Below are 115,343 nucleotides of genomic sequence, written 5' to 3' on the forward strand. Positions count from 1 at the left end.
TTACAAGAAAACAGCTTAAGTAAGCTATTTTCCCTTTTTCAATCTGCCCCCCTAAAAAACGGGTAGTTGAAAAAGGAAAAATGCGATAACTTTTAACAATATTAATAGGAATTAATCATAGAATTCAGGGAGAGAAAGAATTATTATGATAATGTCTTTCTTATAGATATAAAAAACTGATACAAATAAATGCACTAAAAGAAATATCTATTAACTTTAGCCATAATACCTAATATTTTGAACGACTATGAAATATAATTTCTGCGGAAACAGCGGCTTACAGCTTCCCGATATATCATTGGGCTTGTGGCATAATTTTGGTGATGTGGACGATTTCGATGTGGCAACAGCTATGATCTGCACTGCATTTGATAACGGAATTACTCACTTTGATCTGGCAAATAACTATGGCCCTTCTCCCGGAAGTGCCGAAACTAATTTTGGCAAAATACTTGCTAAAGACCTGAAAGGGCATCGTGATGAATTAATTATATCCTCGAAAGCCGGACATCTTATGTGGGATGGACCTTATGGCGACGGCAGCTCGCGAAAATATATAATGGCGAGCCTGAACCAAAGTTTAAAACGAACAGGTTTAGAGTATTTCGATATATTCTATTCGCATCGCTATGATGAGCAAACACCCATAGAAGAAACAATGCAAACCCTCATAGACATTGTACGTCAAGGAAAAGCATTGTATGTGGGCATATCTAAATACCCACCTGCTAAAGCCGTGCAGGCTTACGAAATATTAAAATCGCAACATGTGCCATGTCTTATCTACCAAGATAAGTATAGTATGCTGGTTCGTGAACCGGAGAAAGAGCATATGACTATTAACGAGAAACATGGTGTAGGCTTTATCGCATTCTCTCCATTGGCTCAAGGTGTATTGACTAATAAATACCTGCATGGTATCCCTGAAACATCCCGTGCCCACAAAAGTCATGGCTTTTTACAGGAGAGCGAGATAACACCTGCTGTTATAGCTAAAGTAACGGCTCTGAATGATCTGGCTCAACAGCGCGGGCAGACTCTGGCCGAAATGTCATTAGCATGGCTGCTTAACAATAAACAGGTAACATCCGTTATCGTAGGAACAAGTTCTGTTGCCCAATTGCACGATAATTTAAAAGCGATGGATAACACCCGATTCGGAGCTGATGAATTAGCCTTGATTGAAAATATACTCGCACAATAAGCTATAACAAGAAAAAAGGTAGCTCTTCACAGGGCCACCTTTTTTAATTCTCAGTGTTGTTTAATATTAAAATGCTTACATCGTCAATATGATACTGTTTTCTTCAGCCATACGACGTATATTGATAATGGCGTAACGCATACGACCCAATGCCGTATTAATGCTTACACCTGTTTGATCGGCTATTTCTTTAAAACTTAAGTCCTGATAATAACGCATTTCCAAAACCTCGCGTTGCGTGTCGGGGAGATGAGAAATAAGTTTTCGAACATCCGATGTTATTTGCGTTTGTATCATCTCATCTTCTATAGTACCATCACAAAGCGAAGTGTTATTAAGAAGATCAATAGGTGCATCATCATTCGAAATTGTATTCTCATTTTTCTCTTGGCGGAAATGATCTATTATAAGGTTATGTGCTATACGAGATATCCAACCACGAAACTTACCGGTTTCGGTATATCGTCCTTGTTTGATAGTAACAATAGCTTTGATAAATGTTTCTTGAAAAATATCTTCTGCCAGTTCTCTTTTACGAACAGTAAAATAAATGTAGTTAAATACACTTTGTTTATGTCGCGACAGTAAAATATCGAAGGCAAGATTATTACCATTAGAATAAGTAGCAACCAACTGTTCGTCGGTCATCGCTCTTAATGTTTCCATTATCTCCAGTTTATATTTATTTATAAAGAGTAATGTTTATTCTATAGGCAAAAAATTTGGATTTGTAGTTAATAATAATCTGAGTTACAGTTACAAATAAAAAGCAAATTTATCAGACTCCCAAAGAACAAAACTTAATTTAACACTATGGGGTTATTACCGTTTGCCAATGTGAAAAAATATTACAATATTTACCCAAGTATTTAAGAAACCTAAACTATGAAAAGAATATTATCACTTTTATTATTCAGTTTTACTTGCACTGTTCTATTTAGTCAAAATTACAATGTACCAAAAGACTATAAGTTTGTTATTGCCGAAGACTATAAAACTTATGAACCCCAGATAAAAGAAACAATGGAGTGGCTATTACAAACTTCGCTAGGGCAAGATTCAAAAAAGAGACAGGAAGCAAACGCTTTCTTTATTGCATGGCTAACGGGTGAGCCCGATATAAAAGTAAACATTCACCCAAAAGTTGTAAATTTCATGGATGGAAATCCCGAATTGTTGATTCCATTTATGATTGGTTGGTCAAAGTATGCATTAGATAACAATTATTCTAAAGATAATATAGCAGGCAATATGGCTGGAATAGAAGCTACAGTTACTTTTTATCGTAAAAACAGAGGTTATCTGAAACAGGATAAGAATATAGAAAAATATGAAAAACTAATAGAGAAAGGTAATCTTGAAAAAGAGATAAAGAAAAATCTAAAATAGATATACGAAAGACTTATTTCATTAAAATAATAATAACCGATCCGGCAACCATTATAATGGCACCTATAAGCTTCTTACGGATATTCGTTTCTTTAAATATCTTATACCCGAAGAAAATACTAACGATTACCGACAGTTGGAATAGAGATAGTGCATATCCGACAGGCATGTGATCAAAAACATAATTTGTAGTAAACTGCATAATACCAACACAAATCACCAAATATAAGAACTTGTGTAAACTAAATTTATCGACTTTATGAATCTCTGTTCTTACCTCTATCTTAAATAGGAAAAGGATAACGAATGAAAATAAAGCGCCTATCCAACACCAACTCACAAACGAAATCTCGATAGAAGACAACAATATTGTTTTTTTTATAAAAATGGCCTCGATAGCCGAAAATACCATTGCACCTATTCTATACTGAATCTCTTTCTGCTTTAATAATCTCCACGAAAATCTTTCTTCGGTAGTATCCAAAACAAAGTAGCTACCTCCTATTATTAAGATAATACCCAAGATTCCCCAAACACTTGGAATTTCACCTAACAGAATAATACCGAATATAATGCTGATAACAGACTTATAAGAATTAATAGGTCCCAATACTGAAAGATCACCTTTCTCAAAAGCCTTTATGAGCAATGCATTACCCAATGCCCCCATAATTCCACCGAGAAAAGCATAAAGCCAGAACTCAGCCGATAAAAGACTTATATTTATAAAAGGAATATAAAGTAGGCAGGCTATGCCTAGTAACAGATAAGTTCCGAAATTGATAAAAAGAGGACTGATCGTTTTCTTAGTCAATTGTTTCTGAAACACATTACCCATTGGGTTAGATAGTACACGAAGAAGTATTGCAACAATTACTAAGACACTCATACTGAAATTAATGATTTTGATAGTGACGGTTAAGCGAATTTACGAATATTTAAAATTGATAGCCCTACATCTGCTGAAAATAAATATATTTGCAATCGTATAACACTAAAACTATAATTATGAAAAAAATTGCTTTTATTTCACTATTCAGCCTTATCTGTATGGTAAGCTGCAACCCTAAAACAGAAAAAATGACTGAAACCTCGACCGTAGAAGAAACTAAATATCAACCGACAGGTAACGAGCTGCGAATAGTAGCGACTATGACCGTGGCGCCTGAATACAGAACAGAGCTGATGCCTATCTTTGATAAAATGATAAAAGCCAGCAGAGCCGAAGAAGGATGTATTTTCTATGATCTGCATGAAGATATTAACGATAGTACCAAACTGATCTTTTTAGAAGAATGGAAATCGCAGGATGCTATAAATATTCATAACAATTCTGCTCACATGAAAGAATATAAGGAAGCTACAGCGGGCAAAACCGTAGGTACCGGTGTAACATTATATAAGCAGATTCTGAAATAAGTATGGAGGAATCGGAACTACTCTTAGCAATAATCTTGATAATAGCCTTTCCTGTTGTTTTAATCGTCGGGACAGTCTTTGGGATTTATTACAGTAAAAAGCGTAAAAGAAAAAAATTGCTGGCAAATCTACCATCCAATGTTAGTTTTGCGGCATCAATTAGAATAAACTCAAAACAGGCGCAACATACAACTTTTAAGCTTATGGCTTACGAGAGTAGTGGGATACTCTACATACTTAATGATAAAGCATACATTAAAGGTTATAAAAGAGGAGATTTGGAATTCAACCTTCGAACAACATATCTAAGATGGCTAGGGATGGAATTCAGTAATGGCATTTTACAATGGTTCAGTATAACCGATACAAATAACAATGAATATTTCATCAATATAGATACCGGTTTACTTGCTTTCGAAATTGGAAATAAAATGACGACCAACGAGTTATACACACGTCTGATGAACGAACAGGTACATGTAAATCTGAGCCCACCTCCTTCCCCGTTATAAATATGAGAATAAGGGAATTACAATTACATGAAACAGCATTTCTTGAAGAAATGCTGTTTCATGCTTTATTTGTACCTGAGGGAGCCAAGCCATTTCCCCCTTCAATAATATACGAACCTGATATACACAAATATATAAAAGACTGGGGTAAAACTGAAAACGATATCGCATTTGTAGCTGAACAAAACAACAAGCTAATCGGTGTAATCTGGGGGCGATTGTTTAAAGAATCGGATATGAACTATGGATTTATAGACGAAGCTATTCCCGAAATAGGTATGGCAGTATTAGCTCCGTATAGAAATAAAGGAATAGGAACCCGATTGATAGAAACAATAATACGATGCTATCAAAATAGAGGGATCAAAGCTCTATCGCTAAGTGTGTCTAAACAGAATGAAGCGAGAAAATTATATGAGCGAGCCGGTTTTAGAGTCGCAAGCGAAAACAAGAGCGATTTTGTAATGATAAAAGATATAGGATAATCACATTCTATATCTTTCTTTTTCTGCTTAAAGCGGTCTTAAACACAAATAAAATCTATACTTTTGTAATCTCAAAACATTTAAATTATAAGGTTATGGCTGAATTGAAAATCGTGGCAACTATTGTAGTTAAAGAAGCACATAAAGTCGAACTAACAAAGGTATTTCATGCGGTAGTAGACGGAACCCGAAAAGAATCGGGCAATATATCATACGACCTGCATGTAGATGTTAACAACCCTCTTAAGTTTACGATACTGGAAATATGGAAAGACCAACAAGCCATAGATTTACATAACGCCAGTGATCACTTCGCTGCATTTAAAAGAGGTATTGCAGGCAAGATCGAAAGCCTGACAGTAGATATAATCAAACAAGTTTATTAAGAAATCAGAATAAGATAAATCAGAATATGTACAGAAATCATACTTGCGGAGAGTTGACTATTGCAGATGTTAATAAAGAAGTAACATTGGCAGGATGGGTGCAGAAAGCACGGAAATTAGGTGGTGGAATGACTTTTGTCGATTTACGCGACCGTTATGGCATCACACAGTTAGCTTTCAGTAAAGACGTAAACGCCGATTTGTACGAGCAATCGAACAAACTGGGACGTGAATATGTATTGCAGATAACTGGAACGGTACAAGAGCGTTCGAGCAAGAATCTGAATATCCCAACCGGAGAAATAGAGATAATTGTCAATGAACTTGTCATCCTAAATACATCGGATACCCCTCCTTTCACTATCGAAGATGAAACGGATGGTGGTGACGATACCCGCATGAAATATCGTTATCTGGATCTTCGCCGTAATCCGGTACGCAAGAATCTGGAACTTCGTCATAGAATTGCATTCGAAACACGTCGTTTCCTCGATGAACGCCAGTTCTTAGAAGTAGAAACTCCTGTTCTTATCGGTTCTACTCCCGAAGGTGCGCGTGACTTCGTTGTGCCGTCACGTATGAATCAGGGAGAATTTTACGCTCTGCCACAATCACCTCAACTATTTAAACAGTTGTTGATGGTTTCGGGATTTGACCGCTATTTCCAAATAGTAAAATGTTTTCGTGACGAAGACCTTCGTGCCGATCGTCAACCCGAATTTACTCAAATAGACTGTGAAATGTCGTTTGTAAATCAAGAAGATGTATTGAATATATTTGAAGGTTTAACAAAACATCTTTTCAAAGTTGTTAAAGATATAGATCTGGCTGATTTTCCTCGTATGGACTATGCCCATGCTATGAAATACTATGGTTCGGATAAACCCGATACCCGTTTTGGTATGGAGTTTGTCGAAATAAAAGACCTTACCACAGGTAAGGATTTTGTTGTATTCGATTCGGTAGAATATGTAGGTGCGATCTGTGCTAAAGGCGCTGCATCATATACCCGCAAACAATTGGATGCTTTGACAGATTACGTAAAACGTCCTCAGATCGGAGCAAAAGGCCTTGTATATGTTCGCTACGAAGCAGATGGTTCATTAAAATCTTCGGTAGACAAATTTTATGATCAAGAAGATTTGAAAAAATGGGCAGAACGTTGTCAGGCAGAACCGGGCGACCTTATCTTAATCATCTGTGGCGAAACAGAAAAAGCTCAAAAACAACTTTGCGAACTACGCTTAGAAGTTGGAGAACAACTAGGCTTGCGCGATAAAAATAAATTCAGCTGTCTATGGGTAGTAGACTTCCCTCTACTTGAAAAAGACGAAGAACTTGGACGTTATTTTGCTAAACATCATCCTTTCACCAGCCCGAAAGAAGAAGATTTCAGTCTACTGGATTCTAATCCGGGTGCTGTTCGTGCAAACGCTTACGATATGGTAATCAACGGTGTCGAAGTTGGTGGTGGTTCGGTACGTATTCATAGCAGTCAACTGCAAAAGAAGATATTCGAAGTTTTAGGCTTTACCGAAGAAAAGGCACAGGCTCAATTTGGATTCTTAATGAATGCATTTAAATATGGAGCTCCTCCTCACGCAGGGTTAGCTTTCGGTCTAGACCGCTTGGTATCTTTATTTGCGGGTTTGGATTCGATCCGTGACTGTATTGCCTTCCCTAAAAATAATTCGGGACGTGATATGATGATCGATGCTCCATCAACTATCGAGCAGGAACAATTAGATGAATTGGGATTGAAAATAGATATAAAGGCAAAAGAGTAAAAGATAGCAAGTGAATATGAGTAAAGAAGTTCTTTATAGGGAACAACTTATCAAATAATAGTAAAAACGACCAACTAAGTTGGTCGTTTTTGTTTTACGCATTATTCCATTATTAATAACTCCGGTCTGTATTCAAAGTGCATTGTATCATAATGATACCATTTTCCACCCCATATAAAACCATATTTTTCAAATATATCGACAATCAATTGGGGTATTTTATTGTTATAGTTCAAATCTACATCTTCAGAAGTACAACGGCAATCCCACTGCCAATAGTTAGAATATTTGACGCTTATATCGATAGCCGTACCAAAGCTATGAGAACTCAACCGCTCGGTACCTCTTATTTTTCTCCAGTTAAATGTGCCCGAACTAGTCAGATAATCCTTCAATTCGGGATGTTGGTCTAACTCGTCCGATATTTTTTGTAATTGTTTATCAACCCCATTCACTTTTGTAACCCGTAACTTTTGATTAACAAGCATAGGACACCAGATAATCGTCGTCAGATTCTTTTGAACCTCTTCGGATGTCGATCCGTACATTATCTTCAATAATTTATCATTGCGAATTCGTCCGGGATCATAGTTCTTTGGAATATCTTTTACTAAGCCTCTTTTATATTCATAAGCGAATATATCACCAAGATTAGTACTATTTAGCAAATCTGTATGATTGGCACTTGTGCCTTTTGTGTATGCTATCTTGTCGCCATTATATAAAACAATAGCTGTGCCATCATAACCCACAATTGTTTTGGGGTAAGCCATCAATAGCCTTTTTACTTCTACTGGATATTGAGATATATCCTGAGCTATGGCAATCGATGCTATAAGATAGACGGCAAAGAAGTAAGATATTCTAAATTTCATCTTACAAAAGAAAGATATTAAGCGGGTATATACAAACATGTAAGATTTATTTTGATAAATATCTATTATCAGTATTTAATATCTTTTTAGATAATATATGTCGTAAATATCTGTTAATATAGCGTACTTTTGTTGCACAAGATAAATAGAACAATGAAAAAATATTTAGCTATACTCATTTTTACTTTTTGCATAACATCGCTTAGCGCACAGACTTACGAGGAATATGTAAACCGTGCTATGGATTATACAGAACAAGGTGAATATGCAGCTGCCGAGCAGGCTTTTTTAGCCGCTTTGCGCAAAGAGCCGGGCAATGCAGGCAATACAATGTTGATGGTTAATCTGGGAACAGTACAACGACATTTAGGAAAATTTGACGAAGCACTCTTTTCGTATAATGTGGCAATAGATAAATATACCGATATAGCATTCTTGCGTCACAACAGAGCCGCCCTTTATTGTGAAATGGATCGCTTCGATGATGCAATGAAAGATTATAATGCCATCCTACTTTCAAATCCCGATGATATAGAGGCACTTTATCGCAGAGCGTTACTACAGATGAATAAAAAAAATATTTTTGCTGCTGAAGAAGATTTTGAAAAAATAATAGCTATTTCGCCCGAAAACATTCTGGCAAAATCGGGGCTGGCAATGCTCACAAAACGAAAAGGGGAATGGAAAGAAGCGGAAGAAATGTATACCGACTTGATCTATAAAAACAAAACTAATGCCGACTTTTATTTCAACCGTGCCGAATGTTATCTGCACCTTAATAAATTAGCACGTACACAAGAAGACTTAGCTAAAGCTGCCGAATTAGGATATGAAAACTCATCTCTATATATCTTGCGAGGACAACTAAAATTAGCTCAATACGACAAGTTTCAAGCGAAAGAAGATTTTCTAAAAGCTAAAGAGATGGGCGCCGATGAAAAAGTAATTGAAGACTTCCTTCGTCTATGTAAATAATAATAAAACTCAGCCATTTTTATCAAGTACTTCTTTTTCCAAATCAAGGAGCCTCTTTTTACGCCATAAACCTCCTGCATAACCTGTTAATGATCCATCAGACCCAATAACACGATGGCAAGGTATGATGATTGCAATCTTATTCATTCCATTGGCATTTGCGACAGCCCTTACAGCTAAAGGTTTGTTTAAAACTTCTGCTTGTTCTTTGTAAGATCGCGTTTTACCATAAGGAATACTGATGAGTTGATCCCATACAGTTTTCTGAAAATCAGTACCAACTATATCAAGTGGAATATCAAATTCGGTTAGTTTCCCTTCAAAATAAGCATCTATCTGATTTTTAAGCAAATCAAAATAAACATTATAACCTTGTATGATAGTTGCATTACGCACTTTAGCCAATTGCTTAAGTTCGGTTTCGAGCATTCGTCTATCCGAAAATTCCAGTAAACAAATACCTTTGTCTGTAGCGCAGGCAACCATTGTACCCAAGATTGTTTCGAAACGCGTAAAATCGATTATCTGCTGATTATGACTTTGTTTTGGCGACACTCCGAAAACTTTCTTAAATGAATCGTTAAATCCACTCAGAGATTCATATCCCGAATCGAAGGCTGTATCTGTAACCGAAATCCCCGATTGTATTTGCTTAAAAGCAGTATTGATCCTATACATCCGCTGATAGCTATGAAATGTGATTCCATGATTTTTTTGAAACCAGCGCCGTATCTTACTCGGCTCTATATCCATCTGCCTCAAATCGTAATCTTTCAATTTTAGAGACGGATCAGATTCTATTTTCTTTATAACTTGTTTTATGTAGTCGGGTGTATCGTTCGGTTTTTCGATAGGCCTGCATATTTTACACGCTCTGTATCCTTTCAATATCGCCTCTTTCGTATTATTGAAGAACTCTACATTCTCCTGCTTAGGCTTACGGGCTGTACAAGTCGGACGGCAGAATATTCCTGTAGTTTTTACGCCTACAATAAATGTTCCCTCAAAAGATTTATCTTTATCGAGTAATGCCTTATAAAATATATCTTCTTTTTTCATTTGCTTTTTTTACAAAGATATTAGTTAGATAAGCCTTATTGCAACCGAAAAATTGACACGTATTTTTTTCTAATTAAAATAACGTGAGTTCGATATAAATATCATATAGTTAGTAGTTATGAGCTGGTATTTGTCTCTCGTCTATTCTGTCATCCCTCACTGCGTATCGGGATGACAAATTCGAATGAATATTTTACATCGAACTCACGTTAAAACAGTAAGTTTCAGAATAATACTATTTCAACGTATTGATAATATTATTCTTGGTAGGAAACATTAGCAAAAGTTTCTTTTTTATCTCTTGTTTCTCTTCGGTTGTAGCTTGTGAACAGATTCTCACCAGTTCCTCCATTTTTGTTTCAGCAAAAAGAGTCAACAGAAGAGACGATGGTCGGGCTTCGTACACCTTTTGCAGATCAGCTATAGATTCAATTACACGTATTCTTGCACGTGCCGGATTGCTCGACATTTCATCCAAACCAAGACGATGATAATTATACCACATTTTATGAAATGACTTCGAACTTTCATCCGTAAGTGCTACCGCCAGATCATACCGATTGCCTTTCCCCGAAAAAGGCTCCCAGCCTTTAGTATTAAGCGTTTGAGCTTTATTTGCTATATCCAAAGCTTTATCAAAATAAGGTCGTCCCCCATTCAGAGAAAATGAATCGAAATCCAACCCAATAATGATATACGAATAGAAAGCAATGGTTGCAACCAGATTACTCGTTACATTATAATTATTAAAGTCGACCGATTGTCCCATCAAGTAGCTAAATTCAAACTGAGTATCCCTATAATTTAGAATAGGAGTCACATAAGTAGAATTATAAACCGGACGACGAGTAGTAATCTGGATGTCGGCTATAAAACTATTTTCAGTAGGCATTTCATTAACAGTAATACCAACAATGGCATCTATCCGCTCGGTTCTTGAGAATGTGGCATCTGTCCATTTTTGTTCGTTCAATAGCTGATTAACAGCATTCTCGAGCGAGGTGATTAACTCCCTGTTCGGCGACTGTACTTTTTGTGAATTTAAAGTCAGTTTTGCATTAAGCTCCTGCGCTTGCATTACAGCAACAGAACTTATGAGAAATAGTATAATAGATATATATCGCTTCATTTTATTCCAAATTATAAGTTACACTCAATACCTTAAATTCAGTACGGCGATTTATTTGATCTGCCATCTCCTGCTGCTCGGGTGTTAACTGCAATACAAATTCTTCGTTCAGGACTTCACCCTCATTTAAGAAATCATATTTTTTAATAACGTTCTTTGTTACAATCTTAGGTTCTCTCTTTCCTTTACCAACGGCAGTCAAACGATCTTTTGCTATTCCCGCATTTATAAGGTAATTCACTACCGATTCGGCACGTCGCTGCGATAAGCGGTTATTATATTCATCACTCCCCTTGCGGTCGGTATGGGCCGATAGCTCAATAGTAACATGAGGATTGAGATTAAGTAATTCAATCAAGCCGTCTAATTCTTCTTTCGACTCGGGACGTAAGGTCGCCTTGTCGAAGTCATAAAATATATTTTCTAGTACTACAGGTTTATTGATGGGTGTCAATACAAAATCAACGAGATAAGTGGTATCTTTCTCCATATCCAATGTTCTGAGTGATTGTCTGGTATTCAGATAGCCCTCGCCACTTCCCAGAAAAACATAATCGACACCACGATTTACTTCAAGTTTATATGTGCCATTGGTTTTTCCCTGAAATCGCTTATTTGTGCCATCACGCCCCACCACACGAATGGTAACATTAGATATAAATTCATCATCTGTATCTACAATATATCCCTCTGCAATAGTAGTTACTATCGGATATATGAATGAATATAAGTGATCGAAGCCTTTGGCATCTCCTCTGTTAGAACTAAAGAAACCACTTTCGACATCTCCCTCGAAGGTAATTCCAAAATCGTCCGCTTGCGAGTTTATGGGAAACTTCATATTTTCGATAGACCACTGCTTTATTTTCCCATTATATACAGCCTTATAAATATCTAGCCCTCCCATGCCAACATGTCCATCGGATGAAAAATAAAGTGTAGAGTCGTTTCGCATATATGGAAACATCTCATCGCCTGCCGTATTAATATCAGCACCGAGATTTTCTATGTATTCTACTAAATCACCAACCATTCGGGCTCTCCATATATCTTTTCCTCCGTATCCACCAGACATATCAGACACAAAGTAGAGAAAGTCACCGGACGGCGATATGGAAGGATGAGCGTAAACGCTTGTTGTATCTCTTCGGTTAATTTCGATTTTTGTACCGACTCCCCATGCTCCTCCTGAGCGATAAGTGGCATATATAGAAACAACAGCAGCTCCTGTCGAATCGGGTGGACAACTGGTATAATACATGACTGTCCCCGATGGAAGAAAAGATACCCCACCCTCGTCACCTGCTGTATTGATAGGAGAATCCACATGTTCGGGCTTCATCCACTTACCACTTTCGTCTTTACGGGCCATGAAGATATCATTTAGCTTCGCCCCTGTTATACCACTGATTGTATCGCCTGTTGTCCCTTCACGGTTAGAGGCAAAAAAAACCTGATCATAATCGGGAGGAAGTAACATCGGAGCAAACTCCCCCTTTCGGGAGTTCAATATCTCTTCGTTTTTCACGACATAATATGTCGGATTAGCTTTCCAATTAGGGGCTATTTTAGTTCCCTCCAACCCATTTTGTCCGAATTGATTATCCGGAAAAAGCTTTAAAAATTCTTCGTATTGCTTGCCCGATTGCAAATAACTACCCACTTTTTGAAGTGAGCGACCATATTGCAGCGAGAGCGTACTATCTACATGTCTATAACGTACAGCATTGGCATAAGCCGGGTTAGCCCGTAAAGGATTATTATAAAGACGATAACATTCTGCCATTTTAAAAGCAACCTCTCCGCGCAATTCACGCTTTTTGGCTGGTGTCTGCCTATAAATCTTACGATACATTTCAGCAGCAGTAAAATATTCACCTTGAGCAAACTTCTCGTCTGCATCACTCACTTTGAGCTGCTTACATGACATTACTAATATAGTTAGCAATACGATTCCCGATATATAATAAATGTATCTTTTCAAGATAGAGTCTCTTTTCTTATTTAATGGATGCACAAATATAACTTTTTTCTGTTTAGAATATTGCCTGTCAATAATATAAATATCAGCAGATATCAGTATATTTGGGGCATGATCAAACAAATCCTACTTGTTGGAGCAGGCGGTGCTGTAGGGAGTATTATGCGCTTTCTGACATCGGAGGTTACAACTAGATATTGTAGCTTAACTTTTCCGTTGGCTACATTTATAATCAATATACTCGGATGTCTTGGCATAGGTCTGCTTGTCAATCTCATCCCCTCCGGCAACAACCTTCGTTTCTTACTGATAATAGGTTTTTGCGGTGGATTTACGACATTCTCAACCTTTGCACGCGAAACTTTTGACCTGATAGAACTCAACCAAATGCCTCTTGCTTTTGTTTATACTATGTCTAGTTGTATTCTTGGCGTATGTGCAGTATGGCTGGGTATGTATATTACAAAATAATAAGGAATTCACACATTCTTTGATTTAAGAAAATTAAACATTTCCTTTTATGGAATGCGGATACCAACGGTATCTATCAATATAAAAAATACAAAATTTTATGAAAAAGCAATTACTTATTGGTATACTTTTAATATTAAGTATTACTATGATAGCTCAAAATTCAAACAAAACATACGATGCTGAGTGGAAACAAGCCGAAAAATATGAAAAAGAAAAACTACCTCAATCGGCTTTAGGTGTTGTAGATAAGATTCTAAAGAAAGCAATTGCTGATAAAAACAATCAGCAGGTTGTGAAAAGCCTTATTTATAAAGATAGATTTAAAGAGGCTATTAATACTGATGATAAAAGCAATCTGATTTATGATCTGGAGAATCTAATCTCACAAACAAATAATATTCAGGAGAAAGCTCTTTTACATTCCATGCTTGGAACATTATATTACGAATACTACTCAAGTAACAGATGGGAAATAGATCAGCGTACACAATTAGAGGATCTCATACCTACTGACATACAAGAATGGAGCACTAATATATTTATTGACAAAATCAGAGAGAATCTAAATCTGTCAATACAAGATAAAGAAACATTAAAAGCGCACAAAACCAGTGAGTTTAATATTTTGATAATACCCGGGGAGGACTCGCCTCAATACTATCCTACCCTATACGACTTTTTGATGCTTCGTGCTATCCAATTGTCCGAAACAGTGGCAAATATGCGTAGCCAAACAAAAGATCTCACTACTGCAACAGGACTTACACTCGATCAGCTAGCTCTCCCTGCAGATCAGTACATAAATCTAGAGATAAAAGATAGTGAACATGAGATGAGCTTACCTTTCACATACTATCAGCAGTATTTGAAAGACCTGCTTAATAGAAATATGACTTCGACTATAATAATCACAGAGTTAGGGAAGATACAGTTTATCGGAAATATTGCGCGAAATTATTCAACTAGCGGGAAAGAACTTGAAGCATATATAGACCTGCAAAAAAGATATGACAACAATGAAACATCAGTCGAAGTTATAGATGCAATTATTGGTGAGATTTTAAACACTACTTCCGATTCGAATGAACGTAACGAAAAAGTGTATTATTGGTGCACTAAAGGAATAAATCAATATCCAAACTACAGCAAAATAAATATACTCAAGAGCAGACTTCTTACATTGGAAGAGCCAAGTATTAGCATCAGTAATGAAAACAATCCGGCTTACCCCAATACGCCAATTAGTATAAATATTTATCACAAAAATATACAAGCCTTAAAGAGGAATGTCACTTTCAATCTTTACAAAATAGAAAAGAATCAATATTATAAGGTAAACCAGTATTCACCCGAACTTATTTCTGAAAAAACATATATAGTAGACACTGTAAAACTAAACATAGGAGAATTACAACCCGGCTCTTATGAACTCGTATATATATCGAATGAATCTGACGATGAGCATGAAGAAGCAAGTACATCATTAACCCGCGGAAGTCGCGTATCGTTCATTGTATCGAGTCTCACAACTTATAATAGAAATAGTGCAGAAAACGAATACGAAATATATGTTCTCGACCGTATTACCGGAAAACCGATTTCGGGAGCTTCTGTAATCGTCTATCAGGAATACAGGAATGCAGATAACGAATGGAAGAAAGTAAATACACAGATTGAAACAAACGATCTTGGCCTCGCAGTTTTCAAAGACACACTAGAAAGGAAAAATAATAATTATAGTTGGAATGTTGGAGAGTATAAAGTAAAGCTTGATTCTGATACATGCCTGCAAAAAGCCAATTTATCCCGAGGTGCATATAGTTATAGACAAAGTAACGGAACTCCAAATTCCACAATCAGTATATTTACAGACAGAAGTATATATAGACCGGGGCAAACCGTTTATTTTAAAGCGATAACACTTAATCGTAATGGTAAACCGATCGATCGAAATCGCTCTGCGGTGAAACTTTACAATACAAATGGAGATATAGTAGCCGAAAAAGATCTTATTAGCAATGAATTCGGTTCTATATCGGGAGAGTTTATCCTTCCACCATCGGGACTGCTTGGCATATATTATATTGAGGTAGATGGAGAAGCCCAATCTTATTTCAACGTAGAAGAATATAAACGTCCTACTTTCGAAATTACATTTGATAAGGTGAAAGATACCTATTCATTCGGTGAGGAAATAAAACTGAAAGGCTATGCCAAAACCTTTTCAGGTATAAGTCTGCAAGATACCGATGTGGAATACACCATTAAGAGGCGAGAATCTAATTTCTGGTTTCGCCCAAGAATGAGTGTAGGCAGCCATTTCGGGGATGGTAAAGTAGTAACGAATAAGGATGGGTCTTTCGATATATCTTTCGTTCCAAAAGCCGCTGATTCTAACAATGGCATTTTACGAAACAATATTTACATTTTCGACATTACAGCATCTGTAACAGATATCAATGGCGAAACTCAATCCAGCACATACTCTTTCACCGTAGGCGATGTATCGATGGCCATCAAAATAGATATCCCTACCCAGATAGAAAAATCTGACAGTACCAAAATTACTATTAACGCCTTAAACCTTGAAGGTGAAGAAATACAAACAAAGGGCACATACACCCTATATACCGTAAATGATAATGGTTCAGTAGAAAAGACAGTATTTGATGGCTCTTTTGAAACAGGTATCCAAGAAGGTTTTAAAACGAAACTGAAAGACCTTGCTTCAGGTAAATATCAACTGCAAGTGAAGGCTATCGATAATAAAGGTAAAGAGGTTAACGAAAAGGCCGATTTTGTACTTTACTCATACGAAGACAAGAAACCTCCTATAAAAACAAATGCATGGGTTGTTGAAAAAAACATTATTTTCGACAAAGAAACTCCTGCCGAAGTTATTTTCGGAGTTAGCGGCAATGAGGTATATATACTTTATCAATTATATAATAACTCAAAATTATTCGAACGTAGGTTCATTAATCTTAGTGATTCCAATCAATCTTTCGAGGTTCCGTATAAAGATGAATACGGCGATAATGTTTATATGTCGTTCACCTCAATAAAAGACGGTAAGTTCGAGAATAACGACATATTGCTTTCCAAGAAAGAAGAGAAGATGGATAATAATCTTACAATAAAGCTAGATGTATTCAGAGATAAACTTCTTCCGGGCAGCAAAGAAACATGGACTATTAGTGTCGCAAATAGTAATTCTGAACCCGCAATAGCAGAACTATTGGCTTCGATGTATGATATTTCACTCGATAAAATTACACAGCCGAATGTATGGTCTTTAAATCGTCCATCAATCCAGAAAGAGGTTATATATCCGATTGGTTTCAATATTCTTGACACTAATTCCTGGCATTTTAGTCCAACAAAAATAAAATTACGTGATTATAATCAGCCCCAAATAGATTGGGTGTACAGTCTGATATCCGGCAATACATTTGACAAGCTAAATTGGTTTATACCACCGAGCGACGATAAACATAGTGTCGATATAGCAGAGTTGAAGAGTCATAAAGTAGCAATCGAAAGTACCATGTATCGCAGTAAAGCTGTCGGCGGAGAGGTTCAAGACGCCTTAATGCCTAAAAAGATGCCAAGCGAAACACCTCAGATCAGAAAAAATTTTAACGAAACAGCTTTTTTCTACCCCCAACTACTAACTAATAAAAAAGGTGAAACTCTTATTTCATTCACCGTCCCTGATAGTAATACTTCATGGCGATTCAGAATTCTTGCTCATGACAAGGACGGCAGATCCGGAGATGTGGAAAAAACCGTAGTGACACAGAAGAAGCTGATGATAACACCTAATATGCCACGCTTTATACGTCAGGGAGATAAGACTACGATATCTACTAAAATATCTAATTTGTCGGAAACAGGAATTAAAGGAAAGGTAAGTATTGAGTTTTTCAACCCAATTACAGATAAGGTCATTTATCTGAAGATTGCGAATCAGAACCAAACATTTTCCATCGAAAAGGATGCATCGACCTCAGCTAGCTGGACATTCGATGTACCAACCAATCTTGAATTTATCGGTTGCCGCATTGTAGCACAAAGTAAAACATTCAGTGATGGAGAACAACACGCATTAGTCGTATTACCAAATAGTATGCTAGTTACCGAGAGTATGCCTTTCGATGTAACGGAAAAGGGTGTTAACACCTTTGTTTTCGATAAATTGAGGGATAATAAATCTGAATCGTTAAGTAACTACAGGTTGACATTGGAGTATGCCAGTAATCCTGCATGGTATGCCATACAATCATTGCCGACTATGACCAATCCATCGACTGAGAACGCGGTAAGCTGGTTTGCCAGTTACTATTCAAACTCGTTAGGAGCGTCTATTGCCAGACAATACCCTAAGGTTTCGGCTATTATAGAAGCCTGGAAAATGCAAAATGAGAGTACAGAAACCCTTGTTTCGAAATTACTGAAGAATGAAGAACTCAAAAATGTTCTGTTAGAAGAAACTCCATGGGTGATGGATGCTAAAAATGAAACAGAGCAAATGCAACGCTTATCGCTATTATTCGACTGGAATAATACAGAACAGTTAACCAACACTTCAACCAATAAATTAGTTGAACTACAAACCAGCGAAGGTGGCTGGAGTTGGTACAAAGGTATGGGAACCAGCAGAAATGTTACACAATATATTTTATATGGTTATTCTCAATTGCAGTTAGTAGGCCAGGTAGAATATCCATCACAAATAAAAGAAATGCAGATGAGCGCCCTTAAGTATCTGGACACTCAAATAAGCAACGATTTCAAAAATTTGAAAACAAATAATAAAGATTGGGAGAAAATAACAAAAATATCGACCAGCCAGCTCGAATACTTATTTGTACGCTCATATTACCGCGATATTCCTATCGACAAAGATGCCCGTGATGCTGAAAGATTTTATACATCTATTGCCAGTAAAAATTGGACAAACCTGGATCTATATGAATCGTCGATATTAGCTGTAGTACTCAAACAAAATGGAGATAAAGATTTAGCAACAAAAATTGCGAAATCGATTAGAGAATATTCAAAAATCGATAGTAAATTAGGCATGTATTGGCCAAATAATAAAAATCAAGTATTTTTGTCTATGTCTGCTGTTAGCACACATACATTCCTAATGAATGCTCTGAAAGAAAACGGAGCCAGTGATAAAGACATGGACCTGATGAAAAAATGGCTGATTAAGCAGAAACAAACCCAAGCTTGGGAATCGACTCATGCCACTATCGACGCCATCAATGCACTCTTAAGCACAGGTAGCAATTGGTTTACAGCAGAAGAAACGCCTATCAATATCACTGTAGGTGGAACTAAAATTGATGTTGATAATAAAGAATTAGGCACAGGTTATATAAAAACGACATGGAATAAATCCGAAATAACAAGTGACTTGAGCAAAGTAGAAGTAATAAACGAAAATAGCCATCCATCGTATGGAGCTCTATACTGGCAATATTTCGAAGATATGAATAAAATTACATCGCAAGGGGGAGATCTGAATATTGAGAAACAGTTATTTAAAGAAGTAGTAAGCACTACCGGAAAATCGTTACAACAAATAACCGATGGTAATCCATTGGATGTTGGCGACAAAGTAATAATTCGTCTGACTGTTAGAGCTAATAATGATATGGAGTTTGTACAATTGAAAGATATGCGCACATCCTGTTTCGAACCATTGCAAGCACTATCGGGCACAAGATGGCAAAATAGTTTACTATATTACCAGACAACGAAAGATGCATCGACAATCTTCTATTTCGACAATCTGCCTAAAGGAACTTATGTACTTGAATATCCTGTATATGTGAATAGAACGGGTGAATATACAAATGGAATCACTACGATTCAATGCCTTTATGCTCCCGAGTTTACTTCGCATACAGCAGGGAATAAAATAATTGTAAAAGATAAATAATGAGAAAACTAACACTACTTACACTACTAACTATTACGTGCTTATCATTTGTTCGATGTAATTCGGAAGTAAAATCTGTATTTTCATCAGAGGATGCAAAAAAAGAAGAGATGGAAAAAGAGCGAAAAGTAGCTTTTGACAAATTAAAGATAAAGGCAGATTCGGCAAAGGTTTTCAGCAAAGAAAAGGGATTTAGCGCAGATTACTGTGTTTTGATCGATTTCAGTATTCATTCGGGCAAAAACCGCTTCTTTGTCTGGGACTATAAAAATGATACCATTAAGTACAGTAGTTTATGCTGTCACGGTTATGGTAAAAAAAGCACTCAATCAAAGCCTGTTTTCAGTAACACTGAAGGCAGTTATTGTTCGTCGTTAGGTCGCTACAAATTAGGTACTCGTGCTTATAGCCAATGGGGGATCAACGTGCATTACAAGATGCACGGACTTGATAAGACAAACGATAATGCCTTTCAACGAATAGTTGTACTTCATTCTTTTGACAGGGTACCTAATGAAGAAATTTATCCATCACATTTACCATTAGGGTATAGCCAAGGATGTCCTGTTATATCGGATGAGGTTATGCGAAAAATGGATGCACTACTTAAAGAGACCAAGAAACCAGTCTTGATGTGGATATATACTTGATCATTTTAAAAAACAATCAGAATATATAAATCATACCTATAATGTCAAATTTTGTAAATTCCTTAACGAGTTTCATATTTATTAGTACATTTGTGTGTTAATTTATTCACAAATAAGGGATATACATTAATTAATTGAGTAACACATTCGAAATTTAGATATATGAAAAAAATTAGTTTTATTTTATTGGCTTTAATTCTTTCTACTGGCTTTATTGCTGCACAAAATGGAAAGAAAGCTCCTAAAGCTACATTTACAAACGAGGTGCATGATTTCGGCAAGGTCGAAGAAAGTGTAGGAACTGTAAGTTGCGAATTTGTATTTAAAAATAACGGTGATGCCCCTCTTGTGATTCAACGAGTGCAAACAACTTGCGGATGTACAACACCTGATTATACTAAGGAGCCTATTTTACCGGGTAAAGAAGGTAAAATAAAAGTTACATTCTCTACTACAGGACGTCCCGGCGTTTTTGATAAGAAAGTAACGATATTTTCGAACGTTCCTGACGAAGTTTACGTATTGACTATCAAAGGAGAAGTTATTCGTAAAAGATAAGAGAATAAGTATTGCATAATATAATAAAAAAGGTTGCCATTTTTCATGGCAACCTTTTTTATTATATTTCAATTTCTTCGTAGGAGTGAATCACATGTAGTAGTTGAGAATATCACGGATATATGCCATGTTTCTATAGTAGTTTGAAGTATATATACTCAATTCAAATCTGTAAAAAGATTGTGAGTAACCAATTTATTAAAACCGATTCTTAGTTCATTATATATCAGAATGGATAACCGACAGCAATATGCCAAGACACATTTTTATTCAGTTTATAAGGCTGAGTTATAGGCCATCTTCTCGTATTTGGGTTATCAGAAGGGTCGTAAGCTTTCCAACCAGCATCAAGACGAATCAGTACAAAATCAAAATTTAGACGAAGCCCTAGCCCCCAAGCAGCAGCAATTTCTTTATAGAAGGAGTTCAATTGAAATTGACCATTTTCCTGACCCTCATACGATTTCACTGTCCAGATATTTCCGGCATCAATAAAAGCCCCTAATTCGATAATCCAAAACAACTTACTTCGATATTCTATATTGGCATCCATCCGCATCTCTCCTGAGTGATAATAGAAATTATCTTTCTTTTCGTCCTTAGCATAAAAAGATCCCGGGCCGAGTTCTCGCACAGCCCATCCTCTCACATTATTTGCTCCACCCGAGAAGAATCGCTTTTCGATAGGGATTTGGCTGAAATTCCCGTAAGGATACGCTAACCCACCACCTACGTGCCATGCTATTGAATTTTTCTCATCGAGAGTATAAGTTTTGCTATAATCGAATGTTCCCTTAAGATATTGGGCAAAGTTAGTACCAAATATTTGGCGCGAGCCCGATTCTTTTTTCGTATCGGCTATTATCGCAGCCAATGCAAGAACATTACCCGCCGACTCTATGGAAGCTCGAAGAGAATAAACAGACGGCATCAGTCTATTAGTATTGTTGGCGTTCGTTTTAGAGAATGTATAACCGGCACTCATTATAAATTGATTTGTAAAACTGTACCGGAATGCTGCTTCCGACAAATTATTTCTAAAGGTAGTGTCTAATTTACTTTCGGGTACACGTATATAACTTACATCTATGAGGTCAATAATATGCCGGATAGAAGAACGTCGCCTATCCTGCCATGTGTATTTAACACCTGTAGATAATACTGTTCTACTGAAAAATCCGGGTCTTCTTTGGTAAGTATAATTACCTGTAAGTTGTGTTGTAGCATGTATGCGTTGTCTGAAATCCCGATCCAATAATGGAAACATAAAACGAGGAAACGTTAGAGAAGTCTCCCCACCTATTTCGAAATAATTATCCTTGAAACTTGAGAAATTAGGGGTAATAGCTTCATAAGAGCCACGCAATCTTACATTAAACTGCTCCGATCCCCTGAATATATTACGATGCAGGTATCCCATTCCTGCCCCGACTCCAAAGAAACCTCCTGAATTGGTACCTTCCAACTCAGTAGATATACCTTGCTTTTTATCCGGTATACAAGTGATTATACAGCGTAACTTTGTGGAATCGTTTTCCCAATACTCAACATAACTTATGTTTACGTTTTTCAATATACGCAACTGCGATAAAGCGCTATAAGTCAGAGAGGTCATATTTTCGTTATACAATTCTCCCGGACGAATAAAACAATTGTTGAGTATTACATAAGGTTTGATGTACTCACCTCTTTCTCCATAAAGAATGCGATAACCATCTTTCTCGTAAATACTTGTTGGCTCATAGCTACTTATATCACCTATTTCTATCGGATTAAAATCAACATACAAGTCAACTCCTGTTACCTCATACTGACGATGGGGGGTTTCTGTCGTCTGACCATTCTGCGCACGTTGGGTAAATGGGTATATGCTTAATTCTAATTCTACTTTGTTGTTGCCCAAAGTTGTATCTGCTACAAAACCTATATATTCTTTGTTGAACGCATAATAACCGTTACGTCTAAATAGAGAAGTTATCCGATCACGCTCCTGGTCCAGCATATCCAAATCGAATCTTGAGTTTCTATGAACCAGCGAGTTACGATACAGAATACTATCGAGGCTGAAAACCACAGTATCAGACCCAAACTCATTTCTTTTAAAACTTTTTGAAGGGAAAGTTGGCAATAACTCCTTGTTAATCGTAGTTTCCTTTACATCAATAATATAATCATCTATCTTATATGGCTTGCCTGCTTTTATATCGTATATGATTCGCGCACGCTTACCCCTAAGGGTTATAATAGGCGACACCTCTGCATTCAAATATCCTCTATTAGTCATAATACGCTTAAGATCGACAACAGTATGGTCGACTTGGGTACTATCATAAATTACGGGAGGTTCGCCTGCATGGCGCAATTTTTTATTAACCCACTTTGTAGAATCGTGCCCCGAAAGATTATATATAGATAGAGGCAGCTTGAATACTTCGAATGTTTTAAAATTGGGTTTTTGTTTTATATAAGTATTAAGCTCCCATGCAGAAATGGATTTTGTATCACTTTTCACCTCAGCACTAGCCAGTAAGTATTTCCCGTCGGGCACAAACTTAGTGGACCTACATGCTTGGAATAACAAACATGAAAGAATGATTATAACTGAAAAAATGATTACCTTAACCCTCATTACTATCAACTAGTACAAACAGATTTCTGAAATGAACGACAAATTTATCATTTTAATTGTTTCTTTTCGTAGATTTGTTGTAAAAAAGAAATTAAAACAGATATTTCACTATGAAACTAGATCATGCTGCCATTTGGACTAATAATTTGGAAAAATTGAAAGAGTATTACGTACAGTTTTTCGATGCTGCACCTAACAACATATATGTCAATGAAACAACTCATTTCAGTAGTTATTTTTTATCCTTCGAATCGGGTGCCAGATTGGAAATAATGCATAGATCAGACATACCGGACAACAAGAATGACATTATAAACCTTCAATATAAAGGACTGATACACTTAGCCTTTTCGGTAGATTCGAAAGACAAAGTAGATGCTAAAGCCAAACAATTAGCTGAAGCTGGTTACCAGATATTACGAGGCCCACGAACAAGCGGCGATGGCTATTACGAATTTGAGACTATTGATCCCGAAAACAACCGTTTAGAAGTTATCTACAAATAAGAGCTGAGAATGAGCCTGAGCAAGAACAAGCTAAAATATATCCGCTCTCTGAAAGAGAAAAAATACAGATCCGAATATGGAACTTTTGTTGCCGAAGGTAATAAGATGGTAGGTGAATTACTCACTTGCATGAAATGTCAGCTACTTGTAGCCACAAAAGACTTCTTACAGGAGGTTGATACAAGAAATGTGGAAGAAATAATTGAGGCTAGTGATAGTGAATTATCACAAGCTAGCTTCCTCAAAACTCCGCAGCAGGTATTAGCCGTTTTCTATCAACCGCAATCAGATAATGATATAAAACCAGACAGCGAATTATATCTTGCCCTCGACGGCATACAAGATCCCGGAAATCTAGGTACAATTATCCGTCTTGCCGATTGGTATGGTATCAAGCATATTTTTTGTTCGATAGATACCGCTGACATATATAACCCTAAAACCGTGCAAGCTACGATGGGGGCTTTAGCCAGAGTAACTATTAATTATGTAGACTTAGCCGCTTTTCTGCAAGAGAATAAACATCTTCCGATCTATGGCACTCTACTCGATGGCAAAAACATGTATGACCAGGATATTACCCCGAATGGTATTATTGTGATGGGAAATGAAGGTAACGGCATTCGCCCCGAGATAGAAAAACTGATTAATAAGAAGTTATACATCCCCAATTACCCTGTCGGTCAGGCAACATCCGAATCGCTTAATGTAGCGATTGCAACAGCTATTATTTGCGCCGAGTTCAGAAGGAGATGCATGTGATTACTCAAGCAAGACGTAAGCCCAATAGTGACTATTCTCATTAACTGGGCAGAGTGGCAGGTAGCCGGATAATAACTTTTTATCCTTAAATCGTGTAGGGTGATCGAATTGCATTTGTGTATGTTTTTCGTATATCTCGCCATCCTTTGAACTAAAATCGATGTGAAAGAAGCCTTTCCTCCCCAACGAAATATATTTTTCGATTAACTGAATAACCATAAAGCCCATATTGTAGCGCATATTTATTTCGAGGCAAGGCTGCAACGCATAGCTATTCTCATCTGTATAGATAAGCATATCTACACCTATACACCCCTTATATTCGTAAGCATATTTCTCTGATAGAATACTTATCAACTTCGATTTCACATCATCCAACAAAGCTAACGATATCTTATCGGCTAACTGCTTCTCGATATTTTCTTGTGAATCGATATAGTTACCTAAGTAAGCACCTTTTACGTTAGTAGCAAACAAAGAATACCCTGCAAATTCCACTTTACCCTTCCCGTCAGACATAAATTCCATGGCGAAATCGACCTCTTTATCCAATAATCGCTCGATTGATAGCGTACCTTGCTTTTTAAGAATACCATGCAATATTTGCCTTTCGGTACGAGTCAAACCACCGATAGGTAATCGAAGCAGCCCCCTACCCGATGAAGAAAATGGAGCTTTTGCCAATAGCTGAAAAGGTGAAGCTTCTACCACTTGCTCAATATCTTCGAGATTGGTATAAAAATGAGGAATGATAGATGATGATATTTGAGGTAATTGTCTAAGCAGCTCTTCCAAACAGTCTCGTGCCGCCTGCCGACTATTGAGATAGGCGTATGATTCTTTCCAGACAGGAAGTTTCAACTCCTGATGATATTCCTTATTAATTTCTTCAAAGACATTGATGGACTGAGGAGAAATACCCCATAGAAGAATATCTTGTGTGTTGTATCTTTTCAAACACTCACGGGTAATAGCCTCTATCTTAAAACCAAGATTTTCGGATAGATAAGAAACAAACTCCTCATTCAATTCGTCTTCAACCAGCACCACATCGCCCGGTGTAGCATACCAAGCCGGAAGAAACCCCAATTCCCGTTGCAAAATTGCGATATTAGCAGGATGAGTATAATATGGCGAACTATTTAAAACTGCCGTTTCGTGTCCCGGATTGAAATAATGAATCATAGTTTATAGTATAATAGCTGCAAAAATAGAGAATAAATTGTCGATCAATCGACTTATCTGAAAAAGGTAACAAAAGTAACACTTTTTCCATTGCTTTCTAATGTAACTTTTTCGTTTAACCAAAGAGTAAATGCAGTGAAGTAGTTTCTAGCTTTCAAAAGGTTGTCTTTTTATTTGTCTTTTACTCTCTCTGTCATGCTGAACGATAGGAAGCATCTCTCAACCGAGATCCTTCGTTCCTCAGGATGACAAAATAATACGAAAAACAAAAAGTCAAGATGAATTCAGTATTTATATACAGCCCTTCTTATTAATATCGAATTTAATTCTCATACCTATTATAGATAAAATTGAGAGTCACTACATGATTACCCCAAAACATACATTCGACACATCATCCAATATGTCTATATTTTCATCAAAGAAATTAGTATCTTATATGTTTAAATCTGAAATATATTATCTTTGCTCGCTCAAACAAGACTCATACGTAAATTTCTCTTAATGAAGAAAAAGATTTTCTTATCGCTTGCGATTCTTTTCTGTACAACTACTGCTTATGCACAATTTGCTATACGAAATTCGGTTAGAGACCCCAAACCTGCCGATTCATTAGATATAGCATTCTATTCAAAGAAGAAAGGATGGGCAGCTGCAGGGCAAATATTTACACTCAATATGGGTATATGGGCATTCGACAGATATATCCAAAAAGCCGAATTCGCTTATATAAGCAGTCAAACTATAAAAGACAATCTAAAACACGGATTCGTTTGGGATAACGATCAGATGGGAACAAATATGTTTCTACACCCCTATCACGGTAGTCTATATTATAATTCGGCACGTTCCAGAGGATATAATTTCTGGGAATCGGGTGCTTTTGCGCTCGGTGGTAGCGCTATGTGGGAACTCTTTCTGGAAAATGAATACCCATCGCTCAACGACATTATAGCAACCCCTATCGGCGGATTAGCTCTAGGAGAAACATTATACCGAACATCCGACTTGGTACTCGACGACCGACTCACTGGCACCGAACGCTTCGGACGGGAAGCAGCAGGCTTTGTTATAGCTCCTACACGCGGACTGACGCGCATACTTAATGGTGATGCGTGGCGTAAAAGAAGCACATCAGGAAAACAGTTTGGAGTTCCCGATGTAAGTGTAGAAATATCGGCAGGGGTACGTGTATTGGAGTTGAGAGATGAAATATTCGACAAAGGAGTCGGTATGGCAACAGATATCAATATAGAATATGGTGACAGATTTGAAACAGAAAATCAAAAACCATACGACTACTTTTCATTCAAAGCGAATCTAAACATGCATAGTTCGCAACCTCTCCTCAGTCAATTAAATATTATCGGCAGACTTCATGTCCTCGACCTTATAGATACCGAAAAAGATTTCCTAAGTATCGGTGCTTATCAACATTTCGATTATTATGATTCGGATACGATATCGGATGTTTCAGGCAAAATCCCTTACAAGTTAGGTACACCTGCTTCTTTCGGTGCAGGCTTAATCTATCAGAGCAAACGATTTGGAAACTATAAATTCGACGCACATGCGCACTTCAACGCTATCATTCTTGGGGCCGTACTTAGCGACCACTACAAGGTAGATATGCGCAACTACAATCTGGCAAGTGGTTTCGGTTGGAAAATGGGAGCAAATTTTGCTTACAAAGATAAATTTAGCCTATCGACAACTTACGATGCCTATCGCATGTTTACATGGAAAGGGTATCCCGAAAACATAGATTGGGACAATATAGATCCTCATAAATTCGATTATCAGGGAGACAGGTCGCAGGCTACTTTACATGTTGTCAGCCTCAGAGCAGATCTGCGTGTATACAAAAAAATTTATATGACAGGAATCTTATACAATTATACGCGCGATACCGACTATAAATATTTTGAGAATGTATTTTCTCAGACATACGAAGGTCGTTTTATGCTAACCTATAAATTCTAATAAATATGACAATAACAGAAGCTCCATATAACAATGTATTGCAACTGCGCCGGCAAGTAATGTATCCCAACAAGGATATCGACTTCGTAAAACTAGCAGATGATGACAAAGGTCTTCATATAGGGGTTTTCGTTGCAAACGAACTTGTATCTGTGATGTCTATTTTCATGAATGGTCGTGATGTGCAGTTTCGAAAATTAGCCACTCGTAATGATATGCAAAATAAAGGTTACGCCTCTGCTCTTATGAAATGGCTTATCGATTATGCAAAGGATGTTAAACTGGATCGGCTGTGGTGTAACTCAAGAGCCAATGCAGTAGACTTCTATAAAAGGTTCGGTTTTGAAGAAACCGAGGAGCGATTCACAAAAGACGGTTATGATTTTGTGATTATAGAAAAGTCCTTTCTTAAATAAGAAAAACGTCTTAAACTATTTCCATTTCTGATTGTTTTTAACTATATATGCACATCAAAGTATTGTATTTGGATGTGTAATCTCTTTATATACACCTACTAAAAAAACAGTAAGGTATGTGACCTCAAAGCAATTATAATTATGGCAACAAAAAGAAAAATAGGCAAATCGGATTTAGAAGTATCTCCCTTTGTATTAGGAGGTAATGTGTTTGGTTGGACAGCTGATGAAAAAGCATCATTCGAAATATTGGATGCTTACCTTGAAGCCGGTCTTAATTTCATAGATACAGCTAATGTTTATTCAGCTTGGGCCCCGGGCAATAAAGGTGGCGAGTCTGAAACAATCATTGGCAAATGGCTTAAACAAAGTGGGAACAGAAACAAGATTGTATTGGCAACAAAAGTGGGCGCAGAAGTTTCACCCGACAATAAAGGCTTGAAAAAAGACTATATTATCAAGCAGGCCGAGGAATCGCTTCGCCGTTTGCAAACCGATCATATAGATTTGTATTTCAATCATTTCGATGATTTATCAACTCCCGTAGAAGAAACTTTAGAAGCATTTACCCAATTGGTAAAAGAAGGTAAGGTATGCTATATCGGTGCTTCGAATGTAAGTAAAGAACGTATTATCGAATCACTTGATAAAAGTGCAAAAAATGGTTATGCTGAATATGTTTGTTTACAACCTGAATACAATCTATACAACCGTAGCCGTTATGAACTCGAATACGAACCGATAGCAGAAAAATATAATCTTGGAGTTGTAAGCTATTACTCTTTAGCCAGCGGCTTCCTGACAGGAAAATACGATTTTGGTAAACAGGCCGAAGGACAACGTTCGAGTGCTGTGAATCTTTTCATGAACGATAGAGGCAAGATGATTATAGAATCGCTGTTGCAAGTAGCTAAAGAAACTAATGCCACACCTGCACAAGTAGCATTAGCATGGCTTATAGCACGTCCGTCTATCACGGCTCCTATTGCCAGCGTGTCGAAGGCATCTCAGTTGGATATATTGAAAGCCGTAGATTTAAAACTAGACAATGCATCAATAGAAAAACTGAATAACGCAAGCAAATATACAAAGCCATTCAGTCTTTGCTAATAACAAATATTTCTAAGATAAATAAGGCCGATTCGTTCTCGAATCGGCCTTATTTTATAAAAGTCATCTTAATTTTTTAGTCTCATATAAAATAGAATAACGAAGCGTTAAGTTTATAATTGCAAAACAACAGAAAGCAATATTCCTTTAGTGAGTGGCATTCTCTACAAATTGAAAACAGATATTGAATGGTATATGCTATCAGTAAATTATTAATTACAATTCTCAAAATGAAGAATTGAATAATGATAACCTATTTGATGAGGTCTCTATAATCAAAGTATAGTCTGGATACAATTACTTAGAGTTCGAAAAACTCCAGCTACATCACCTTCATAGTAATTTTACTCAAAAAATATCAAATTAAATAAAAATACAAGATTAGTTTAAAGGTTTATTGTGTCAATTTTTACTATTATTGTATTTGTTTGATGTTTAATTTAAAAATCTAAAGCATGAAAAAATTATTCTATTCTTTTTCACTAATTCTAGTTGTATTATTTTTAATTCCGTCCAGTCCAGTTTTAGCAAGCGACGCGTTGGTTTCCGAAGGTCAATCGCAAGGTATCGATGCAATTGAACAAACTGCAAGCTCTATTCCTGTCTATTTTTTTATTGGAAGCATGAGACAATACAGCGGTCCTGAGCGTACCGAGTTTACTGTTGGAGGGTATCAACCAGCCTTGACAGGCTCACCTTATTGGACAGCTTTGCCGTCAACCAGAGCTTGTATTGGAACATTTTCTTACACAAGACTCGATTATCCTTATACCCGTTTTAATGATTCGGATGATGTGACTATAAGAATGGATTTTTCGCGCAAAGTGGTTAGTATAAGCCCATATAATGGAGTGACTGTTGTATCTGGTGGAGTCGGCGCAATGTATGTGGTTTTGAAATGTAAAGTTTCTACTTTCAGTAGTTTGTCTACCAGCTTAGGCATTTTAAATCTTGAGCCTTAATAAAATAGTATAGATAGCTTAATAAGCCTGTCTTGGTTTTTAATGGCAATAACAGAATAACAAATCAGCAGAAGGCAAAAGCCTACGAGTAGTCGGAAGAAATTCCGACTACTCGTGCATGTATGAAGTTCCTTTTGCTCTACGCTAAATTCAAAAGTCGAAATGACTTCATATTTAACGATTAACTATTATTTATCAAACTCAATATAAAAGTATGTATATCTTCTTTTTGCAAACCAAATTCGTCATTAAAAGCCCTATCGAAATTATCGTCAGTATAGCGTTCAAGTAATCTTGAAACCTTTTCTTCCCCTCCTGTTTTTATGGCAGAATCTATAATTAAAGCACCTACAATATAAAATGGATTTGTCTGTTCGTCTATAAGAGTATTATAAGATTCGAAGTCTGACAAATTCATATCGGGATGGCTCTCAATATAATCTTTTACAATGTTTAAATGTGCTTGATAAGGTAGATTTGCACTACCACCATAGTATGTTGCTATACCCTCTTGGAACAAGAATGAAGCTGTAGGAAAATTCGGTCTAAAAACGCCATGTATAAGCTCATGAGAATGATCTATCTGAGTTGCCAGCAGAATATTCGGATAAATAGAATAAGCTGCAAATTTAGTTGGAGCATTCGCAATTGTATAATCGAACCCGATGATTGAATTACATTCCGTAAGAGTATTTCCTAGAATATAAATAATATTGCTCTTATCAAGCTTATATTCTTTGAAAATACGATCTACAAAGTGCTCGCTTTTCGATGCTTTCTCTTTATCGAAATGATATGAGTCAGGATAATAGTAAGTAATTGAACCTGTGTTATAGACTTTCAATTTATCACGATTGATATCAAAATAGTTAAAGAGCTTAAATATGCCGGGAGAGACCTCTTTAGCACAAATTTTATATGTGGCAAAAACAGTTGATTCCTCAAAATCATCCTTATAATATTGAGCGGAATATATCTGATAATGGCTAGTATCAACTTTTTGTATTCCATAAGTAAATATGTCTCCATAACAATATAGTGGATCACCTGCTCCAAAAGAGTATTTTATAATATCTGTTTTTATGCTCGAATCTGCTTCAGATTCGCTCCAACATTCGGTCTGTAAAGAATCTATATCCAAACGACATGCCTCTATATAGTCTTCCCATAAAGTCATAATAGCCTTAATATCAGAATCATTAGATTCCATTAAGGAAGAACTGAAATTAATATTTTGCGCAGAAAGCGGAGAGACTAAAAACAATAGTATATATAATATTCTTAAGTGTCGCATTTTGATCTTTCTGTTATGTGAATACCTGCATAAATATCTAAAAAACTCTCATATTTACGAATAGAGAGTTTTTATAATTCATTATAAGTGACTGTATCCTAGCGGCTACGACCAGCTATTTTAATCAATAGTCTTAGTATCTCAATGTATAACCAAACTAATGTAATCATCAAACCGAATGCGCCATACCATTCCATATATTTAGGTGCTTGTGCTTCTGCTCCTTTTTCGATGAAATCAAAATCAATAATCAGATTTAACGCAGCAATGATAACTACGAATACACTGATACCAATACCTAGCGGCGTTGCAGCGTAGGCCGGTGATGAAATGCCAAAGAAGGAAAGAACAAAGCTAATTAAGTAAAAAACAGCAATAGAAGCTGTCGCTATAAATATTACACTTTTGAACTTCTGCGTTGCACGGATCACTCTGAATCTATACAGGATAAGCATTACAGTAGCAACTACAAATGTTAAGCTTAGTGCCTGGAAAACAATCCCCGGATAATATGCATTAGCAATAACAGATATACCTCCCAAAGCCAAACCTTCGAGTATGGCGTATACAGGAGACAGATAAGGTGCCATTTCTTTCTTAAATATAATGATAAGCGACACAATTAATCCACCGATAAGACCCAACCAGAACAAAGGCATAACTAATCCCTGATAGGCCAGACTTGTAAACATATTCCATGTTATAGCGGCACCCGCTATAACTAATGCCAGTAATAATCCTGTTTTACCAACTGCTCCATTGACAGTCATTACATTTGCAGAGTCTACTGCCTTACCCACTTTATCGTAAGTATCCTTACCGAAAGAAGGGTTGCTTGAGTCAAATAATCCCATTTTGTTTATGTTATTTTTTAAATTATCAGCTGCAAATATACTGAAAATAGTTGATTTCATATACTTGAATCTAAAAGATGGAAACTAGCCTTTTGAGATTAGCTATACACTCAAAAAAAGAAAGGTCTGGAATTAATATCCCAGACCTTTTATGAGTCTCTGTCTTTTTAAATTAAAAAACGATGCTTTCCGATGAAAGCTATGCCTTACTTGTAGTTTGTAAAATCAATATCTCGGAGAAGCCTCTAAATGGCTGTACATATAACCAAATCCGGCTTTCACAAGCAAGAAATGAAAAGTGAAGACAAAAAAGTTAAGGAATTTGCACAACCGTTAGAAGCTAAAATGCTCAGAACGCTCCATAGTGGCTTCCCCTCGATATTGTTAGTTTTATTATAAAAGCTTTAAATCCGGTGTATTTTTTACACATTCAACGCGCAAATATATGTAGATATTTTATTAACAATAGAATTTATTGTGTTAAAAATATAACATATTTAACCTATTCTTTTAGACTATCTAACGTATGGACATTAAACACGTATCTATAAACGCATTGTCTTCCAAACTTTGTTTTACAAAAAAAATGGAATCTAATGATTCCATTTTTTATCTTGGGCTTAATTTATAATTATTTGCTTGAAGCAGACCCTTATCTTAAATAATTAGCTATACATTTTTTCTCGCAAAGTTTTTATTTCATCTGAAGTTATATAATCGTCATAATCAATAATCTTATCGATTGCACCTTTAGGTGTTAATTCAATTACTCTATTACATACCGTTTGTATAAACTCATGGTCATGCGACGACATTAACACATTGCCTTTAAACTGAATAAGTGTATTGTTAAATGCCTGTATAGACTCCAAATCCAAATGGTTAGTTGGCGAATCCAACACTAGGCAGTTTGCTGTCTTCAACATCATACGGGCAATCATACAACGCATTTTCTCTCCCCCTGACAGCACCTTTGTATTTTTCAATACCTCTTCACCGGAGAATAACATACGTCCCAAGAAGCCTTTGATATAGATTTCGCTAGTGTCGTCAGAAAATTGGGACAACCAGTCTATCAGATTAAGATCGTCTTTGAAAAAGTCGCTGTTATCTAGCGGAAGATAAGCAGATGTGATTGTTTGTCCCCATGCAAATGTTCCCTTGTCGGCATGCGCTGCTTCATTGACTATTTCAAAGAATGCAGTCATAGCACGAGGATCTTTCGATAAGAATATAATCTTATCGTCCTTCTCTACATTGAAACTGATATTATCGAACAGAACTTTTCCTTCTATCGATTTACTCAATCCGTTAACTTCTAATATTTTATTTCCCGGCTCACGCTCAGGAGAAAATATAATTCCCGGATACCTGCGCGAAGAAGGCTTAATCTCTTCGATATTAAGCTTCTCGATCATTTTCTTACGGCTGGTAGTTTGTTTCGATTTAGCTACATTGGCACTAAATCGACGGATAAATTCTTCCAGCTCCTTCTTTTTCTCTTCAGCCTTTTTATTTTGGTTCTGTTGTTGACGCAATGCCAATTGACTAGATTCGTACCAGAAACTATAGTTTCCGGCAAACATATTCACCTTACTGAAATCAATATCTACTGTGTGAGTACAAACCGAATCTAAAAAGTGACGGTCATGCGATACAACAAGTACTGTATTTTCAAAGTTAGCTAAATAATTCTCCAGCCACATCACTGTTTCAATATCCAAATCATTGGTAGGCTCATCCAGCAATAGATTGTCAGGGTTTCCAAACAATGCACGAGCAAGGAGTATACGCACTTTCTGTTTACCACTCAAATCACCCATTGTCTGATAATGGAGATCTTCGCTTATGCCTAACCCACTAAGAAGCATCGCCGCATCGCTCTCGGCATTCCACCCTTCGAGTTCTGCAAACCTTTCTTCTAGTTCTGATGCTCTGATACCATCTGCATCCGTAAAATCTTCTTTAGCATATAATGCATCTTTTTCATTCATTATATCCCAAAGGATAGTGTGCCCCTGCAATACTGTGTTCATCACAGTATATTTATCGAAAGCAAAGTGATCTTGCGATAGTACTGACAGGCGCTCACCCGATCCTAGAGCGAAAGAACCATGAGTAGCGTCTTTCTCTCCGCTTAATATTTTAAGAAAAGTAGATTTTCCTGCACCATTTGCACCTATTATACCGTAGCAATTACCGCTTGTAAATTTCAGATTCACATCTTGAAATAATACTCGTTTGCCAAATTGAATACCTAAATTTGAAACTGTTATCATGTCTAATTTTAAAAGAGGGATTCGTCTCCCTTTCTATTTGTTTTATTTATTATTATATCACAAAGATTTTACAACAACCGACCTGCGTATTGTAGGAGTTACCTGAAATATACGCGTTTGCATACCATCCCATGCTTCGATTGTTATCCTATCCGACGGATTAGGATTTACGTATTTCTCGAAATCGTATAAGTAAGAGAAATTTGTCAGATTAGACGATTTGTTGAATTCTTTCGCAATATCGCCATAAAAAGCCGGATTCCAGAACATACAATCTGCATATCCGTCTGCATTAGTAAATCGGGTCGTTTGATCTCTATATATTGTCGTTACATCTATAAAGCGCTTGTAACCTTCCGACAGTTTTTCTTTAGTATGCTGAAACTTTTTATTGTTTATCTTTTTTATTACATAACCGGCACGTATACCCGCTGCAAAAGCAGGTGAACCTTCGTCTACATCGGATACCGTAGTCAGATCATCCGCATTAAAGTACATTCCTGTATAGTTATATCCATTGAAATCGACTACATATTTCACTTCTGTCTTAGCTGTTACGTATGGATATTCCATAAACATAAGAGGAATGTGAAGTTTAAGATATTCTTCGAATGAATATTTAGTTGACAAATAGTCTTTAATGCTGCAATCCCATATTTGAGTCAAGCGTGTCTCATCAATGTATTTCCGATCATAAAAACTGAATCCGAATTCAGCCAGATATTGTCCTTTTGCCTGAATATTATATTCGTTCGGATCTAAGATAGGTAGCTGTACCATTTCTTTCTTGTCAGAATCGAAGCGCCAAACTTTAGATGTAATACTAGGATTATTCTCCAAACCTGTATATTGAGGATTAGAGTCATAATTATAATATGCCTGAATTATTATTTCAGGGTCTTTAGTATCTCGCACCAAACCTCTGGCTTGCAATGTTTTTTCGAGCAAAGCTGTTATTTGCAAGTCTACTGCAGTCGGATTGTCATCACGCTGAAAATCGTATGTGTGATAATCTGCATAATCCACTTCGGCATTAGGTTCTACACGTAATGGTAAAGTAAAAGCACGCTGATTCGTATTTTCGAGGCTGTAAAAAGAAAAAATATCAGACAATTCTTTCTCATTCACACTATTCAGAGCGATGCATCTACGATTTAGCGTATATTCTTTGAAATAAGTATTGAGGTTCCTTATTGTAAAGGTTACAACAGGATCATATACATTAAACAACCAATTAGCAATAGTCTGGTTATCTCTCAGATAAGTAGCCTTACCATTTATTTCCATTATGATGTCGTCTACCTTTATTCCCGATTTTTCGGCTGGCGAATTAGGCTCTACTCCGGTAATAACCAACTCCCCGTAGCCCCAGCTGGGGTTTTCACTAACTACGAACGTTATGCCATAATAGCAACTTTTATCATATCCTTGGGCACCAAGCGAAAGCAAAGAAGCCACGAAGAATAAACACAGGATATATAAATATTTCATTTTTACTAATTGCGGTTGAAATTTTCAGCCACAAAGATAAAAATTTTTTATGATATAACGGTGTGTAAAATACTAAGCCTCTCAACAATCACTATTTCATCTGACTGATAAGTTTTTGTATTGTAGCGCACATCGCACTATAGTTTTCCTCTATCGATAATAATAATTTATACTGAGCACGGGTTCGCACTAAATTATGAGTCTCATTTTTAACTTTGTAATAGTTATCTCCATCAATGTAATCCATTAAGAATCTTAGCATCTGTTCGAAAGTAATATATTTTGCAGAAAAAGCCATGTTATTAATTTCAGCAGGTGTTAAGAACTTAATTGCTTCTGACAGATACCCTTTGGTGTATCCTTCGAAAATATCCATTTTGAGATAAACATTATCTAAGTTCTCATCATCTTCCATTCCGGCATTTGTATACGATCTTATAGCATCACCATAGTCATTAAGACAAATACTACTCAACACTGTATCTAAATCGATTATACATAAAACATTACCCTGCTTATCAAATAGAATATTACTTATTTTGGTATCATTATGAGTAATACGTGTCGGTATTTCGCCCGATTCTGCCTTTGCCCAGAAATTGAGCATCTCCTCACGACGGCTTTCTATCCAAGCGATTTCCTTTTCTACCTGCGATTTTCTATTTACAGCATCCCTCTTCAGCACCTCGTCCCATTGGTTGAAACGGTAACGCATATTATGAAAGCCGGGTAGTATATCTGCCAATGGCTCTTTCATATCAGCAAGCATTGCCTGAAACTTACCTATTCCTTTCCCCCCTTGCTCTGCTAATTCGGGAGAATCGGCCACATGATAAGTAACTGTATCTTCAATAAACAAGCAAGCAGCCCAGTACTCGCCATTCTCGTCTTTATAATAAAGCTTACCATCTTTAGTAGGAGTTACAGTCAGCGCTTCACGCAAAACATCTCCGCCCTGTTCTGCTATTTTCTCCTTCAGATGGGTTGTTACTTTATAGATATTCTCCATCATGGCAGGTATATCCGTAAATATATTCTTGTTCTTCTGTTGCAGTATATAATTGGGAGCCTCCCCTTTTGTAGTTACAAAGAATGTTTCATTGATTAATCCTTCGCCCAGCGGCTTTATTTCTTCGACAATACCATCGAATGCAAATTGTTCTCCAATGTTTAAAAGTGTTTTCATGTATATATTTTTGATAATTAGATTTGTATCTATAAGTTAGGAATATGATTTAAGGCTCTATTTTATACTCCAAATAGTAATAAAAGATTTCCAACCCTAAATATAAGAAAAAACCACTAATTAAATCCTTTAATCTAACTTGTCATCCCGAAACGAAGTGAGGGATCCCAAGTGCAGCCTATTACGAAGAGAGCCAGATCCCTCCTTTCAGTTCGGGATGACAGGAACAAATATTATAGCAACCCTTACTTTCATTCTTCGGCATCACAAGCAAATCAACAAGCAACCAATGAAGCCGCACTGATCGAATTTATAATAACTTTAAGCAGCCTCTAACCTTGAACATTAAATTAAAAATATTAAATTTACAGTTCAACTTAAATCTAACAATAATATTATCATGAAAAAGTATTATTTTCTTTCATTCTTTTTAGCATCGATTTTACTCATTCCATTATTTGTCTCAGCGCAAATAATACGCACCCCTATACCCAATCGCCCTGCTGGACAAAAAGACGTATTGCAACTTAAAACCACCCCACTACCTGTTGTTCGTGTTGCCTTTATTGGTTTGGGTATGCGTGGTCCGGGAGCTGTAAACAGAATGTCACATATACCCGGAGTAGAAATTGTGGCATTATGCGATGTGTTAGAGAAAAACACGAAATCAGTCAATGAAATGCTTGAGAAACGAGGGCTACCTAAAGCAAAAGAATTCTATGGTGATACGACTATCTGGCGCCAAGTAACAGCTTTGCCCGATGTCGACTTAATATATATAGCTACAGATTGGAAAAACCATGCTAAGATAGGTATACAAGCTATGAAAGATGGCAAACATGTTGCCATCGAAGTGCCTGCTGCAATGACAATGCAGGAAATATGGGATCTGATTGATACCTCCGAAAAAACCCGTAAACATTGTATGCAGCTGGAGAATTGCGTTTACGATTTCTTCGAACTTACCACATTAAACATGGCTCAACAGGGGCTCTTCGGTGAAATATTGCATGGTGAGGGTGCATACATTCACGGATTACAACCGTTCTGGAGTGAGTATTGGGACAACTGGCGTATGGATTATAACCAAAACCATCGTGGCGATGTATATCCTACTCATGGTTTAGGGCCTGTTTGTCAGGCTATGAATATTCATCGCGGCGACAAATTGAACTATTTGGTCTCTATGGATACAAAAGCTGTAGGGAATCCCGCTTACATAAAAGAAAAAACAGGAAAAGATGTGAAAAACTTTCGCAATGGCGATCACACTATGACTATGATACGCACCGAAAACGGAAAAACTATTCAAATACAGCACGATGTAACATCGCCTCGCCCTTATAATAGAATGTACCAAATATCAGGAACTAAAGGATTTGCAAATAAATATCCTGTACAAGGTTTCGCCCTAGATTCTAAAGAAATAGGCACAGATATTACTCCAAATTACGAAAACCTGAATGCTCATAGCTTCGTTCCCGATGAAGTAAGAGTCGCTTTGATGGAGAAATACAAACATCCTATTGCGAAAGACATTGAAGAACAAGCTAAACAAGTCGGAGGACATGGTGGTATGGACTTTATTATGGACTATCGCCTAATTTATTGTTTACAAAAAGGCCTTCCTCTGGATATGGACGTGTACGATTTAGCAGAGTGGTGCTGTCTGATTCCGTTAACAGAGATATCTCTCGATAATAATTCATCTCCGGTAGAGATCCCCGATTTCACCAGAGGTGGGTGGAATAAAATTAAAGGATTGACGTTTGCTGAATAAATATACTGCATAGTAAATTAAGAATAAAATAAGGAGATTTTGAGAATTCAGAATCTCCTTATTCTATAAATAAATCAGTACCTTTGTACTCTAAATAATTTTATAAACTAAAAAATATAAAGACATGTTTTCAGGTATTATAGAAGATGCGGCAACAGTAGTTTCATTGCGTAAAGAAGCAGAAAATTTACATCTGACAATGAAATGTTCGTTTGTAAACGAGTTGAAAATCGACCAAAGTGTAGCTCATAATGGTGTTTGTCTGACAGTTGTTAGCCTGGATGATGATACATATACTGTAACAGCTATAAAAGAGACACTGGATCGTTCTAATCTCGGCGTCCTAAAAGTTGGCGACAAGGTTAATCTTGAACGCAGCATGCTTATGAATGGTCGTCTCGACGGACACATCGTTCAAGGACATGTCGATCAGACAGCTAAATGCCTCAAAGTAGAAGAAACTGACGGTAGCTGGTCTTTTGTATTTCAATATGAGTTCGATCGTGAAATGGCTAAGAAAGGTTATCTGACTGTTGATAAAGGTTCGGTTACAGTGAATGGCGTTAGCTTGACTGTATGCAATCCGACGAACGACACTTTCGAAGTAGCTATAATTCCTTATACATACGAACATACCAACTTCCACCAAATAAAAGAAGGTACACTCGTAAATATCGAATTTGATATTATAGGTAAATACATCAGTCGTATTACACAACTATAACAGCTTAGAATATGGATTTTTACGAACTGGTAAAGCAACGCCAAAGTACTCGTGCCTTCGATACGGAAAGAATGGTAGACCGGGAAATCATCGCGCGTATTCTCGAAGCCGGTCGCTTATCTCCATCTGCATGCAATGCTCAACCATGGCATTTTATTGTAGTAGATGAACCCGATTTAAAGAATAAGGTTGCGGATGCTACTTCGGCACGTTTGCTGGGTATGAACCATTTTACCAAGCAAGCACCTGTACATATCATTGTGGTGGAAGAAAAAGTAAATTTCAGTTCGGGAATCGGAGGACTAGTAAAAGATAAGCACTTTGCTTTTCTTGATATAGGTATAGCAACAGCCCATATCTGCCTTGCAGCAGAATCCGAAGGTTTAGGTAGCTGTATTCTGGGTTGGTTTAAAGAATCGAAGGTAAAAGAGTTACTAAACATTCCAAAGAATAAACGGGTAGTGCTTGACATTATTATCGGTTACGCGGCACAACCCCTACGTGAGAAACGACGTAAATCGTCAGAAGAGGTTATTTCATTCAATACATATCAATAAGACTACATTTTAATTTATGGAAAAGAAATACGGAGTATTCTTACTGATATTTCTAGCTGTTACTATTTGGTCAGGTTACCAATCTTTCGATCCCGTTCTTTGGTGGCTCGAAGCCGGTATGTGTGTAGCTGGCTTAATTGTTCTTATTGCAACATTTAAGCGATTCAGATTTACCGATATGACCTATGCCTTTATTCTTCTGCATATGATCATATTACTGATAGGTGCGCATTATTCTTATGCAAAGGTTCCTGCTTTCGACTGGCTGAAAGAAATGTTCGATTCGAGCCGAAATAACTATGACAAAGTAGGTCATTTTGCGCAAGGTTTTATTCCGGCTATGATTGCCCGTGAACTATTGATACGCATAAACGTTATTCGTAAGAAATCGTGGCTACCTTTTCTTGTTGTATGTATTTGTCTTAGCATAAGTGCATTTTACGAATTGATAGAATGGTGGGTTGCTGTTTTGTCTAACGACGGAGCAGATGATTTTCTGGGGACACAAGGATATGAGTGGGACACACAGTCCGATATGCTATGCGCCCTGATTGGAGCAATTTGTATGTTAATAACACTCTCTAAAGTACAGGATAAACAAATAGAAAAAATAACAACTAAAAGCGAAGAGTAATCTTTAACACAATGCAATTATCATCTAAACAACAAGGGCATCTTATTATGCTCATTGTGATGTGTGTATTCGGCTTAAATATACCTGTCAATAAATACTTTTATTCAACAGGGCTTTTGTCGCCAATGGCGGTTACCGCATTGCGGATGTCGTTCGGTTCAGTAGCCTTCTGGTTAACCTCTCTTTTTATGCCTAAAGAAAAGGTAGACAAAAAAGATTTGTTGATTTTACTTTTAGGAGGTCTTTGCGGAATGGCTATAAACCAAGGACTTTTTGCTTATGGGCTTGGTCGGACTTCGCCCGTGGATGCGTCTATAATAACCACTAGCGGACCATTATTTGCTATGCTGATAGCAGCTTTAGTATTGAAAGAACCTATAACCCCTAAAAAAGTCAGTGGAGTCTTTCTTGGAGGGATAGGTGCTATATTTCTTGTTTACACAAGCCATAACGCCGGTGCAGGACAAGAAGGAGATGCTTTAGGTAATATATCGATAGCGAGCGCCTCTTTTTTCTATGCCTTTTATTTGGTTATTACCCGACCGTTATCCGGGAAATATTCACCTATAACGATGATGAAATGGATGTTTCTGTTTTCGGCGATTGTACTGATGCCATTCGGATATAAAGATATGTTAGAAGCGCCGTTGTTTCATCAAACTGATCTTACACCCTATGTTCTGATTGCGTTTACACTGTTTGGAGCTACTTTTTTTACATACATGATGATCCCCTTGGCTCAACGGCGGATAAGGGCGACAACTATTTCGATGTACAATAATGTTCAGCCATTGATAGCGTCGGGAGTTGCTATATTTATGGGTATGGATAGTTTTACAATCGAAAAGTTGATAGCTAGTATCCTTATTTTTAGTGGTGTCTATATGGTTACTCAAAGTAAATCGAAAGCAGATATCGAAACTGAAGCTGCTCGCTAGAATAATTTGTTTGTGTCTGCAAACAAAGCATATAAGAAAAAATAATGCGTACTTTTGTCCTCTCTCTTAATTATATACAGATGAAAAAAATAGGAATTGCACTACTACTGATCTTATTACCTTTAGCTTGCTCTGCTCAGTTTATTGGAGTGGGGGCACAATATGCTGATGCTAAAAGCAGAGGAAATGATTTTCAGTTTGCAGCCAGTTTGTCTTTTCCGACCTGGCACAAAAAAAATCCCATGAATACATTTATATCCAGCGGGATAGATTATACCGGAGGTAGCTCTCCTGTAGCCGGATTAAATATTAAGCCGATACAAATAAATTCGTTTTTGAGCGAATCTTTATTTAATAATAATCCATATACAATATTGGTTGGTTGTGATGCAGGCTATTTGTTTAATTTCAAAAATGGCAAAGATGGTGTAGTTATTACACCCAATATATATTTAGATTATAAATTCTTTTTCGTTAAAGCCGGATACGATTTTAATGTAACAGGTAATGAGCAACAATTTTTTGTTCGCGCAGGCCTAAGCTTTGGTATGGGCAGTTTCAAATCGTATGCTAAAACGGAAATTTGGTAATAGGCATTTTAGAGGATAATAAAAAATGAAAATAGCAGCGTTAGTATCGGGAGGGGTAGATAGTTCGGTAGTTGTACATCAACTTAAAGAACAAGGCTACGATCCTACGATATTTTATATACGAATAGGAATGGAGGACGAACAAGGTTATATTGATTGTCCTGCCGAAGAAGATATTGAAATAACAACCTATATAGCAAAGAAATATGGTTGTAAGATGGAAGTTGTGTCTTTACACGAAGAATATTGGGAGAATGTAGTGAACTACACGATCGATGCTGTGAAGCGTGGATTGACCCCAAATCCTGATATGATGTGTAACAAAATGATTAAATTCGGTTGTTTCGAACAAAAATGGGGACACGAATTTGACAAAATAGCAACAGGTCATTATGCCACGACAACCGAACTGAATGGAAAAACATGGTTATCCACAGCCAAAGACCATGTAAAAGACCAAACTTACTTTCTCGGACAAATAGATTATCTGCAAGCATCTAAATTGATGTTCCCGATAGGTAATTTATTGAAGAGTGAGGTACGGGCTATAGCCGCACAGCAATCCCTCCCATCAGCTCAGCGAAAGGACAGTCAAGGTATCTGCTTCTTGGGAAAGATTAATTATAACGATTTTATCCGTCGCTATTTAGGTGAGCGTCCCGGAAAAATAGTAGACTTAGAAACAGGGGAGGTTATAGGAAAGCACAACGGATATTGGTTTCACACCATTGGGCAACGTAAAGGACTCGGCTTAAGTGGCGGACCTTGGTTTGTTATAAAGAAAGATACTAAACGTAATATCATATATGTGTCTAATGGCTATGATCCCGAAACGCAGTATGGCAAAGTTGTCAATCTTGCCGGATTTTCATTTATTACAGAAGATATATGGGGCAATTTCGAAGGCTCTCGCGATATTACATTTAAAGTACGTCATACACCCGAATTTACAAAAGGAAGGATTGAAAAGATAGGAGATATTTATCGTATTTATTCCGATGAAAAGATACAAGGGATTGCTTCCGGCCAGTTTGGTGTAGTATATGATGCCGAATCAAAATTATGCCTAGGTAGTGGCATGATCGCCAATGATGAGTAAATAATTTATACGATCTCATATTTTTTTTGCTAAATATGCATCTTTTTGAAAACTTTCAGCAGATAGAACTTGTTGATATAATTGAGTTCTTAGGAACTATAGCATTTGCCATAAGTGGCGTCCGTCTAGCTTCGGCTAAGCGATTCGATTGGTTCGGTGCTATAGTAGTGGGATTTGTTACGGCTGTAGGAGGAGGAACACTCCGTGATTTACTCTTGGATGTGCCCATCTTTTGGATGAAATCGAGTATATACATATGGTGTACTCTTCTAGCATTTGTAATAGTTCTTTGTTTTCGTCGTTATCTTATACACATGAATAATGCCATTTTCTGGTTCGACTGTATCGGTTTAGGTTTATTTGTAGTGGTAGGATACGAAAAGGCTCTGATGCTCGATTATCCATATTGGGTATGTATTTTTATGGGAGTGATTACAGGAATTGTGGGAGGTATTACACGGGACATATTGATTAACGAGATACCTATTATTTTCACACAAGAACTTTATGCAGTGGCTTGTATTATAGGTGGAGTTATATTCAGCGCCCTTCATTTCTTCAATGTAGACCTCGCTATCTGTGAAATAGTAACAGCTGTATCAATTGTTGCTATTCGCATATTAGCCACTAAATTCCGCTGGACACTTCCGATAGTGAAAGGAGAAGAATAGATCGAAATTATTTTAATTGATTATATTATGAAGAGATTATTTTGTTTACTTGTTATATCTAGCCTTACAGCTTCAATCTATTTGAATGCACAAGAAGGTCAGAATGCTATTACGACTACTATTATGTCGTACAATATAAGAAATGGTCTGGGTATGGATCAGACTACAGATCTGCACCGCATAGCAGATGTAATCAACCATGTATTACCCAATGTAGTAGTACTGCAAGAGGTAGACAGTGTAACAGGACGAAATAATAAATTCGTATTAGAAGAACTCGGAGCACTTACAGACATGTACTATGTATATGCACCTGCTATCAAGTTTGATGGAGGTAAATATGGCATCGGACTATTATCCGGAGACTTACCCCAAGAATTTACTTCTGTTTCACTTCCGGGACGTGAAGAAGAACGAGTTTTATTAATTGCAGAATTCGAAAAGTATGTAGTATTCTGCACGCATTTATCTCTTACTCCCGAAGATCAATTAGCTTCTATTCCAATCATAAAAGAAGAAATGGCAAAAATAGAAAGTGGGAAACCGATATTTTTCGCTGGCGATCTCAATGCTCTGCCAGAATCAGAAACTATTAGTGCTTTAAAAAGTGACTTCAGCATACTGGGAGATACCAAAACCTGCACTTTCCCTGCAGATAAACCAGTTCAGTGTCTCGATTATATAATGGTCGCACCTAACGATAATGTAGTGAAACAAAAATTCAGTTTCGTTTACGACGAGCCTATTGCGTCTGATCACCGTCCGGTAGTTGTGGGTGTAGGATTTCTTGAAAAAGAATAATTCATTGCATAAACAAAATTGATATTAACATAATAAATATCTATTCGGTTTATTAGGTTTCTTGATTTCTAGCGTTTATCTTTGTAGTAGAAATTTAAGTAACATATAACTAAAACAACAATTTATTATGTCAGTATTAGTAGGAAAAAAAGCTCCTGTATTTAAGACAAATGCAGTAATCAACGGAAACGAAATAGTAGAAGGATTTTCTTTGGAACAATTCAAAGGAAAGAAATATGTAGTATTTTTCTTCTACCCTGCGGATTTTACATTCGTTTGCCCAACTGAAATTATTGCATTCCAAGAAAAAATAGCAGAATTCGAATCTCGTGGAGTAGCTGTTGTAGGCGCTTCTACAGACTCGGCATTCTCCCATTGGAAATGGCTCCAAACTGAACAAAACGACGGTGGTATCAAAGGAGTTAAATTCCCTCTTGTTGCAGACCAAACATTAATGATCTCTTCGGCTTACGATGTATTAGCAGGTCGTTTCGATTATAATGACGAAGGTGAAGATATCTTCGAAGGTGCACCTCAGGCATATCGTGGTCTTTTCCTAATCGACAAAGAAGGAATAGTTCGTCATCAAGTAGTGAATGACATGCCTCTAGGTCGTAGTGTAGAAGAAGCTCTTCGTGTAATCGATGCTCTTCAATTTGTAGAAGAACATGGTGAAGTTTGCCCTGCAAACTGGAAAAAAGGAGACAAAGCTCTTAAAGCAACACAAGAAGGTATATCTGATTACCTCGCTCAAAAATAATAAGAATACCCTTGTTTATAAAAGTATCTTAGAATAATTTAGTATAAGAAAGCTATAGTCAATAAGACTATGGCTTTTTTATATTTAAACCTTCGTTGGGGAACAATCCCATATATTATTTTTCATACCTTTGTAGTCAAGATTTAAAATTCAACATAATAGATATGCCAAAACATAATTTTGATGAGATTATTGACCGCAGAGGAACAGGTGCTATAAAAACAGATGTACTAAAAGAACGCTATGGACGCGAAGACCTGATATCGTTGTGGGTTGCCGATATGGATTTCCTTTCTCCCCCTGCTGTGCAAGAAGCTATTATTGAGAGAGCTCAACATGCTATCTTTGGCTACACGCATCCTAAGCAATCATACTATGATGCTATAATCAATTGGGTCGAAAGAAATCATGATTGGAAAATTGAGCAGGAATGGTTGAGCTATATACCCGGAATTGTAAAGGGCATTGCTTTTGTTATTGATTGCTTTATTGCCCGCGATCAGAAGGTTATTATTCAACCGCCGGTATATCATCCGTTTCGTATCATCCCGACCATGCATCATCGCACAGTTGTCGACAATCAACTTATTCTGGAAGCAGGGCAATATAAAATGGACTTGAAAGGATTGCAAAAAGCAATTGATCTTCAATGCAAATTACTTATCCTTTGTAATCCTCACAATCCCGGAGGTCGTGTATGGACTCGCCAAGAATTAGCTGATATAGCAGAAATCTGTTACGACAATAATATACTTGTTATCTCTGACGAAATACATTGCGATCTGACTCACGAGAACAATAAGCATATTCCATTTGCCACCGTATCTGAAAAAGCTGCACAAAACAGCATTACATTTATGGCTCCAAGCAAAACGTTTAACATAGCAGGAATCGTCAGTTCGTATTCAATTATCCCAAATAAAGCATTAAGAGATAAATTTCATGCCTACCTTGTAAGCAGTGAGCTAAACGAAGGCCATGTGTTTGTTTATCCGGCAACTGAAGCAGCTTACAATCGTGGCGAGGAATGGCTGAGTGAAGCCAAAGACTATATCTGGAAAAATATATTTTTTGTCGATGAATATATGAAACAGCATATACCACAGATAAAAGTAATGAAACCGGAAGCATCGTTCTTAATCTGGCTCGACTGTAAGGCTCTGAAACTGTCTCAGGCAGATCTTGTATCATTATTCGTAAACGATGCCAAATTGGCATTAAATGATGGAATGATGTTTGGTGCTGGTGGAGAAGGATATATGCGAATGAATGTAGGAACGCCACGCTCTATAATTGAGAAGGCATTGAATAATCTTAAAAAAGCAGTTGAAGCGAAACAAATCTAAACCCCGAATTGTTTAATAAGCAGTTGGATTTTAGATTTGAGGCACGATTATTGCTTTACGATATAAAATAAAAAAAGACCTTTATAGGGTCAATTAATTCATTAAAAACAAACAAATAAAGATGAAAATTTCTACAAATAAATTTGTCTCTTTATCTTACGATTTAAACGTAGGTGAAGGTGAAGAGCGTGAATTGATGGAAAGAGCAACAGTTGAAGCACCACTAGAATTTATCTTTGGTACAGGATCTATGCTTGAAGCATTCGAGAAAAATGTGGACGGGTTAGCAGAAGGTGATTCTTTCAATTTTGTGCTTACTCCTGAACAAGCATATGGTGAATATGACGACGAGCACGTTGTAGACCTTCCTCGCAATATTTTCGAAGTAGACGGTGCATTGAATGAAGAAGTTATTTTCGAAGGTAACACTGTTCCTATGATGGATACAAACGGAAACCGCCTGAACGGTTCAGTTGTGGAAGTTAAAGAAGATATAGTTGTTATGGACTTCAATCACCCGTTAGCTGGCGAAACATTAAACTTCTCCGGCAATGTTCTTTCAGTAAGAGAATCTACTCCTGAAGAAATTGCTGCATTATTTACACCTCAAGGTGGAGGATGTGGATGCGGTTCTGGATGTGGATGTGGCGACGGTGAAGAAGAGGCTGCCGGTTGTGGCTGTGGCTCATCAGAGGGTGGCGGTTGCGGTTCTGGCTGCAGTTGCTAATCCAAAACGTATATATCTGGAATGATTGACATAAATTATTGAAATCATTAAGGGTGTTTAAATAAAAAGTGTGGTGAAATTAATTTCACCACACTTTTTATTTATATTAAATTGAGAATATATTCCAGTTTATTCTTCCCCTACCAGCATAGAATCTCTATAACCAAGGAAATAAAGAATACCATCAAGCCCTACAGTAGACAATGATTGCTTTGCATTCTCTTTCACTTTTGGTTTCGCATGGAAAGCAATGCCCAATCCGGCAATACCCAGCATAGGTAAATCATTAGCTCCATCACCCACAGCAACGGTTTGGCGTATATCTACTTTTTCTACCTGCGCTAACAAACGTAATAATTCAGCTTTTCTTTTCCCATCAACGATATCGCCCACATAATTACCTGTAAGTTTACCATTTTGTATATCCAATTCATTTGCATATACGTAGTCGAAACCATATTTCTCCTTAAGGTAATTTCCGAAATAGGTGAACCCCCCTGAAAGAATTGCAATCTTATAACCACTCTTTTTCAGAATGCGGATCAAGCGCGTCATACCTTCTGTAATAGGAAGATTCTCGGCTATTTCTTTCATCACCGACTCGTCGAGCCCTTTCAATAAACCTACACGTTGCTTAAAGCTCTCTGAGAAGTCTATTTCTCCACGCATAGCTGCTTCGGTAATAGCTTTTACCTGCTCTCCTACCCCTGCACGTTCTGCCAGCTCGTCGATAACCTCAGTTTGGATAAGGGTTGAATCCATATCAAAACAAATCAGACGACGCATACGGCGATACATAGATTCTTCTTGAAAAGCGATATCTATTCCTTGCTGACTTGCCAAGCTCATAAAGTCTTCCTTCACGATCTTTTCATCGATTAATGTACCTCTGATTGATAATTCTATGCAAGACCTGCTGGAACGTTCCAATTCTTCGAGAGGTATACGCCCTGTCAGCCGGGATATTTTTTCAATATTCAATTTATATTTTTGTGCAACTTGCGCAGCTGCCGATATGTGCTCTGCCGAAAGAGAGCGACCAAGAAGAGTTATTATATATCGGTTCTTAACCCCTTGCAATTGAACCCATCTACAGTAAGCATCTTTTGTAATAGGTGAGAAACGGATCACAACACCAATTTCAGTAGCCTTGAATAGCAAGTCCTTAATGACCTCACCGGCATTAGAAGCTTCGAACATCATTGCTAACGACAAAGAATGATGTATATTGGCTTGACCTATATCAAGAATGTTTGCTTTATGCTTAGCCAGTACAGCTGTTAAAGCCGCCGTAACACCCGGTTTATCCTCTCCGGATAAGCTAGCCAATATGATTTCTGAAGTATCCATAGGAAAGAGGATTTGAATATTATCGTTATTATTATATAGAGTTAAGTAGCCGATTTTCCGCTGAAGCAATCTTATCAAACTCGAATTGATCGATAACACGTTGTTTCATCAAGTTGATTTCATCGTTGCATAGGTTTCCGATACTACCTTCATGTGTATGATGCACTTTTTTATTATGTTGAAAGTTTCCTTCTTCTATTTCCAAACCTACTTTTTTATAAGCATCACGAAAAGGAACACCTTCGAGTACAAGACGATTTACTTCTTCTACACTAAAAATGTATAAGTATTTATCATCATCAAGTATATTTTCATTTATCTTCACCTCGCTCATCATACGCTTTACCATTTGCAAACAATCATTCATTTCCTCAAATGATGGGATGAATAACTCTTTGATTATCTGCAAATCGCGAAAATATCCGGAAGGAAGATTATTTGTAATCAGTGTAATTTGATTTGGTAATCCTTGTATTTTATTACACTTAGCTCTTGTCAATTCAAATACATCGGGGTTCTTTTTATGAGGCATGATACTCGACCCTGTAGTATATTCGTCAGGCAATTTGATAAAACTGAAATTCTGACTATTAAACATACATGCATCGAATGCCAATTTGGATAGTGTAGCAGCAATGCTCGCAATAGCAAAAGAAACTATACGTTCCATTTTGCCTCGTCCCATTTGAGCGTACACAACATTATAATTCATTGAATCGAAACCAAGCAGATCGGTCGTCATCTGGCGGTTAAGAGGAAAAGACGAACCATAACCGGCCGCTGATCCTAATGGATTTCGATTACATATTTTGTATGCAGCTTGCAACAGTTGCAAATCATCGACCAGACTTTCGGCATACGCACCAAACCACAAACCAAATGAAGAAGGCATAGCTATCTGCAAATGGGTGTAACCCGGCATTAAAACATCTTTATATTTTTGACTTTGATGTAAAAGTAGATCAACCAAGCTAGATACGGAATTAACTAGCAAATGTATCTGATCGCGTGTGAAAAGCTTCAGATCGACTAGAACCTGATCGTTACGGGAACGTCCGCTGTGAATTTTTTTTCCTACATCACCCAATTTACGGGTGAGCATCAATTCTACCTGAGAGTGTACATCTTCAATACCTTCTTCTATACTAAATTTGCCATCGACAGCAATTTGATAGATATCTTTTAATCCTTTCAACAAAACCGACAGTTCTTCTTTTGTAAGTAGACCTATCGATTCTAGCATCGTAATATGAGCCATAGATCCTAGAACATCGTACGGTGCCAGATAGATATCCATTTCTCGATCACGCCCTACTGTGTAAGTTTCAACATCTTTGTTGACTTGTACGCTTTTCTCCCAAAGTTTCATTTATTCGATTGTTCCTTGATTTAAAATAGTATCATATGGCAGCGTTGCCAATAAATCAGCGACTTTATCCAATCCTTGTTGTAATGGTTTTGAAACCATCGGCTTCAAAAACGGGCTAAGCTCTGCTTTAATTGTCAGCTTCAACTTAGTTTCATTCTCAGACGAAGCCTTTAATTGGATCCACATAGTCACACCAAAAGGGACTTGTTCTGCTTCGAACTTAATAGTTGAATTAGGTTCTCTGCTGACAACAACAAATCTAACTTTTCCTACCGGATCTACAGATACCGTGCATGAATCTTTATCGAATGTAAATTCTTTGATTTTATCTTGAGGAATTCTATCTTTCGCAAGTTCCAGATTATTTAAATCTGAAAGCACTGTGTAAACATCCACATCTGAATGTGGAATGGTTTTTATCTCACTTGTAAATTCTGCCATCAATAAATTTTATTTCCAATCAGCAGGCGCTTTTCGCCATTCTTGCAATGTTTCTAAATCAGATTCGGCTATATAATCGATGCGCAATGCTTCATCTAGAATTGCGTCATAATCGGTTAATGTGATTAATTTTACTTTGGCTTGTTCAAACCTCTCGGTTGCAATAGGAAAACCATAAGTGAAGTTAGCAACCATACCTATTACTTCTGAACCATCTTTACGAATTACATCTACTGCTTTTAAACTACTAGTTCCCGTAGATACTAAGTCTTCTACAACTACTACTTTGCTACCTAACTTCAGATCACCTTCTATCAGATTCTCCAAACCATGATCTTTAGGTGTTGCGCGTATATAAACAAATGGCAAACCTAAAGCATCGGCAACCAATGCCCCCGGCGCAATTGCACCTGTAGCAACTCCTGCAATGGCATCAACATCAGGAAAATTCTCTATAATAAGACGGCTCAATTCTATTTTAAGAAATGTGCGTACTTTAGGATAAGAAATTAGCTTTCTATTATCACAATAAATAGGTGACTTCCAGCCTGATGCCCAAGTAAAAGGATTAGCCGGTTGTAGCTTAACAGCTTTGATACTAAGAAGCTTTTCTGCAGTTATTTTTTCTAACGTTTCCATGGTTCCAAAGAATAATAATATTTTTGATACAAAGATACATATTCTATAGGTAGTATAAAATAAAATTAAGATTTAAAAAGATAAGAATTATACTGTTTGGTATTTTCCAGTTAAGAGCAGATTCTTTGTGAAAAAATATGAACTTCAGAACGTATGTTGATGTCTTATATACTAAGTAGGTGCAAAACAAAAGCAGGCCGTCTTTTCAGACAACCTGCTCGTATAGAAAAGCCGCATTGATGGATATAGCCGAAACTCCTAAAAACAGGATTTGAGTGCCTTGATACCTTTGTAATCCACTGCGCAAAGCAACCCGAAGGTGTGGCCCGCCATTAGAACCAAGTGCTTGTCTCGGTAGTTGTATTCATTGATGAGTTTCCCAATCGATCAATACGACTTAAGCTTTTCTTTTCCTTAATTCAAATGTATGTAGAATATTTTGAAAGAACAAATGAATTTAGACTATTTTGCTTTTTTTATTAGTACTACATCCACAATTAGAACATCCACAATTACCCTTTTGTTCATTCTTCGAAAAGAAGAATCCATATACTTTATATATAACTAACAGAGCAACAATGACTCCTATTATAATAACAATTATTTCCTGCATTGTATTGTAATTTTATATAACAAAGATATGTATGATAAAGAGAATAATGGGTTAAATTGGTTTAAAAGAAATCAAAAAGAGGCAAAAAAGATAGGCTATCACTTATGTGACAACCTATCTTATCAATACTTTATGTATTATCAACATTCAATTACCAACCTGCATTTTGCTGACCAGCCAATGTTGGATTACGAACTATATCATTTACTGGAATAGGCCAGATAAAACGTTTATCTGTATATGGTATAAATAAAGCACTACCAAACCAAGCATCTTGTATTGGAGCTCCAACTACAAATACACCTAATCCTTTCATATTATTATATTCCAATTTAGCAGGTATACCGCCGGATGGAGACATATCATCCACAGCTAAGCGATGGATATCCTCCCAACGACGTCCTTCGCCCTGAAACTCGATACGTCTTTCCCATAAGATGGCATCCACAAATGCTTTTGTTGTTGAAAACTCAGCTGCTTTATATTGTTGACTAGCTGGATCTGCCAATGAGCGATTTCTTACTGCATTCAACAGATTAAGAGCAATATCTTTGTGTCCCGCACGCAAAGCCGCTTCTGAATAATTTAGTAAAACTTCAGCATAACGAATAATAGGAGCATACTCTTCATTAGTTGTAGGGTTTTGATATTTATCATTGAAATAATATTTATCAGACTCCCTGTAAAACAATAATTTACGACGTTTATCATCAGCTTTCCAATATTTTGAGTTATAAACAGTTGGAGATGCTGTACAAATGGCACGGCCACCTGTACGCGCAGACATCATGGAAGCCATAGCACCATTCACGCTTGCATTATCTGCTGAATTATTTTCTATAGAGAAAATAGATTCGCTGTTATTTTGATATGACCAGAAAGGAGTTGCTGGATCAACTTCCAAAGCATATCCTCCTATTTCACTTTTGAAAGGCGCTTGCGTTGCTCCACTTGTTAATTTTTTAGCTTCTGCTTCCACACTAGCCCAATCACGCTTATGCAAGAAAACTCTAGTCTTCAAAGCAATAGAAGCACCTTTTCCTGCACGAGTTATAGGGAAACTTGCACCCCCCAAACTTGAAATTGTCTCTGGAAGTAAAGTTTCTGCCTGATTTAAGTCAGTCAGTATCTGCGTGTATGTTTCTTCTACAGTAGAACGTCCTATAGTTAAAGCAGCTGCTACTTCTTCTGGGGTATTTATAGCTGTAAGATAAAGAGGTAACCCATAATTATTATTTCCCGTTACATTATATGGTAAAGCAAAATGGATAAGTAAGTTATGGTATGTCAGTGCACGAAGAAAATATAGTTCGCCTTTATACTGATTAGCACGAGACTCTTCTAATACCCCGATACTTAATGCATAGTCAATGCCCTTTAATACCGTATTCACCCTATTTATACACTCAAAAGACGTTTCCCACATATATCTATTGTTCGCAGTAGCTGTACTATAGGTAGCTCTATAAGTTAGCGCAAAAAATTCGGCAGTCAAGTTCATATCCTCGCCCCTCATTTCGCCCTGTATAATACTCGCCGCCCCAAATGGATAACCACGAGAGTATGAATCGCCATAGCGTCCTTGTTGTGCCGCATCATAAGCACCAACAACAGCCAGATCACAGCGCTCAGGTGTCTCATAAGCAGTCATGTCTGACAAATTAGCCACGGGCATTAAATCCACTACACTATCTTCACATGAAGTGAAAAAAGGTAAAATAACAATAGCTAGCCCCAATGTTATCTTAGCTATATATTTATGTTTTTTATTTTTTAACATCATCTTTTATTTTACTAAATTAGACTCTTAATATTAAAATACAATCTGAGCACCTAACGTAAATATACGTTGTTGTGGTAATCCATCCCAATCAACACCACTACGAGTTGATGTTTCCGGGTCTAGTCCGCTGTATCCAGTAATCGTTAGTAAATTTTGAGCTTGCACATAAAATCTCAATTTAGACATATCCCAACCTGATAAAATATTTTTAGGCATAGAATAACCTAATGTAATATTAGACAATCTCAAGAATGATCCGTCTTCAACGAAATGCGAATCAGTAAAACCAGCATTGAATAATGCATCCGAATCTCCATATCCAATTCGTGGCGTTTTACCATCTCCTGGATTCTCTACACTTTGCCAACGCCCTAGTATTTCATTACCATTATTAGCAAATTGCATATTCAACAAACTACTTTGACGAGTTCCATTCATTATTTTATTTCCGCCAGAAAAACGGAAAAAGACATTCAAATCAAAATCATTATACGTGAATGTATTATTAAAACCTCCGAACCATGTAGGAATAGAACTCCCTAATACTTTCCGATCCTCAACAGCCGATAATGACGATGATTGAGAAACATCTGATGGATTCTGAGGATCATATACTTTATAATCGTAATCACTACCAAATGTGTCGAACTGCACTAAAGTTCCATTCCCTTTTCGCCAAATAGGATTACCATTCGTTTTATTTACACCATAATAATCGTATCCATAAAGAGATTTAAAGGATTGACCTTCTCTTATTATAGTATAGTCATCAATAATATCGGCTCCACCATACAAAGATTGCACAGTATTACTTAACGTTGAAAAATTCACATCAGCAATCCATTTAAATTGGCTATTATCAATTATGGTTCCACCTATCGTTAGTTCAATACCTGAATTCTTTATTTTCCCAATATTATCATAATATCGATTTAGAGGTATACCAAGGGATGGCCCTGTTGGCACTTCCAACACTAGGTCTTTAGATGTTTTTTGCCAGTAAGCAAATTCAAAAGATAATCGGCTATTGAATAAAGAACCATCTATCCCTAAATCGAATGTTTCTGTAGACTCCCATTTCAAAGTATTGTTTCCCATATTATTCCAAGCAATACCATTTTGTCCTCCATAAAGTTTAGCGGCATAAGTTCCCAAATAAGGAAAATCACTGCCTAACTCAGAATTACCTAGTGTTGCATAACTCGCTCTCAGACGTAAATCACTAACGGTTTGAGCAATAGGAGATGCTAACCAAAATGACTCACGTGATAGACGCCAAGCCGTAGATGCTCCAAAGAAAGTACCCCAACGATTGTCCTCAGGTAAACGAGACAAACCATCTGTTCTTAAAGATGCTCCAAGGTAATATTTACTATCATAATTATAATTCGCTCTCACTAAATACGAAGCTAATCCGTTTGATGATTTATACCCACCAACATCTTTTTCCTTAAACGTATTAGATATTATATGCTCTGAAAAGAATCCATCCGACAATCCGTTTACAGAAGCATCTGTCCACTCATAAGTAGTTTTAGTGTACTCTTGCACTGCAGTAGCAGAAAAGTTATGAAGTCTATTAAATGTATGCATATAATTCAACACATTTTGCCAGTTCCAAGTAGAATAAGTCGTATTTATCTCTTCCAGTACGCCACCATAGCCATAACCGTCTCCAGACTCTTTACTCCAACTCATAAAATCATTCAGCTTGAATAAGTCCATATTTGCTTGGGTTCTCAAAGTCAATCCTTCCATAAATTTTATTTCGGCAAATCCGCCACCTAAAACCCTCGTACTTTTCGACTTATTTGCATTATTATCTAATGCCCATATAATATTTTGAATACCATTGTCGATAGGTGATAGATTAGAACCTCGTCCTAGTGCTTTTCTTTCTATTGCATCAATATTGTAACCAGTTGGATCCTCTGGGTTAAACACAGCAACGTTGGGTAACATACGTACACCTGCAAAGCCAACACTACCTAATGAATTTTCTTCATTCATAACCCCGTTCACTTCTGTCTGATTGGCTTGAACATTGATTCCAATCTTTAACCATTTTGTAGCATCCTGTGTGAGATCTGCCTTCACAGAATAGCGCTCAAGATCATTTCTGCGAACAATACCTTCTTGATTAGTATAACCTACTGAAAAATAGTACTGACTTTTATCTGTACCTCCACTTGCTCCAATAGTATGGCTATGTTGGAAACCTGTCTGATAAATATAATCATTCCAATTTGTATTAGGCCCACTAGGGTCATAAACAGCTTGCCCTTTTTCGCCCCAATTTTCCATTTTTTCATTCGCAATTGTAACAAAATCCCTAGCACCTAACAATTTATGAGTTCTAGTTGCATTTGCAAAGCCACCGTAACCATCATAAGTTACCTTGGTCGAACTGCGACTACCCTTTTTAGTCGTAATCAACACAACACCATTTGCTGCACGTGATCCGTAGATCGCAGTAGCAGCTCCATCTTTCAAGATTTCGATTGATTCAATATCATTAGGATTTATATCTGCCAGCGGATTAAATCGTCCGTACAATTGTTGTTTTTCTCCAGAGGTCACAGGAGCTCCATCAATAATGATTAAAGGCTGAGATTCTGAAGATATCGTACTTACTCCACGAATTTTAAATATTGGAGCTGCACCAATAGCACCACCAGGAGTTACAACTTGTACACCAGCTGCACGTCCAGCCAATTGAGTATCAAAAGAAGGTGCAGCTAATCCGCTAATATCACTACCACCTACCTTAGAGATAGCACTAGTTACATCTTTCTTCTTTTGTGTACCATATCCAACAACGACAACATCATCTAACGTTTGATCGTCATTTTCCATTACAACCCTCATATTAGAAGTTGCTAAAACTTCTGTCTTTTGCATTCCGATCAAAGAAAAAACCAATATATTCCTACCTTCAGGAACATTGATAGTAAACTTACCATCTACATCGGTAATAGTTCCGACAGTTGTACCTTTCACCACAACTGATGCACCGATTACAGCCTCCCCCATGTCATCAACAACAATTCCGGAGGTCCGTGTCTGTGCCGCAATAAATCCTATACTTAAAAATAAGCAGGATAAAATCAACATCACTCTTTTTTTCATACAAACACTACTTTATATTAAAAATTAAAAACAACTTTCCCTAACACTTTGATATTATATTGAGTTTTTTTGCATTAGTTTGCTTAAGAAGTCACAAATTTATGCATTTTTCACCTAACAAACAAACTGAATTTAAAATATGCTAATATTATCAATTTGACACACAAATAGGCTATTTTAACACAACAAACAAGAAACAATAAGGCAAAAACGGCAAATCATATGACACAATGCTTCAATACTCTACACAAATTAGGATTACATTATAACAATACGATAAGATGAGAGACCATTAAAATACCTTTTAACACTTATTTCGTTCAAATTTGTTATAAAAAAATAGGGTGCAGCTTTTTACTACACCCTAATTATTATACTATGAGTTGATTAGTCAGAAGAGACTACCAATCTGAAAAACGGCAAATGATATGATCCAGGCTAAGCCCGTTGTATAGATAATACTGAATGCCCCCCATTTCCACGACCCGGATTCTTCTTTAATAGCTACGATCGTTGCCACACAAGGGAAGTATATCAAAACAAAGAGTAATAAACTCAGAACAACTAAAGGGGTAAACGTTAATGCTCCATCCGGTTGAACATCATTACTTATACGAGCCTTCAATGATTCCTGATTATCTGGATCACCGGTATAGAGAACACCTAGAGTACTAACAACAACCTCCTTGGCTGCCATACCCGAAAGCAGGCTTACACTTATCTTCCAATCAAACCCTAAAGGACGCATAACCGGTTCTACCGTTTTACCAATACGCCCGATATATGAATTCTCTTGATGTTCTATATTACGCAGATCTTCAATTTGCTCTATTTGATCATCTTTATCTGTCTCACTTATCGTATTTTGATTGAATTGAGTTTCTACCAAAGCAATCTGGTTATCAAACTGAGTCTCCCTTTCTTCATTCTGAGGAAAATAACCTAAGAACCAGATAATAATGGAAGCAACCAAAATTACCCCTCCCATCTTTCTTAAATACTGTCTCGACTTATCCCACATATGTATTGATACAGAACGAACCGTAGGTATTCTGTAAGGCGGAAGTTCCATCACGAAAGGAGTATCCTCTTCAGGGAAGAGATACCTTTTAAATAGGCGAGCTGAGATGACAGCCAGTAAGATACCCACCACATAAAGACCAAAGAGAACAAGACTAGCGTATGATTTAAAAAAAACACCCACAAACAGCAGATACACCGGCAAACGGGCACTACACGACATAAACGGATTTATGAGCATTGTTATCATACGGCTATTGCGACTTTCTATAGTACGCGAAGCCAGTATAGCCGGGACATTACATCCGAATCCCATAACAAGTGGGATAAACGACTTGCCATGCAAGCCCATCTTATGCATCACCTTATCCATAATGAAAGCTGCCCGAGCCATATAGCCCGAGTCTTCCATGAAGGATATAAAGGCGTATAATATTAATATGTTAGGAAGAAATACGATAACACCGCCAACTCCACCTATTATACCATCAACAATCAAATCTTTGAGCATACCATCAGACATCACCCCTCGAACAAAGTTACCTAATAACTCGACACCGCTTTCGATCCACTCCATCGGATAGCCACCCAAACGAAATGTACATTCGAACATAACCCACATAAAGAAGAAGAATAACGGGAAACCTAAGTATTTATGAGTAACTACGGCATCAATGAGACTTGTAGCATCCGATTCGTTCGTTTTTCCTTTTAAAGTTTCTTTCAGTCCTCCTGCCACAAAACCATACCGGGCATCGGTCAAGACTGATTCTGTATCTTCTTTTAATGTATCTTCTATATTTTTCACTTCAGCATCCCGAAGCGCAAACAATTCTTTATTACTCGGAAATGAGTTTACATATTTTTCTACATCCTTGTCCTTCTCCAGTAATTTAACTGAAATATAGCGACGAGGAAAGAGCAACTTTATGTCTTTTAATTTCTCTAATTGAATATTCAGTTTACTTATAGCATTCTCTACCGTATTACCATAATATATATGCACACGACGAACAATAGGTTCTTTATCTTCATAGATGCGAATAGCTGCATCGAACAATTCCCCTATGCCGACACCTGTTTTAGCAACAGTGGGAATCATCGGGATACCTATCATTTTAGACAGCTTCTGATAATTAAATTCGCTACCACCCTGTTCCAATTCGTCGTACATATTAAGAGCAATCACCATAGGCACCTCCATGTCTATCAGCTCTGTAGTCAAATAGAGATTACGTTCCAGATTAGATGAAGCTACAATATTTATAACAACATCAGGTTTTTCTTCTACAATATGATTACGCACATAAAGCTCCTCCGGAGTATATGCTGACAATGAGTATGTACCGGGAAGGTCGACTATACGGAAAGTATATCCACCATGTTTAAACTTACCTTCTTTCGAATCGACTGTCACACCACCATAGTTACCTACATGTTCGTGAGCACCCGAAGCTATATTAAACAATGAAGTTTTACCTGCATTGGGATTACCAACGAGGGCTACAGTTATCACTTTTTTACTATTCGTCGTTTTTTTTGCGATCGGAGATATAGGTTCTTGCTCATCCGAAGTAGAGATATTAAAAGAATTATGAACTGACTTCACTTCTTCTTTCTTATTTATATCGGGATAAACAATTTCGATTAATCGAGCCTCACTTCTACGAAGTGATACCTCATAATCCATTATTTTATATTTGATGGGATCTTTAAGTGGCGCATTTAATATAACCTTGATAGTTTTACCCTTAATAAAACCCATCTCAAGGATACGTTTACGGAAGGCTCCGCTGCCATTCACTTTGACGATAATTCCCTTTTCGCCTGTTTTTAAATCGGACAATAGCATGTCTACAAATTCCTTTTAATATTAGGTATGCAAAGATGAGTATTTTTTGTTACATATAAAGAATAAAAAGAAGTTTATTTAGAATGATTATAAAGAGTTGACGATAAAAGATATACCTGAAAGTGAAATATCTGTTCTGCCATCATTTATTTTAATGGGAATTGAGCTAACAACATGTATTGCTAGCCTAATTGAGTCAGCGAAAAAAAGAGTGGAATAAGCGAGTATTCAACAAAAACCCTGCAAGAATACAGGGCTTCTGTATATGATATTAAATCTCAAATAAAGAGTTAGTCTTCATTTTTCATTACCTTAGTTCGTGACAAATCACCATCCTGATCAATTGTTTCTACAATATAAATACCATTTTGAAGACTTGTGCTGTTGATATTAAAATTTCTAGTATCCTTTGTTGTATAAACGATATTACCTTGTAAACTATATACTCTCAAATTTATAATTTGTTTGTCAGAATTGGAATTAATGATTTTATCTTCAAATCCATTCTTTTGGGGTGAATTTACAACAACCTCAGAATTTGATATGAGATAATTCTTATTGTTATAATAAACTGTTGCAAAAACCGTTGGATTACCTTTCCCGAGAGCTGTATAGGATGCATATTGATTGTGAAACAATCCGACTCCTGCTCCATCAATATAGGTAGGTTCAATGATAGAATTAAATATTTCTATCCAATTGATGATAGCATCACTAGGGAAGTCATCAATATAGTAAACAATGCGATCTCCGGGAACGACTGAAGATTGACATGACTTTATTTTAGGATAACATGTAATCCCAGGGTCTTTCGGAAGACTTTTGTAACATATATCAAATGGAGGACGGTTCCCTATTGCCTCACTAAATTTGATAATAAATTCATGTCCGTAATAATTAAGTATCGCACTAGCTTCTCCATAGGAGTTGCCATATTTAAGGAATCCGGCTTCTGTTGTACCTTGCCCAAACTTTAATTCCATATTTTCGCCATTAACCCATTTTATAGTAGTTCTTTCCGGCAATTTGGGCAAATATAATCTGTGTATCTCGCCAGGGTAGAAAGGATAGTCATACTCGTCAAAGGCGGTAATTTGGGGTAGCATACTTACTAGAGTAAGGGTAGATGATCTGGAATCATATTCCCTATCAGTTCCTTCTTGTTTTAGAAAATGAGCTTTAACAGTCGTATATTTATTAAGGAAAAACGGAGATTTTGCTCTAACTGTTAGTTGCGTTGCACCTCTACTTATTATTTCTAAGTCTTCATCTGTAACTTCCCATCTAATCACGGAGGTATACCCTATATCTTGGTCAAAAGTGAAAACTCCTATTTCATTATGAGATAATGCAGAAGGGCCATGAAGGTAAGGTTCATCCATTTGGGCCTCGCAAGGAATAGCAATTAACACAAAGAATACCATCAGACTAATAACGATCTTAAACATTCGGCTCTTTTTTAAGCAAATCAGATAATTTTTCATAGTAGCTAAAATTAGATGTTAAATACTCACGGATCTAACTATTTAACATTGTTAAACAAAAACATGTTCACTCCTCAGGAAACATTTATACATGTTTTAAAACATCACATATCAATAGTTTAGCGTTAGATCTGACATTCTTTGCTGTGTAACATGAATGACAGCTCTAAAATGAGCCATCCTTCTTTCATTAATTTTTGTAACGATGTCTCAGTTACTATCTATTATATGCTACTATGAAATTCAAATAGGAACTACTGGTATATATACCTCTGTCAATAAATCATCTTTTTCAACTTGATTGGGGCTGTTCAAATATTTTTCAAAAGACATATTGTCTCTTAACTGAAAAGCACTTTGAGGAATCCAATACCTATAAATATTACAATATACTATTTCGAGTTTGTCATATGCACCCTTATATTTAAAGACAGCATATAATCCACCCTCAATAGTTTGCACACCGAAATGGCCACTCGTCTTTATCTTTTTCGCTGTACTTATACATGCATACATACGAATATGCTCAGGATTGGTAATAGTAGAAATATCACGGCTTAAACATAAATATTGATAATCTTCGTTTGGTATGCCACTTATATTTAAATAATTAATAAGTTTATCCCATGCCTTAGTATAAGCATCTGAAAAATTAAATGGATCAATAATACGTGTATAGACAACTTCCTGAGACTTAATTTCTCTAATTTCAGGATGTAACAACAAGTTTTCTAACGGCTCTCTTATAGCAACTGATAATTCTGCCGGCCGTTTCCGAAACACTGAAGGACTTATTCCAAATCTCTTCTTAAATGCTTTAGACAGAGCATGAGGACTCTGATAACCGATCTGTTCTGCAATTTCAGACAAGGGCTGTTTAGTAGTTTGCAATATAAATGATGTTTTTTCTAGCCTCAACCGCTGGATATAATCACCCGGGCTTTCATTCATTATAGCTTTAAAAATCCGATGAAAATGAAAATCTGAGAGGTGAGCCACGCCTGCCAAATCGGATAAATTAATAGATGAAGCCAGTTGATCATTTATATAATCGACTACTCTATTTACCGATTTATAATATTCCTGATGAGTATTCTCGTGCGAAGCCCAACGCTTTAATGCCGAAATCTTCATCCTTTCTTTTAATGCAACCTCATCCTTTGTAATAAAACGCCCATCTATTTTCTGATAATCGTCAAAATAGCTTATAGAATCTTCAATTGTTTCATCTAAACTCTTATCATCGGTAAACTTTCCTTTCTGGAAACAAAAGCAACAATAGTCATCGCTTCGACTATTGTTACTATTGGTTCCAAAATGTTCGATGGCAGCCATCGACATACCACAACTTTGACAAATTGGCTCTTTCATTAAGTGTGTTTTCTTTAATTACTCTTCCAACGCTTTAAAGTTGGAAAATAAGCTTTCATACTAGCAATAAATTCTTCTTTTGTAATACGATTACCCTTTTCATCTTGTAACGACTCGGGATACTCCGCAGATGCTTCGATCATTTCATCCATTGTTTCTTCACTCGTAAAGTTACCATCTTTGTAACAATAAACACAATAATCAGCATTGCTAGTTCCATCACCATTTGTTCCCAATTGTTCTTTAGCGGTCATTGGCATACCACAGCTCTGACATACATTCTCATTCATAATAATAATTTATAGTGTTAATACGAATGCAAATCTATCTTATTTTTGAGTATCGGCTTTTGTCCAATCTTGCGAATCTCTACGTATCTATGAGATAAGACTAGCAATATATAATATATCCTCATCGCAAATTAGCCTATCTATATTTTTAATATTTTGATACATAATTCACTATCTTTGTATCCCAAAACAAAAAATAAATATAAAGGTGATTTATCCCGATAATTTCGAATCAAAAATAGGCTTCGACAAAATCCGCCAATTATTAACAGGAAAATGTCTTAGCTCTTTAGGAGAAGAAAAAGTTCAAGAAATGAACTTCTCTTCCGACTATATATCTATTATAGAATCTTTATTCCAAACCGAAGAATTTGTTCGCATCATACAAGAAGAGGATGATTTTCCGACAAATTATTTTATTGATGTCCGCCCCGTATTAAGAAATATTGGTGTGGAGGGAACATGGATAGACGAAAGTGCATTATTCGACTTGCGCCGTTCACTGCAAACTATTCGTGATATTGTAAGCTTTTTAAAGAAAGGAGAAGACGAAGATTCACCCTATCCGCACCTACAAGAATTGGCAGGAGAAGTAATGATTTTCCCTCAATTGATTAATCAGATAGATGCCATTCTCGATAAATATGGACATATTAAAGATAATGCGTCTCCCGAACTCGGGAAAATCCGCCGTGAAATATCCCATATAGCAAGTGGAATCTCGAAAAGCCTCAATGCAATTCTTCGTTCGGCACAGAAAGAAGGCTTAGTTGAAAAAGATGTTACCCCTACCATGCGTGATGGCCGTCTGGTTATCCCTGTCGCCCCTGCATTTAAACGAAAGATTAAAGGTATTGTGCATGATGAATCTGCTTCGGGTAAAACAGTATTTATAGAACCCGCAGAAGTTGTGGAGTCAAACAACCGCATACGCGAACTCGAAAGTGAAGAACGCCGTGAGATCATAAAGATTCTGACCGCCTTCACCAATGTCGTACGCCCGTTTGTCCCCGAAATCATGCAATCGTACGATTTTCTGGCGATGATCGATTTTATCAGATCAAAAGCTACTTTTTCGATCGATATAGATGCCATTAAGCCAACTATAGAAAATAATCAACTGATAAGATGGTATAGAGCCAAACATCCTTTGTTATTCCTTTCGCACCGAAAACAAAATAAAGAAATAGTACCTCTCGATATAGAGTTGGAAGAAGAAAACAGATTATTAATTATATCGGGTCCCAATGCCGGAGGAAAATCGGTTTGCCTAAAAACAGTAGGATTGCTCCAATATATGGTGCAATGCGGTATCCCGATACCCGTAGCAGAAAACTCTATCGTTGGCATATTCGAACAAATATTTATCGACATAGGTGACGAACAATCGATAGAAAACGATTTAAGCACATACAGCTCTCACCTTACCAACATGAAATTTTTTGTAAAGAATTGCAATGAAAAAACAATCCTTTTAATCGATGAATTCGGGGGAGGAACAGAACCACAGATAGGCGGTGCAATTGCAGAATCGTTACTAAAGCGATTCAATGAAAAAAAATCGTATGGAGTTATAACGACCCATTATCAGAATCTTAAACATTTCGCGAACGAGAATAAAGGTGTTATAAATGGAGCTATGCTTTACGATCGCCATTTGATGCAGCCGTTATTCATATTGTCTATCGGAAATCCGGGAAGCTCTTTCGCTATCGAAATAGCCAGAAAAATCGGATTACCCGAAGATGTAATCGCTGATGCTTCCGAATTGGTGGGTAGTGACTATATCAATATGGACAAATATCTGCAAGATATTGTGCGTGATAAACGCTATTGGGAATCTAAACGGCAAAATATTCGGCAAAAGGAAAAGCGTCTGGAAGAAATTACCTCGACTTACGAAACAGATTTATTATCGGTAGAAAAACAACGGAAAGAAATAATCCGTCAATCGAAGGCAGAAGCTGAACGCATTCTGTCGGATGCCAATGCTAAAATAGAAAATACAATACGTACCATACGTGAATCGCAAGCCGATAAAGAAAAGACTAAGCAAGCGCGTCAAAGTCTAACTGAATTCAAATCTTCACTGGAAAATGAAGATGATCGCTTAGATGACAAAATTGCTCAGAAGATACAAAAGCTAAAGGATCGCGAGAAAAACAAAAAACAAAAAGAGACCACTGTAAAAGAGAAAAAGGATGCTATAATATCTATCGGTGATAATGTCCGCATCAAAGGACAAACATCAGTCGGTCAGGTTCTAGAAATACAGAAAACAAACGCTGTTGTAGCTTTCGGCATGATAAAATCTACCGTAAAGCTCGATACGCTTGAATATATAAGTAAAAACCAGATAAAACGAGATAGCAAAAGTACGCTTGTTAATGCTGCAGTAAGCGACGATATTCGAGACAAGAAGCTGAATTTCAAACAAGATATCGACGTACGTGGCATGCGTGGGGATGAAGCCTTGCAAGCTGTCATGTATTTCATTGATGATGCTATACTTGTAGGAATGCCCCGCATACGTATTCTGCACGGAACAGGCACGGGTGCATTACGCCAAATGATTCGCGATTATCTTAGAACAGTACATGGCGTACGCAACTATCAGGATGAACATGTACAGTTTGGAGGCTCGGGCATTACAGTAATAGACTTGGAATAAGTATCATATAGAATTCTCAAACTAAGAATATCTCTTACTATTAGGGGATTATATAAAGATATCATTCGTCTTAAACCCGGTTAAAAACGATTTTAAATAGTTAGTTTATAATAAATTAGATTATAGATATAGCTTATTAAACATAAGAATCATTATATTAGCAATATCTAAGAAGAACTGTCACTAAAATATATAAAAAGTATATTCTCACAGGTAGAGATATGATACTCATGACAGTAAAAAACCTTACCAAAAAGATAAACGATATGAATAAAACTGCAATTATATTAGGTAGTACAGGTTTGACAGGGTCTCACTTATTACAAATACTGCTCAACAGCAATATTTATGATAAGGTAGTCAGCTTCGTGCGGAAAGAGACAGGACTATCTCACTCAAAACTGACAGAATATGCTATCGATTTCGAAAACATCGATTTATATCAAGATTTGATTGATGGCGATGATATGTTTTGCTGTTTGGGTACGACAATAAAAAAAGCCGGTTCGCAAGAGGTTTTTGAGAAAGTAGATTTACACTACCCTTCCAATTTTGCTAAAGTTGCAGCAAGCAAGGGGGTTAAACAGTATCTTATCATATCTGCTATTGGCGCTAACGCCCAATCAGGGAATTTCTATTTGCGGACAAAAGGTAAATGCGAGGATGTATTAAGAAAACTTGCTTTCCAATCTATTTCTATATTTCGTCCCTCTCTCTTATTGGGGAATAGAAAAGAATTCAGATTAGGAGAGAAATTAGGCGAATACTTCATGAAAGTGGCTTCACTTGTCCTTATTGGCAAACTAAAAAAATACAGAGCGATTAAAGCTAAGAGGGTTGCTCGTGCAATGTTTAATATAGCCCAACAGAATACTATAGGCTATCATATATATGAATCTGATAAAATAGCTCAAATAGCTACTGCAAGATAAAAACAATCTGATAAAAAATAAAGGGGTGAGTTTATTTGAATAAACTCACCCCTTTTATATTAAAGACTCGATCTATTAAATCCAGCGTACATAAGCAAAATCTTGACGATGAGCCATGTCCGGATGTTTAGGGAATACACGATAAGCAAATTTACAAGTACCCGGAATCTTAGCTACCATATCAATTTCGAAATGAAGCTTACTTCCTTCTTTCTTAACCAGCGTAAATTCTTCGGTCTTGATAAATTTATCAATTTGTTTTTCCGGATCATATTGAACCAAAACACAATCGATACCTAAATCGCCAACCATATCTTTTTTATCAATAACTATTTCCGTAGTCATTTTGTCACCTTCAGATAGATTTACAAGCGAAGTCACTCCCGGAGCATCTTTCCCCGATACAGTTATAGACTCTACCGTAAAATCGCCCCACTTAGCAGCTGTATCTTCTTTCCATGCAGCTAATTCCTTAGCTTTAGCATATCCGTTAGCTGTAACCAATTTGGTACGCTCTGCTAATGGCAGATAGAATCCTTTTATGTAATCATCTATCATACGTTTAGTCGTATATTCAGGAGCAATGTGAGCTATCGAATTTTTGATATATTGAATCCACTCTGGAGAATAACCCGCAGTATTACGAGCATAATACAATGGCAATATTTGATTTTCGAATGTAGAATATATAGTCGAAGCATCCAATTCATCCTGATAAGCCTGATTAGTATAAGTACGTTTATCGGTCAGACACCATCCGCCATCTTCGCGATAACCTTCATACCACCATCCATCAAGAACAGAGAAGTTCAATACACCATTCATTTCAGCTTTTTCGCCGGATGTACCCGAAGCTTCAAGCGGACGAGTAGGTGTATTCAGCCAGATATCTACTCCTGAAATTAAACGTTTTGCTAAACGCATATCGTAATTTTCCAAGAAAATAATCTTTCCTATAAATTCGGGACGACGAGAAACCTCTATGATTTGTTTAATTAATCCTTGTCCGGCACCATCGGCAGGATGGGCTTTTCCTGTAAATAAGAATTGGATAGGATGTTTTTCATTGTTTACTAATTTCGACAAACGATCGAGATCTGTAAATAATAAATGTGCGCGTTTATATGTTGCAAAACGACGACCGAAACCAACTAGTAACGCATCCGGATTAATTTTATCCACAATAGAGAAAATAGTAGACGGAGCTTTTTGGTTTTTGATCCATCCTTCTTTCATTTGCTCCTGAACGTATTGAATCAAACGACGTTTCAAGGTAGAACGTACTTTCCAGATTTCTTTGTCCGAAACTTTATATATCTCCTTCCAGATATCATGATTAGATTGATCATCATAGAAAGTTTTATCAAAAGTCTTCTCGTATAACTCTTTCATTTCTTTAGCAGTCCATGTAGGTAAATGTACACCATTGGTTACATGTCCTACATGAAGTTCTTCTGCAAAATAACTAGGCCATATTGGTTGGAACATTTCGCGTGAAACTCTACCGTGTAACAAACTTACACCGTTGGCTTCCAAGCAAGTATTCAATGCAAATGCACTCATGCTGAATTTTTCGGAAGAACCCGGATGTTCACGTCCCATATCAACAAATTCTTGCCACGAGATACCCAAACGTGCCGGATAGCCACCTAGATATTTACCAAGCAAACCTTCATCGAAATAATCGTGACCTGCAGGAACCGGAGTATGCACAGTGTACAAGCCTGATGCACGAACAACTTCTAATGCTTGGTTGAATGATAAACCTTCACCTTCGATAAGGTCTAAGAGACGTTGAACGTTGATAAAGGCTGCGTGACCCTCGTTGCAATGATATATTTCTTTTTTGATACCTAGCTTGTTCAATAGTAAAATACCACCGATACCTAACAGATATTCTTGTTTCATACGATTCTCCCAGTCACCGCCATACAATTGATGCGTAATAGAACGGTCGTATTCGCTATTTAAGTCTGTATCAGTATCCAGAAGATACAATGTGATACGTCCCACGTTTACTTTCCATACGTTTGCATAAACAGATCTATCGTGATACGGAACGGCTAAAATCATAGGATTTCCATCCTCGTTAAACACTTGTTCTATAGGCAGTTCACCAAAATTTTGCGGTTCGTATTCAGCGACCTGTTGTCCGTCGGGAGAGATCGCCTGAGTGAAATATCCGTAACGATACAAGAAACCTACCCCTGTAAGATCTACATGACTATCACTTGCTTCTTTCAAATAATCACCTGCAAGGACTCCAAGTCCACCAGAGTAAATTTTAAGCACATGTGTAAAGCCGTACTCCATACTGAAATAGGCAATAGATGTTTTGTTCGTATCATATTTTTGTGTCATATAATCATCAAACTTCTTGATGATTTTTTTAACACGTGCCATCAAATCTGCATCTGCCAGTATTTTTTCCGATCGTTCGTAAGAAAGCTTCTGAAGCATCAGAACAGGATTATGGTTCACCTCTCTCCAGAGTTCAGGATCCATATCTCCAAACAATTCAGTTGCGTCGTTATTCCACACCCACCATAGATTGTGAGCTATTTTTTCGAGAGGGAGCAATTCTTTTTGTAATCTTACTTGCGTATGCGCACTCCTCCAAGATGGTGAGTTCGAATAGCTTGATTTAATTTTCATAATGCTTGTTTTTATTATTGGTTCTTTAATTTTAGTGATTTGACCCATCAATCATGAATAAAGCAAATATAATTAAATAAGATTTATTATTTGCTATATTCATCTGATATAAAGATCAATTAGAAGTGCAATCGTTTGCTAAAGTTAAATTTTATTTCGTTCCTGCGCTTCTTCCAATGCTAAGGCGTAAGCATCTTCATAGTATTTATAAAAATGTGCCCAATCGGCCAGTCCCGCTCTATCTAAAGCCGACTCACGAAGCAGAACTTCCTGTTCTTCACTTTTAGTAGTCATTTCAAATACACGATTACATATATCTTCCGAAACTTCTATGAAATTATAATCATCACGCTTTATTACTTCTGCACCATCACTCATACCGCGTTCATCGCCCATCTTACGCATCCACAGACCAAATCCGGCTAGTGTGGTTGTTATAGTCGGTACCGAGAAAGCAATACTTTCGTGAGGAGTATATCCCCATGGTTCATAATAAGACGGAAATACAGTTAAATCCATACCTATCAATAAATCATAATACGTCATGTTGAAGATACCATCCGATCCATTCAGATAAGAAGGTACAAACACGATTTTCACTTTATCTTCTTTCTTATTTTCTATTTTCAGATAGTCCAGTTGATTCAATACCGAATCGTGATTCATATTACGCAACCAGTGAGTAACATACGGATGATTTAGCTGGTCTTTAGGGATTTTCTTTTTTGCCAGACGTTCTTGCAAATCGGCTCGAGGGCCGTCAATCCATGCAGGAACCATTATGAATGCAATAACATCTTTCTGTAATTGCTTTATTTTTTCCAATCGCGCCATAGAATCTATAAATACATCTATGCCTTTGTTACGATACTCGTATCGGCCACTGGTGGCCACCAATAAAGCATCGTTCTCTATCTCGTAGCCTAGTAACTTCTCGGTCACATTGATCAGGGCTTTACGAGCAGCAATACGTTTTTTCTCATGAGCTTCGCCCGTAGGTATAAAATCTTTCTCAAAACCATTTGGAGTAACTATCGGTTCACGATGAAGCAATTGCTTACATTCACGAGCCGTTATATCACTTACAGTAGTAAAACAATCTACTTGTTGTGCTGCCGCCTTTTCGACAGAATGTTTTGCGGTCATGTTCAACTCACGAGCCATCTGATCACTATCGTAAGCCGCTAAGTAATTGTACAACGGTTTTCCATTTCCGGCTATTGAACGACCAATAGAAGTAGCATGTGTAGTAAATAAAGTACCAATGCGAGGCAGGTGTTTTTTCACATACAGTGCACCCATACCCAACATCCATTCATTGAAGTGGGCTACCACATTTTTCTTTTCCAGTTTATGAAACTTGTAAAAGCTTTCAATAACGACTCCTGTGGCGTAGGCAAACATACACGATTCGTCATAATCGCCATATGCATGCAAAGAATCTACTCCAAATTCGTTCCACATTTCAGCATATATTGTATCCTTTCGAGAATAGAACTGATTGAAATTCACTAAAATGACAATCGGTTTTCCCGGTACATCCCAACGTCCTATACGGATTTTTAAATTATCCTGCGCAGAAGCAACTTTTTTCCAATCGGCCAGAAGATTTTCATCTTCTTCGAACCAAGGACTCTTTTCTTTTGTCCAAACATCCGGACCTATAAAAATAACTTTGTCTTTATGCAAATCCTGCATGGATTTTGCTCTCGTCGACAAAACGGTATAAATACCCCCTACCTTATTACATACTTCCCAACTAGTCTCAAAAATATAGTCTGTTTTAGAGTTCTTTTTTGCCATAATGTTTTTTTTCTGTTGTCTTTTTCTAAACCCAATTAATCTTAATGTGAAGGAAGAAGTAAAGTCTTTTTAGTATCTTTGCCCTTCGTTATTAGTTTACCTAAAGATGGTTATAATTTTTAAAAATACAAATTTATTTTAATATGAGTAGTAGAAAAGATTTGAAAAAACAGATAAATGCATCAATGGACTTACTTTATGGTGATTGCATATTCTATAAGGTATTTGTGATGGATGCAGACAAAGAAGCAGCCGACAAAGTCATCGCTCACATTGCAGAAATTCATGATAACTTACTAAAGCGTGTAAGTGTGAGTGAAGGCAAAGAAGTAAAAGGTAGAACTAAAGCTTATTACAAAAAATTACGCAGCGATATTCAAGAGCAAATAAACATAATAGGAAAAGAAATTACCGCGCTCGGTTAATGAAAGCAATTTGTAAGTTCATACTCAAATCGATTGGGTGGAAAATAGTCGGATTGACTGACATTCCCGACAAGTGTGTTATTTGTGTTGCTCCTCACACCAGCAATTGGGATTTACCTCTTGGGCTTGTAATATATACATCGATGGGAAAACATGCTTCTTTTCTGATAAAGAAAGATTGGTTCTTCTTCCCTATGAATCTTATATTTAAAGCAATTGGAGGAGTACCTGTGGATCGTTCTAAAAACACATCGTTAATAGAACAAATGACGGACCTTTATAACTCTAATGAAAAATTTCAATTAGCAGTTACCCCTGAAGGAACACGCAAGCACAATAAAGAATGGAAAAAGGGTTTCTATTACATAGCCCTTGCAGCAAAAGTTCCGATTGTCGTTGCTGCTTTCGACTATAAGAAGAAAGAAGCCGATTTCAAGAAAATCATTATACCTACAGGAGATGTAGAGGCTGATATACTTGAAATAAAAGCTTTTTACAAAGGTGTAACCCCCCGCCATCCTGAAAAATTTGCACTCTAAATAAATACAGTCATGCAAGATACTGTACTCAGAGTAAGCCTTGCCCAATATGATATCGTTTGGGAAAACAAGCAAGCCAATTTATCGAAAATCAAAGATATAGTAGCCTCTTTGGCAGGACAAACAGATATAGTTGTCCTGCCCGAGATGTGTACAACAGGGTTCTCGATGCGTAGTCACGAATTAGGCGAAACCGTATCCGAAGAAACCATTACTTACATAAAGCAATATGCCTCCCAATATGATATCGCAATATGCGGCAGCTTTATTGCTAAAGAAAACGGTGATTATTTCAACCGTGCATTTTTCATTTCCGCATCGTCCGAATATTACTACGACAAACGCCATTTATTCAGAATGGGACAAGAAGCCGACTTCTTTTCCTCAGGCGAAAAACGTTTAATATTTGAACATAAAGGATTCAACATTTGTTTATTAGTCTGTTATGATCTTCGGTTCCCCGTATGGGCACGCAATATAAATAATGAATATGACGTACTCATATATGTTGCCAATTGGCCCGCATCACGCATAAAAGTATGGAATACATTACTCGACGCACGAGCAATCGAAAACATGTGTTATGTATGCGGTGTGAACAGAATCGGAACAGATGGCAATGGTCTCAAACATGATGGCAGTTCGAAGTTAATTAATGCTAAAGGTGAGATACTGACATCTATCCCATTAAACCAAGAGCAGATCGAAACAGTTTCTATATCTAAAGAAGATATTGATAAATTTAGAGCAAAATTTCCTGTATGGAAAGATGCAGATAAATTTAAAATAGAATAAACAATTATTAAATATTAATTATGAAACATTTACTTAAGTCAGTAACATTAGTTGTTACAGCAGTAGCGTTAAGTTTTGGAATCCAAAGCTGTAGTTCTACTAAACCAATTGAGAAAAATAATTTAGCTGGATATTGGGTATTAAAAACCCTAAATGGAACAGAAGCAACAACTGCTTTTGAGGGACCGATACCAAGTATTGAATTTAATTTTACAGATAGTCTGATAGCCGGTTCGGCCGGTTGTAACAGATATTTCGGTGGATTTACCCTGAATGAAAAAAATGAATTTGCTGCTCCTCAACTTGGATCTACAATGATGATGTGTTTTCAAAAAAATGCAGAACCTGAATTTCTTAAAGCATTAGGAACTCCAAATCTTGTTCTGGTACTGAATAAAGACGGAGTACTTCAATTCACTGAAGGTGAAAAAGTATTACTTCAATTCGAAAAAGGAGAAATGGCAAAAGAAAATTCAGGTGTACAACCTGTTAGCCTCGACAATCTAGCTGGATCGTGGACTCTTTCATCATTCACAGGTGAAGACTTGGCTACACTATTTTCAGATAGAAAACCAACTATGGAAATTTCGGCAGATGGCAAAATATTTGGTTTTGCAGGATGTAATACATATCGTACCAGTTTTACTTTAACAGAGAACACAGTGACTTTCGGTCCGGTAATGTCTACTAAAATGGCTTGCCCTAGCTTGCAAGGTGAAGATAAATTCACAAGCGCTTTGGCAACACCATTACAAGCAACAATCAACGGCAACACACTGACATTCTTAAAAGATGGCAATGTTGTATTTGAATTCTCGAAAACTGAAGATGCTGTTGTTAATTCTTCAGAAACTACACCAATAGAATAAGCGTTTACTCAGCACCTTACCAAATAGAAGAGTTGTACAATCCTAGAAAGAGTACAACTCTTTTTTTATACCTCTAAGTGGTATTTCAAAAATAGTTTACATTTCTTGTAACAAATATATTATGTGGTTCGTCCTTGTAATTGAAAGATGATTGATTCGTGCACATCAACCAAAAAAATATTAATTTTAACCAATACTATTTGTTATGAAAAAGTATCTATTTTGTTTAATTCTTACTTTCGTCATTGGTCAAGCGGCTTACGCACAAGGTGTAGAGCAATTAATGGCTAAATTCTCGAAAGTCGATAATGTGGAAAATGTAAAAATTGGCGGTTTCCTTATGAGCTGTGCCAAAATAATGGGCGGAGGCAATGATGCACCCATAGCCAAAGGAATACAATCGATGGCAGTATATGATCTCGGTAGCTGTTCGGCAAGCATAAAGAACGATTATGCACAACAGATCAGCAAACTGAAAGATGGAGGTGGCTACGAAACTCTGATACAAGTAAAAGACGGAAACGAAGGTGTCCGCATAATGATAAAAAAAGAGAAGGATTTAATTCGCGAAATAGTTATCCTTTGTCAAGATAACGATCCTGCAATAGTACACCTTAAAGGGAAAATAAAAGAAAGCGATATTGCAGAGCTCGTAAATAAATACAATAAGTAAACAGATTTTTTATAAATACAATCCCGATTATGAAGAAGACTCTTATATGCCTAATCATCGTATTAGCCGGAAGCCAAATTACATTTGCTCAGGATATCAACAGTGTAATTGCTTATTTCGAAAAGACATGCAACAGCGACCATCAAGTTGTAAATAAGGCAATGCTCAATTCTTCATTCGAAGCGGCAGCGGCAGCTGATCCGACAGGTCAGTTGAAATCTAACACGCCACCCTTTATGCATAAAATAGATTCAATAGAAGTTTTTAGTCTTGAAGGGTTTTCGTTAGAAACAAAAAACCAGCTACTGGACAAAATGAATAGCTTTGAAGACGGCAACGGTTATGAATCATTGATAAGAGTAAAAGAAGATGGAGAGAATGTACGTATCGTCGCAAATAAAAACGGAGATATTATATCTGAAATATTAGTTTTTAGCATAGAACAAGACGAGATTGTATTTGTAAGAATGTCTGTTAACATGGACGAATCTGACTTAAATGATTTTATAAGCGAGCAAAATAACAACTATAAAAAAGAGTGATAATATGGACGTAGAAATCTTTAAAAAAGTATTTCTCCCGTATCATCAGAAATTATACCGGATTGCATATCGCATTATACAAAATGAGTCCAGCGCCGAAGATATTGTACAGGAAACCTATACGAAACTCTGGGATAAGCGTAACGACTTAGACAATATAGAAAATACCGAAATATTTGCGGTTGTGATTCTTCGGAATCAATGTCTGGATCATTTACGGAAGACTAAGAAAAATAGGCAGACAAGTTATGATTATGATATACCCGAAACAGAATCTCTGTCGAAACAGATAGAGCTGCAAGATGAAGTACATCATATAAGGCAATTGGTCGACAATCTCCCCGAACAACAGTGGCAAGTTATGATACTCAAGCACTGGGATAGTTGTACTGACGAAGAAATAGAACAAATCACAGGACTTAGTGCCGGGAACATAAGGGTAACACTATCTAGAGCCAGAAAAACAATACGGGAACAATTTAAACAATTGAACAGATATGAAAACTGACGAAATAAAAATACTTTTAGACGCTTTTTATAATGGTGAAACAAGCCATGAAGAAGAGCTTATACTGCTTCGCTATTTCGAAAGTGACAATGTAGCTGAAGAATTACTTGGTGAAAAAGAAATATTTCTCCAACTATTCCAAAGCGAAGAAAACATAGAAGTACCCCCTACTCTTGAATCAAAACTGGAAGATCTGATCGATAGTTTAGCAGAGAAAGATGAGAAAAAGAAAAGTCGAAACAAGAAACATTTATGGATATGGGCTGTTAGTGCAGCGGCATGTATAGCAATTTTATTTTCAGTTGGACTTTATTTCAACAATAGACCTCACGAATCATCGATTCTAGCGGGTAACGAATTTCAAGAGAAGCAAGAATTAAAAGATACATTTACCGATCCGGATCAGGCTAAAAAAGAAGCAGAAAAAGCGCTACTGCTTGTAGCCGCAAACCTCAATAAGGGAATGAATCAGTTAGAGCTTGTATCGAATAATATTGATAAAACAAACGAAATATTGGATAAAACATTCAATCGAAAAAATAAATAAATTATGAAGACAAAGATATTATTTACCATTATAGCCCTTATGCTTAGCACAATGGGCATACAGGCGCAAAGTAATTTGTTCGACAAATTTTCGAACAATAATGAAATCTCTGTTGTATATATATCTAAAACACTTTTAAGTATGGCTCCTAATATGAATATGGGTGGAGCAGACCTGAAAGGGCTAGCTAACAAGCTGGATCAGGTAGAAATATATACAAGTGAAAAGCCAAATATAGCAGCCATGATGAGAAAAGAAGCAGAAGTTCTTACCAAGGATAAATTGTATGAATCGCTAATGACTGTAAAAGACAAAGAAGATCATATCACATTCTACGTGAAAAAGAAAAATGATACTGAATTCAAAGAACTGGTCATGGTGGTAAGTGAGCCTAACGAGTGCACTATAATCCGTCTACTAGGCAGTTTCACAGCGCAGGATATACAAAAGATAGCTAACAGCAAGTAATAAAGCTACTTCGATCAATAATCAATAACAAAAACGCCGAATGCTAAATACATCCGGCGTTTTTTTATATACCTTTACGGCTTAATATAAAAACGAAAACAAATGAAGATAAAACACTTATTCATACTTACTACACTTTTATTATGTTCAGCATTTTCACAAATATATGCAAAAGATGTATTCAAGAATATAGCCAAGATAAAAGGAATCGAGATGATGAATCTTTCGGGTGAAATGTTAGCATCAACTTCCAGTAATGGTATAAATGCAGCCGGTGCAAGTATAGATAAGATCTTTAGTAAGATTGACGAAATGCAGATGTATATTTCGCACGATGAAACTGTGACCCAAAAGATAAGAAAGGAAGTTGCGCATTTCTCTAAAGATAAAGACTACAGATCGTTGCTTAACCTGAATACGCAAAACGGAGATGTTTTATTTTTATTCAAAGCCGGAAAAAAAGATTCACGAAATGAATTCATTATAGTAGCAGGCGATATTAAAGAGTATTATGTAATCAGATTAACTGGTCGTTTTTCTTATGAGGAAGTACAGAATATACTAAATGAAGAAGAAAAAGGAGAAACCGAAAATATTGAAGAAGAAGAATTTATAATATACGATGTCGACTAATAAGCGATACTGAAAAAATCATATAAAAAGGGCTTTGAATAATTATTCAAAGCCCTTTTCTTTATTTTATAAGTAAAATTACTTCTTAAGCGCAGCAAAAATTAGTGCCTCCAGTTCTTCAGCCAATTCAGGATTGTCTTTTATAGTATCCTTAGCAGCTTCGCGCCCCTGACCTAATTTAGTCTCGTTATAGCTATACCATGAACCGCTTTTCTTTACTATACCTAAATCTGCACCCAGATCGACAATCTCACCTGCACGTGAAATACCTTCACCATACATGATATCGAATTCAGCCTTACGGAAAGGAGGTGCCACTTTATTTTTAGCAACTTTCACACGGGTTTGGCTACCTTTCACGTCGTCACCATCTTTCAACTGCCCGATACGGCGAATATCAAGACGTACCGATGCATAATATTTCAATGCATTACCACCAGTCGTAGTTTCGGGAGAACCGAACATCACACCGATCTTGTCACGCAACTGATTGATAAAAATACAAGTTGTATTTGTTTTATTAATCGCAGCAGTCAATTTACGCAATGCTTGCGACATTAAACGTGCCTGTAGACCCATTTTAGAGTCTCCCATTTCACCTTCCAGCTCAGCCTTAGGCGCCAGGGCAGCCACCGAGTCGATAACGATGATATCGATAGCCGATGAACGGATCAATTGCTCTGTTATCTCCAAAGCTTGCTCTCCACTATCGGGTTGCGAAATCAAAAGATTCGCAATATCTACACCTAATTTCTCTGCATAGAATCTGTCGAAAGCATGCTCTGCATCAACAAACGCTGCAATACCACCTGCCTTTTGGGCTTCTGCAATAGCATGAATGGCCAATGTAGTTTTACCCGACGATTCTGGGCCATATATCTCTACTACCCTTCCACGAGGATATCCACCAACGCCAAGAGCAGCATTCAGTGCAATAGAACCTGTCGGAATAACAGCTATTTCATCAATTTTATCATCTCCCATTTTCATGATAGAGCCTTTTCCGTAGCTTTTCTCTATCTTATCCATTGCAGCCTGTAAGGCTTTCATTTTTTCCGGATTGAGAGATGTTTTTTCCTTTTTCTCTTTTTCTTCTGCCATTATAATCTTCCTTTATATATTTGTTATTACTGATTTAATATTTGTTGACCGTGATCTTTAGTCTTAATTTCTTTCGGACCTATTATTTTTTCTATTATCCCTTGTTCATTTATCAGGAATGTGGTACGCAAAATACCCATATAATCTTTCCCCATAAACTTTTTCTCTCCCCATACGCCAAACTCTTCTATCAGACGCTTGTCTGTATCGGCAATAAGAGGAAAAGGCAATTGTTGCTTTTCGATAAATTTCTTATGAGACTTTTCATCATCGAGACTCGCACCAAGTATTTCATAACCGGCTTTTCGCAAGTCCCCAAAATTATCTCTTAAGCTACAAGCTTCGGCTGTACAACCGGGAGTATTATCTTTCGGATAAAAATAAAGGACTAGCTTCCGCCCTGTATAATCACTCGCTTTAACCTCTACCCCATCTTGATTGACGCCTAGTATCTCAGGTATTTTATCTCCAACATTTAATGCCATAATTTTCTATTTTTCTATATAAAAAGTCTTTTCATAAATATTTTTTACTTCTTTCAATTTATTTCGCTTTTCCATTGCTACATCTGTAGCTTCATCAAAAACCTTCATTGCCTCATCATATTCTTCTGCTTGCGTATTCGGGTCGATAATAGCATAGCCATACAATGTTTTCACCTTTTGGCTCACAGCCTCAATATAATCAATTACAGATTCACGATAATCATCTCCTCCGATATACACTGGGCTCAAATTAACAGTACTTCTGATTTGTGTTATCTGCAATACACGTTCATCAACCAATTTTGACAAATCACAGTCAGGCTCTTTATTCCAGAAAGCTCTTGTATCAACTACGAAAGCTGTGTAAACATCATCGACGGCTTTCATTTGGTCAAGTAAAAAATAACTATACGTCGTTTTCGATTTTGTCGAGGACTTTTCTACCGAACGCTTACTTACTGTTCCTTTTGTTTGCGCATAGCCCCCTATAAAACAGAATACAGATAGACTAATTAATAATAATTTTCTCATGTAAAGTTTGTTTTGAATATTATTCTCATGCGGTTACGAACCACTTATCGTTTAGCGGAGGCTTATACGCCTCCATCTTATCCAATAACCGTTCAATATCATTATCAACCAAAAGTAATTCCCGATATTCATCTTTAAGGAAACCTTTTTTAATCATCGTATCCGAAAGAGCAATAAGAGAATCATAAAAACCATCGATATTCAATAAGCCTATAGGTTTCTTATGTAATGCTAATTGTGCCCATGTAAGCATCTCAAACAATTCTTCCATGGTTCCATATCCTCCGGGTAAGGCAATAACCCCATCACTTAGTTCATTCATAAGAGCTTTACGCTCGTGCATAGTTTCTACAACATGTATTTTCGTCAATTTTTTGTGCTCCAATTCTTTCTTTTTAAGAAATTGCGGAATAACACCAATAACCTGACCGCCCTGCTTCAATGCACCGTCAGCTACTGCACCCATCAGACCAACATGGGCACCACCATACACGATACCATATCCTCTGCGTGCAATTGTTTGTCCCAATAAAGAGACTTGTTCCGGAAAAACATTGTCGTTACCACTCGATGAACCGCAGAATACAGATATATATTTCATATTATGAATTGCTCTATTTTTTGTATAAATAAAATATTAAAGATCCCGTTTTAACTATAATATACTTTGATCATTATGCATTTCAAAATGATAAATAAAATTGCAACTTTAATCTAACAAAGATAATAATAATATACTAGATATTTAGAGAATAAAAGATGCTGTTGAAAACTTTTAAAACATATATTTGTTCTTAATTCAAAGAACACACATAAAGCTATGGAATATAAAAAAATTATCTTCTTTACTCTATTAACTCTCCTTTTTGCCAGCTGTAAATCGACTCAGACATTGGCTGACAAACCCGAAAACTGGCATAACATAGCTGTTATAGAAGATGTAGAAATATACATAGACACAGCAAGTATAAGACATGAGGGTGCTGTAACGTATGCACGCGAGAAACGAGTATACATATCCGACAAGAGCCGCAAAGCCTATGCTGATAAGATAAAAGCAGAATATACCAAAATGGGAAAGCCTGAAAAAGCCGATAAATGGATTGATTTTAGTTATTGCATATACAATTGCCTCTACGAATGCACAAATAAACGATTCAGGGTGTTGTCTGTCGAAGATTTTGATTCACTCGGTAATCGCATTGTAAGAACAACCCATGCTAAAAATAATATTCGCTGGCTCAATGTAGAGAATGACACGGTTGGTGATTATACTTTCTTTTTCGTTTGTGATTATGAACAATAAAATTTAACAGCATGAGATTAAGAGCATTACTTACATTACTAATAATCGGAGGTCTCATCGGAGGATTGATTACATACTTCATTGTTTCGCCCAAAAATGAAGAAACGAAAGTCGAAATATCACATAACATGATTGTACAAAAAGTTGAAGCTTTAGGCAATCTGGAAGTGATAAGATATAGTATACAAGATATAATCGAGTATAAGAAAGTGCGTGAATGGCTTCCTAATGCAAAAACGGTACTTGTAGTAACAGGCGAAGTAATAGGATGTGTAGATTTAACGAAAATCAGAGATAAAGATATTTATACTGCAGGCGATTCGATCCGTATAACACTACCTGCACCCGAAATATGTCACAGCAAGATAGACCATTCGAAATCTCACATCTATGATATAGAATATGGGTTATGGGAATCTGAAAAAATAACAGATGAGGCTTACCGATATGCAGAAAAAGAATTATATGCTCAAGCTCTAAAAATGGATTTTGCACCAAAAAGCCGTGAGAATACGATTCAACTACTACATCCTATATTACAATCGATGGGCTTCAATCATATTATGATCACATTCCGATCGGAAACTTCGGAAAATAATAAATATAGTTTCCCTTAATTAAAATTTCAGAGGAAGTTCTATTCGATACGTTTCCCAAAAGGAACGAGGGCCAGCCTGATAAGTTTGAAATGCTGCTTCCCGAAAGGAATACCTACAATTGTTATACAAAATAGTATCCCCCAAAAGAGATGAGTGAGCGCGATCCAGAATCCGCCTACTATAATCCAGATGATATTCATTACAAAACTAAGGCATCCCGATGAAGTTTCATCCTCAACTACTTTATGTCCGAAAGGCCAAATAGCTAACATGCCCATTTTCATAACCTGTATACCAAAAGGTATGCCAATTATGGTAAGCATCATTAGTAAACCCGCAATAAAATACTCTATTGCAATCATAAAACCACCGAAGACAAACCAAATAATATTACCTATAGTTTTCATAAATCACTTCTTTTTTCACGTCTGTTATATCTTATCGCCAAATGTATAAAAAAATAGAACAATAATGGTGTTTTCCAATATTGTTCTATCTATATATTAATTCTTATCCTTATCAATTTCTACGAAGCCTTTCTCCTCAAATTCGTAAAGGATTCGCGAATTCTCAATTGAGTCGATCCAGGCACCACTTCCATAGTTATATGATAAAATACAAATTCATCATTCACCCAATTGGTTATCCACACTGTATAAGAAATATTTGCTCCCTCTTCCTGTGCGTTGTCAAATAAATGAACAACATCATCTACAATGACAAAAGTACCTTGCGTGGCTAATCCTCCACTTTTTCCAAACTCTTTATATGTTTTATCCAGATTAAACAAATAAGTAACACCTTTAAATAAAGCTTCTTTCTCTGCATTATCAGTAGCAAGACTACCGCCTATATATTCGCGATAAGAGTAAATTTCCCATTGACCTTGCAATCTTTCTATAGTCACATCTTCTTTGGTTACTCCCGGATGTCCGGTCGGCATAGTAGCCAGATTTCGCCAGAATTTCAGATCCTTGACACGGAAAACCGCAGAAGAGCCTGCAAGTTGAGCGAAATACGAATCAAGCGTGACAAGCCTCTTATCACTTAAAAGTGTAACAATATAGCCTGTAGTATCATTCTCTTGATCTTCGTTCTTAAAACGAAATGTTATAGAGTCCGATCTCGATATTTCATATTCACCTTTATTACCCAAATCACCTCGGGCATTAGCCTCCGAGAATGTATTATCAGCATTAAAAGTTATAGTAAAACCATCAATATCGACATATCGAAGAGGTGTGCCAGAATTCACTGTCTTAGTAAAATTATATACCTCCCACTTACCTGTAATATTCTGCACAGAAAGCGGTTTATTCGTTTCTGTAAATTCAGGATCGGGATCAGTCCCCCCAGACTCATCGCTATTGTTTGTACAACCAGCCAAGAAGAAGGTTATTAAAAGAAAAAATATATAAAGCTTATTCATCGTTTTGCAAATGGTCTACTGTGACTCGGACTACAAAGATATATCTTTTCCTGTTGATATCAATGCTGTAAACGAGCTTTTTACCTTTAATTTAATTAGTATTTATTGTTTTAATAACATTCATGCAGAGAATAAACGTTTTTTACGATCTCTTATTTTACAAAAGATCTCTTTATCTAACAAACAAAGTCTTGATATCTGGTTATCAAGACTTTTACTGTTATGTTATAATAAAACACCAATTTTTTATTATTATAATTTTTTCGCTGCGTCTGCTGCTTTTTGAGCTTCAGCTTTTGCTTTATCGCTTGCTTCTTTAGCTTTCTTTTCTGCATCTTGGGCTGCATCTTTTACTGCAGCCTTAGCTTTATCAGCGTCTTTAGAAACCTCTTTTTTCGTACTACTTACAACATCATCGGCTTTTTCCTTCAACTCATCAGCTTTACTTTCCGATTGTTTTTTTGCCTCTTCTGCTGTATTTTCTATAGATTTCTGCGTTTCATTCGCTTCTTTTTTAAGATCGTCCGCTGCATTTTCTATAGATTCTTTAGCGTCCTGAGTATCTTTCTTAGTCTCTGTACACGCTACAAAACCAAACATCAAAACGGCAAAGCCTGCCATTACAAATATTTTTTTCATCTTTCTACTAACTTTAATTCAACTACTCTGCCCACCTTTTCAGTCGTGAGCCTATATTTTAAACAAAATAATTAAGAAATAGTTTTAATTATCAGCTATCTAGCGTAAATAATAAAAGCTGATCCAAAAAATATGGATCAGCTTTTATTAATATTAGATTTTACAAAACAACTTGTTTTTATTGCTTAACGACTGAATATGTATATTGGATTTCATTCGTTTTCTCAAAACTTTCAGATCCGATTTCCACATAAAGTTTCAATGTTCCTTTAAGTGTATATGTAAGTGTTTCTGTAGCAAATGTATAATTTGCAGTGGTTTGATTTAAGTTTAAGTCTACTTTATTAATTTTATCGAAGTCATCCGAAAACCATTTTGTTATATACTCAGGAATATTACTCCCAACCCGATCTGTGTTACCAAATGCACCAATTGTAAATATACATGCAGTTTTATCCAGAGAAGTATATTTGAAATTTCTCACCTTATCTCCACTATCAATAAGACCAAATTCATCAGTTATCATATATAAAACTTTCGCATCAGAGGTATTCTTAAGATACATTGTTGTATTCAAATTCTCGGTAGGTCTTTTAATATCTATTAAATCAACTTTGCATGTACCATTATATTTACCCTGCAGAACAGAATTATCATACATTGTTAAGTCTGGCACATAATCATCATCACTCCCACAAGAAGTAAATAATATCCCTAACGTACTTATTGTAAATAGAATTAAAAACAAATGCGTCCTCATAATCTAACCGTTTAAAATTTGTGTATCACTTTTTATGTGTACAAATGTAACACATTCTGATAGAAAAAAGAAGAGAACCTTCTTATTCAAGATATCGACAAATAACTAAATAAAAAATATTAACATCTAAAATCCTTTATAAATAGTTTTTTTATTGGTATATTTACTAGCCACTTATATAAACTATAGTCATGAAAAACAATAGTATAACAGTTGAAATCAGGCAGGAAGATGCAACTGATTTTCCCGCCGTATATAACATCAATAGCACAGCTTTCGAGGGGAGAGACGAGGCACAGTTGGTTGACCGTTTAAGAGGTAGTGAGAATTTTATACCCGAGCTATCGTTAGTCGCCACAATAGAGAATAAGCTGGTAGGCCATATTCTGTTCACTACTATAAAAATCGTCAATGAGGAAACAGAGACAGAAAGCCTTGCCCTTGCACCTATAGCTGTCAAGCCAGAATTGCAGCGAAAGGGTATCGGGACTCAATTGATACAGCACGGCCTGAAAAAAGCAAAGGAACTGGGATATGAATCGGCTATTGTACTGGGACATGAACATTATTATCCGAGATTTGGATTTGCACCCACAAACAAGTGGGGTATCAAAGCACCCTTTAATGTTCCGGCCAATGTATTTATGGCAGTGGAACTCGTAAAGGATGCTCTATCAGGCGTAAGAGGAACCGTAAAATACGACAAGGCGTTCGAAGAAGTATAAAAAATTTGATAAGAGAAAAATGTTAAGTAAAGTTCATTTAATAAAAGATATTAACGACAAGTGGTATGATATTTTTCGTCCAATATACTCGACTTCATTCCCAATACATGAGCAAAGGGACACAGCCCAGCAAATAAAAGCATTTGAGAGTGATCGCTACTCTCTCGAATGTACAATTGAAAATTCAACCTTAATAGCATTTATTGCCTATTGGGAGTTTGAAGAATATATTTACATCGAACATTTTGCCGTTAACGATAAATTAAGAGGCCAAAACTACGGTTCGCTTATACTCCATGAGTTTATAAATAAAAAAGAGAAAACGGTTCTGGTGGAGATCGATCCCTTAACAGACGACATTTCTATTAAAAGGCTTCGCTTTTATGAAAGGCTGAATTTTAATATAAACGAGTACGATCATTATCATCCGCCTTACAATAAAAAATATGCACCTCATAAACTAGTCTTGCTGAGTCATAATCACCAGATAAGCAAAGAACAATATGATGCTTTTTATGAAAATATGGTGGAGATTATTATGAAATAATTCTTACTGTGCACTTATATTAGCCAGTAATTTTCTCAGTTTATCAGGTGTAAATATTTCATTCGAGTAAAACTGTCCATCTATAAAAGCGCTATAAGTAGTAACCGGGCAGACATGGTTCTGAGCCTCCTCTTTCGTCTTTATCTGATAAATACGAATAGGATAATTAGTTTCCGTAATTACAGGCTCAAGCAGTTCAGTATATGGCACTGTGAACGGACATTGAGCTGTATAAAATATATCTATTCCATATACTCCTTCACCCAGACCTTGATGTGCACAACTTTTGAATCGAGGTAATTGGGCATCATTTTCAAACCGCTTCACTGCCAATTCGAAAAAAGGTGCACAGCTATCACATATTTCGTATCCGTGTCGAATCATAAATGATTTGTCTGACAAGTAAGGTTTCTTCTTACTTCCGACAATCAAAGCTATGCCTTTACAGCCTTGATCAAGTGCATCGGATTCGCACTCAGCCAGTAGTTGTTTTCCATAACCATGTCCTTTGAATGAGCCGGAAACCCAAAAACAGTTGATTAGCATATATCCTTCTGCGTCGATGGGTAGCCAAGCATTCTCCGCCGGTAAATATTCTATAAAAACCTTGCCTCTCGCATCTAATTTTTTAAATTTCAGTCCCTCCTGAAGACGGCAACCAAGCCATTCTTTTTTTGCTGCGACACCTGATTCTGTTGATTTACTGCTCATCGAACAACAGATATGTTCACTTGAGAGATTTTGGCTGGTTAGTGTTATTATATCCATTTTGAATGTTTATTTTCTTTTCAATGTTAAGTAAATAAATAATATAAACATATTACATTTTCTTTTTAGATACAGGCACATATATTTCGGTCAGTAATTCGTCTTCCGACACCTTATCGGGACTATTCAGATACTTTTCAAAAGCACTCTTCTTTCGCAGCTTATAATCGCTTATAGGCAACCATTTAATATAAATATTGAAATAAAGATCCAACAATCCGCTATAAGATCCACGTAAAGTAAACACAGCGTATAAACCCTCATCTACAGTCTGCACACCAAAAGGTCCCCTTGGTTGTATATCTTTATCCACCGTTATACAGGCATAAAACCTGCAATTCTCCGGTTCAGTAATTGTAGGATCATCAAAGCTCAATCCGATGTATTCTGTCTGTGCATTAATCAAATTATTTTCCTTGGCAAACTGTCCTAACTGTTTCCATGCCTTAGCATAAGAATCCGGCGCCCCATACCAATCTATAATTCGTATATATACTATTCTTTTAGCATCTACTATTCTAACTTCGGGGTTAAGAAGTATCTCTTTTCGTTCATCATCTCTAAAGAAAAATGAGTTGTTTTGTGGTAAAATACGATAAACAGATGGCGAAACACCAAAGTGTTTTTTGAAGGCTTTCGACAAAGCATTTTTTGTTCCATAACCTTTTTCCAAGGCTATCTTATCTAACGTATCACTCGACATACGCAAGCGTTGAGCTATATCCTCCAATCGTAGGCGAGCAACATACTCTCCAATATTCTCACCTATTATAGTTTTAAAAATACGATGAAAATGAAATTCAGAAATATTCGCGACTTCTGATAATTGTTTTAAATCGGGGCTGTCATATAAATGTTTATTGATATAATCAACAACTTTATTTACAGCCCTTTCATATTCATTGATAGTTCTTTCCCTCATTTATACATCAAGCTGTTTTCCAACGCTTCAAGTTTGGAAAATACTCTTTCATCGTGGCTCTGGCTTCCTCTTTAGAATATACCTTGTCACTGTCTTTATTGAATTCGTCTAAATAATTAAGGCAATGATCTATCATTTCATCCATTGTTACATCCTGTGCAAAAGAACCTTCTTTGAAGCAATACGTACAATAATCTTCATTTACACTGTTATCTTTATTTGTACCGAAATCGGCTGCTGTGTTTAATGGCATGCCACAGCTTTGGCAGAATTTTTGATTCATAGTCCTTCGTTTTATAGTTAAAAATTGAAATTTATATCTTAATGCAAATAAAACAAATTTAAAGAAATACAAGGTTATCAATTCTTGCTAATTTTCACATACACTGAATTATTCCTAATCACAATGATTAGGAAGTTCAGCGGAATACGAGACTTGACAATTGTTAACCAAGGTTAAAGAGAGAGGTGCTCATTAATCCTTTTCATTTAGTTAACATCAAACGAGTAAAGAGAGATATTTCAATACATTTTCTAACACTAACACCTGAAATTATGAAAAAGACTATATTGATATTTGCACTACTAATCAGCGCAATATCCTTTGCAAATAAAGCAGAAGCTCAAAACGTAAGTATAAATATAAATGTAAACCAACAACCCGCATGGGGTCCTATTGGTTACGACTATGTCGGCTATTACTACTTCCCCGACATCGATTGTTACTACAATGTGAATGCAGGAATGTTCCATTACTTCGACCGTGGTTACTGGGTATCGTCACGTTATCTGCCTTATGCGTACAGCAATTATGACTTATATGGACTATATAAGGTAGTATTGAACGTTCGCGATCCTTGGATATATAATCACAACCATCGCAGAAGCTATGTAAGATACAAAGGTTATAGAAATCAAGTCGTAATTAGAGACAGCCGAGATAATCGCTATCGCGATAGCCGACACAATAATGTTGTATGGTATTCTTCTGATAAGAAAGAAAACCATAGTGAGCGTCCCAACAATAATCGTAACAATGTTAGCAGGCCTAATACCAATAGACCCGAAACAAACAGGCCCGTCTACAATAATACAAATAAGCGATCAGATAAAGTAAACATAGCCGAAAACAAATCCGGCAATGATAATAACAAGCGTCGTGAACAAAATAAGACCCACTCAGGTTATAATAAAAGTGATGATTCGTCTGGTAGAAATAGTGGACGAGGTAGATAATAGATAAGTTTAGGTTTGGTAAGGTGTGTATTTATTAAGTATACACCTTTCTTTTAACCTATTAGATTAGACCAGCTCACCAACAAATATAATGAAGTATGAAAAGATTATTATATATTTTCTTGTTTCTTCTGGGACTTCAAAATATACGAGCACAGGATGTAGTAAACGATACAATCAGATTACAAAAAACTGATATCGTCGGCAGATGGGTCGAGGCCAAACGTATAGTAAACGATAGCATTATCATAGAGCAAGCCTTTCCCGACCATTATATATTTAAAGACGATATGGTATTTCATAAAGGGCAAGCCTCAGAAGGTGTCATATTATTTAATATAGGAGGAAGATACAGAATAGAAGGTGACTCTATTGCGGTAACTTATTTTGATTTTATACAGAACACTACCGATAGCAGGGTACCGCAAACAGTCACATTTAAAGTCGTTTCTTTATCTGAAAGTGAAATAAATGCCTATGTAAACGACTCGCAAGAAGGCAAATATTTTATCAGGCTCAGAAGGCAATTTCTTGATCAATAAAACTGAACATTAAAATAATTTGATACCGTCTTTGTAGGTTTTATATTTTAACTTGGGTAATAGTTCCTCCCGCATCCTTTTCGTATCACCATAGTATGACACCATTCCTATCTTTACAAAATCGACTGTCAAGGGACTGCGTGTATTAAATATCCACGAGAAAATTTCAAAACCACGGGCAGCAGTCATGATCATCCAGACCGGCATACACCACGGCTTATGATTTCCCTTATAAACAGTAATGTCGTCCAAGAATTGTTGCAAAGACTGGACCCCCTCATCTCCAATATGATATATGCCGTTAATATTTGGTTTTTCGACGGCAGCAATAGTAGCATTCACAAAATCAGTTTTCGATATTAGATGAATAGCTGTTGGTTTCTTCCATATTCCGAGTAGCCAATGGCGTGCAAACCATTGCCCTGCATCTATCATCAGTATGCCTTTTCCATAGACCATACCGACACGCAGAGATACACCTTCAAATCCATACTGGCTCGCGTATTTAAATAATAGTTTTTCTTCTTCGAGACGAGTGCGGGCATGCATCGATTCGGGTTTTCCATCTAACGATCCATGTGCCGGATTATCAGGTGTACACTCCCCCTCTACATGAGGGAAACTAATCAATATAACACGTTTTACTTTTTGTAAGACAGCTACTTCAAGTAAGTTATTAAAATATGTAGTGTTAGTTTTTGGCAAAAATTTCTCCGGATTGGCTTTGAACAATACGCCGGCAAAATGGACAATAACATCTACATCGTGTAATGCATCATACAACGTATTCTTATCAGCCAAGTCTGTTTTAAATACAGTAATATTGTCTTTATTCAAAAGGTCTTGAGCGACATTCTTGCGGTGAATAAGCAAATTAAGATTCACGTTACTGTTTTTCATTCCTTGTGCCAGTAAGCCACCTAAATTACCTGCCGCACCTGTAATAGCAACTCTCAGATTATTCATAAAGTCTATTTTGTGTTTCTACAAATATACAGAATATATAGATATAAACTAACCGTTTCTTCTTTCTGATTAAGTTCACAGCCCAATTCTCAGGGAAGCTCGAAACGCGCTATTAAATACGCTCTTTTAGTTACAAATTAGTATCTTTACCAATAATTGAAATATATCTATTATGAATTTTCTGGCACATGCTTTTCTTTCTTTCGACAATCCCGACATACTTGTGGGAAACCTTATAGCCGACATGGTGAAAGGTAAACAAATGGATGTGTATCCCTCAGAAATTCGCCGTGGAATAAAAATCCACAGATTAATCGATTCGTTTACCGACAGCCATCCTGTGACACTTGAAGCAAAAAAACTGTTTCAAGAATCAGCGGGAAGATATGGAAGTTCTTTTCTCGATGTGTCATACGATCACTTTCTTGCTCTTGATCCCCTCAATCAGCCAAAAGAAGGATGGGAGCTTTTCGCACAAAACTGCTATGCTCAAATAGAAGAGCGGGGCAATATATTACCATCCATATTTTGCAATATGTATATGTATATGAAAAGTGAAGATTGGTTTTCGAACTATCAGAATATGTGGATGATAGAACGCAGTTTCGACAGGCTGAAACGGCGAGCCAGTTATTTAGACGATAATGCGCCTGTCTTTGCTGATTTTGAGAAAAATTACAACACTATTCAAAAAAGCTATGAACTGTTTTTTCCTGATCTGAAAAAATATGTTGAAGAAATTTCATGATATTAAACTAGCAATAGTACCATAAGATAAGGATGATTGATAAATTCCGATAATTATTCCTATAGCTATATAAAGTACACCTTTCGATTTATATTTATCTTGTTCCGAAGGAGTGGCAGGCATTGAAAAGCTTAATTTCCAGCCGCTGTTCTTTACTTTTTCGAGTACCGTATCCTTTTTGGTCATAGTGCATATTCCTATAATCATCAGAAACACAGGACCTCCTATATTTAGAAATAGTGCAACAACGGACAATACGACCAACATTCCAAAATTCATTTTCTCCTTTGCAACATAACCTGCATATAGTAATCTTTTTCGTGCTTCTACATCGTCGATAACCTCCTCTGTATAAATATCCTTATATTTCTTATCTGATATACGTTGAACAGGTGCTTCCAGCGAATTCTTATCAATGTAGCTATAGTCGGCTTCTGCGTATTGTTTCTCCTTTTGAAAAGGCGGAACGTATGGTGGTGGCACCTCGGATTGAGGCTTTTTCGAAATAGTCTGAATCGGTTGTTTTGATGGTTTTTCTGATGCAGCGGCTTGTTTCCTTGTTTCGATAGCGATAGCTCTGGCATCAGAGAGGGGTGTAGCCCTTTTTTCTATCTTCGATGGTCTACCTTCGGGGTTTACATATTCTGCTGATGCAGGAACAATCCCTTTGAATTCACCTTTTTCACTTTTAGGGTATGGCTTATCATCCAGTTTCTTACTTACTGTTTCGTAATCTTTACGTAAATCATCATATAGCTTCTTCTGCGTGCGAGAATTTTCGTACGATTTCAGATACTCTTTTTCATACGATTTTTTATACGTATCTCCCGAATGATCTTTTCCCATATCTTTTTTAGTATTAGAAATCCAAGATTTAATTCTTGCTTGTTATAAACTTACAGCTTATTTACTGCCCACCGTTATAGAATTGACCAATAAATTTAAATCGTCTCCGAAATCATCATTATTCCGATTATCAAGAAGGTATAGTAGGCTATAAGTTTTCTTTGCGGCTTTATTCTGATATATTTTTATTAACCCACTATATTCACCATATTCATTTTTATATCCACCGCTAAAGGTGCACTCAGTTATATCACCATTCTTAAATTTACTAGACACCGCCTTCGTAAATGAAACATTTTCTGTTCTGGATGAATTAGTTATCTGCGTTTTCAACATCAGCAAATAAGTGCTGGGATCTAGTACGGCATCGTGAATATTAATAACAATTTTATCTTGCTCATCGTAAACATAGCTGGGTTTTATAAGAATCTTATATACCCCCTCATCTACTTTAGTTGTATCTATCGTCCACGATTCGGGAACTTTAAAATATATACCCTTATAATCAATCGCAATGGTATCACTTCCTGAAGCCAGCGATGCGACAGCTTCCGTTTCCACTGCATAATAATCTTTTTCTAAATCAGAAACACCTCTTTTTTTACAAGAGATTACAACAATCAGTAATAAGAATATCGTAAATATTATTTTTTTCATTCTATATGCGTTAGTTTGTGTTTGTGTATTATTAAAAACTACTTGATACCCGTTGTACAATATTACACAATTGACGGACATTATCCAAATTCAATTCAAAGTCGGCATATTCGGGTGACGAATTCAATGAGTGGCAAGTTATCTTGCAATTTTCTATATCCTGATCTACAATCTGTTTACAAAGAATTGTGTTATCCAATACAATGATCCAATTGGGATAATTATCAGTATGCAGTCTGCTACGCCAATGCTCTTTACACAACTCACGCGCAAGCACAATATCTCCGTCACTCAAACTACGTTTAGTATCGTTATCCATACTATCGCCTTTAATTTCGAAAGCAAAGTAACGCCCATGCCCGATTTTATCTACTATAAAATCAAATTCTTCGTATTCATCGCCCATAAATTCAGCATCACGAAACTCATCTACATATTTCGCATAAGCTTTTACAGGAATGAAAGGGACACGCATGCGAAATTTACCATTTGACATTTCGTAGTATTTAACTCCGGATTTGGTTACAATAAAAGGTTCTTCCTCATGTACCTTGTCTGTTCTGTTTATACTACCTTCACCATTAGACAGCCATTCTTCATTCACTTTAAAATAAGCAGCTAAGATTGCAATATTCGACTTATTCGGGTTGGTCTTCCCTTCTATATAGTTAGCAATAGTCCCTTTTGTGATAGCGGTATCCTTCCAGATGCGATAAGCAGTAACTCCATCTCTTTCCAACAAATGTTTGAGTCTATCTTTAAATTCCATAATTGATGGGTATAAAATTATTCAATAAATTCTTTTCAGGTCGTAAATCCTTTGATTCAGCACTTAAAATTGAATCAGTATACAAATATAGTGAAATATTGAATCATAGATACTATTTACTAGACTTTTAGAGTTAATATTATGTAAGCTTAAAGTTATGGCCTAAAATTTGCTACTCATTTTTTAGGATATGAGCTAAAATAAGATTAACATTAAACCAAACTATTTGATATTTAGATACGTTATAATTTAAAATCAAACTATTATGAAAACAATGCTATTTTTATTTATGTCGATGACATTGATTCTGACAGGATGCAAAACTCAAAAAGACCCTGCAGTTAAAGCCGCCATAGAAGCTGAAGAGCAAATGGAATTCGATATGGCTGTAAAAGCGCTGAATGACCGTGATTTCGTCCTCGAAGCCGACCGCATTACTTTCAAATACGGGCGCTATGCTTATGTAACTCCCAATACTAATTTTATCTCTATGAGCGGAGACAAAGCAACTATCCAGTTGGCCTTTAACTCTCCCTACGCCGGACCTAATGGCGTTGGAGGAATTACAGTAGATGGAACCGCATCTAATGTGAAGATACAAACAGACAAAAAAGGCAATATTACTTACAGCATGGCAGTTCTTGGTTCCGGGGTGTCGGCAACAGTTACCCTTAGGATGACACGAGGCAGTAATAAATGTACTGCAACAGTAAATCCTAATTTTAGAAGTAATCCAATAACATTTTCTGGTATTTTATATCCCAAATCGGAATCAAGTGTATTTAAAGGCACTCCCTTTTGATGTATAATAAGAAATAATTAAAAGAAGGTGTCTCATAAGTAAAATAATACAGTCAAAGTATTACTCTCTTTTGTCATCCTGAACGGAGAGAAGGATCTCTCAATCAAGAGCCAGGATTCTTCTCTCCGTTCAGAATGACAGAATGATACGAAAAATTACTTACGAGACACCTTGTTTTTTGGGGAATATGTGACTATATTTTTAAAATAAGCCCTTAGTTAAAACCGCAGCAATTTATTATTCCCCACTAACTACTAATGAATCAGCGGATAATACATAATAAGTTTTCATATTGTCTTCATCAATCACAGCATTCGATTTTTCAGATGCTTGAGCCATTTTCTCACGTCTTTCATGTTGAGCTTTGGCTCTTCTATCAAAGATCTCTTGGCTGTGATAATTATAAAGTGGGTATGATATTATAATCATAACTACACATATTAAAGGAAGTCTTGATTTCATAATATTCAATTTTTAGAGGGTTATTATTCAATGTTTACTATATAGAGAATAAAAAATCAAATATTCCATAAAAAGTCACCAAAACACAATATACACCTCACAAACAACCAGTTGAACAACATAAAACATAATAACTTAGCACTATGCAATCGTTTGCAGCCCATTTTCACGAAAAAGCGGCTTTATATAAAAGACTTTAGTTTATTAATACGTAGTTTTGTTACAAGAGAGGAAGACCTTTAACTAGACGACCATAAATTAATAGCCACAAAGAAAAATCACATGAAAATAATATTATCATTAGACTATAATACTGTATGGGGACAGACCATCTACATCTGTGGCTCCACTCCTGAATTAGGAAATTGGGATGAAGGCTTTGCAAAAAGTATGACTTGCATAGCTCCTTCCAAATGGCAGATTGAATTGGAAGTAAAAGATATATCAGAACTTAAATATTACTATATAGTAAAAGAATCGGGCAAAACTGTTCGTCGTGAATGGGGGAATCCACATACGCTAACACTTGCCACAGACAAGAAATTTATTGTAGAAGATATCTGGCAAGAAATTCCTCAACAAAAGTTTCTTTACACATCATGCTTTACCAATAGTTTTTTTCACCACAATCCCGTATCTAAAAGCAAATATTATAATAAAACAATCTTATTACAAATAATTTGTCCTTATGCTAAAAAAGGACAAGAACTGATACTTTGTGGTGATTCTAAAGTTTTTGGAAACTGGCAATTACAAGATGCTTTGCATTTTACACCTTTGGAGGATGGCATTTGGCTGTTAACAATTAATGCTTCGCAAATAAAATCAACGCTAGAATATAAGCTGGCAATTTATGATGCCAATGAAAAGAAAATTGTTCATTGGGAAAATGGTAACAATCGTTCCATCAATCCTCTTTCAATAGAGGATAAAGAGGATATAGTGAATGTACAAACACTGGAGTATCGCTATGGCTGGATGAATTGGAGAGCAGCAGGAGTATCTATTCCTGTCTTCTCTTTACGGTCAGATAATAGTTTTGGCATCGGTGAGTTTTCGGATATAAAGAAACTAATTGATTGGACAAGCAAAACGGGTCAGAAAGTAATACAAATATTACCCATAAACGATACAACTATCACCTACACATGGACTGATTCGTATCCATACAATGCAATATCTATTTATGCCCTCCATCCCATTTATCTGGGACTGAATGAATATCCGTTAAAAGATCAGAAGCTTTATAATAAATATCAGAAAGAAGCGGGTGAATTAAATACGCTGGCGAATGTAGATTACGATAAAGTAATAATTCTAAAATGGAAATATTTAACTGATCTTTTTGCCGAATGTGGAAATGATATATTGAAAAGTAAAGAATATACTGAGTTTTACAAAAAAAATGAAGAATGGCTATTCCCTTATGCCTGTTTCTCTTATTTGAGGGATAAACATAAGACAGCAAATTATTCGTTGTGGAAAGCAAATTCAGTCTATAACGAGAGTAAATTAAAAAAACTAATCGATACAGAGGATGGAGCTAAGACTTGTATCGATCTGCTATGCTTCACACAGTTTTTGCTTCATAAACAATTAGTAGAAGTAAAAGAATATGCTCATACCAATGGTGTTATTCTTAAAGGGGATATACCGATCGGCATCAGTCGCGACAGTGTCGAAGCATGGGTCGAACCTCATTTATTCAATTTAGACGTGCAAACGGGAGCACCACCCGACGACTTCTCGGTGAATGGTCAGAACTGGGGATTCCCAACTTACAATTGGGACGAAATGGCCAAAGATGGCTACCAGTGGTGGATAAAACGCTTCCGCAAAATGGCTGATTATTTCGATGCTTACCGTATCGACCATATCTTAGGCTTTTTCCGTATCTGGGAAATACCATTGTCATCCGTACAAGGCTTACTCGGTTATTTTAGCCCGGCATTACCACTTTCCATCGATGAGATTCATTCTTCAGGTATGTGGTTCGACGAATACCGTATGACTCAGCCATATATCCATGAGAGTTTCCTCGGTGATTTTTTTGGCGAGTATAGCCAGGAAGTAATCGGAAAATATATGCATCCTATTGCTTGGCAACGCTTCGAATTGAATGAAGACTGTAATACCCAAGTGAAAATTAAAAAAATATTCGCAGGGAAGACCGATGACAAAAATCTACGCATACGCGATGGCTTATATGGTCTATGCAATGAAGTAATATTTATTCACGACAAACGCGATCCATCGAAATATCACCCACGCATAACAGCACAGTATGCGTATACATATCGTGATCTGGATGATAGTACTAAAGCAGCATTCAATCGTCTGTATGATGATTTCTTCTATCACCGCCATTCTCAGTTTTGGCGCGAAGAAGCAATGAAGAAATTACCAACTCTTATTTCATCGACATCGATGCTTGTCTGTGGAGAGGACTTAGGAATGATTCCGGCATGTGTACCATCGGTCATGCACGAATTACAAATTCTCAGTCTCGAAATAGAACGTATGCCAAAGGAAAAAAATCTGCTTTTCGAAAGCTTGAGTAACCTACCCTATTTGAGTGTTTGCACCACTTCTACCCACGATATGGCTCCAATCAGAGCATGGTGGAACGAAGACCGAAATACGATCCAAAAATATTATAATCAGGTACTCTGGAAAGAAGGAGCTACACCTGAAGATTGCACTACTGAAATCTGCAAACAGATAGTAAACAATCATCTTAGCTCCCCATCTATGTTAGCCATCCTTCCGCTGCAAGATTGGTTATCTATTGATAGCAAGCTAAGAAGAGAAAATCCTGACGATGAACGCATAAATATACCATCCGTGCCACAACATTATTGGTGTTACAGAATGCATCTTACACTGGAAGATTTACTGAAAGCTGATGAATTTAATAAACAAGTAAAATCAAGTGTCGAATCATCAGATCGAATTTTATAAAAGAACAATAAAGAATAATATGAAAAAGAGTGTTTTAACCCTATTATTAGCCGTTTTAATCAGTCAATCTATTTTTGCAATTGACATTAAAACGTTAGAACCTGCATTTTGGTGGGCAGGAATGAAAAATCCTGAAGTACAAATTCTGATACACGGCGATAACATTGCTAAAAGCGATGTGAACATTACATCTAAAGCTGTGCGATTAAAAGAATCGGTTCGATTGGAGAATCCGAATTATCTATTATTATATTTAGATTTATCGGGTGCTCAACCGGAAAAATTCGATATAGTATTCCAACAAGGTAAAGATAAGAAGGTTGTTCCTTACGAAATAAAACAAAGAAAAACAGGATCATCAGATAGAATTGGCTTCAATTCGAGTGATGTACTATACCTGATTATGCCCGATCGCTTTGCAAATGGAGACCCATCAAATGACGTAGTTAAAGGAATGCGCGAAACAAAGGTAGATCGTAGTGAACAATATGCACGTCATGGCGGAGACTTTAAAGGAATAGCAAATAATCTGGATTACATTTATGACCTTGGTGTAACTGCTATCTGGTTAAATCCTGTAATGGAAAACGATATGCCGAGAGGCTCATATCATGGTTATGCCACTACCGACTATTATAAAGTGGACAGACGTTTCGGATCTAATGACGAGTTTGTTTCTTTAGTAGATAAAGCACATGCTAAAGGCATGAAAATAGTAATGGATATGATTTTCAACCATTGCGGCAGCGAACATTTCTTTTTCACAGACAAACCGTCTAAAGACTGGTTCAATTTTTCGGAGAAATACATCCAGACATCATATAAGACAACAACACAATATGATCCTTATGTGTCGACAGCAGATAAGAAATTAGCTTTGGATGGTTGGTTTGTAGAATCTATGCCGGATTTGAATCAACGGAATCCGCACGTAGCAAAATACCTCATCCAAAATAGTATCTGGTGGATCGAATATGGCGGAATTGACGGAATCCGTCAAGATACACATCCTTATGCAGACTTCGATATGATGGCTCGCTGGTGTAAAGAAGTAACCGAAGAATATCCGGACTTCAATATTGTAGGAGAAACATGGTATGGTAATAATGTGGCCATCGCTTACTGGCAAAAAGATAGTAAACTAGCTGCTCCCCGTAATTCCAATCTACGCAGCGTTATGGATTTCCCGTTGATGGGAGTTATGGAGAAAGCCTTCGACGAAGAAACTTCTTGGGATAATGGAATGGCGCGAATCTATGACTATCTGGGGCAAGATATTGTATATGAAAACCCAATGGAATTACTTATATTTCTCGACAATCATGATACATCCCGTTTCTATAAAACGGAAGAGAGTACATCTAATTTCGACAGATACAGACAAGCCATTACTTTTCTGTTAACAACACGTGGTATACCCGAAATATATTACGGTACAGAGATTCTGATGGCTGCCGACAAAGCAAATGGAGATGGTACTTTACGTGAAACATTCCCCGGAGGATGGGCGGAAGACAAACAAAATGCATTTACTAATCGCACGGATAAACAAGATAAAGCATATAATTTTGCACGTAAAATATTGCAATGGCGTAAAGGGAATGATGTTATAGCTAAAGGTACACTAAAACATTTCGCTCCTACCGATGGCATCTATGTTTACGAACGTAAACACAATGGCAAATCAGTAGTTGTTATATTAAGTGGAACAGACCAACAAAAAAACATTAACATAGCTTCATACAAGGAAATATTAACAAAGAATCAAGCAAAAGATATTATAAGTGAAAAAACAATAGATTTGAGTGGAAACACATTAACTATTGCTCCGAGAGATGTTCTGGTATTAGAATTTTGATTATTTTTATAGGGATAACTCCTCAACGTCTCCAATCATGAAAAAAGGTCATCTCACAATAAAAGATATAGCCAAAGATTTGAATGTTTCGCCCTCGACTGTGTCGAGGGCTTTAAAGGATAATCCCGACATCAGCCTCGAAACACGAAAACTTGTTCAGGAGTACGCCAAAAAAAATAAATACAAGCCGAATGCTCTTGCCCTTAGCCTGCGTAATCAGCACACCAATATCATCGGAGTTATTGTACCCGAATTGGCAAATCATTTCTTCTCAGCAGTATTGTCTGGAATGGAAACAATTGCCGAAGACAAAGGTTATCAGGTTATTATTTGTCAATCATCAGAAGATTACCATAAAGAAATACGTAATGTGCAAACTCTGATAAAGGCTCGCGTTTGCGGTGCCCTTATTTCACAAGCTAAGACGACAACACAGTACGAACATTTCGAAGAGTTGCTGGATAATGATATACCTGTTATCTTTTTCGACAGAATATGCACTGGTATAGATGCCGATAAAGTTGTGGTAGATGATTATTCCGGCACATTTACAGCTGTGGAATATATGATCAAAAGCGGATGTAAGCGCATAGCTTTTTTCTCCGCACCTCTTCATATGGAGATTTCTAAAAACAGAAAAAACGGCTATCTGGATGCTATACGCAAATATCATTTACCAGTAGAGGAAAATTTGATTCGTATAGCCGACAATAAGCCATTAGGATATGAAAGAGCAATGGAGATACTCCAAGAGCCAAATAGACCTGATGGTTTTATGGCAATGAATGATTATACAGCTTCCGGCATATTATTAGCGGCAAAGAAACTAAAACTAAGAATACCTGACGATATATCTATTTGCGGCTTTTCGAACTCGAATATATCACAGGATACCGATCCGATGCTTACAACAATGGATCAGCACCCCGAAAAAGTAGGCGAAGAAGCGATGAAACTTTTGCTCGAAAAAGTTGAAAATCCCGAAGACACGACACGAAAGAATAAGATCATAAAAACATCGCTGATTGTCAGGCAGACTACACATGTTCTGACCGACAATTAAAATAATACACTAAACCAATACCGATCTAAACCATATACCATGAAACAAAAACCTACTCTTAACTTTTGGCAAATCTGGAATCTTAGTTTCGGATTTTTAGGCATACAAATAGGATATTCATTACAAAGTTCTCAAACAAGCCGAATACTTTCGGCACTCGGGGCAGATCCTCACCACCTACCGCTATTCTGGCTGGCAGCGCCCATAGCCGGACTTATTGTACAACCGATCATCGGAATGTCGAGCGATCGTACATGGACAAGACTAGGCAGGCGTATTCCATTTATACTGGCTGGAGCAATAGTGTCTGCTATTGCCATGTTTTTTATGCCCAATTCTGAAATAGTAGCGCATATTTTCCCACCCGTTTTTTTCGGAGCTTGTATGTTGCTATTCATGGACTGTGCATTCAATGTTTCCATGCAACCATTCCGATCTCTGGTTGGGGATATGGTAAACGATAAACAACGAAATCAAGGATACTCGATACAGAGTTTCCTTACAAACATAGGGGCTGTTGTGGGTTCCTTTCTTCCTTTTATACTGACATGGATCGGAATAAGAAATATACCGAAAGTAGGGGAAATGGTTCCACCTTCGGTGATCTGGGCTTTTTATTTCGGAGGAGCAGTATTGTTACTTGCTGTGCTATGGACATGCTTCCGTGTAAAAGAATATCCGCCTAAAGAGTATGAAGAATATAATAATATTACAGAGGCTGAAAAGAAAAAAACATCGTTCGTCGATATTCTGAAAAGCACTCCTAAAACAATGCTTCAGCTATCCATTGTCCAGTTTTTCTCGTGGTTTGCATTATTCTTAATGTGGGTGTATGCAACCGACGGTATTGCCGAAAATGTCTGGCACACGAAAGACCCTCTTTCACAAGCATATAACGAAGCAGGAAACTGGAATGGTGTATTGAGTGGCATTTATGGCATATTCGCTGTTGGATTTTCCATATTCATGGCAAAGATAGCCGATAAAATAGGACGTAAAAAAGTTTATTCTTTTGCTCTGTTAATGGGTGCATTAGGCTTAGTGTCGATGTTCTTCTTCGATGATAAAAATATGTTGCTGATTTCCATGCTCGGCGTTGGTATTGCTTGGGCAGGCATTCTAGCTATGCCCTATGCGATTCTATCAGCAGCACTTCCTGCAAGTAAAATGGGTGTATATATGGGAATATTCAATGCGACAATCACCATTCCTCAGATTGTTGCGGGATTAACAGGTGGCTTATTGTTGAAATACGTTGCCGGAGGCAGTTCTATCACAATGCTTGTTGTCGCAGGCGTGTCCATGTTATTAGCAGCAATTTCGGTTGCGTTTGTAAAAGACATAGAGCCTAAAGCAGCAGAAACTGAAATGATAAAATAAATACATAAAATAAATTACATGAGAAAGAATCTTTCATTATTCATTATTGCATCCCTTGTTTTGCTTGGTACATCTTGTAAACAAAAAGCCAATAATGATAATCTAACAGTAGAAACAGAAGAAAAATGCACCGTGCAACACCTCGATTGGACCCGTAATGCTGTAATCTACGAAGTAAATATCAGACAATACACCAAAGAAGGAACATTCGCTGCATTCGAACAGCATTTGCCCCGTCTTAAAGACTTAGGGGTGGATGTACTTTGGATTATGCCAGTGCATCCTATATCAGAAAAAAATAGAAAAGGAACACTCGGCAGCTATTACGCTGTAAAAGACTACAAAGGTATTAATCCCGAATTCGGTACAAAAGAAGACTTCAAACGCTTGGTAGATAAGGCTCACGAAATGGGATTCAAAGTAATAATAGACTGGGTAGCAAATCATACAGGCTGGGATAATGCATGGATAACCGAACATCCTGATTGGTACATGAAAGACAGTACCAACACGATTGTTTCGCCTTACGACTGGACTGACACCGCAGAGTTGAATTACGATAACAATGATATGCGCACGGCAATGGTTGGTGCGATGAAATATTGGGTTACCGATTTCGATATCGATGGTTTCAGATGCGATATGGCGCACGAGGTTCCAACCGATTTCTGGAATAGTACCAGAAAGGAATTGGACAGTGTAAAACCAATGTTTATGCTAGCCGAATCTGAAAACTCTGACTTGTTAGAGCATGCTTTTGATGCGAACTATTCATGGGAATTAATGCATATGATGGCTGATGTAGTAAAAAAGACTAAGAATGCTGACACTATTTACTCTTATATTCAAAAACTGGATACTACAATTTGTAGTGATGCTTATAAAATGAATTTCCTTACCAATCACGATGAGAATTCATGGAACGGAACAGAATTCGAACGTTATGGAAGGGGTGTGGAAGCTTTTGCAGTACTTACCTATACTCTCAATGGTATGCCGATGATATATACCGGACAGGAAGTAGGATTAAAGAAACGTTTATCTTTCTTCGAGAAAGACCAAGTTCCGTCATGGAACGAAAACTCAACTACAGAATTCTATAAAAAATTAAATAATCTAAAACGCACTCATCCTGCTTTGCGTGCCGGTGAACAAGGTGGAAAGATAAAAAGATACAGTACTTCCGCTAACGATAATCTGCTGATATTCTCGCGAGAAAGAGAAGGGAAAGAAATCCTTGTTATGCTGAACTTATCGGATAAGAATATTACGTATACGAGTAACGATGGATTTGGCAGAGGTAATTTTACAGATTACTTTACAGGAACAGCCATCAAAGAACTACCTGCAACTCTTAAACCTTGGGAGTATAGAGTACTGACAAAATAACATTCAGTTTTAGTTTATATACAAACAGTGAGGGCGCAGATTGAATAATCTGCGCCCTTGAATTTAAACTAAACATTACTATGATCTAAACAATCTTACTAATATAGACCTCACAGTTTCTTTAATCCTTTTGTTTGTTCTTTATCTGATTCAATTACACTGATAGCGTATCCGCCACCCGGTGCACAAAGTTGAGATAACTTCGACTTATTGGTAACTATTACCTTGCGGATAGCATAAGCCTGTGGATTTGTTTTATAATTAGCATCCTTAGCATCGCTATAAATAGTTGCTATATATTGCTTGCCGGCATCCAGATAGTCGAATGAAATAGCAGATGTACGTCCATTCTCGTCGCAAGTACTACCTATAAACCAGTTATTCGATCCTTTTGCTTTACGTGCAATCGTAATATAATCTCCCGGTTCAGCCTCCAATATTTTTGTATCGTCCCAATCGATCGCAACATCTTTGATGAACTGAAATGCATCTAGAAATTTATTATATGTTTCAGGCAAATCTGCTGCCATTTGCAATGGGCTGTACATCGTAACATACAGTGCCAATTGGCGGGCAAGAGTTGTATTTACATGCGAATTATTATCGGGATTATAAGCGCTTACATCCATTTGGAAAATACCCGGTGTATAATCCATCGGACCACCTATCAAACGTGTAAACGGAAGAATTGTGGTATGATCGGGAGTGTTGCCGCCAAATGCTTCATATTCTGTTCCGCGAGCCGATTCATTACCGATAAGATTCGGATATGTACGAGATACTCCTGTCGGGCGCACTGCCTCATGAGCATTTACCATAATCTTGTGTTTAGCTGCTTCTTCTAAAGCATGCATATAATGATTTACCATCCATTGTCCGTAATGAAATTCACCACGAGGAATAATACTTCCTACATAACCGCTCTTTACAGAATTATAGCCATTGTCTGCCATAAACTGATATGCTTTCTCCATGTGACGCTCATAATTGCGTACCGAAGAAGATGTTTCATGATGCATCATCATTTTCACGCCTTTACTTTTAGCATAGTTATGAATTTCCTGAACATCGAAATCAGGATATGGAGTAACGAAATCAAACACATAGTCTTTCGAGTGACCAAACCAATCTTCCCATCCGATATTCCAACCTTCGACTAATACGGCATCGAATCCGTGAAGGGCTGCAAAATCAATATACTTTTTCACATTAGGTGTATTCGCTGCGTGTTTACCGTTAGGTTTTGTCTTTGTATAATCGGTTTCTCCTAATCTAACACTTGGCAATTCGTCTGTATACGCCCATGTGCTTTTTCCGGTAATCATTTCCCACCATACACCGATATATTTGACAGGCTTGATCCACGAAGTATCTTCTATCTTAGAAGGGTCATTCAGGTTCAGTGTCAATTTAGAAGCTAGTATATCGCGAGCATCGTCACTCACGATTACTGTACGCCAAGGTGTTTGAGTCGGAGCTTGCATATAGCCTTTAGCTCCTTGGGCATCGGGAGTCAACCACGATTCTAAGACCATATTTTTATCATCCAGATTCAAATGCATACAAGCATAATCTATCAAAGCTGCTTCGTGTATATTGATGTAAAGTCCGTCTGAACTCTTCATCATCAATGGAGTCTGTACACCTGTTTCAGAAAATGGTGTTTGCGAAACGTTAGGCGTATAAGCAGTTTTGAAGCGGCTTCTTATTTCTGATAGATTCGACGTTGTGTAGTTATATTCTTGCGTATCATAGTCACCGGGTATCCAAAATGTTTTATGATCGCCTGCCAATGCAAATTGGGTCTTTTCTTCTTTGATAACAAAGTAAATCAGATTCTTTTGTGTAGGAAATTCATAACGGAAACCAAGACCGTCATCGAATACACGGAAACGAAGTACAATTTGCCTGTCTGTTGATTTTTGATTCAAAGTAACAGCAAGTTCATTATAATGGTTACGAATATCTTTTACTTCTCCCCAAACTGGTTGCCATACTTCATCGAATGTAGAGACCTTTGTTCCCGTTACTTCAAAGCCGTTCAATAAAGACACTTTATCATTTGCCTGATCTGTATTCGATTTGCGTTCGATAGAAAAATCACTGAAATCAGAAGGTTTATCCGATTCATCTTTCAGCTCCAGTCCCAGTTTACTGGGTTTAATAACATCTTTACCTTTATACGTCAGACTGTATGTCGGCACTCCTCCATCGTGTAACGAAAAGGATAGTTTCAGATTACCATTTGGTGATTGTACATCTTGCGCTGAAATAAGTCCAGCCGAAAGACATAAACACACCAGAGTAAATAATTTTCTCATTGCTTTGTTTTAATATAATTAGTGATTTAATGATTTATCATCTTAAATGAAGTCGGATAGAATCCGTTATACAAAGTAACGGATTAGATACTGCTATATGCCTATATGCCCAATGCAATGAAGCATTTTTCGTTGCAAACGTTTGCAGATAAAACATTATAAAAAAAGCGACAGGTAAATATCCCTATCGCTTTCTATGAAGAATTTATTTTACAATTTATTGAATCGTACCTGTTCCTGTTTTAAAGTCAAGAGTTACAACAGCTCCTGCTGCAACCGGAACAGCAGCTTGATCACCGCCTGTTCCTCTATATTCAATCTTGCCATTAAAAATATTAAACTCTCTGGTCCACCAATCTGATGTTGCAATAGAAGATGCAGCATACATTCTAACATTATTGGCGGCAGTTGTTGTAATTGTAGCTTTACCATCAGTCACAGTAAATGGATATTGACCTTCCGACCATCCGCCAAAGGCATCACCGATACCATAAACCTTAGCCGGTTCGATTGCTATTTTCTTTTCAGCCATATCTATATAAACCATATACAAACCATCTGCCGGTACGACAGCATTCCCGTCACCATCGTTTGTAAAGCCGATCGATATATCTTGTTTTCCGAAAGCTGTACCCCAATCTCTATCAGGTGACCATTTAAAACCATTACCACCTGTAAAATAATTAATAGTCCAAAATGCTCCCGCAACACCATTAACTGGTATTAATTTAACAGCACCTTCTGCATCCCAATTCCAGCCGCCAAAATCTGCGCCGGTCATATAAAGTTCTGTCGGAAGAGGTAGTATATACAAACAAGTGAATGCAACCGATTTGGTATCGCTAATAAATACCGGATCCGCGCCTGCTGTACCCAAACTTGTTCTCAAGCGGAAATAAAGTTTAATCTCTCTGGATTCTTTCACAAACATCATAGCGGCATTATTCAGCTCCCTATAAGTCAGCTCTATAGACGTTCCGGCTGTGGCTGTAAATACCTTGAATGTTTCGAAAGATTCGAGTGTGTCCACTTCAATCTCGTATCTGGAAGGAGATTGTACACCAAATTCAGATTTAGTCCAGCTCCAAGAACCGATAACCTCTGTCAAATCTGTATCTTCTGTTATTTCAAATCCTTGCGTAACTTCCTGTGTGAAAACAGGGGCTACAAAATCATTTTCATTCAACGTTATCCTATTGCTATCATCATCGCAGGAATAAAATCCAAACAGACAAAGCGATATGATTAAAAATATATTTAGTTTTTTCATAATTCTTATATATTATATTTATGATAACTCGTAAATTAATATCCGTCCGCGTATTGTTGCAGGTTCGGATTAGAACCCATATCGTCAGCAGGAATCGGGTATACATTGTATCTTTTATCTACGCTTTTTCCGTTAAAGGTATTACCCTTCCATGTCCAAATATATGAATCGGTTGTCAATTGATTGAAACGAACCAAATCGGTACGGCGTTGTGCTTCGAAGAAAAATTCACGTCCGCGCTCGTCTAGTATAAATTGCTCGTTTATAGAGCTAACACTTGCACTAGGAGAATTGTTATATGCACGCTTGCGTAAATTGTTTACATAAGTGAGTGCTGTAGATGTACTACCGCCTGCTCCTCCGCGAAGAACTGCCTCTGCATAATTCAAGTATATTTCGCCCAAACGGAATAAAGGAAAATCGGTATAAACAATATTACTTGGCGGCAAAGATCCGTCTTTATTCACATTAGAATATTTAACTACAGGGATACCATTCTTATATCTGGTCGGGTCGATTATTTCAACATTATCAGCCAGATCGGGTTTCAACATAGAGAAACGAGTATCATCATTATAGCCGGTTTCTTTTTTGAAAACGTTCAACAGAGATACGCGGGCACGATTCCCCTGCCAAGCACCTTGTGCGTTAACATCGCTTTGTAATGCTGATGGTACAGTACTACAGATAAGGAATGTCATTCCTCCCCAAGTTTGAGTATCGGCACCTTCGTAGCGAATAGGGAAAATCATTTCTTTCGAATTACCGTTATCAGCTTTAAACATATCTTCGTACTTAGGTTCTAATTCATATCCTACTGCTATTACTTTACTACTATAAGTAATACATTCTGTGTATTTACTTACTCCGGTATAAGTTTCTGCATTCAGATACAAACGTGATAATAAAGACCATGCTGCCGCTTTAGTAACGCGACCATAATATTTATTGTTATAACCCACGAATGGTTCTAATAAAGCATCTTGAGACTCCAACAATTCTGTTTCGATATAAGTAAATAATTCTTTCGGTTGAATTTGTGTAGGGGGTTCTTTACCTATCGCATTATTTTCCGTAACAAAAGGAACAGCACGGAACATGTCTAACAGGTAATAATAGGCAAGAGCTCTCAAGAAACGGGCATCACCTCTATAAACCTCGATTTCTGATCTTACATCAGCCTCAACTCCTCGCGATGATAATTTCTCATCAGTCGTTTCCCTTAAAAACTCATTCGCAAGATTCACCTGATAATAAAGACGGTAATACATTCCTTTGATAAATACATTTCCTGAATTCCAGTTCATGTAATTGAAATTATCGATACCAACATCAGTCCAGTTACAATGAGCTTCATCAGTCGGTAATTCCTGCATATTCCACAAACCGCGTAAGAAAGAAGCCTGACTACCACCGTCAACACCGGCTACATCCGACTCGTCATCTCCCGCTTTGTTTCCTGAAATAGTATATCCTGCATAAATTTTAGCTAAGCTGGATTTATAAGCTCCTAATTCTTTTCCGAAAACAGTTTCAGATACCTGTTCGTTCGGATCGATGGGCAATGTATCCAGATCATCCGTACATGATGTCATAGCTACTGATACTCCAAACAATAGCGCTATTGCCAAATATTTATATTTTATAGTTTTCATATCTATTTTATTTTGAAGATTAGAATTGTAGGCTAAGACCTATCATGTATATACGTGGGCGTGGATAAATATTATTATCGATACCCTCATTGTTAAATTCCGGATCTAAACCATTATACGATGTTATTACAAATGGATTTTGCACTGTTCCATATAACCTCATAGAACCTACATATTTCACAGGATTAACGAATGTATATCCGAGTGAGATATTGTCCATCCGCACGAAAGATGCATTTTGCACGTAATAACTTGACAGATATTGAGGGTCGCTGAAGTTAGTATAAGCAGCACTATTCACACGATTTTTCAAGAAACCCGACGGGTCATACATGATGGCACCACCATGTGCTTCTCTGTTCGATTGTATATTGTTGTAAGCATAGTTTCCGATACTCGCACGCACTGTAAAGTTAAAATCCCAGTTCTTATATGCCAATTGAGAAGTCATACCCATCAATACATCCGGCGCAGCACTTTTGTATTTAATCAAATCTTTTGTATCTATTACGCCATCTTTATTTTGATCGATAAATGCTCCTTCTATCGGTCTTCCATCACTATTATAAACCTGCTCGTATACATAGAATGAATTGAATGGATGATTTAAAGCGTGAATCAAAACATTTGTTCCTGTACCTCCGGATATACCACCATGGATAATTCCCGCATAATCAGGATTAGGATTATCAAGTACTTTAGTTATTTCATTATCATTGTATGAAACATTATAATTCAATGTCCAGTTCCAATCTTTGGTTTCGATAGGACGAGCTGTTACAGAAAACTCAATACCTTTATTTACAAGCTCTCCCATATTAGTCAGCAATACATTACTGAAGTTTGTACCTGCCGAAATAGGAACTTTATTTAAAAGGTCTTTTGTTTTGCGATAATATACATCTACTGCTCCTGAAATACGATTTCCTAAGAATCCATAGTCAACACCGACGTTATAAGTCGTAGTTTCTTCCCATTTTAAGCCTTTGTCATATGCCTCTGGTCGAAGTACTTGAACTTTCTCGTCGCCCCAGAAGTAATTAGCACCCGGTTTACTATATTTATATCTCGCCAGATGTGGATAATCCCCGACATCCGAACCAAGATTTTGTTGACCTGTAATACCATAACCCAAACGCAGCTTCAAATCTGAGAATAAAGTTTGATCCTTCATAAACGATTCTTCGTTGATTCTCCATGCTAATGCTGCAGAAGGGAATAATCCCCAACGATTATCTTCATTGAAACGAGACGAACCATCTCTACGTAAAGTAGCTGTGAATAAATAACGATTGTCGAATGTATAATTTGCACGACCGAAGAAGGATATCAAATAGTTTTCAGACTCGTAAGAATCACCTTCTTTGTAGAATGTTGCATCTTTTTGCTGAGCAACTGTTGATGAGTAAGGGTATATGTTTGTATCTTTTCTATAGAATTCTTGCCATGAATAACCGCCCAGTACATCAAAACGATGCTTACCGATCTCTTTCGCATAATTAAGATAGAATTCCATTAACAAACTGCGTTTTAGCTGAGTATAATGTCTATTATCTCCCCATCCTTCTTTAAAATTACCTTGCACCCAACTCATCGGAGAATTATCTTCAATAGTCACATCTCCTTTACTACTAGAGACATCGTAACCGAGATTTAAATTTGCACGTAGTTCTGGTAAGAAGTGCATTTTATAGTCGAACTGAACATTACCGAGGCTTCTTTTTACAGTTGACTCATCGTGTTTCTGATTAAGAAAAGCTACTGGATTAGTCAAACCTATATCGATAGGTGTACCGTCTTCTTTCAAATACATGTAATATCCATTGCCATATTTACTATCGTTGCTGTAAATAGGTTGAGTAGGATCAAATTCAGCTGCGGCACCAATGGCTCCTTTGTCTGCAAATACGTTTGTATTATAAACACCTTTTACGTTTAATTGTACACTCAACTTATCATCGAAGAATTTAGGGCTCAAATTAATTGATCCGGTCCAACGATCCATAGTAGATGTTTTTAAGATACCATTCTCTTTAGTATATCCCAGTGAAACACGGTAAGGCAACATATTCGCAGCACCGGCAACACTTATATTATGGTCGTTACTGAATGATGTGCGGAAAATTGCATCCTGCCAGTTTGTTGAAGCAGAACCTAGAGCTTTTACCTGCTCACTACCTGCACCGAATACTTCTGTTACATAGTTGCGGAATCGGCCTGCATCCATTACATCGATTTCACCTTTTTTAGTACTAATTGAGAATGTTCCGTTATAGGCTACCTTAGGTTTACCAGCCTGTCCTTTTTTAGTAGTTATAATAATAACACCATTCGATGCACGAGAACCATAAATTGCAGTAGCAGAAGCATCCTTCAATACTGTAAAACTCTCTATATCGTTCGGATTAACAGTAGATAAAGGATTACCCATACCATTGATCGCATTATTATCAACAGGTATACCATCAATCACAACAAGAGGCTCATTACTCGCCGAAACTGACGATCCTCCACGAATACGGATAGAAGCACCTGTACCGGGAGCACCTCCATCATTAATAACACTAACACCGGGTGCTTTCCCAATCAATAGGTCAGAGGCGGCTACAGCCATACCTCTTGCTAGTGAATTTGCCGAAATAGTAGTAACAGCACCGGTTAAATCTTCTTTTTTCACACTACCATAGCCGATAACTACAACCTCATCTAATAATGCTACATCTTCTTCGAGCGTTACGGAGATTGATCTTTTACCTGCTACCGATACTTCTTTCGTTGTAAAACCAATAAAAGAAATAACTAAAGTCGAATTGGAGGGTGTATTGATTTGAAAATTCCCGTCAATGTCCGTCATTGCTCCGACAGTTGTACCTTTCACGACAACACTTGCACCTGTAATAGGCTCACCAAGATTATCTTTTACATTTCCATTAACAGCAATCGTTGCACCCTCTTGAGCGTACAAGTTTGTTAATGTCAGCATTCCAATCATTAAGAATAAGAATACTCTCGCATAACTTTTCTGATTTGTTTTCCTTTTCATGTGGATAATATTAAGGATTAGCTTAACAATATTTGATTTACACTATACACTACACTGTAAGTACTCATGAAAAGGTTTCGAACACTTTCATGGGTCTTAGATTTATGATGCAAATATGATAAGTTGAATTGTGTTTAGGACTAGACAAGTAACAGAATCACATGTTTTTGTTATGCAATCGTTTGCAATCAATCTGCATCCCACTAAAAGGAGTGGCAAAAGGGAGTATTAATTAACAATTTGCTTATGCCAAAAAGCAATTAACATATTTTATTTTATAAATACTAACAAAAAAAGTCTTGGAGAGAGTTCCTCCAAGACTTTTTTCTTGCAATATATTATTTTCAGGCAATGTTACTGAATTTCGACAAATCAGTTTAAGAACCTCATTTTATTTTTTTAAGATATCCAGTAATAGTTCCGGTTCATCGGTAGTTATGTAATCGATACCAAGACCCAAAAGAAATTGCATTTGCTCTTTCTTATTCACAGTCCATCCATTTGTTGTTAAACCAAGAGACTGTGCATCTTTTATCCATTGTGGATTATGATAAAAGCTAGTATGTTCATAATCGATACCTGAAATATCGGCAGCTTTCAAGTCTTCTATTTTTTTGTTATTTTCAAGGTACGATATTTTAACTGTCGGATCTAGTTGGCGAAGACGCAATACAACATCGTAATCGAAGCTTATATACTCGACCCAAGCCTGAGCTTTTTGACGATGAACCGATTGAACAACCGAGTCAGTTAAAGCCATTGTACGCATAAGCCTCGCTTCTATTGTTTGCGAATCGTCTTCTTTCCCTTGCTTTTCTTTGCCGTATGATTTTAATTCTACAATCAAGCGTGTTTTATTCTGTTTTTTTGCGCAGGCAATATACTCATCAAGCGTAGGAACTGTTTCGCCTCCTTTTAGTTGAATTGTTTTCAATACCTCCAACGTTGTGTTACCCACATTCATATTAGAAAGAATAAGATCATGCGACAATATTATTTTATTATCAGCTGACAGCCATATATCTAATTCAGAACCGGCACAACCTAATTCTATTGCTCTTTTCAACGCCCCTAACGAGTTTTGGCTCACATCGGCATGTTTCCAGGCTCCACGATGGGCAATAACCCCATTGCGAATAAAATCGTCCTTTACCAATTCGAATGTTTTTTTCTCTTTTCCAATCTTCAATTCTATTTCATAGCGCATTGGAGATTTGGCAGTCAGAACTTTATCATCCTTCAATCGGATATAACCTTGTTTGTCTATCAGAAATAAACCCGAAGTATCTTTCGCCAATTTTATCTCAGAATTATCAGATGAAACAACTTTTGCGATCAAAGCACCTCGCTGATCGACAGGTATATGATAATTATCGAGAGACAATAATGATTTTACAGACTGTGCTGTTCCATAATTAGAAACGGCTAGAAAAACGGACAGAATAAGTAGATATTTTTTCATGAAATATAATATTTAATCACTCAAAGATAATGGTTTTGATAAAACATCTGAAACGGAATAACACAAAAGAAGCGAAACCTGTAAGTTTCGCTTCTTCATATAAAATATATAAATTGGGTTTTAATCCCAAAGATGTTTACGACTTAGAGCATACTTACCTCCTCCGGTAAATACTAAAGCTAAAGCACCAAAGAAATATAAGCCAAGCAACTCGACAGCCCAACCTCCCGACTGACTTAATGTAAAGATATCAGCACTATGAGCCAATGAGGCAGCTACCACACAATTAACTGCAAAAATGGCTCCAGCTATCCTAGTTCCATAGCCAGCTATAATAAACAAGGGAGCAATAACTTCACCGACATAAACGCCATAAGCTATAAACGACGGTAAACCTGCGCCTACAACAATCTGTTCTATCATTCCCGCACCGGAACTCAATTTGGCAATACCATGAAGAAGCATTAGTATACCGATACTCAATCGAAGAATTAAAATCCCTGCATCTGTATTTTTTTCAAGTAGTTTCATTATATATTAATTTTAGTTTATACACATCATAAACAAAACACATGTAAAATTGTTTTGTATCAATTCTATTTATATACAAAAAGATGTTAAGAGCTATGATAAAATTTGATCTAATTATTTCTACCTTTACCTCATTAAGAAAATCATTAATATGTATAATATCCATACTATGAACCTAAAAGCTATCATCATTTCGATATGTTTATTTCTGACAATCAGTGTTTATGGACAGAAGCAACAACCCATATCAGAAATATACACCATTGCGCCTGTGAAAATCACAAATCCGATAAAGGTAGATACAACCAACCTGAAAGGAAATAAATTTACAGAAAAAGATTTATTGAAGATGAGCTTAAATATCCCTGATCAAGTTGCATTCATCAAACATCTATCGCCCAATAATGACGGTTACTTTACATTGGATAAGCCTACAAACGAAGCTACATTCCAGTTATTTTCATTCTATGTAGGTTCTCACAGATTTGCAAAACCAACTCTGAAAGTAATGTCACCTAATATGCTCGAAATATACATAGATGACAAGCTGATCACTACAAAGTCGACAACGGAAGACAGCCTTCATTTAGGGAAGGAAGCTAAAGCCACACTAAGCCCCTACCCTCAACCCAATCGCATTGTTATCAAAATATTAGGAACTGCAAAAAGCAAAGCACCTGATGCCTTCAAAGTTTTTATAGAAAATGAAGACAAAGATTCTACTACAACATATACAATAGCCAATACAGATAAACGCCCTATCAACTTTACCGATATAATGAAAGGTAAACGTGTGTCGAATATATCTATATCTCCTAATGGGCAATATATTTTGTTGGGGTATAGAAATTCATTCGGAGAAAAAATTATAACTACAACAGAACTCTACAATACAAAAACAAACAGACAGATTCTTATTGATACTAATGACAGCAAAAAGCAACTTAGCTGGATGCCGAATAGTGATAAATTATTTTATGTATCGAAAGAAGATATTAACTCAAACCTCATTGTTATAGATCCTGCCACATTTAAAGAAAATGTTCTAATAAAAGACATTCCAGATGAGCGTATTTTTTTCTCGCCCGACGAAAAAACCTTGTTCTATAGTAAACAAGAAAAAGGAGAAGAATCGAAGAGTGATTTAAAGTTATTAATCTCGCCTGAAGACAGGCAGCCGGGTTATACAAACCGTTCATCCATATTTAAATATGATATAGCAACCGGATTAAGTCAACAATTGACTTTTGGCTCGCGCTCAACATGGATTAACGATGTTAGCTTCGATTCGAAACAAATCCTATTTTCGTTCGCCGATGAAGCTATTACCGAACGTCCATTCCGAAAATACTCAATGTTCAAATTCGATTTAGCAACAATGAATGTGGATACTTTGTGGACAGATCAAGGATTCGCACACAGAGCCTTATTTTCACCTGATGCTGCAAAAATATTGATATCCGGTTCTGCCGAAGCGTTCGGAGGCATCGGGTTAAATATAAATGAAGGACAAATAGCCAATAGCTATGATGGGCAAGCTTTTATTATGGACTTAAATACAAAGAAAATCGATCCTATTACAAAAGAATTTAATCCAAGTATAGACGATCTTTTTTGGAATAAGAAAGATAATATGATCTATTTCCGCACTACGGATAAAGATTATGTAAACATATATCGCTACAACCCTACAACTAAATCATACACACATCTACCAATGAAAGAAGATGTTGTCCGCACATTTGTTTTAGCTGACAATGCCCCGATCGGTGCTTATGTAGGAGTTAGTCAATCAAATTCGACAAGAGCATATAGCTATGACCTAAAGAGCCAGCAATCGACATTAATATCAGACCCTTATAAAGAAAGATTGGCTATTCTAGAACTGGGGCAAGTAAAAGACTGGAGTTTTAAGAGTTCTGCCGGAGAAGAGATTATCGGAAGTTACTTCTTACCTCCAAACTTCGATGCTGCAAAAAAATATCCTATGATTGTCTATTATTATGGGGGAACAACTCCGACTTCGCGTGCGCTCGAAGGGGCTTATCC

General features: G+C 36.7%; 104 protein-coding genes (1 of these 104 running past the window's edge). 56 read left to right on the forward strand and 48 right to left on the reverse strand.

The window, feature by feature from the left end:
* Nucleotides 1–247: 247 nt before the first annotated feature.
* Nucleotides 248–1,204 (forward strand): aldo/keto reductase, encoded by a 957-nt coding sequence (locus G7Y56_RS09630; RefSeq protein ID WP_165043047.1) that lies wholly within the window; start codon nucleotides 248–250, stop codon nucleotides 1,202–1,204.
* Nucleotides 1,205–1,279: 75 nt separating this feature from the next.
* On the opposite strand, the gene G7Y56_RS09635 is transcribed toward G7Y56_RS09630, so the two are convergent.
* Entirely contained in the window at nucleotides 1,280–1,870 is a 591-nt protein-coding gene (locus G7Y56_RS09635) for a sigma-70 family RNA polymerase sigma factor (protein ID WP_165020808.1), read from the reverse strand.
* A 219-nt stretch (nucleotides 1,871–2,089) separates the two neighbouring features.
* Here G7Y56_RS09635 and G7Y56_RS09640 point away from each other — a divergent pair, with 219 nt between their 5' ends.
* Nucleotides 2,090–2,593, forward strand: coding sequence for a hypothetical protein (locus G7Y56_RS09640; RefSeq protein WP_165043048.1), 504 nt, complete (start codon nucleotides 2,090–2,092; stop codon nucleotides 2,591–2,593).
* Between the two features lie 13 nt (nucleotides 2,594–2,606).
* On the opposite strand, the gene G7Y56_RS09645 is transcribed toward G7Y56_RS09640, so the two are convergent.
* Nucleotides 2,607–3,482, reverse strand: coding sequence for an EamA family transporter (locus G7Y56_RS09645; protein ID WP_165043058.1), 876 nt, complete (start codon nucleotides 3,480–3,482; stop codon nucleotides 2,607–2,609).
* Between the two features lie 119 nt (nucleotides 3,483–3,601).
* On the opposite strand from G7Y56_RS09645, the gene G7Y56_RS09650 reads away from it, so the two are divergent.
* From G7Y56_RS09650 to aspS, 5 genes are all read left to right on the forward strand, one after another.
* Nucleotides 3,602–4,012 (forward strand): putative quinol monooxygenase, encoded by a 411-nt coding sequence (locus G7Y56_RS09650; protein WP_255491321.1) that lies wholly within the window; start codon nucleotides 3,602–3,604, stop codon nucleotides 4,010–4,012.
* 2 nt (nucleotides 4,013–4,014) lie between these two features.
* Nucleotides 4,015–4,524 (forward strand): hypothetical protein, encoded by a 510-nt coding sequence (locus G7Y56_RS09655; RefSeq protein ID WP_165043060.1) that lies wholly within the window; start codon nucleotides 4,015–4,017, stop codon nucleotides 4,522–4,524.
* A 2-nt stretch (nucleotides 4,525–4,526) separates the two neighbouring features.
* Nucleotides 4,527–5,009, forward strand: a complete 483-nt coding sequence (locus tag G7Y56_RS09660) for a GNAT family N-acetyltransferase (RefSeq protein ID WP_165043062.1) — start codon at nucleotides 4,527–4,529, stop codon at nucleotides 5,007–5,009.
* Nucleotides 5,010–5,104: 95 nt separating this feature from the next.
* On the forward strand, nucleotides 5,105–5,395 hold the full coding sequence (locus G7Y56_RS09665; RefSeq protein ID WP_165043064.1) for a putative quinol monooxygenase: 291 nt from the start codon (nucleotides 5,105–5,107) through the stop codon (nucleotides 5,393–5,395).
* A 26-nt stretch (nucleotides 5,396–5,421) separates the two neighbouring features.
* Nucleotides 5,422–7,182 carry an aspartate--tRNA ligase gene (gene aspS, locus G7Y56_RS09670; RefSeq protein WP_165043066.1) on the forward strand — a complete coding sequence of 587 codons (1,761 nt, stop codon included), beginning with the start codon at nucleotides 5,422–5,424 and terminating at the stop codon, nucleotides 7,180–7,182.
* A 101-nt stretch (nucleotides 7,183–7,283) separates the two neighbouring features.
* Here the strand turns inward: aspS and G7Y56_RS09675 are convergent, their stop codons facing one another.
* The gene (locus tag G7Y56_RS09675; RefSeq protein WP_165043068.1) at nucleotides 7,284–8,057 is read right to left on the reverse strand and encodes a M15 family metallopeptidase; all 774 of its coding nucleotides are present in this window, start codon (nucleotides 8,055–8,057) and stop codon (nucleotides 7,284–7,286) included.
* A 153-nt stretch (nucleotides 8,058–8,210) separates the two neighbouring features.
* Between G7Y56_RS09675 and G7Y56_RS09680 the strand changes: the two genes are divergently transcribed.
* The gene (locus tag G7Y56_RS09680) at nucleotides 8,211–9,032 is read left to right on the forward strand and encodes a tetratricopeptide repeat protein (protein ID WP_165043070.1); all 822 of its coding nucleotides are present in this window, start codon (nucleotides 8,211–8,213) and stop codon (nucleotides 9,030–9,032) included.
* Nucleotides 9,033–9,041: 9 nt separating this feature from the next.
* On the opposite strand, the gene G7Y56_RS18810 is transcribed toward G7Y56_RS09680, so the two are convergent.
* The 3 genes from G7Y56_RS18810 to G7Y56_RS09695 form a co-directional block, all read right to left on the reverse strand.
* Nucleotides 9,042–10,091 carry a bifunctional transcriptional activator/DNA repair enzyme AdaA gene (locus tag G7Y56_RS18810; RefSeq protein ID WP_165043072.1) on the reverse strand — a complete coding sequence of 350 codons (1,050 nt, stop codon included), beginning with the start codon at nucleotides 10,089–10,091 and terminating at the stop codon, nucleotides 9,042–9,044.
* A gap of 235 nt (nucleotides 10,092–10,326) precedes the next feature.
* Nucleotides 10,327–11,220 (reverse strand): DUF4835 family protein, encoded by an 894-nt coding sequence (locus G7Y56_RS09690; RefSeq protein WP_165043074.1) that lies wholly within the window; start codon nucleotides 11,218–11,220, stop codon nucleotides 10,327–10,329.
* Nucleotide 11,221: 1 nt separating this feature from the next.
* Complete coding sequence (locus G7Y56_RS09695; RefSeq protein WP_185153992.1) at nucleotides 11,222–13,150, reverse strand: OmpA family protein; 1,929 nt, start codon at nucleotides 13,148–13,150, stop codon at nucleotides 11,222–11,224.
* Between the two features lie 162 nt (nucleotides 13,151–13,312).
* Here G7Y56_RS09695 and crcB point away from each other — a divergent pair, with 162 nt between their 5' ends.
* The 4 genes from crcB (at nucleotide 13,313) to G7Y56_RS09715 (ending at nucleotide 20,836) form a co-directional block, all read left to right on the forward strand.
* Nucleotides 13,313–13,672, forward strand: coding sequence for a fluoride efflux transporter CrcB (gene crcB, locus G7Y56_RS09700; RefSeq protein WP_165020796.1), 360 nt, complete (start codon nucleotides 13,313–13,315; stop codon nucleotides 13,670–13,672).
* A gap of 100 nt (nucleotides 13,673–13,772) precedes the next feature.
* Nucleotides 13,773–19,628: an alpha-2-macroglobulin gene (locus G7Y56_RS09705; RefSeq protein WP_255498717.1), complete on the forward strand. Its 5,856-nt coding sequence runs from the start codon at nucleotides 13,773–13,775 to the stop codon at nucleotides 19,626–19,628.
* A gap of 110 nt (nucleotides 19,629–19,738) precedes the next feature.
* Complete coding sequence (locus tag G7Y56_RS09710; protein ID WP_185153993.1) at nucleotides 19,739–20,278, forward strand: murein L,D-transpeptidase catalytic domain-containing protein; 540 nt, start codon at nucleotides 19,739–19,741, stop codon at nucleotides 20,276–20,278.
* A 162-nt stretch (nucleotides 20,279–20,440) separates the two neighbouring features.
* Entirely contained in the window at nucleotides 20,441–20,836 is a 396-nt protein-coding gene (locus G7Y56_RS09715) for a DUF1573 domain-containing protein (RefSeq protein WP_165020794.1), read from the forward strand.
* Nucleotides 20,837–21,062: 226 nt separating this feature from the next.
* Here the strand turns inward: G7Y56_RS09715 and G7Y56_RS09720 are convergent, their stop codons facing one another.
* A complete protein-coding gene (locus tag G7Y56_RS09720) occupies nucleotides 21,063–23,384 on the reverse strand; it encodes a BamA/TamA family outer membrane protein (protein WP_255498718.1) in 2,322 nt (773 codons plus the stop codon).
* A 191-nt stretch (nucleotides 23,385–23,575) separates the two neighbouring features.
* Between G7Y56_RS09720 and G7Y56_RS09725 the strand changes: the two genes are divergently transcribed.
* Together G7Y56_RS09725 and G7Y56_RS09730 are read left to right on the forward strand one after the other, a co-directional pair.
* Nucleotides 23,576–23,971 carry a VOC family protein gene (locus G7Y56_RS09725; protein WP_165043081.1) on the forward strand — a complete coding sequence of 132 codons (396 nt, stop codon included), beginning with the start codon at nucleotides 23,576–23,578 and terminating at the stop codon, nucleotides 23,969–23,971.
* Between the two features lie 9 nt (nucleotides 23,972–23,980).
* The gene (locus tag G7Y56_RS09730) at nucleotides 23,981–24,733 is read left to right on the forward strand and encodes an RNA methyltransferase (RefSeq protein ID WP_165043083.1); all 753 of its coding nucleotides are present in this window, start codon (nucleotides 23,981–23,983) and stop codon (nucleotides 24,731–24,733) included.
* On the opposite strand, the gene G7Y56_RS09735 is transcribed toward G7Y56_RS09730, so the two are convergent.
* Complete coding sequence (locus G7Y56_RS09735) at nucleotides 24,734–25,918, reverse strand: hypothetical protein (protein WP_165043085.1); 1,185 nt, start codon at nucleotides 25,916–25,918, stop codon at nucleotides 24,734–24,736.
* A gap of 504 nt (nucleotides 25,919–26,422) precedes the next feature.
* Between G7Y56_RS09735 and G7Y56_RS09740 the strand changes: the two genes are divergently transcribed.
* From G7Y56_RS09740 to G7Y56_RS09755, 4 genes are all read left to right on the forward strand, one after another.
* Nucleotides 26,423–27,901: a DUF3943 domain-containing protein gene (locus tag G7Y56_RS09740; protein WP_165043086.1), complete on the forward strand. Its 1,479-nt coding sequence runs from the start codon at nucleotides 26,423–26,425 to the stop codon at nucleotides 27,899–27,901.
* A gap of 5 nt (nucleotides 27,902–27,906) precedes the next feature.
* Nucleotides 27,907–28,317: a GNAT family N-acetyltransferase gene (locus G7Y56_RS09745; protein WP_165043088.1), complete on the forward strand. Its 411-nt coding sequence runs from the start codon at nucleotides 27,907–27,909 to the stop codon at nucleotides 28,315–28,317.
* 141 nt (nucleotides 28,318–28,458) lie between these two features.
* Nucleotides 28,459–29,427: an aldo/keto reductase gene (locus G7Y56_RS09750; protein WP_165043090.1), complete on the forward strand. Its 969-nt coding sequence runs from the start codon at nucleotides 28,459–28,461 to the stop codon at nucleotides 29,425–29,427.
* Between the two features lie 539 nt (nucleotides 29,428–29,966).
* Nucleotides 29,967–30,389, forward strand: a complete 423-nt coding sequence (locus G7Y56_RS09755; RefSeq protein WP_165043091.1) for a hypothetical protein — start codon at nucleotides 29,967–29,969, stop codon at nucleotides 30,387–30,389.
* Nucleotides 30,390–30,570: 181 nt separating this feature from the next.
* Here the strand turns inward: G7Y56_RS09755 and G7Y56_RS09760 are convergent, their stop codons facing one another.
* The 5 genes from G7Y56_RS09760 to G7Y56_RS09780 all read right to left on the reverse strand — a co-directional run bounded on the left by G7Y56_RS09760 (nucleotide 30,571) and on the right by G7Y56_RS09780 (nucleotide 37,493).
* A complete protein-coding gene (locus tag G7Y56_RS09760; protein ID WP_165043092.1) occupies nucleotides 30,571–31,599 on the reverse strand; it encodes a hypothetical protein in 1,029 nt (342 codons plus the stop codon).
* 182 nt (nucleotides 31,600–31,781) lie between these two features.
* Nucleotides 31,782–32,597: a Bax inhibitor-1/YccA family protein gene (locus tag G7Y56_RS09765; protein WP_221412552.1), complete on the reverse strand. Its 816-nt coding sequence runs from the start codon at nucleotides 32,595–32,597 to the stop codon at nucleotides 31,782–31,784.
* Between the two features lie 605 nt (nucleotides 32,598–33,202).
* Nucleotides 33,203–34,816: an ABC-F family ATP-binding cassette domain-containing protein gene (locus G7Y56_RS09770; protein WP_165020784.1), complete on the reverse strand. Its 1,614-nt coding sequence runs from the start codon at nucleotides 34,814–34,816 to the stop codon at nucleotides 33,203–33,205.
* Nucleotides 34,817–34,873: 57 nt separating this feature from the next.
* Complete coding sequence (locus tag G7Y56_RS09775) at nucleotides 34,874–36,307, reverse strand: PDZ domain-containing protein (RefSeq protein WP_165043094.1); 1,434 nt, start codon at nucleotides 36,305–36,307, stop codon at nucleotides 34,874–34,876.
* A gap of 91 nt (nucleotides 36,308–36,398) precedes the next feature.
* A complete protein-coding gene (locus G7Y56_RS09780) occupies nucleotides 36,399–37,493 on the reverse strand; it encodes a phosphotransferase enzyme family protein (RefSeq protein WP_165043096.1) in 1,095 nt (364 codons plus the stop codon).
* Nucleotides 37,494–37,893: 400 nt separating this feature from the next.
* Between G7Y56_RS09780 and G7Y56_RS09785 the strand changes: the two genes are divergently transcribed.
* The 12 genes from G7Y56_RS09785 (at nucleotide 37,894) to G7Y56_RS09840 (ending at nucleotide 48,120) form a co-directional block, all read left to right on the forward strand.
* A complete protein-coding gene (locus G7Y56_RS09785) occupies nucleotides 37,894–39,273 on the forward strand; it encodes a Gfo/Idh/MocA family protein (protein ID WP_165043097.1) in 1,380 nt (459 codons plus the stop codon).
* Nucleotides 39,274–39,397: 124 nt separating this feature from the next.
* The gene (locus G7Y56_RS09790; RefSeq protein WP_165043099.1) at nucleotides 39,398–39,997 is read left to right on the forward strand and encodes a riboflavin synthase; all 600 of its coding nucleotides are present in this window, start codon (nucleotides 39,398–39,400) and stop codon (nucleotides 39,995–39,997) included.
* Nucleotides 39,998–40,008: 11 nt separating this feature from the next.
* The gene (locus tag G7Y56_RS09795; RefSeq protein WP_165043101.1) at nucleotides 40,009–40,554 is read left to right on the forward strand and encodes a nitroreductase family protein; all 546 of its coding nucleotides are present in this window, start codon (nucleotides 40,009–40,011) and stop codon (nucleotides 40,552–40,554) included.
* 16 nt (nucleotides 40,555–40,570) lie between these two features.
* Nucleotides 40,571–41,188 (forward strand): DUF2238 domain-containing protein, encoded by a 618-nt coding sequence (locus G7Y56_RS09800; protein ID WP_165043102.1) that lies wholly within the window; start codon nucleotides 40,571–40,573, stop codon nucleotides 41,186–41,188.
* A gap of 11 nt (nucleotides 41,189–41,199) precedes the next feature.
* Nucleotides 41,200–42,126 carry a DMT family transporter gene (locus G7Y56_RS09805; protein WP_165043104.1) on the forward strand — a complete coding sequence of 309 codons (927 nt, stop codon included), beginning with the start codon at nucleotides 41,200–41,202 and terminating at the stop codon, nucleotides 42,124–42,126.
* 80 nt (nucleotides 42,127–42,206) lie between these two features.
* Nucleotides 42,207–42,716: a hypothetical protein gene (locus tag G7Y56_RS09810; protein ID WP_165043105.1), complete on the forward strand. Its 510-nt coding sequence runs from the start codon at nucleotides 42,207–42,209 to the stop codon at nucleotides 42,714–42,716.
* Between the two features lie 25 nt (nucleotides 42,717–42,741).
* Nucleotides 42,742–43,815: a tRNA 2-thiouridine(34) synthase MnmA gene (mnmA, locus tag G7Y56_RS09815; protein WP_165020775.1), complete on the forward strand. Its 1,074-nt coding sequence runs from the start codon at nucleotides 42,742–42,744 to the stop codon at nucleotides 43,813–43,815.
* Between the two features lie 35 nt (nucleotides 43,816–43,850).
* Complete coding sequence (locus G7Y56_RS09820; RefSeq protein WP_165020774.1) at nucleotides 43,851–44,486, forward strand: trimeric intracellular cation channel family protein; 636 nt, start codon at nucleotides 43,851–43,853, stop codon at nucleotides 44,484–44,486.
* Nucleotides 44,487–44,513: 27 nt separating this feature from the next.
* Complete coding sequence (locus G7Y56_RS09825; protein WP_165020773.1) at nucleotides 44,514–45,287, forward strand: endonuclease/exonuclease/phosphatase family protein; 774 nt, start codon at nucleotides 44,514–44,516, stop codon at nucleotides 45,285–45,287.
* A gap of 127 nt (nucleotides 45,288–45,414) precedes the next feature.
* Nucleotides 45,415–46,047: a peroxiredoxin gene (locus G7Y56_RS09830; protein WP_165043107.1), complete on the forward strand. Its 633-nt coding sequence runs from the start codon at nucleotides 45,415–45,417 to the stop codon at nucleotides 46,045–46,047.
* Between the two features lie 164 nt (nucleotides 46,048–46,211).
* Nucleotides 46,212–47,393 (forward strand): MalY/PatB family protein, encoded by a 1,182-nt coding sequence (locus tag G7Y56_RS09835; RefSeq protein ID WP_165043109.1) that lies wholly within the window; start codon nucleotides 46,212–46,214, stop codon nucleotides 47,391–47,393.
* A gap of 121 nt (nucleotides 47,394–47,514) precedes the next feature.
* Nucleotides 47,515–48,120: a peptidylprolyl isomerase gene (locus G7Y56_RS09840; protein WP_165043110.1), complete on the forward strand. Its 606-nt coding sequence runs from the start codon at nucleotides 47,515–47,517 to the stop codon at nucleotides 48,118–48,120.
* Between the two features lie 129 nt (nucleotides 48,121–48,249).
* Here G7Y56_RS09840 and serB read toward each other — a convergent pair whose 3' ends face one another.
* The 11 genes from serB to G7Y56_RS09890 all read right to left on the reverse strand — a co-directional run bounded on the left by serB (nucleotide 48,250) and on the right by G7Y56_RS09890 (nucleotide 63,461).
* The gene (serB, locus tag G7Y56_RS09845; RefSeq protein ID WP_165043112.1) at nucleotides 48,250–49,470 is read right to left on the reverse strand and encodes a phosphoserine phosphatase SerB; all 1,221 of its coding nucleotides are present in this window, start codon (nucleotides 49,468–49,470) and stop codon (nucleotides 48,250–48,252) included.
* A gap of 31 nt (nucleotides 49,471–49,501) precedes the next feature.
* Nucleotides 49,502–50,839 (reverse strand): argininosuccinate lyase, encoded by a 1,338-nt coding sequence (argH, locus tag G7Y56_RS09850; protein WP_165043114.1) that lies wholly within the window; start codon nucleotides 50,837–50,839, stop codon nucleotides 49,502–49,504.
* Nucleotides 50,840–51,280, reverse strand: coding sequence for an SRPBCC family protein (locus G7Y56_RS09855; protein ID WP_165043115.1), 441 nt, complete (start codon nucleotides 51,278–51,280; stop codon nucleotides 50,840–50,842).
* Between the two features lie 9 nt (nucleotides 51,281–51,289).
* A complete protein-coding gene (gene pyrE / locus G7Y56_RS09860; RefSeq protein ID WP_165020766.1) occupies nucleotides 51,290–51,919 on the reverse strand; it encodes an orotate phosphoribosyltransferase in 630 nt (209 codons plus the stop codon).
* Nucleotides 51,920–52,376: 457 nt separating this feature from the next.
* Entirely contained in the window at nucleotides 52,377–52,532 is a 156-nt protein-coding gene (locus G7Y56_RS18860) for a hypothetical protein (protein WP_370457681.1), read from the reverse strand.
* 151 nt (nucleotides 52,533–52,683) lie between these two features.
* Nucleotides 52,684–54,312 (reverse strand): RagB/SusD family nutrient uptake outer membrane protein, encoded by a 1,629-nt coding sequence (locus tag G7Y56_RS09865; protein WP_165043117.1) that lies wholly within the window; start codon nucleotides 54,310–54,312, stop codon nucleotides 52,684–52,686.
* Between the two features lie 33 nt (nucleotides 54,313–54,345).
* A complete protein-coding gene (locus tag G7Y56_RS09870; RefSeq protein WP_255498719.1) occupies nucleotides 54,346–57,444 on the reverse strand; it encodes a TonB-dependent receptor in 3,099 nt (1,032 codons plus the stop codon).
* Between the two features lie 391 nt (nucleotides 57,445–57,835).
* Complete coding sequence (gene feoB, locus G7Y56_RS09875; RefSeq protein WP_165043119.1) at nucleotides 57,836–60,316, reverse strand: ferrous iron transport protein B; 2,481 nt, start codon at nucleotides 60,314–60,316, stop codon at nucleotides 57,836–57,838.
* 290 nt (nucleotides 60,317–60,606) lie between these two features.
* Nucleotides 60,607–61,764 carry a T9SS type A sorting domain-containing protein gene (locus G7Y56_RS09880; protein ID WP_165043120.1) on the reverse strand — a complete coding sequence of 386 codons (1,158 nt, stop codon included), beginning with the start codon at nucleotides 61,762–61,764 and terminating at the stop codon, nucleotides 60,607–60,609.
* 279 nt (nucleotides 61,765–62,043) lie between these two features.
* Nucleotides 62,044–63,171, reverse strand: a complete 1,128-nt coding sequence (locus tag G7Y56_RS09885) for a GyrI-like domain-containing protein (RefSeq protein WP_165043122.1) — start codon at nucleotides 63,169–63,171, stop codon at nucleotides 62,044–62,046.
* 14 nt (nucleotides 63,172–63,185) lie between these two features.
* On the reverse strand, nucleotides 63,186–63,461 hold the full coding sequence (locus tag G7Y56_RS09890; protein WP_165043124.1) for a zinc ribbon domain-containing protein: 276 nt from the start codon (nucleotides 63,459–63,461) through the stop codon (nucleotides 63,186–63,188).
* A gap of 208 nt (nucleotides 63,462–63,669) precedes the next feature.
* On the opposite strand from G7Y56_RS09890, the gene G7Y56_RS09895 reads away from it, so the two are divergent.
* Complete coding sequence (locus G7Y56_RS09895) at nucleotides 63,670–66,132, forward strand: endonuclease MutS2 (protein ID WP_165043125.1); 2,463 nt, start codon at nucleotides 63,670–63,672, stop codon at nucleotides 66,130–66,132.
* Between the two features lie 266 nt (nucleotides 66,133–66,398).
* The gene (locus G7Y56_RS09900; protein WP_165043127.1) at nucleotides 66,399–67,064 is read left to right on the forward strand and encodes an oxidoreductase; all 666 of its coding nucleotides are present in this window, start codon (nucleotides 66,399–66,401) and stop codon (nucleotides 67,062–67,064) included.
* Between the two features lie 75 nt (nucleotides 67,065–67,139).
* On the opposite strand, the gene glgP is transcribed toward G7Y56_RS09900, so the two are convergent.
* Nucleotides 67,140–69,719 carry an alpha-glucan family phosphorylase gene (glgP, locus tag G7Y56_RS09905; protein ID WP_165043129.1) on the reverse strand — a complete coding sequence of 860 codons (2,580 nt, stop codon included), beginning with the start codon at nucleotides 69,717–69,719 and terminating at the stop codon, nucleotides 67,140–67,142.
* Nucleotides 69,720–69,863: 144 nt separating this feature from the next.
* Nucleotides 69,864–71,522, reverse strand: coding sequence for a glycogen/starch synthase (locus tag G7Y56_RS09910; RefSeq protein ID WP_165043130.1), 1,659 nt, complete (start codon nucleotides 71,520–71,522; stop codon nucleotides 69,864–69,866).
* Nucleotides 71,523–71,665: 143 nt separating this feature from the next.
* Here G7Y56_RS09910 and G7Y56_RS09915 point away from each other — a divergent pair, with 143 nt between their 5' ends.
* The 10 genes from G7Y56_RS09915 (at nucleotide 71,666) to G7Y56_RS09960 (ending at nucleotide 77,521) form a co-directional block, all read left to right on the forward strand.
* Nucleotides 71,666–71,947: a hypothetical protein gene (locus G7Y56_RS09915; RefSeq protein ID WP_165043132.1), complete on the forward strand. Its 282-nt coding sequence runs from the start codon at nucleotides 71,666–71,668 to the stop codon at nucleotides 71,945–71,947.
* Complete coding sequence (locus G7Y56_RS09920; RefSeq protein WP_165020754.1) at nucleotides 71,947–72,486, forward strand: 1-acyl-sn-glycerol-3-phosphate acyltransferase; 540 nt, start codon at nucleotides 71,947–71,949, stop codon at nucleotides 72,484–72,486. The genes G7Y56_RS09915 and G7Y56_RS09920 overlap by 1 nt, the downstream gene beginning before the upstream one ends.
* A 12-nt stretch (nucleotides 72,487–72,498) precedes the next feature.
* Nucleotides 72,499–73,281, forward strand: a complete 783-nt coding sequence (locus G7Y56_RS09925; protein ID WP_165043134.1) for an amidohydrolase — start codon at nucleotides 72,499–72,501, stop codon at nucleotides 73,279–73,281.
* Between the two features lie 20 nt (nucleotides 73,282–73,301).
* Nucleotides 73,302–74,150, forward strand: a complete 849-nt coding sequence (locus tag G7Y56_RS09930) for an META domain-containing protein (protein WP_165043136.1) — start codon at nucleotides 73,302–73,304, stop codon at nucleotides 74,148–74,150.
* Between the two features lie 205 nt (nucleotides 74,151–74,355).
* Nucleotides 74,356–74,823, forward strand: a complete 468-nt coding sequence (locus G7Y56_RS09935) for a DUF4252 domain-containing protein (protein ID WP_165020751.1) — start codon at nucleotides 74,356–74,358, stop codon at nucleotides 74,821–74,823.
* A 29-nt stretch (nucleotides 74,824–74,852) separates the two neighbouring features.
* Nucleotides 74,853–75,365, forward strand: a complete 513-nt coding sequence (locus tag G7Y56_RS09940) for a DUF4252 domain-containing protein (RefSeq protein ID WP_165043138.1) — start codon at nucleotides 74,853–74,855, stop codon at nucleotides 75,363–75,365.
* Nucleotides 75,366–75,369: 4 nt separating this feature from the next.
* The gene (locus G7Y56_RS09945; RefSeq protein ID WP_165043139.1) at nucleotides 75,370–75,873 is read left to right on the forward strand and encodes an RNA polymerase sigma factor; all 504 of its coding nucleotides are present in this window, start codon (nucleotides 75,370–75,372) and stop codon (nucleotides 75,871–75,873) included.
* Nucleotides 75,863–76,420 carry a hypothetical protein gene (locus tag G7Y56_RS09950; RefSeq protein WP_165043141.1) on the forward strand — a complete coding sequence of 186 codons (558 nt, stop codon included), beginning with the start codon at nucleotides 75,863–75,865 and terminating at the stop codon, nucleotides 76,418–76,420. Before G7Y56_RS09945 ends, G7Y56_RS09950 begins: the two co-directional genes overlap by 11 nt.
* A gap of 3 nt (nucleotides 76,421–76,423) precedes the next feature.
* Complete coding sequence (locus G7Y56_RS09955; RefSeq protein ID WP_165043143.1) at nucleotides 76,424–76,888, forward strand: DUF4252 domain-containing protein; 465 nt, start codon at nucleotides 76,424–76,426, stop codon at nucleotides 76,886–76,888.
* A gap of 102 nt (nucleotides 76,889–76,990) precedes the next feature.
* Nucleotides 76,991–77,521 carry a DUF4252 domain-containing protein gene (locus tag G7Y56_RS09960; RefSeq protein ID WP_165043145.1) on the forward strand — a complete coding sequence of 177 codons (531 nt, stop codon included), beginning with the start codon at nucleotides 76,991–76,993 and terminating at the stop codon, nucleotides 77,519–77,521.
* 78 nt (nucleotides 77,522–77,599) lie between these two features.
* Here the strand turns inward: G7Y56_RS09960 and recA are convergent, their stop codons facing one another.
* The 4 genes from recA to G7Y56_RS09980 are packed head-to-tail and all read right to left on the reverse strand — an operon-like array spanning nucleotide 77,600 to nucleotide 80,239.
* Complete coding sequence (gene recA, locus G7Y56_RS09965; protein ID WP_165043146.1) at nucleotides 77,600–78,622, reverse strand: recombinase RecA; 1,023 nt, start codon at nucleotides 78,620–78,622, stop codon at nucleotides 77,600–77,602.
* A gap of 26 nt (nucleotides 78,623–78,648) precedes the next feature.
* On the reverse strand, nucleotides 78,649–79,107 hold the full coding sequence (gene bcp / locus G7Y56_RS09970) for a thioredoxin-dependent thiol peroxidase (RefSeq protein WP_165043148.1): 459 nt from the start codon (nucleotides 79,105–79,107) through the stop codon (nucleotides 78,649–78,651).
* A 6-nt stretch (nucleotides 79,108–79,113) separates the two neighbouring features.
* Nucleotides 79,114–79,638, reverse strand: a complete 525-nt coding sequence (locus tag G7Y56_RS09975) for a hypothetical protein (RefSeq protein WP_165043150.1) — start codon at nucleotides 79,636–79,638, stop codon at nucleotides 79,114–79,116.
* A gap of 25 nt (nucleotides 79,639–79,663) precedes the next feature.
* Nucleotides 79,664–80,239, reverse strand: a complete 576-nt coding sequence (locus G7Y56_RS09980) for a TIGR00730 family Rossman fold protein (RefSeq protein ID WP_165043152.1) — start codon at nucleotides 80,237–80,239, stop codon at nucleotides 79,664–79,666.
* A gap of 219 nt (nucleotides 80,240–80,458) precedes the next feature.
* On the opposite strand from G7Y56_RS09980, the gene G7Y56_RS09985 reads away from it, so the two are divergent.
* Complete coding sequence (locus G7Y56_RS09985; protein WP_165020741.1) at nucleotides 80,459–80,944, forward strand: surface-adhesin E family protein; 486 nt, start codon at nucleotides 80,459–80,461, stop codon at nucleotides 80,942–80,944.
* Between the two features lie 11 nt (nucleotides 80,945–80,955).
* Nucleotides 80,956–81,561, forward strand: a complete 606-nt coding sequence (locus G7Y56_RS09990; protein ID WP_165043154.1) for a DUF4230 domain-containing protein — start codon at nucleotides 80,956–80,958, stop codon at nucleotides 81,559–81,561.
* Nucleotides 81,562–81,581: 20 nt separating this feature from the next.
* Here G7Y56_RS09990 and G7Y56_RS09995 read toward each other — a convergent pair whose 3' ends face one another.
* The 4 genes from G7Y56_RS09995 to G7Y56_RS10010 all read right to left on the reverse strand — a co-directional run bounded on the left by G7Y56_RS09995 (nucleotide 81,582) and on the right by G7Y56_RS10010 (nucleotide 84,371).
* On the reverse strand, nucleotides 81,582–81,950 hold the full coding sequence (locus G7Y56_RS09995; protein ID WP_165020739.1) for a YccF domain-containing protein: 369 nt from the start codon (nucleotides 81,948–81,950) through the stop codon (nucleotides 81,582–81,584).
* Between the two features lie 119 nt (nucleotides 81,951–82,069).
* Complete coding sequence (locus tag G7Y56_RS10000) at nucleotides 82,070–82,972, reverse strand: hypothetical protein (protein WP_165043156.1); 903 nt, start codon at nucleotides 82,970–82,972, stop codon at nucleotides 82,070–82,072.
* Nucleotides 82,973–83,224: 252 nt separating this feature from the next.
* Nucleotides 83,225–83,611 (reverse strand): hypothetical protein, encoded by a 387-nt coding sequence (locus G7Y56_RS10005; RefSeq protein ID WP_165020737.1) that lies wholly within the window; start codon nucleotides 83,609–83,611, stop codon nucleotides 83,225–83,227.
* A gap of 178 nt (nucleotides 83,612–83,789) precedes the next feature.
* Nucleotides 83,790–84,371, reverse strand: coding sequence for a hypothetical protein (locus tag G7Y56_RS10010; protein WP_165043157.1), 582 nt, complete (start codon nucleotides 84,369–84,371; stop codon nucleotides 83,790–83,792).
* Between the two features lie 191 nt (nucleotides 84,372–84,562).
* Here G7Y56_RS10010 and G7Y56_RS10015 point away from each other — a divergent pair, with 191 nt between their 5' ends.
* Nucleotides 84,563–85,096 carry a GNAT family N-acetyltransferase gene (locus G7Y56_RS10015; RefSeq protein WP_165020735.1) on the forward strand — a complete coding sequence of 178 codons (534 nt, stop codon included), beginning with the start codon at nucleotides 84,563–84,565 and terminating at the stop codon, nucleotides 85,094–85,096.
* Between the two features lie 19 nt (nucleotides 85,097–85,115).
* Nucleotides 85,116–85,643, forward strand: a complete 528-nt coding sequence (locus G7Y56_RS10020) for a GNAT family N-acetyltransferase (protein WP_165043159.1) — start codon at nucleotides 85,116–85,118, stop codon at nucleotides 85,641–85,643.
* Between the two features lie 3 nt (nucleotides 85,644–85,646).
* On the opposite strand, the gene G7Y56_RS10025 is transcribed toward G7Y56_RS10020, so the two are convergent.
* From G7Y56_RS10025 to G7Y56_RS10035, 3 genes are read right to left on the reverse strand one after another with little or no spacing between them, the layout of a single operon-like run.
* Nucleotides 85,647–86,411, reverse strand: coding sequence for a GNAT family N-acetyltransferase (locus G7Y56_RS10025; protein WP_165043161.1), 765 nt, complete (start codon nucleotides 86,409–86,411; stop codon nucleotides 85,647–85,649).
* A 52-nt stretch (nucleotides 86,412–86,463) separates the two neighbouring features.
* Complete coding sequence (locus G7Y56_RS10030; protein ID WP_165043162.1) at nucleotides 86,464–87,333, reverse strand: GyrI-like domain-containing protein; 870 nt, start codon at nucleotides 87,331–87,333, stop codon at nucleotides 86,464–86,466.
* Between the two features lie 7 nt (nucleotides 87,334–87,340).
* Nucleotides 87,341–87,616, reverse strand: a complete 276-nt coding sequence (locus G7Y56_RS10035) for a zinc ribbon domain-containing protein (protein ID WP_165043164.1) — start codon at nucleotides 87,614–87,616, stop codon at nucleotides 87,341–87,343.
* 272 nt (nucleotides 87,617–87,888) lie between these two features.
* Between G7Y56_RS10035 and G7Y56_RS10040 the strand changes: the two genes are divergently transcribed.
* Nucleotides 87,889–88,569, forward strand: a complete 681-nt coding sequence (locus tag G7Y56_RS10040) for a hypothetical protein (RefSeq protein WP_165043166.1) — start codon at nucleotides 87,889–87,891, stop codon at nucleotides 88,567–88,569.
* Nucleotides 88,570–88,667: 98 nt separating this feature from the next.
* The gene (locus G7Y56_RS10045; RefSeq protein ID WP_165020729.1) at nucleotides 88,668–89,111 is read left to right on the forward strand and encodes a hypothetical protein; all 444 of its coding nucleotides are present in this window, start codon (nucleotides 88,668–88,670) and stop codon (nucleotides 89,109–89,111) included.
* 9 nt (nucleotides 89,112–89,120) lie between these two features.
* Here G7Y56_RS10045 and G7Y56_RS10050 read toward each other — a convergent pair whose 3' ends face one another.
* Nucleotides 89,121–90,077 (reverse strand): NAD(P)-dependent oxidoreductase, encoded by a 957-nt coding sequence (locus tag G7Y56_RS10050; protein ID WP_165043167.1) that lies wholly within the window; start codon nucleotides 90,075–90,077, stop codon nucleotides 89,121–89,123.
* Between the two features lie 172 nt (nucleotides 90,078–90,249).
* On the opposite strand from G7Y56_RS10050, the gene G7Y56_RS10055 reads away from it, so the two are divergent.
* Nucleotides 90,250–90,825, forward strand: coding sequence for an ACP phosphodiesterase (locus tag G7Y56_RS10055; protein WP_165043169.1), 576 nt, complete (start codon nucleotides 90,250–90,252; stop codon nucleotides 90,823–90,825).
* On the opposite strand, the gene G7Y56_RS10060 is transcribed toward G7Y56_RS10055, so the two are convergent.
* Genes G7Y56_RS10060 through G7Y56_RS10070 form a run of 3 tightly spaced genes read right to left on the reverse strand, consistent with a single transcriptional unit; the run spans nucleotide 90,820 to nucleotide 93,097 of the window.
* Complete coding sequence (locus G7Y56_RS10060; protein ID WP_165043171.1) at nucleotides 90,820–91,671, reverse strand: hypothetical protein; 852 nt, start codon at nucleotides 91,669–91,671, stop codon at nucleotides 90,820–90,822. The genes G7Y56_RS10055 and G7Y56_RS10060 overlap by 6 nt on opposite strands.
* Before the next feature lie 57 nt (nucleotides 91,672–91,728).
* Nucleotides 91,729–92,328 carry a hypothetical protein gene (locus G7Y56_RS10065; protein ID WP_165043173.1) on the reverse strand — a complete coding sequence of 200 codons (600 nt, stop codon included), beginning with the start codon at nucleotides 92,326–92,328 and terminating at the stop codon, nucleotides 91,729–91,731.
* Nucleotides 92,329–92,359: 31 nt separating this feature from the next.
* Nucleotides 92,360–93,097 carry an XRE family transcriptional regulator gene (locus G7Y56_RS10070; RefSeq protein WP_165043175.1) on the reverse strand — a complete coding sequence of 246 codons (738 nt, stop codon included), beginning with the start codon at nucleotides 93,095–93,097 and terminating at the stop codon, nucleotides 92,360–92,362.
* Nucleotides 93,098–93,386: 289 nt separating this feature from the next.
* Between G7Y56_RS10070 and G7Y56_RS10075 the strand changes: the two genes are divergently transcribed.
* A complete protein-coding gene (locus G7Y56_RS10075; RefSeq protein ID WP_255498722.1) occupies nucleotides 93,387–93,899 on the forward strand; it encodes a DUF4251 domain-containing protein in 513 nt (170 codons plus the stop codon).
* A 237-nt stretch (nucleotides 93,900–94,136) separates the two neighbouring features.
* Here G7Y56_RS10075 and G7Y56_RS10080 read toward each other — a convergent pair whose 3' ends face one another.
* Nucleotides 94,137–94,361: a hypothetical protein gene (locus G7Y56_RS10080; protein ID WP_165020722.1), complete on the reverse strand. Its 225-nt coding sequence runs from the start codon at nucleotides 94,359–94,361 to the stop codon at nucleotides 94,137–94,139.
* Nucleotides 94,362–94,643: 282 nt separating this feature from the next.
* Here G7Y56_RS10080 and G7Y56_RS10085 point away from each other — a divergent pair, with 282 nt between their 5' ends.
* The 5 genes from G7Y56_RS10085 to G7Y56_RS10105 are packed head-to-tail and all read left to right on the forward strand — an operon-like array spanning nucleotide 94,644 to nucleotide 103,012.
* Nucleotides 94,644–97,322, forward strand: coding sequence for a 4-alpha-glucanotransferase (locus G7Y56_RS10085; protein WP_165043178.1), 2,679 nt, complete (start codon nucleotides 94,644–94,646; stop codon nucleotides 97,320–97,322).
* A gap of 19 nt (nucleotides 97,323–97,341) precedes the next feature.
* A complete protein-coding gene (locus tag G7Y56_RS10090) occupies nucleotides 97,342–99,180 on the forward strand; it encodes a glycoside hydrolase family 13 protein (RefSeq protein ID WP_165043180.1) in 1,839 nt (612 codons plus the stop codon).
* Nucleotides 99,181–99,217: 37 nt separating this feature from the next.
* Nucleotides 99,218–100,243: a LacI family DNA-binding transcriptional regulator gene (locus tag G7Y56_RS10095; RefSeq protein ID WP_165043182.1), complete on the forward strand. Its 1,026-nt coding sequence runs from the start codon at nucleotides 99,218–99,220 to the stop codon at nucleotides 100,241–100,243.
* Between the two features lie 39 nt (nucleotides 100,244–100,282).
* Nucleotides 100,283–101,623, forward strand: coding sequence for an SLC45 family MFS transporter (locus G7Y56_RS10100; protein ID WP_165043183.1), 1,341 nt, complete (start codon nucleotides 100,283–100,285; stop codon nucleotides 101,621–101,623).
* Nucleotides 101,624–101,641: 18 nt separating this feature from the next.
* Nucleotides 101,642–103,012, forward strand: coding sequence for an alpha-amylase family glycosyl hydrolase (locus G7Y56_RS10105; protein ID WP_165043185.1), 1,371 nt, complete (start codon nucleotides 101,642–101,644; stop codon nucleotides 103,010–103,012).
* A 110-nt stretch (nucleotides 103,013–103,122) separates the two neighbouring features.
* Here the strand turns inward: G7Y56_RS10105 and G7Y56_RS10110 are convergent, their stop codons facing one another.
* From G7Y56_RS10110 to G7Y56_RS10135, 6 genes are all read right to left on the reverse strand, one after another.
* Nucleotides 103,123–105,333, reverse strand: a complete 2,211-nt coding sequence (locus G7Y56_RS10110) for a glycoside hydrolase family 97 protein (RefSeq protein WP_165043187.1) — start codon at nucleotides 105,331–105,333, stop codon at nucleotides 103,123–103,125.
* Nucleotides 105,334–105,550: 217 nt separating this feature from the next.
* On the reverse strand, nucleotides 105,551–106,603 hold the full coding sequence (locus G7Y56_RS10115; protein WP_255498720.1) for a SusF/SusE family outer membrane protein: 1,053 nt from the start codon (nucleotides 106,601–106,603) through the stop codon (nucleotides 105,551–105,553).
* Between the two features lie 35 nt (nucleotides 106,604–106,638).
* Complete coding sequence (locus tag G7Y56_RS10120) at nucleotides 106,639–108,258, reverse strand: RagB/SusD family nutrient uptake outer membrane protein (RefSeq protein WP_165043189.1); 1,620 nt, start codon at nucleotides 108,256–108,258, stop codon at nucleotides 106,639–106,641.
* Between the two features lie 19 nt (nucleotides 108,259–108,277).
* Complete coding sequence (locus G7Y56_RS10125; RefSeq protein ID WP_165043190.1) at nucleotides 108,278–111,301, reverse strand: TonB-dependent receptor; 3,024 nt, start codon at nucleotides 111,299–111,301, stop codon at nucleotides 108,278–108,280.
* A gap of 391 nt (nucleotides 111,302–111,692) precedes the next feature.
* On the reverse strand, nucleotides 111,693–112,763 hold the full coding sequence (locus G7Y56_RS10130) for a glycerophosphodiester phosphodiesterase family protein (protein WP_165020713.1): 1,071 nt from the start codon (nucleotides 112,761–112,763) through the stop codon (nucleotides 111,693–111,695).
* Between the two features lie 120 nt (nucleotides 112,764–112,883).
* Complete coding sequence (locus tag G7Y56_RS10135; protein ID WP_165043192.1) at nucleotides 112,884–113,294, reverse strand: DoxX family protein; 411 nt, start codon at nucleotides 113,292–113,294, stop codon at nucleotides 112,884–112,886.
* A 169-nt stretch (nucleotides 113,295–113,463) separates the two neighbouring features.
* Between G7Y56_RS10135 and G7Y56_RS10140 the strand changes: the two genes are divergently transcribed.
* Nucleotides 113,464–115,343, forward strand: the 5' portion of a protein-coding gene (locus tag G7Y56_RS10140; protein ID WP_165043194.1) for a S9 family peptidase. 658 nt of this gene lie beyond the right edge of the window; the window shows 1,880 of its 2,538 coding nt (coding positions 1–1,880); its start codon is at nucleotides 113,464–113,466; its stop codon lies beyond the right edge, outside the window.

Source organism: Dysgonomonas sp. ZJ709, assembly GCF_011039195.1.
Classification (GTDB): domain Bacteria; phylum Bacteroidota; class Bacteroidia; order Bacteroidales; family Dysgonomonadaceae; genus Dysgonomonas.

What these genes read in the sequence shown, in the direction of transcription:
- G7Y56_RS09630 (WP_165043047.1), top strand. Translation starts at nt 248, where the DNA reads ATGAAATATAATTTCTGCGGAAACAGCGGCTTACAGCTTCCCGATATA.
- G7Y56_RS09635 (WP_165020808.1), bottom strand. Translation starts at nt 1,870, where the DNA reads ATGGAAACATTAAGAGCGATGACCGACGAACAGTTGGTTGCTACTTAT.
- G7Y56_RS09640 (WP_165043048.1), top strand. Translation starts at nt 2,090, where the DNA reads ATGAAAAGAATATTATCACTTTTATTATTCAGTTTTACTTGCACTGTT.
- G7Y56_RS09645 (WP_165043058.1), bottom strand. Translation starts at nt 3,482, where the DNA reads ATGAGTGTCTTAGTAATTGTTGCAATACTTCTTCGTGTACTATCTAAC.
- G7Y56_RS09650 (WP_255491321.1), top strand. Translation starts at nt 3,602, where the DNA reads ATGAAAAAAATTGCTTTTATTTCACTATTCAGCCTTATCTGTATGGTA.
- G7Y56_RS09655 (WP_165043060.1), top strand. Translation starts at nt 4,015, where the DNA reads ATGGAGGAATCGGAACTACTCTTAGCAATAATCTTGATAATAGCCTTT.
- G7Y56_RS09660 (WP_165043062.1), top strand. Translation starts at nt 4,527, where the DNA reads ATGAGAATAAGGGAATTACAATTACATGAAACAGCATTTCTTGAAGAA.
- G7Y56_RS09665 (WP_165043064.1), top strand. Translation starts at nt 5,105, where the DNA reads ATGGCTGAATTGAAAATCGTGGCAACTATTGTAGTTAAAGAAGCACAT.
- aspS (WP_165043066.1), top strand. Translation starts at nt 5,422, where the DNA reads ATGTACAGAAATCATACTTGCGGAGAGTTGACTATTGCAGATGTTAAT.
- G7Y56_RS09675 (WP_165043068.1), bottom strand. Translation starts at nt 8,057, where the DNA reads ATGAAATTTAGAATATCTTACTTCTTTGCCGTCTATCTTATAGCATCG.
- G7Y56_RS09680 (WP_165043070.1), top strand. Translation starts at nt 8,211, where the DNA reads ATGAAAAAATATTTAGCTATACTCATTTTTACTTTTTGCATAACATCG.
- G7Y56_RS18810 (WP_165043072.1), bottom strand. Translation starts at nt 10,091, where the DNA reads ATGAAAAAAGAAGATATATTTTATAAGGCATTACTCGATAAAGATAAA.
- G7Y56_RS09690 (WP_165043074.1), bottom strand. Translation starts at nt 11,220, where the DNA reads ATGAAGCGATATATATCTATTATACTATTTCTCATAAGTTCTGTTGCT.
- G7Y56_RS09695 (WP_185153992.1), bottom strand. Translation starts at nt 13,150, where the DNA reads ATGTCATGTAAGCAGCTCAAAGTGAGTGATGCAGACGAGAAGTTTGCT.
- crcB (WP_165020796.1), top strand. Translation starts at nt 13,313, where the DNA reads ATGATCAAACAAATCCTACTTGTTGGAGCAGGCGGTGCTGTAGGGAGT.
- G7Y56_RS09705 (WP_255498717.1), top strand. Translation starts at nt 13,773, where the DNA reads ATGAAAAAGCAATTACTTATTGGTATACTTTTAATATTAAGTATTACT.
- G7Y56_RS09710 (WP_185153993.1), top strand. Translation starts at nt 19,739, where the DNA reads ATGGAAAAAGAGCGAAAAGTAGCTTTTGACAAATTAAAGATAAAGGCA.
- G7Y56_RS09715 (WP_165020794.1), top strand. Translation starts at nt 20,441, where the DNA reads ATGAAAAAAATTAGTTTTATTTTATTGGCTTTAATTCTTTCTACTGGC.
- G7Y56_RS09725 (WP_165043081.1), top strand. Translation starts at nt 23,576, where the DNA reads ATGAAACTAGATCATGCTGCCATTTGGACTAATAATTTGGAAAAATTG.
- G7Y56_RS09730 (WP_165043083.1), top strand. Translation starts at nt 23,981, where the DNA reads ATGAGCCTGAGCAAGAACAAGCTAAAATATATCCGCTCTCTGAAAGAG.
- G7Y56_RS09735 (WP_165043085.1), bottom strand. Translation starts at nt 25,918, where the DNA reads ATGATTCATTATTTCAATCCGGGACACGAAACGGCAGTTTTAAATAGT.
- G7Y56_RS09740 (WP_165043086.1), top strand. Translation starts at nt 26,423, where the DNA reads ATGAAGAAAAAGATTTTCTTATCGCTTGCGATTCTTTTCTGTACAACT.
- G7Y56_RS09745 (WP_165043088.1), top strand. Translation starts at nt 27,907, where the DNA reads ATGACAATAACAGAAGCTCCATATAACAATGTATTGCAACTGCGCCGG.
- G7Y56_RS09750 (WP_165043090.1), top strand. Translation starts at nt 28,459, where the DNA reads ATGGCAACAAAAAGAAAAATAGGCAAATCGGATTTAGAAGTATCTCCC.
- G7Y56_RS09760 (WP_165043092.1), bottom strand. Translation starts at nt 31,599, where the DNA reads ATGGAATCTAATGATTCTGATATTAAGGCTATTATGACTTTATGGGAA.
- G7Y56_RS09765 (WP_221412552.1), bottom strand. Translation starts at nt 32,597, where the DNA reads ATGAAATCAACTATTTTCAGTATATTTGCAGCTGATAATTTAAAAAAT.
- G7Y56_RS09770 (WP_165020784.1), bottom strand. Translation starts at nt 34,816, where the DNA reads ATGATAACAGTTTCAAATTTAGGTATTCAATTTGGCAAACGAGTATTA.
- G7Y56_RS09775 (WP_165043094.1), bottom strand. Translation starts at nt 36,307, where the DNA reads ATGAAATATTTATATATCCTGTGTTTATTCTTCGTGGCTTCTTTGCTT.
- G7Y56_RS09780 (WP_165043096.1), bottom strand. Translation starts at nt 37,493, where the DNA reads ATGAAAACACTTTTAAACATTGGAGAACAATTTGCATTCGATGGTATT.
- G7Y56_RS09785 (WP_165043097.1), top strand. Translation starts at nt 37,894, where the DNA reads ATGAAAAAGTATTATTTTCTTTCATTCTTTTTAGCATCGATTTTACTC.
- G7Y56_RS09790 (WP_165043099.1), top strand. Translation starts at nt 39,398, where the DNA reads ATGTTTTCAGGTATTATAGAAGATGCGGCAACAGTAGTTTCATTGCGT.
- G7Y56_RS09795 (WP_165043101.1), top strand. Translation starts at nt 40,009, where the DNA reads ATGGATTTTTACGAACTGGTAAAGCAACGCCAAAGTACTCGTGCCTTC.
- G7Y56_RS09800 (WP_165043102.1), top strand. Translation starts at nt 40,571, where the DNA reads ATGGAAAAGAAATACGGAGTATTCTTACTGATATTTCTAGCTGTTACT.
- G7Y56_RS09805 (WP_165043104.1), top strand. Translation starts at nt 41,200, where the DNA reads ATGCAATTATCATCTAAACAACAAGGGCATCTTATTATGCTCATTGTG.
- G7Y56_RS09810 (WP_165043105.1), top strand. Translation starts at nt 42,207, where the DNA reads ATGAAAAAAATAGGAATTGCACTACTACTGATCTTATTACCTTTAGCT.
- mnmA (WP_165020775.1), top strand. Translation starts at nt 42,742, where the DNA reads ATGAAAATAGCAGCGTTAGTATCGGGAGGGGTAGATAGTTCGGTAGTT.
- G7Y56_RS09820 (WP_165020774.1), top strand. Translation starts at nt 43,851, where the DNA reads ATGCATCTTTTTGAAAACTTTCAGCAGATAGAACTTGTTGATATAATT.
- G7Y56_RS09825 (WP_165020773.1), top strand. Translation starts at nt 44,514, where the DNA reads ATGAAGAGATTATTTTGTTTACTTGTTATATCTAGCCTTACAGCTTCA.
- G7Y56_RS09830 (WP_165043107.1), top strand. Translation starts at nt 45,415, where the DNA reads ATGTCAGTATTAGTAGGAAAAAAAGCTCCTGTATTTAAGACAAATGCA.
- G7Y56_RS09835 (WP_165043109.1), top strand. Translation starts at nt 46,212, where the DNA reads ATGCCAAAACATAATTTTGATGAGATTATTGACCGCAGAGGAACAGGT.
- G7Y56_RS09840 (WP_165043110.1), top strand. Translation starts at nt 47,515, where the DNA reads ATGAAAATTTCTACAAATAAATTTGTCTCTTTATCTTACGATTTAAAC.
- serB (WP_165043112.1), bottom strand. Translation starts at nt 49,470, where the DNA reads ATGGATACTTCAGAAATCATATTGGCTAGCTTATCCGGAGAGGATAAA.
- argH (WP_165043114.1), bottom strand. Translation starts at nt 50,839, where the DNA reads ATGAAACTTTGGGAGAAAAGCGTACAAGTCAACAAAGATGTTGAAACT.
- G7Y56_RS09855 (WP_165043115.1), bottom strand. Translation starts at nt 51,280, where the DNA reads ATGGCAGAATTTACAAGTGAGATAAAAACCATTCCACATTCAGATGTG.
- pyrE (WP_165020766.1), bottom strand. Translation starts at nt 51,919, where the DNA reads ATGGAAACGTTAGAAAAAATAACTGCAGAAAAGCTTCTTAGTATCAAA.
- G7Y56_RS18860 (WP_370457681.1), bottom strand. Translation starts at nt 52,532, where the DNA reads ATGCAGGAAATAATTGTTATTATAATAGGAGTCATTGTTGCTCTGTTA.
- G7Y56_RS09865 (WP_165043117.1), bottom strand. Translation starts at nt 54,312, where the DNA reads ATGTTAAAAAATAAAAAACATAAATATATAGCTAAGATAACATTGGGG.
- G7Y56_RS09870 (WP_255498719.1), bottom strand. Translation starts at nt 57,444, where the DNA reads ATGAAAAAAAGAGTGATGTTGATTTTATCCTGCTTATTTTTAAGTATA.
- feoB (WP_165043119.1), bottom strand. Translation starts at nt 60,316, where the DNA reads ATGCTATTGTCCGATTTAAAAACAGGCGAAAAGGGAATTATCGTCAAA.
- G7Y56_RS09880 (WP_165043120.1), bottom strand. Translation starts at nt 61,764, where the DNA reads ATGTTTAAGATCGTTATTAGTCTGATGGTATTCTTTGTGTTAATTGCT.
- G7Y56_RS09885 (WP_165043122.1), bottom strand. Translation starts at nt 63,171, where the DNA reads ATGAAAGAGCCAATTTGTCAAAGTTGTGGTATGTCGATGGCTGCCATC.
- G7Y56_RS09890 (WP_165043124.1), bottom strand. Translation starts at nt 63,461, where the DNA reads ATGAATGAGAATGTATGTCAGAGCTGTGGTATGCCAATGACCGCTAAA.
- G7Y56_RS09900 (WP_165043127.1), top strand. Translation starts at nt 66,399, where the DNA reads ATGAATAAAACTGCAATTATATTAGGTAGTACAGGTTTGACAGGGTCT.
- glgP (WP_165043129.1), bottom strand. Translation starts at nt 69,719, where the DNA reads ATGAAAATTAAATCAAGCTATTCGAACTCACCATCTTGGAGGAGTGCG.
- G7Y56_RS09910 (WP_165043130.1), bottom strand. Translation starts at nt 71,522, where the DNA reads ATGGCAAAAAAGAACTCTAAAACAGACTATATTTTTGAGACTAGTTGG.
- G7Y56_RS09915 (WP_165043132.1), top strand. Translation starts at nt 71,666, where the DNA reads ATGAGTAGTAGAAAAGATTTGAAAAAACAGATAAATGCATCAATGGAC.
- G7Y56_RS09920 (WP_165020754.1), top strand. Translation starts at nt 71,947, where the DNA reads ATGAAAGCAATTTGTAAGTTCATACTCAAATCGATTGGGTGGAAAATA.
- G7Y56_RS09925 (WP_165043134.1), top strand. Translation starts at nt 72,499, where the DNA reads ATGCAAGATACTGTACTCAGAGTAAGCCTTGCCCAATATGATATCGTT.
- G7Y56_RS09930 (WP_165043136.1), top strand. Translation starts at nt 73,302, where the DNA reads ATGAAACATTTACTTAAGTCAGTAACATTAGTTGTTACAGCAGTAGCG.
- G7Y56_RS09935 (WP_165020751.1), top strand. Translation starts at nt 74,356, where the DNA reads ATGAAAAAGTATCTATTTTGTTTAATTCTTACTTTCGTCATTGGTCAA.
- G7Y56_RS09940 (WP_165043138.1), top strand. Translation starts at nt 74,853, where the DNA reads ATGAAGAAGACTCTTATATGCCTAATCATCGTATTAGCCGGAAGCCAA.
- G7Y56_RS09945 (WP_165043139.1), top strand. Translation starts at nt 75,370, where the DNA reads ATGGACGTAGAAATCTTTAAAAAAGTATTTCTCCCGTATCATCAGAAA.
- G7Y56_RS09950 (WP_165043141.1), top strand. Translation starts at nt 75,863, where the DNA reads ATGAAAACTGACGAAATAAAAATACTTTTAGACGCTTTTTATAATGGT.
- G7Y56_RS09955 (WP_165043143.1), top strand. Translation starts at nt 76,424, where the DNA reads ATGAAGACAAAGATATTATTTACCATTATAGCCCTTATGCTTAGCACA.
- G7Y56_RS09960 (WP_165043145.1), top strand. Translation starts at nt 76,991, where the DNA reads ATGAAGATAAAACACTTATTCATACTTACTACACTTTTATTATGTTCA.
- recA (WP_165043146.1), bottom strand. Translation starts at nt 78,622, where the DNA reads ATGGCAGAAGAAAAAGAGAAAAAGGAAAAAACATCTCTCAATCCGGAA.
- bcp (WP_165043148.1), bottom strand. Translation starts at nt 79,107, where the DNA reads ATGGCATTAAATGTTGGAGATAAAATACCTGAGATACTAGGCGTCAAT.
- G7Y56_RS09975 (WP_165043150.1), bottom strand. Translation starts at nt 79,638, where the DNA reads ATGAGAAAATTATTATTAATTAGTCTATCTGTATTCTGTTTTATAGGG.
- G7Y56_RS09980 (WP_165043152.1), bottom strand. Translation starts at nt 80,239, where the DNA reads ATGAAATATATATCTGTATTCTGCGGTTCATCGAGTGGTAACGACAAT.
- G7Y56_RS09985 (WP_165020741.1), top strand. Translation starts at nt 80,459, where the DNA reads ATGGAATATAAAAAAATTATCTTCTTTACTCTATTAACTCTCCTTTTT.
- G7Y56_RS09990 (WP_165043154.1), top strand. Translation starts at nt 80,956, where the DNA reads ATGAGATTAAGAGCATTACTTACATTACTAATAATCGGAGGTCTCATC.
- G7Y56_RS09995 (WP_165020739.1), bottom strand. Translation starts at nt 81,950, where the DNA reads ATGAAAACTATAGGTAATATTATTTGGTTTGTCTTCGGTGGTTTTATG.
- G7Y56_RS10000 (WP_165043156.1), bottom strand. Translation starts at nt 82,972, where the DNA reads ATGAATAAGCTTTATATATTTTTTCTTTTAATAACCTTCTTCTTGGCT.
- G7Y56_RS10005 (WP_165020737.1), bottom strand. Translation starts at nt 83,611, where the DNA reads ATGAAAAAAATATTTGTAATGGCAGGCTTTGCCGTTTTGATGTTTGGT.
- G7Y56_RS10010 (WP_165043157.1), bottom strand. Translation starts at nt 84,371, where the DNA reads ATGAGGACGCATTTGTTTTTAATTCTATTTACAATAAGTACGTTAGGG.
- G7Y56_RS10015 (WP_165020735.1), top strand. Translation starts at nt 84,563, where the DNA reads ATGAAAAACAATAGTATAACAGTTGAAATCAGGCAGGAAGATGCAACT.
- G7Y56_RS10020 (WP_165043159.1), top strand. Translation starts at nt 85,116, where the DNA reads ATGTTAAGTAAAGTTCATTTAATAAAAGATATTAACGACAAGTGGTAT.
- G7Y56_RS10025 (WP_165043161.1), bottom strand. Translation starts at nt 86,411, where the DNA reads ATGGATATAATAACACTAACCAGCCAAAATCTCTCAAGTGAACATATC.
- G7Y56_RS10030 (WP_165043162.1), bottom strand. Translation starts at nt 87,333, where the DNA reads ATGAGGGAAAGAACTATCAATGAATATGAAAGGGCTGTAAATAAAGTT.
- G7Y56_RS10035 (WP_165043164.1), bottom strand. Translation starts at nt 87,616, where the DNA reads ATGAATCAAAAATTCTGCCAAAGCTGTGGCATGCCATTAAACACAGCA.
- G7Y56_RS10040 (WP_165043166.1), top strand. Translation starts at nt 87,889, where the DNA reads ATGAAAAAGACTATATTGATATTTGCACTACTAATCAGCGCAATATCC.
- G7Y56_RS10045 (WP_165020729.1), top strand. Translation starts at nt 88,668, where the DNA reads ATGAAAAGATTATTATATATTTTCTTGTTTCTTCTGGGACTTCAAAAT.
- G7Y56_RS10050 (WP_165043167.1), bottom strand. Translation starts at nt 90,077, where the DNA reads ATGAATAATCTGAGAGTTGCTATTACAGGTGCGGCAGGTAATTTAGGT.
- G7Y56_RS10055 (WP_165043169.1), top strand. Translation starts at nt 90,250, where the DNA reads ATGAATTTTCTGGCACATGCTTTTCTTTCTTTCGACAATCCCGACATA.
- G7Y56_RS10060 (WP_165043171.1), bottom strand. Translation starts at nt 91,671, where the DNA reads ATGGGAAAAGATCATTCGGGAGATACGTATAAAAAATCGTATGAAAAA.
- G7Y56_RS10065 (WP_165043173.1), bottom strand. Translation starts at nt 92,328, where the DNA reads ATGAAAAAAATAATATTTACGATATTCTTATTACTGATTGTTGTAATC.
- G7Y56_RS10070 (WP_165043175.1), bottom strand. Translation starts at nt 93,097, where the DNA reads ATGGAATTTAAAGATAGACTCAAACATTTGTTGGAAAGAGATGGAGTT.
- G7Y56_RS10075 (WP_255498722.1), top strand. Translation starts at nt 93,387, where the DNA reads ATGTCGATGACATTGATTCTGACAGGATGCAAAACTCAAAAAGACCCT.
- G7Y56_RS10080 (WP_165020722.1), bottom strand. Translation starts at nt 94,361, where the DNA reads ATGAAATCAAGACTTCCTTTAATATGTGTAGTTATGATTATAATATCA.
- G7Y56_RS10085 (WP_165043178.1), top strand. Translation starts at nt 94,644, where the DNA reads ATGAAAATAATATTATCATTAGACTATAATACTGTATGGGGACAGACC.
- G7Y56_RS10090 (WP_165043180.1), top strand. Translation starts at nt 97,342, where the DNA reads ATGAAAAAGAGTGTTTTAACCCTATTATTAGCCGTTTTAATCAGTCAA.
- G7Y56_RS10095 (WP_165043182.1), top strand. Translation starts at nt 99,218, where the DNA reads ATGAAAAAAGGTCATCTCACAATAAAAGATATAGCCAAAGATTTGAAT.
- G7Y56_RS10100 (WP_165043183.1), top strand. Translation starts at nt 100,283, where the DNA reads ATGAAACAAAAACCTACTCTTAACTTTTGGCAAATCTGGAATCTTAGT.
- G7Y56_RS10105 (WP_165043185.1), top strand. Translation starts at nt 101,642, where the DNA reads ATGAGAAAGAATCTTTCATTATTCATTATTGCATCCCTTGTTTTGCTT.
- G7Y56_RS10110 (WP_165043187.1), bottom strand. Translation starts at nt 105,333, where the DNA reads ATGAGAAAATTATTTACTCTGGTGTGTTTATGTCTTTCGGCTGGACTT.
- G7Y56_RS10115 (WP_255498720.1), bottom strand. Translation starts at nt 106,603, where the DNA reads ATGAAAAAACTAAATATATTTTTAATCATATCGCTTTGTCTGTTTGGA.
- G7Y56_RS10120 (WP_165043189.1), bottom strand. Translation starts at nt 108,258, where the DNA reads ATGAAAACTATAAAATATAAATATTTGGCAATAGCGCTATTGTTTGGA.
- G7Y56_RS10125 (WP_165043190.1), bottom strand. Translation starts at nt 111,301, where the DNA reads ATGAAAAGGAAAACAAATCAGAAAAGTTATGCGAGAGTATTCTTATTC.
- G7Y56_RS10130 (WP_165020713.1), bottom strand. Translation starts at nt 112,763, where the DNA reads ATGAAAAAATATCTACTTATTCTGTCCGTTTTTCTAGCCGTTTCTAAT.
- G7Y56_RS10135 (WP_165043192.1), bottom strand. Translation starts at nt 113,294, where the DNA reads ATGAAACTACTTGAAAAAAATACAGATGCAGGGATTTTAATTCTTCGA.